Below are 114,881 nucleotides of genomic sequence, written 5' to 3' on the forward strand. Positions count from 1 at the left end.
TTCCAGACAGATGGTCGTGGTTTCTCGGAAGGTGACGTCGATACCGAACTCCTCCGCGAGCGTCGCCTCGATGACTTCCTTCTGCACTTCGCCGTAGAGCGATACGGACACTTCCTTGCGGATGTCGTCCTGGCGCAGATTGATCAGCGGATCCTGCTCGGCGAGTTGCGCGAGGGCGAAATGCAGTTCGCCCCTGGGGACGTGCGGGGCGGGGACCACCACGGATTCCAGTGTCGGCGGGGCGAAATGGTGCTCCGCCGCTTTCCGTGCGACACCGACCGCATCACCGATCCGAATGCCCGTGAGCCCCCGGAGCTTCGCGATCCGCCCCGGCCCGACCGATGCGCCGCGGATGTCCGAACCGTGCGCGAAGACGTCGATCCCGGTCACCTTGCCCTCGCCCGCGGCCGCCGGCCTCTTCCCGAACGGCAGCCGGTCGCGGGTCCGTACGGTCCCCGAGAACATCCGGACGTACGCGAGGGATTCGCCCGCCGGGCCGCGTTCGGCCTTGAAGACCGTGCCCGACACCGGCCCGTCCGCATCGCCCTGCGCCGCGGGCAGCAGCTCCTTGATGCCGCTGGTCAGCGCGGCGATTCCGGCGCCCGTCACGGCCGAGCCGAAGTACACCGGATGGACGAGCGCCCGCCCGGTCTGCACCGCCAGCTCCTCGTGCAGCCGGGTGTGCGCGATCGGCTCCCCGCCCTCGACGTACGCGGCCAGCAGGGCGTCGTCGTGCACGGTGAGCAGGTCCGTCAGCCGGTCGGTGAGCCGGTGGTCGTCGGCCGCGTAGGACGGGCAGTGCGCGTCGCGGGTGCCGAGACCGGTGACGGCCGGTCCCATCGCGACGGCGTTCGGCGTGAGCTTCGCCGCGATGTTGCGCAGCACCTGCTCGTACCGGGCGCCGGCGCGGTCGGTCTTGTTCACGAAGACGAGCGTCGGAATGCGCAGCCGCTGGAGCGTCCGCATCAGGACCCGGGTCTGCGCCTGTACGCCCTCCACGGCGGAGATGACCAGCACGGCGCCGTCGAGCACGCTCAGCACCCGCTCCACCTCGGCGATGAAGTCCGGGTGACCGGGGGTGTCGATCAGATTGACGGTGACGTCGTCGATGTCGAACGAGACGACCGCCGACTTGATCGTGATGCCGCGTCGCCGTTCGAGGGCGAGGGAATCGGTCTGCGTGTTCCCGTCATCCACACGGCCCAGCTCGTCGATGATTCCGGCGGTGTGGAGAAGCCGCTCCGTCAGGCTTGTCTTACCGGCGTCGACATGCGCCAGAATGCCAAGATTCAGCGTGTGCACAGAACTCCATGTTCTCAGGGGTGGGGTGAATTCCCGTCTGAACGAACATGTGAGATCGGCGCATCGATATCTCCTGGTCCTGTAGGTCGTTGCGGCCAGTACAGCAGCGGGCCGGCCGGCGGTGCAAGCGAGTTTCGGGGCGCCGGGACGGCCGGAACGGGAGGAGACCGCGTCGGCTGACGGGCGCTCCGGAGAACCCAAACATCGCTTCGGCGCGGCGTGCCGCCCAACGGGTGAATATCCGTTCTTCGCCACTCGATGAGCCCATGCCGTAGCTCCAATGCGGGACTCTCCGATGGCGCGCCGAGGAGTTCCGGCTGACGGTGGATCACGTAGCTACTGCGCCACCCTGAGTCGACACTCTGTCACTCTTCGCAGTTGCGACGAAAGGAAATGTGTTCAGATGCGCTCTGCCCGCACGCTGTTCGCCTCGGCCGCCGCCATGGCGGTCCTCACGATCACCGCTCCCTCCGCCTACGCCATGACCATGGCCGGCGACGGGGAGCACGACAACGGCTCCTCCTCCCGCAGCGAGGACCGCGGCAGGTCCGACGAAGGTGGCAAGCACAACGACGAGGGCCGCGGCCGGTCCGACGAAGGCGGCCGGGGCGACCGTGACCGGGGCGACCGCGACCGTGGTGACCGCGGCGACGAGGGCGGCCGGGGCGACAAGGGCGGCCGGGGCGACGAGGGCCGCGACAGGCCCCGCGGCGGCATTCACGCCGGTGGCGGCGCGCTCGCGATGACGGTCGCCAAGGTGCGGGCCGGCAATGACGACGAGGGCGGCCGGGGTGACGAGGGTGGCCGCGGCGACCGCGGCGACGAGGGCGGCCGGGGCGACCGTGGTGACGAGGGCGGTCGCGGCGACCGTGGTGACGAGGGCGGCCGTGGTGGCCGTGGTGACGAGGGCGGCCGTGGTGGCCGTGGTGACGAGGGCGGTCGCGGCGACCGTGGTGACGAGGGCGGTCGCGGCGACCGTGGCGACCGCGGCGACCGCGGCGACCGTGGTGACCGTGGTGACCGTGGTGACCGCGGCGACCGCGGCGACCGCGAGAAGCCCCGCGGCGGCGTTCACGCCGGTGGCGGCGCGCTCGCGATGATGGTCGCCAAGGAGTGGCAGCCCGGCAACGACGAGGGCGGCCGGGGCGACGAGGGTGGCCGCGGCGACCGCGGCGACGAGGGCGGCCGGGGCGACAAGGGCGGCCGGGGCGACGAGGGTGGCCGCGGCGACCGCGAGAAGCCGCGTGGCGGCATGCACACTGGTGGCGGCGCGCTGGCCACGACCGGCAACGGTCTGGCCGCCGGTTCGCTCCTGCTCCTCGGTGGTGTCGGGGTCGGCGCGTACAAGCTGCGCCGTCGTCAGGCGACGGGCGGCGCGATGGCCTGACCAGGCCGCACCACTCCACTGTCGCGGCCGCCGTCCCTCAGGACGGCGGCCGCGGCGCCTTCGTTTCCTCCGCGTCCTCCCGCGTCCCACGCCCCGCAGACGAAAGGCACGCTCCCATGACCGCCCCGCAGTCGCCCGGTTCCTCCTCCTCCCAGGCTGCCTCCGACACTGTCAAGCTCCGCCGCGCCCTGCTCTGGCCCGCCGCGACGGCCGGGCTCGGCATGCTCCTGATCTACAACTCGATCGGTTCCCCGGCCGATGACAAACCTCCGGCCCCACCAGCGGCCGCCGCACCCGCCGCACCACCGGCCGCGCCCGCCGCACCACCGGCCGCACCCGCCGCGCCGCCGGCCGCCGTCATCCCGAAGCAGGCCGCCCCGAGCGCCTCCCCCGCCCTGCCCCGCTCCGAACCGAAGCGGCTGAAGATCCCGGCCATCGCGGTGGACGCGCCCTTCACGCCACTGTCCATCGGGGCCTCGGGCCGGCTGGACGCCCCGCCGACAGGCGACCGGAACCTGGTCGGCTGGTTCAAGGACGGAGCCACGCCCGGTGAGCGCGGGGCGGCGATCGTGGCGGGCCACGTCGACACGACGACCGGGCCGGCGGTCTTCCTTCAGCTGCGGTTCCTGCAGCCCGGGGCGACGGTCGACATCACGCGTACAAACGGCTCGGTGGCCACGTTCAAGGTCGACTCCGTCGAGACGTTCAGCAAGGCGAACTTCCCCGACAAGCGGGTGTACGCCGACACCTCGGACGCCCAACTGCGCCTGATCACCTGTGGCGGCAACTACGACAAGAAGGCCAAGGACTACGAGGACAACGTGGTCGTCTTCGCGCACCTCGACTCGTCCAAGCAGGACTGAGCCGGTCGGATGCGCCGGAAAACACCGCGCGCCGGGCAGCACCCCGCTGCTAGCGTCCCCCGCATGAAGCGCGCCGCTATGACGACGACGCCGGAGAGTGTCCCGGCGCGCTGACTGCTGAACAGTCCGAAGCCCCGGGGCGAGTGCCCCGGGGCTTCTGCTTGCGGTGACTCGCCCCTCGTACGCGAGGAGACCGCCATGCACGACCACCGCAAGCTCGGCCGCGAGCTGGAGCTGTTCGACACCGATCCGCTGATCGGCGCGGGACTTCCGTACTGGCTGCCCGACGGCGCTGCGCTGCGGCACACCCTGGAGGAGTACATCCGCACCGCCGAGGGGCTGGCGGGATACCGGCACGTGTACTCGCCGGTGCTCGGCAAGCGGGAGCTGTACGAGATCTCGGGGCACTGGTCGCACTACAGCGACGACATGTTCCCGCCGATGGACCTGGGCGGCGAGCAGGTCGTGCTGCGGCCGAGCCTGTGCCCGCACCACGCGGTGATCTACCGCTCCCGCTCGCACAGTTACCGAGAACTGCCGCTGCGGATGGCCGAGCTGGGCGGCATGTACCGCTCCGAGCTCTCGGGGGTGCTGGGCGGGCTGACCCGGGTGCGGGCCATCCAGCTGAACGACGCGCACATCTTCTGCACCCTGGACCAGGTCGCCGACGAGGCGCGGGCCGCGCTCGACATGATCCGCCGGGCGTACGAAGCACTCGGCATCCGCCCGGCCCGCTTCCGGCTCTCCCTGCCGGGGCCCGGCGGGAAGTACGTCGCCGCGCCGGAGATGTGGCAGCGCTCCACCGCGCTGCTGACCGGGGTCCTGGACGCGTCCGGGCTGCCGTACGAGGCGGTCGAGGGCGAGGCCGCGTTCTACGGTCCGAAGATCGACGTCCAGGTCGCCGATCCGGCGGGCCGCGAGTCGACCCTCTCCACCATCCAGGCCGACTTCCACCAGCCCGAGCAGTTCGATCTGCACTACATCGGCGCGGACGGGGCGAAACACCGGCCGGTCATGGTGCACCGCAGCATCATCGGCAGTGTGGAGCGGGCCGTCGCCCACCTCATCGAGCAGCACGGCGGCGCCTTCCCCGGCTGGCTCTCCCCCACCCAGGTCGTGATCCTCCCGGTCTCGGACGCCGAACTTCCCGACGCCGAGGACCTCGCCCGCCGTTGCACCGCTCTCGGGCTGCGTGCCGAGGTCAGCGGCCGGGAGCGCGGCAGCCTGGGCGCCCGCATCCGGGAGGCCCGCCTCGTCCCGTACCAGGCGGTGCTCGGCGCCGCGGAGGCCGCCGGGGACCTCGTCGCACTGCGCCTGCGCGACGGCCGGCGGCTCGGCCCGCAGCCGGCCGGGGAGGCGCTCGCCCGGATCGGCGCACTGGTCGCGGCGCACAGCACCGCCCTGTGGGACGAGGCGGCCGGCGTGTAGAGGCCGCCCGCCGATCCCGCCGGACGGCCTTACGGAATGACCGGGGCCGGCTCCGTACCGGTGCGGCGGCCGGCCCCGAGTGCCCCGGCCGGCGTGGCGGCGACGATCAGCAGGGCGAGGACGACGGTCATGGTGAGCCGGAGTCCGATGTGGTCGGCGAGGAAGCCGAGTCCGGGCGGGCCGACGAGGAAGGCGACGTACCCCGCGGTGGCGACCGCGCCGACCCGCGCCGCCGCGTCGTGCGGGTGGTCGCCCGCCGCGGAGAGGGCGACCGGGAAGCCGAGCGAGGCCCCGAGCCCCCACAGCACCGAGGCGGCGCCCGCCACCAGCGGGCTGGGCGAGACGATCACCAGCACCAGCCCTGCCGCGCCGGTGACGGCGCTGCCCCGGACGACGGCGACCCGGCCGAAGCGCTTCAGGAGCGGGACTCCGGCGAACCGCCCGAGCGTCATCGACGAGGCGAAGGCCAGGAAGGTCAGCGACCCCGCGGTGGCGCTCACGTGGTAGCCGTCCACCATGAGCAGCGGCAGCCAGTCGTTGGCGGCGCCCTCCGCGAAGGCCATGGCGAGGACAATCACCGCGATGAGGACCAGTCGCCGGTCCTGCCACACCCGCAACCGGCCCCGCAGGCCGCCCTGTCCGGCCGCACCGCCGGCGGCACCTGCCGCCTCCCGCCCGGTGCCGTGCGGGATCGAGAGGACGGCCCGGACCGCGGCGGCGGCTATGAGCACCGCGACGACCGTCAGATGCCATCCGACGGAGAACGCGGCCGCGGTCAGCCCCATGCCGAGCAGCGCCCCGACCACGGTGCCGAGGCTGAAGCAGCCGTGCAGCACCGGCAGGACGGGCCGTCCGATGACGCTCTCGATGGCCGCACCCTCGATGTTGAACGCGACCTCGGCCAGCCCCATCCCGCCGCCGAACAGGGCGAGTCCGCAGAAGACCCCGCCCGCCAGCGACAGGCTCGTGCCCGCCGCGACGACCAGGAGCCCGGCGACGATCAGCGCCGCGCCGACGCTGATCGTGACCCGGCCCCCGTAACGGCGGACGAGTGGGCCGGAGGCCGTGACGCCGGCCATCGAACCGGTGGACAGCCCGAACAGCACGAGTCCCATCGAGCCGGTGGACACGTCGAGCCCGTCCCGGACGGCCGGGGTGCGGGCCACCCAGGACGCCATTCCGGTGCCGGCGGCGAGCATGAAGAGGAACAGGGCGGTGCGCCAGCGGCGCGTAGCGGCATCCATGGCAGCGGGGCCTCAGCAGACGGATCGAAGAAGGTGAGCGACAGGAGCGTACGATCGTACGCCTTGAGTGTACGATCGTACGCATGACGGACCACTTCGCGGGGGACCCCCGTACCAACCATGAGCGGATGCTCGCCGGAGACCTCTACATCTCCGACGACCCGGACATCGCCGAGGCCCAGCAGCGCGCCGTGCGCCTCGCCGCCCGGTACCTCGCGGCGTACACGCAGGACGCCGACGCCGCGCAGCCCGTCGTCGCCGAACTCCTCGGCGGCGTCGGCGCGGGTGCGCACATCCGGCCGCCGCTGTACGTCGACTACGGCACGTACATCACGGTCGGCGAGGACACGTTCATCAACTACAACCTCACCGCCCTGGACGTGGCGCCGATCACCATCGGCCGCGACTGCCAGATCGGGCCGAACGTACAGTTGCTCACCCCGACCCACCCGGTGGAGCCGGAGCCGCGCCGGGACAAGCTGGAGGCGGCCAAGCCGATCACGATCGGCGACAATGTCTGGCTCGGCGGCGGAGCGATCGTGCTCGCCGGAGTGACCATCGGGGACAACAGCGTCATCGGCGCCGGAGCCGTCGTGACGAAGGACGTCCCCGCCAACGTGGTCGCCGTGGGCAATCCGGCCCGGGTGATCCGCTCGATCTAGAAAAAGGAAGCACCGTGGCGACCGGCAGGAACGACCCCGAGCGGCGGGAGCGCATCATCACCGCCGCGCTCGACCTGATCGCGGAGGAGGGGGTCGCCGGGACGTCGCACCGCAAGGTCGCCGCCCGCGCCGGAGTGCCACTCGGATCGATGACGTATCACTTCGGCGGCATGGACGAGCTGCTGCGGGAGGCGTTCATCCGCTTCTCCAGCAGCATCGTCGCCGTCTTCGAGGAGCGTCTCTGCGCCGCGAACACGCCCGACGAGGCCCGGGAGGCGGTGGCCGGTCTCGTCCATCATCTGTCCAGCGGCAACCAGCGCGAACTGGTCCTCACCCACGAGCTGTACACCCTCGCGGCCAGGAAGCCCGCCTACCGCGAACTGACCCGGGAGTGGATGCGCAGGAGCCGCCGCGCACTCGAATGGCACTTCGACCCGGCGACGGCCCGACAGCTCGACGCGCTGATCGAGGGCCTGTCCATCCACCGCGCCCTGGAGACCGAACCGCATGACCGCGCCCTGACCGTCGAGGCGATCACCCGCATCACGAAGGGCCAGGGCGGGAGTTCCTGACCCGCGCCCCTGGACTCCTGGCCGGCACCCCACCTGACCAAGGTGCCGGCCAGGTCCACGACCTGGATCAGGATCCGGCGCAATCCGCGGGGGAAGCGCCGGCGGCGGGCCGCCGGCCGGCCAGGCACGCCCACGGCCATCTCTCCCCCTCGCCCAGCATCCGCGCGGTGGAAACGAATCCGGCCCGGACCAGCATCTCGCCGACCCGGTCGGGCGACAGCAGATGAATGTCGTAGGACACTCCGTCGTCGCGCTTGGGCCCGCTGTACGGCTGGTCCTCGCCCGCGTGGAACCCCAGCAGCAGCCGGCCGCCCGGGGCCAGCACCCGGTGGAACTCAGCGAACAGCACCGGCAGCAGACCGGGGGGCGTGTGGAGGATCGACCACCAGGCGACCACGCCCCCGAGCTCACCGTCCGGGAGGTCGAGCGCGCTCATCGAGCCCACCTCGAACCGCAGTCCGGGATGGGCGCGGCGGGCGACGTCCACCATCCGGGGCGACAGGTCCATGCCGAACGCGCGCACGCCGAGGCCGTCCAGATGCGCGGTCACATGCCCCGGTCCGCAGCCGAGATCGGCAACCGGCAGCCCGCCGTCGGCCCGTACCTCCTCCGCGAACCCGCCGAGCATCGCGCGCCCCCACACATCCCGCGCGAAGGCACCCTTCACCCGCTCGGCATACCCCTCGGCCACGGTGTCGTAGTAGGCGCGGGTCGCTGTCAGCAGAGGAGGAGTCGTCACGCGCACGACCCTAGGCCACCGGTCCCGCTCCCGGCGGCCCCTCGGCCGACCCGTACGACGCCCCGCCGTTCCGCCGTAGCGACGAACATCAACTCCTAAAGCCAACCGCACCCGGAACTGAGCACAGAACAGGCCAATTGCCTTTCTGGCGACGTTAATTGTTGCGAACAGGCGGATCGGTTGAGGCTCCTGTTGCACACCTCTTGACGTTTCCCGGGTGACGACGGAACCATCAACTCCCGTCGGAGAGCGCTCTCAGAGCGCTCTCGGAGAAGCTCGTCGTGTCACCCGTACCACGACTCAGGAGACGTACGCCCATGCATGCTCCCCCCACGGAAACCCCCACGGCACCCCCCACGACACTCCGCACCGCAGCCGGTCGCGGGCGCCGCACCCGGACGTTCGGGTTCGCCGCGTTCGCCGTTTCGCTCCTCATGGCCCTCCCCACGGCGCAGAACGCCTTCGGCGCGGACGCGCAGGCCATCGAGGGCGGCGGCGACCTCGGCCCGAACGTCATGGTGTTCGATCCGTCGATGCCCGACATCCAGGCCAAGGTCGACGAGGTCTTCAAGCAGCAGGAGTCGGCGCAGTTCGGCACCGGCCGCTACGCGCTGATGTTCAAGCCGGGCACGTACAACAACCTCAACGCGCAGATCGGGTTCTACACCTCGATCGCCGGTCTCGGTCTGAACCCGGACGACACCACGTTCAACGGTGACGTGACCGTCGACGCGGGCTGGTTCAACGGGAACGCCACGCAGAACTTCTGGCGCTCCGCGGAGAACCTGGCGCTCAACCCGGTCAGCGGCACCGACCGCTGGGCCGTCTCGCAGGCCGCCCCGTTCCGCCGGATGCACGTCAAGGGCGGGCTCAACCTCGCGCCGAACGGCTACGGCTGGGCCAGCGGAGGGTACATCGCCGACAGCAAGATCGACGGTCAGGTCGGCCCGTACTCGCAGCAGCAGTGGTACACCCGCGACAGCTCGGTCGGCAGCTGGGGCAACGGCGTCTGGAACATGACGTTCTCCGGCGTCGAGGGCGCCCCCGCCCAGAGCTTCCCGGAGCCGCCGTACACCACGCTGGAGAACACCCCGGTCTCCCGCGAGAAGCCGTTCCTCTACCTGGACGGCGACGACTACAAGGTGTTCGTCCCCGAGAAGCGCACCAACGCGCGCGGTGTCTCGTGGGCCAACGGCACGCCGAAGGGCGAGTCGATACCACTGGACCAGTTCTACGTGGTGAAGCCCGGCGCGACCGCCGGGACGATCAACGCGGCGGTGCAGCAGGGTCTGCACCTGCTGTTCACGCCCGGTGTCTACCACGTCGACCGGACGATCAACATCGACCGCGCCAACACGGTCGTACTGGGCCTGGGTCTGGCCACGATCATCCCGGACAACGGCGTCACGGCCATCAAGGTCGGTGACGTGGACGGGGTGAAGCTCGCCGGCCTGCTCGTCGATGCCGGTCCGGCCAACTCCGACTCGCTGATCGAGGTCGGTCCGCAGGGCGCGTCCGCGCGCCACGCGGACAACCCGACGTCGCTGCAGGACGTGTTCGTGCGGGTCGGCGGTGCGGGGGCCGGCAAGGCCACCACCGGCATGGTGATCAACAGCAACGACACGATCATCGACCACACCTGGCTGTGGCGCGCGGACCACGGCGAGGGCATCGGCTGGGAGACCAACCGGGCCGACTACGGCCTCCAGGTCAACGGCGACGACGTCCTGGCGACCGGCCTGTTCGTCGAGCATTTCAACAAGTACGACGTGCGCTGGTCCGGCGAGAGGGGCAAGACGATCTTCTTCCAGAACGAGAAGGCGTACGACGCCCCCAACCAGGCCGCCGTCCAGAACGGCAGCACCAAGGGGTTCGCGGCCTACAAGGTCGACGACTCCGTGACCACCCACGAGGGCTGGGGGCTGGGCAGCTACTGCTACTTCAACGTGGACCCGACGATCCGCCAGGACCACGGCTTCGAGGCACCGGTGAAGCCCGGGGTGAAGTTCCACGACCTGCTCGTCGTCTCCCTCGGCGGCCAGGGCCAGTACGAACACGTCATCAATGACACCGGATCACCCACATCCGGGACCTCCACCGTCCCGTCGAACGTGGTGTCCTTCCCGTAGGAAGGCACCTGGTGCGGCGGCCGGGTCACCACCGGGTGCTCCCGGCCCCTTCCGGTCAGCCCGGCAGCAGTGCGCCCCGTCGATGCCTGACGGGGCACACTGCTGCCGGGCCGCCCGCCCCCGGCTCCCGCACCGCCGGACCGGCCGCGAACTTGGCACGCGCTTTACGCATCGCCCGCAACCGCGCCGGGCAACTCCATGTCTCTGTAAATGTTGAATCCTTGAAGTAGTGACGCGAGTGGAGCAGGACATGCGGCGGGGCAAGGGCGTTATAGGGATCGCGTTGCTGGTCAGTGCGGTACTCGCGGGGACGAGTGCCTGCGGTGGCAATGGATCGGCATCGGCCGACTCCAAGAACGGGGGCGCCAAGGGCGGGGCGTCCGCGAGCGCTCACCCGTCGCCGTCGCACACGCACCCCTCGGGTCCGCCGATGCTGCTGGAGACCATCGCGCCGCTGGACAAGGCGACGGTCGGCGTCGCCATGCCGGTCTCCGTGGTCTTCACCAACCCGGTGGCCACCTCGGCCCGCACGAACATCGAGAAGCACCTCAAGGTCTCCGCGTCGGTCCCCACGGCCGGTGCCTGGCACTGGATGGGCGACAAGCGGGTCGACTGGCGTCCGCAGAACTACTGGAAGTCCGGCACCAAGGTGCGCATCGACGCCAATCTGAAGGACGTCTCCAACGGCAGCGGCCGCTACGGCACACACGGCTACACCCACTCCTTCACCATCGGGGACGACGTCCGGGCCGACGCCTCGGTCACCGGTCACACCATGAAGGTCACCCGCAACGGCGCCCCGGTGCGGACGCTCTCCATCAACGCGGGCAGCGCCGAGTACCCGACCTGGAACGGCACGATGGCGGTGATCGACAAGCAGGAGAAGGTCCACATGACGTCCTGCAGCGTCGGCATCAGCTGCGACAAGGGCAATGCCAACTACTACGACCTGACGCTGCCCTGGGACATCCACCTCACCGAGTCGGGCACCTACGTCCACTTCTCGACCGGCGACACCAACCCGGGCAGCGGCAGCGCCCGCGGCTCGCACGGCTGCGTCCACCTCTCGCTTTCCGACGCGAAGTGGTTCTACGGCCAGGTCAAGCAGGGCGACCCCATCACCGTCACCGGCTCCCCGCGCGCCAAGGCGGCCGCCGACAACGGCTACGCCTCCTTCAACCTGTCCTGGTCGCAGTGGCTGGCCGGGAGCGCGAGCGGCGAGCAGACCACGGCCGCCCTCTGAGGCGTGCCGCGAGACCCGCTGTGAGCGAACCGCCCGGCAGGCGGGGTCCTGGACCCTGCCTGCCGGGCGGCCGTGCGTGTAGCCGCGCGGCTCAGCCGTACAGGGCCGGCGCACCCTTCGCCGCGACGGTCGCCGCGACCGTGCCATCGTCGCCGACCCGCACCGTGTTGCCGTCGCAGGCGTCCGGGGAGGCCTGGGCCACATTGCAGTAGGTGCCTGCCGCCAGTGACGTGGTGAACGTCTGCTGAGGGCATCGTCGCCGTTGTTGATGGCCACGAAGCCCTTGTCGCCGCGGCCGAAGGCGATGGCGGAGGAGCCGTTGTCCCACCAGTCGGTCAGCTCGGCGCCCTCGGTGGCGTTGTGGAAGCCGGCCATGCCCGTGATCGCCGTCCGTGCGTGCGTGCAGGTCCAGCCGTCACTGCCGCAGGAGGCCGCGCCGCCGTTCGGCGGGCCGGCGTCCTTGTCCGACCACGCGTGGCCGGTGAAGACGTTCGGGGAGCCGTAGGGCGAGGCCGGCATGAAGACGTTGGCCAGGGTGCAGGCCGCGCCGTCCTTGTACGTCAGCGTGGAGCCGTTGCGCTCGGTGTCCCAGTTGTCCACGAACGTAGGGGCGTTCGCGCTCGCCAGCTTGCCGTCGGCGATGTTCGGCCGCGGCTGGTGTGGGCCAAGCGCCGCTGGCGCTGCGACGAGCTGGCGTGCCGGCGTCGCTCGCCGTGGACACCCCGATGCCCGCTAATTTCGTTGAGCCCGCACCCTGCAGTCGTGTTGGCTAGCGGCACCGAACTGTCAGTACCGCAGGTGTCCGCTTGGCTGTAGCAGGGAGTTAAACGTGCAGGACATTGTTGTCGACCCCGTTGCCCACAATCGGGCAGCCTGGGACAAGTATGTCCAAGAGGGCAACGAGTGGTCGAGGCCGGTGAGTGCTGAGGATGTCGAGCGCGCCCGCATGGGCGACTGGTCGATTGTTCTCATCGGGCGTGAGCCAGTCGACCGCTCCTGGCTGCCGACGGACCTGACCGGCAAGGACGTGTTGTGCCTGGCCTCCGGCGGTGGCCAGCAGGGTCCGATCCTCGCCGCCGCAGGGGCGCGGGTCACCGTATTCGACAACTCACCCCGCCAGCTCGGCCAGGACCAGATGGTGGCGGCGCGCGACGGACTCGAGCTGCGCACCGTCCTAGGCGACATGCGCGACCTCAGCGCCTTCGGCGACGCAACATTCGACGTCGTATTCCATCCGGTCTCCAACCTATTCGTACCAGACTTGGCACCGGTGTGGCGTGAGTGCTTCCGCGTCCTGCGACCGGGCGGAACTCTGCTCGTGGGCTTCCTCAACCCTGATGTGTACTTGTTCGACCACGAGGCGCTCGACGAGCGCGGCGAGCTGATCGTCGCGCACAAGCTGCCCTACAGCGATGTCACGCAGTACTCCGCCGAGGAACGCGCCACGAAGTTCGGCGCGGATGCCGCTCTTGAATACAGCCACACCCTCACCGGCCAGATCGGCGGGCAACTCGCCGCGGGGTTCGTCCTCACCGGCTTCGCGGAAGCGCCGCACCAGTCCAACGCATCCGCTCAATACATGTCGAACTATTTTGCGACGCTGGCGGTCAAGCCGGGCTGACCCAGCCGTGGGGCCGGCCGAGACGGCCGTGTCTCCGAATGGCCAAGCGGAGCGCTGTGCCGGCCCGACCCCACTGACTTCGCTGAGCCACGATCGTGGCGGGTCGCCGAGCAGCGCGGTGGCGATGCCGAGCCGCTGGCGCATCCCGAGCGAGAAGCCGCCGATGCGACGGCGGGCGGCTCCGGCGAGGCCCACGTCCCGGAGCAGTTCGTCCACCCGGGCGCGCGGGATGCCGTTGCTCCGGGCCAGCACGGCGAGGTGGGCGCGGGCGGTGCGGCCGCCGTGGACGTCGCCCGCGTCGAGGAGGGCGCCGACGTGGCGCAGTCCGCGCGGGTGGTGACGGAACGGCAGGCCCTGGAGGGTGGCCGTTCCGGCGGTGGGCTCGACCAGGCCCAGCAGCATCCGCAGGGTGGTGGTCTTGCCTGCCCCGTTGGGTCCGAGGAATCCGGTGACCTCGCCCGGCCGTACGGTGAAGGTGAGGTCCTTGACGGCGGTGGCCGCGCCGTATCGCTTGGTCAGTCCGTTGACTTCGATCACGGTGCCAACGCTGCCGCGGGCCGGCCCCGTTCGTCATCGGGCCGCTGCCGACACCTGCCGCGGCCGGGTGTCGACCACGGGTGTACAACCGTGGTCCGATGCCGGCCCCAGGGGCGGTGGCTACGATCGCCCCATGTCCGCGACGCCCTCCCTGCCCCTGCTCAAGCGTGTGCCGCCGGGTCTCTGGGTGGCGGCCGCCTGGTACGCGGGGGTGGTCTTCACCTTCCTCATGCGTGCCCGGCTGCCCGGCGAGCAGGAGCCGTCCGTCCTGCCCGGGGTCATCTTCTACCGGTGGGACGGTCTGCTGACGCAGGTGCTCGCCGCGGCGCTGCTGGCGCGCGGCTGTGTCCTGCTGGAGCGGCGTCCGCTGAAGTCCCTGGCGATGGTGCTCGGCGCCGCCGCGCTCGCCACGCTCTCGCTGAGTGTGGGCGAGATTCCGCTGGCGCAGTTCCTGGCGGCCGACGTCGCGCTGTACTTCGTCGCGGCGACCAGGCCGCGCCGGACCGGGAACATCGCCCTGGCCATGGCGCTCGGCACCCTCATCGGATTCCTGGCCGTCCGAGTGGTGGCCCGGTGGAACGTCGGTACCTCGGCCGAGCTGGCCGTCGCCCTGACCGCGGTCGTCGCCTGGCTGGTCGGCCGCTCGGTGCACGAGGCACGCAAGCACGACGAGAGCCTGGCCGCGAAGGCGGCCGCTCAGGCGATCATCGCGGAGCGGCTGCGCATCGCCCGCGAGATGCACGACATGGTCGCGCACAGCGTCGGCATCATCGCCCTCCAGGCGGGTGCGGCCGCCCGGGTCGTGCACACCCAGCCGGACGCCGCCCGGGAGGCGATGAGCGCCGTGGAGACCGCGGGCCGGGAGACGCTGTCGGGGCTGCGCCGGATGCTCGGCGCGCTGCGCCAGGACGGGCCGGGGCTCCAGGGGCCGGAGCGGGAGGCGGCGCCGCTGCACCCGGCGGAGGGGCTCGCCGGCCTCGACCGGCTGGCGCGGGCCACGACCGCGGCCGGGGTCCGGGTCGACGTGCGGTGGCGGGGTGAACGGCGGCCGCTGCCACCGGACATCGACCTGTCGGCGTTCCGCATCATCCAGGAGTCGGTGACCAACGTGGTCCGGCACGCCGCCACCGGCTCCTGCCGGGTGTCCGTCGAGTACGGCCCCGAGGAGCTCGCCATCGAGGTCGCGGACGGCGGCCGGGGCCCCGGCAAGGCCGCGGACACCGGGTTCGGGCTGGCCGGGATGCGGGAGCGGGTCGCCCTGCTGCACGGCGAGTTCACCGCCGCCCCGCACCCGGAGGGCGGCTTCCGGGTGACGGCCCGGCTGCCGGTGCCGCAGGAGGACGCGGCATGAGCGACCGGGACGGGACGGCCCCGGCCCCGATCCGGGTGCTGCTCGCCGACGACCAGCCGCTGGTGCGGGCCGCACTGCGCATGGTCATCGCCGACCTCCCCGGCATCGAGGTGGCGGGCGAGGCGGGAACGGGCGACGAGGCGGTCCGGCTGACCGCTCAACTGGCCCCCGATGTCGTCGTGATGGACATCCGGATGCCGGGGCTGAACGGCATCGAGGCCACCGAACGGATCACCGCGGGGTCCGGTACCACGCATGTGCTGGTCCTGACGACGTTCGACGACGACTACGTGTACGGCGCGCTGCGCGCCGGTGCGGCCGGGTTCCTGGTCAAGGACATGGCGCTGGAGGACATTCTGGCGGCGGTCCGGGTGGTGGCGGCCGGGGACGCCCTGATCGCGCCGAGCGTCACCCGGCGGCTGATCAAGGACTTCGCGGGCCGCCCCGCCTCCGCCTCGCCGCAGCGGCCGCTCACCGCGATCACCGAACGGGAGCGCGAGGTGCTGGTGCTGGTCGGCAGCGGGCTGTCCAACGCGGAGATCGCGGAGCGGCTGTTCATCAGCGTCGCCACCGCGAAGACCTATCTGACCCGGCTGCTCGCCAAACTCGACGCGCGGGACCGGGTGCAGCTGGTCATCATCGCGTACGAGGCGGGACTGGTGTCACCGACCGGGTGACACAACCGTCCCTGGCGGGCTCCGAGGCACCACCCCGGCCTCGCCGCCACCCCGCTAGAGCCAGCCCTTCTCCCGCGCCGTCCGAACCGCCTCGGCCCGATTGCGCGCCGCCATCTTCTGGATCGCCATCGAGAGGTAGTTGCGGACCGTGCCCTGGGAGAGGTGCAGCGCCGCGGCGATCTCCGCGTTGGTCGAACCGTCCGCCGCCGAGCGCAGCACCTCGCGCTCCCGGTCGGTCAGCGGACTGGCCCCGTCGGCGAGGGCGGCGGCCGCGAGGGTGGGATCGATGACGCGTTCGCCGGTGAGCACCCTGCGTACCGCTTCGGCGAGCTGGGAGGCCGGGGCGTCCTTCACCAGGAACGCGTCGGCGCCCGACTCCATCGCGCGGCGGAGGTAGCCGGGGCGGCCGAAGGTGGTGACGACGACGACCTTGACGTCCGGGAGTTCGCGGTGCAGCTCGGCCGCCGCCTCGATGCCCGTCATACCGGGCATCTCGATGTCCAGGAGCGCCACGTCGACATCGTGTTCCCGGGCCGCGGCCAGCACCTCGTCACCGCGGGCGACCTGCGCGACGACCTCGATGTCGGGTTCCAGGCCGAGGAGCGCGGCCAGGGCTTCGCGCACCATGGACTGGTCCTCGGCGAGGAGGAGTCTGATCATGATCATTCCCGGGATCCCAGGCCGGATTCGAGCGGCACGCTGAGGGCGAGGGTGAAGCCCTTCCCGGAACGGGAGTTGGCGGCCCGGGTGGCCAGCGTCCCGTCGACGGTGGCGAGTCGCTCGGCGATGCCGGTGAGGCCGTTGCCGAACGTCGTAGCGCTGGCGCCGCGGCCGTCGTCGGCGACGGTGAGTTCGAGGATCCGCCCGTCCAGGGTCTGGCGCGGGGCGAGACTGACCTTGCAGTTCCGGGCGCCGCTGTGGCGTACGACGTTGGTGACGGCTTCCCGGAGCGCCCAGGCGAGCACCTCCTCCGGTTTCTCGGAGAGGTCCTCGGGGGGCTCGGCCGGGACATCGGCGGTGATCCCGGCGGCGGCCAGGGCGGTGCGGGCACCGGCCAGTTCACCGGGGAGGGTCGGACGGCGGTAGCCGGTGACGGCGCCGCGTACGTCCACCAGGGCCTGGCGGCTGACCTGTTCGATGTCCGCGACCTGCGCGGCCGCCTGCTCCGGGTGGTCGGGGAGCATCCGCCCGGCCAGTTCGCTCTTGAGGGTGATCAGCGAGAGGGAGTGGCCGAGCAGATCGTGCAGATCCCGGGCCAGCCGCAGCCGTTCCTCGTTGGCGGCGAGCTGGGCGACGGTGGCGCGGGCCTCGCGGAGCTGGATCGTGGTGTGGATCATCTGCCGGATGCCGGTCATCGAGAAGCCGCCGAGCAGGGCCGGGAAGACCAGGGCCGTGATGATCTCGCGGGGATGGTCCCCGGTCAGGCCGATGCCGACGAGCGCGGCGGTGACGACGGGGATCATCCAGCGGGCCGTCCGCAGCGGCAGGGTGGCCCCGGCGGAGACCGCGACGTACACGAACAGGACGAGCCACGGGGGGCCGAGTGTCAGGGACAGCGTGACGGCGAGGCCGCTCAGGAAGGCGAGCGCGATCCGGACCTGGACCGTGTTGAGCATCTTCGGGGCCAGGCGGAAGACCAGGACCAGGTAGCAGCCGACGAAGACCACCAGCCCGAGCGTGCCGAGCGCGGTCGCCCACGAGGTGTGGGCACCGTCGGCGAGGTCCTTGACCGGCGCGCTCATGAAGGCGAGCCAGACGCCGACCCAGAGGCCCTTGACCGCCGCCTGCCTGCGGTTCTCCGGCGGGCGCCCGATGCCCACGGACATCTCGTCCTCGTTCACGCCTTGAGGGTGTCCTTCCGGTAGAGCCAGGCCGCACCGCCCGCGAAGAGCAGGAAGTAGACGCAGAGGATGGCGACGTCCTTGGCATGCGGCGCGCCGCCCGTCTCGACGGCCTGGCCGAGTGCAGCGTACGCGTGCGTGGGCAGCCATTCGGAGATGTTCTGGATCCACTGCGGGAAGGTCGAGGCGGGCATCCACAGGCCGCCGAGGATCGACAGCACAAAGTAGATGATCATGGTGATCGGGCGGACCGCGTCACCGCTGGCGATGTAGCCGATGGCGACTCCGAGGGCGGCGAAGACCAGCGACCCGGCCCAGATGAGGCCGGTCAGGGCCAGCCACTGCCAGAGGTCGAACCGTACGTGCTTGGCGGACGCGGCGACGAGGAAGACGACCACGATGCAGGGCAGGGTGACCATCGCGGCGCTGGCGATCTTGGCCAGTACGTAGCTGCGGCTGGGCAGCGCGGTCAGCCGGAGCTGGCGGACCCAGCCCTTCTCGCGCTCCTTGGCGATGCGCTCGCTGTTGCCCATCAGGACAGCGGTCAGCGCACCGAAGGAGGCCATCGAGACCATGAAGAAGGACTGCAGGGTCAGCTCGGTGTGCGGCACCTTGTCGGTGGTGTTCTGGGTGCTGGAGATCAGCACGTAGAGCACCGACGGGTAGATGACCGAGAAGAACATGAACTTCTTGTTCCGCAGGGTGCGGGTCACTTCGAGCCTGATCAGGGCCCACGAGAAGAGATTCAGCATGCGGTCCTGGCCTCCTCGGCCTCGGTGATGGCGACGAAGGCCTGCTCCAGTCCGAGTCCCGCGACTTCGAGCTCGCGCGGGTAGAGGCCGAGGCCGTAGACGGCGTGCACGGTCGCGTCGGCGTTGTGCGACTGGATACGGACCCGGTGGCCGCTGATGTCGAGCGTGGAGAGGAACGGCAGGGCGCGCAGGGCCTCTTCGTCGACCGGGCCCTCCAGCTCGAAGGAGATCCGGCGGGCCCCGGCCCTGGCCTTGATCTCGGCCGCGGTGCCGTCGGCGAGGATCCGGCCCTTGTGCAGGACCAGGACGCGGTCGGCGATGGCGTCGGCCTCTTCGAGGTAGTGGGTGGCGAACAGGACGGTGCGGCCCTGGTCGGCCTGATCGCGCATGGTGGCCCAGAAGGCCTTCCGGGCGGTGACGTCCATCCCGGTGGTCGGCTCGTCGAGCACGATCAGGTCGTTGGCCCCGGCGGTGGCGAGTGCGAACCGTACGCGCTGCTCCTGGCCGCCGGACAGCTTGTTGACCATGCGGCCGGCGATCGAGGCGATACCGGCCCGCGCCAGCACCTCGGTCACCGGGTAGGGCTTGGGGTGCAGAGCGCAGACGAGCCGGACCAGCTCCTCGACCGTGACCTCCTCCATCAGACCGCCGGTCTGCAGCATCGCGCCGACGCGTCCGGCCGCGATGGCCGCCTGCGGGGTCCTGCCGAAGAGCCGGACCGTCCCGGAGTCGGCGGTGCGCAGGCCGAGGAGGAGGTCGAGGGCGGAGGACTTGCCCGCGCCGTTGGGCCCGAGCAGCGCCACGGTCTCGCCGGGGTGCAGGTCGAGAGTGAGCCCGTCCACGGCGCGTACGTCGCCGTATGCCTTGCTGACCTGGTCGAAGCTGACCACGGCGGTCTTCGCCTCGGTGGCCTCGGGGGCTGTCGTTGTCATGGGTCCAGCCTGGCGGAGCGGGGGGCGCGCCCGGCAGGGTCACGGGTCGTGAATCCGGGATGACAGATGTCATGCCGTAGGCGTGACGGCCGCGGCGGCGCCGGGTGCCGGAGACCTCGGGGACAGCCTCGGACGGCGCCGCCCCCGGCCGGGGATCCGGTCGGGGGCGGCGCCGTGCGGTGCGGTCCGGTGTCAGCCGTTGCCGCCGAGATCGATCGTGACGATCCGGTCGGCGGGGGTCTTGCCCAGCAGCGCGCCCCGCATGGCGAAGGCCACGTCGTCGGCGCTGAGCTGGTGCTTCGTACCGTCGCCCTTGGTGATCATGATGCCGTCGAAGACGCCTTCGCAGAGGGTGTCGATGGCCTTCTTGTCGTAGTGGTCGACGAGCTTGGTGCCACCGTCGACCGGCACCATCGAGAGGATCTTCGGCAGCGACTTGGCCGGGCCGAACTGGATCTGCTTGGGTCCGGCCTTGATCGTGATCAGACCGGACATCGCGGGCTCCGCGAACGCCTTCATGGCCCGGTCCAGTTCGGCCTGGCTGATGGTGGGCTCGCGAGCGGTGACGGGCAGCTCGACGGTGGCCGCTTTGCCCGTCTCCACCTGGGCGCGGTAGGCGTCGCGCACCGAGCCCATCGACTGGTTGGCGTCGAGCGCCTTGCCCGCCTTGCCCGGTACGGCGACGGCCTTGCCCGGCTCGAACTTGATGGTGCCGTTGCTGGCCGTGCCGGAGGCGCCGGCCAGGTCGGTCAGTGCGCCCACGAGCTTCTCCTCGTCGACCGGGATCACCGGCTCGATGTCGCGCTTGCCGCCGAAGAGCGAGCCGATGACGGAGACCGGGTTGTAGTCGCTTCCCGCCGCGGAGCGCACGGTCGCCTGGCTGTCCAGGGCGAGTCCGGCCTTGTCCGGTGCGAGCTGCGTCTCCTTGCCGTCCACGCTCAGCTTGAGCGGGGTCTTGGCCCGTGCGCCCAGAGCGGCGTCCAGCTTCTCGACACCGTCCTCCTTCGTGCCGCCGCCGATGTCGACGCCGAGGACGGTGGTGCCCTTGGGGACGTCGGAGTGGTTCATCAGCAGCCCGGCGCCGTACGCGACCCCTAGCAGGCAGACGGCGGCCACGCAGAGCAGGACCAGCTTCGAACGGCCCTTCTTCGCCGGGGCCTTCGCCGCGGCGGGCTCAGCGGCGGTGCGAGCCGCGGGCTCGGGCGCCTGGGCGGCGAACCCTCCCGGGCCGGCCGGTCCGGTGCCCATCGGGTTGTCCGGGACCCGCGGGGTGAGATCGGGACCCTGGAACGGCGACTGGGGCCCCGAGGGGCGGCGCTCCGAAGGCACCACGGGGATGCCGCTGGTCAGCGTGTCACCCGAGACGTTGTCACCGGAGCCGGAGCCGGGTCCGGCGGGCGGGAACTGCGGTGTGAGGACGGCGGTGTCGTCGGACATCCGCGGCGGTACGCCACCGGGGCCGCCGGGCGCCTGCGCTCCGCCCGGTCCCGAGCCGAAGGGGCCCGGTCCGTCGAGGTCCGGGGTGAGCGGGGAGGCGCCGCCGGCCGGTCCCGTGGTGGGTCCGGACGGGCCCGGCGTACGGATACCGAGGTTCGGCGTGGAGCGCGGCCCGCCGGGGCCGGCCGCACCGAACGCGTCGGAGCCGGGTGCGAGCGGCTCGCCCGCGCGCTGCGGGCCGTCCGAGAAGTACGGCAGATCGGCGCGCGGACCGGCGGGCGGGGTGGCCCGCTCGGCTCCCGCACCGTTCGTACCGCCGCCGGGACCGGTGGCGGAGAAGCCCGCACCGTTCGTACCGCCGCCGGACGACGGCTTGCCCGTCGCGCCGTTCGCGGACGCGTCGGCCGAGCCGCCCGCCGGGGCCTTGCGCGGCGCGAACCAGTCGCTGCCGCTCTTCTCCCTGGCCGGCTTGTCGGCAGCGGGTTCCGCCGCGGAGGCGGACCCGTCCCTGGCCTCGGGCCCCGGTGCGGCGGATGCCCCCTGCGCGCCGTTGGACGCGGAGGGGCCCGGACGCGGGATGTTGCCGGTGCGCTCGTTGCCCGGGCCGCCGTCCGCGTCGCTCATGGGCGTACGCATGACAACCGGCGGGATCGGACGCGAGCCGGGGATGTTGATCCGGATACGCGTCGTCAGCGTCGTCTCCGTCCTCGGCTCTTCGGGCTGGGGCGGATCCGCACGCTCCGGGGTCTCCTCCGGGGCATCCTGCGAAGGGTGCAGCGACGGATACTGGCGGGATCCGTACGGCGGCGTACCCGAGGGGTACGCGGCTCCCCCGCGGCCCTGGGGCCCGGAGGACGAACTGTCAGTTTCACGACTCAAAGCAGGTTCTCCCGATTGGCTCCGCCGCCCGTACTTCCCCCGTGCCGCAGGGCAGGGGACGGCTCGGCGCGCGAACCACCTTACTGGCCGCGGCCGACAGACACCCCGCGACCGGGGGAAACGACTGCGCACCCCCCGGACGGACAGGGGGCATTACGGGATCGGACGTGGCACATTACTTGCCAGGCCGGCCGCTGTCGGCACCCGGTTGGGGTGACCGCGACATGGTGGCACAGATCACAGCGACGACCATCCCGCCCAGCATGAAGAGGGCAAGGCCCAGTTCATCACCGAAGACATAGTCGCCTTCCGGGCGTCCGCCCAGCAGAACAATGACCGAAATCAGCCACCCCGCGGCGGGTGCCAGGGCGCCCGGCTGCGTACCCATGAGGACGCGGCCACCGTGGAAGAGCCCGGCGGACGCCAGCAGCGAGAGCAGCAACCCGCCCGGGAACCAGGCGGATTGGACCAGCGTTCCAGCGATCCCGACGACCGCGCCGAGGACCGCGAGGCCCAGCAGGGCGGCGATCCGGCGGGGGTTGAGGGGAGCGGCCAGACCGGTGGCCGGAATGTCCCTCGGAGGTGCGTTGGTCCGCGCGGCCCGTTGCCTGCCGCCGCTCACTGGTCCGCTCCCGTCACACCGGCGAAGAGATCGTCTTCCCGCGCCCCCGGAGCGGCGCCCGGGACGCCGCTCACCAACTCGTAGTACTCGGTGGTGAGGACGGGCTGGCCCAGGTCGTTCGACAGGGCGAAGAAGGGGCCGGTCAGCGCGATCTGGGTGGCGTGCGCCCGCATCGCCGCGGCCTTGGCCTCCGCGTAGTCGGTGCCGTCGATCTCGGTGGTGATCAGGGTGTCGTTCGCCACACCCGGTACGTCGCCGATCGCGGCGATGCCCGGGAAGGTGTCGGGGGCGGTGGCCCGCAGGTGCGCGAAGGCTTCCTCGGCGACCGTGCGCGGCACCCGGTTCCAGTAGATCTTGGCGATGGTGTGCGGGGCGCCGGAGCCCGCGCGGTACGCGGGGTCGGCGGCCAGTTCGGCCGCGCGCGTCGCGACCCGGTGCGCCTGGATGTGGTCGGGGTGCCCGTAGCCCCCGTCGGGGTCGTACGTGACCAGGACCTGGGGGCGGACCGAGCGGATCACCTCCACGAGGTACCCGGCGGCCTCGTCCACGTCGGCGGACCAGAAGGCGCCGGGGCGGTGGTTCTGCTCGACGCCCATCATTCCGGAGTCGCGGAACCGGCCGGGGCCGCCGAGGAGGCGGTGGTCGGTGACCCCCAGCTCCTTCATCGCCGCCGCGAGCTCGCCCTGCCGCCAGGGCCCCAGGGAGTCGTCCCGGTCGGCGGCGAGGTGCGCGAGCGCGGGCGGGATGATCTCACCCTCCTCGCCGAGCGTGCAGGTCACCAGGGTTACCAGGGCGCCGTCGGCCGCGTACCTGGCCATGGTGGCGCCGTTGTTGATCGACTCGTCGTCGGGGTGCGCGTGCACCAGGAGCAGACGCCGGGCAGGAAGGTCCGTCATGGGACCACCCTACGAGCCGACGGCCCCGATGGCCGACGGCGCCCACAGGCCGGGCGCCGACGAACCGCGGACGGTTGCCGCTCTCAGAATTTGAGTCCTCCGATCATGCCCGCCACGTTCGTCGTCACCTCGGAGATGGTGGGCGCGATGGACGAGCTGGCGAGATAGAAACCGAGCAGCATGCAGACCACCGCATGTCCGCCCTTCAGTCCGGACTTCCGGACCAGCAGGAAGACGACGATCGCCAGCAGCACCACCGCCGAAATCGAGAGTGCCACGGCGGTTCACCTCCATCAGTACGGTCGGGACGGGCAGCACGCATGGAGCCAGCAGGTTCATACCCACCGAGCGCTACGGATCATAACTATCCGTGGCAGGGCATTGATCGGGGCACAGCAGCACGAGGGGCGCACGGACAGGGGGCGGCCGATAGGTTCGGCACATGACTTCGTCAGAGATCACCTTTCCCCTCCAGTTGGCCCGGACGATGCGCTTCACCCTGGGCGCACCACGCGCGTTCACCGTGTCACCCGATGGTGAGCGGGTGATCTTCCTTCGCTCGGGGTCGGGCACCGACCGGACGGGCCGGCTCTGGGTGCTGGACCTGGGCGGCGACGGCACCCCGCAGGAGCGGGTGGTGGCCGATCCCGCGGTGCTGCTGGGCGGTTCGGCGGAGCGGCTGTCGGTGCAGGAGCGGGCCCGGCGCGAGCGGAGCCGCGAGGGGTCGTCGGGGATCGTGGGCTACGCGGTGGACGCCGCGGCCGAGTTGGCGGCGTTCGCGCTCTCCGGGAAGGTGTACGTCGCCGACCTGCGGGCGGGCACGGCGCGCGCGCTGCCCGTGCCCGGCCCGGTGATCGATCCCCGCCCCTCCCCGGACGGGCGACACATCGCATACGTGTCCAAGGGGGCGCTGCGCGTCGTGGGGGCCGGGGGCGAGGAGGACAGGGCGCTCGCGGAGCCGGAGGACGCACAGGTCGGTTACGGCCTCGCGGAGTTCATCGCGGCCGAGGAGATGCAGCGCTCGCGGGGCTTCTGGTGGTCGCCGGAGTCGGACCGGCTGCTCGTCGCCCGGGTCGACGACAGCCCGGTGCAGCGGTGGTGGATCGCCGATCCCGCGCACCCGGAGCGCAAGCCCGCCGAGGTCGCGTACCCGGCGGCCGGGACGCCCAACGCCGTGGTGCGGCTCTTCGTCGTGAACCTGGCCGGGGAGCGCACCGAAGTGGTGTGGGACCGGAACCGGTTCCCGTATCTGGCGCGGGTGCACTGGTCGTCGGACGGGGCGCCGCTGCTACTCGTGCAGGCCCGTGACCAGCAGAGCCAGCTCCATCTCGCGGTGGACCCGGAGACCGGCACGACCCGGACGGTGCACGTCGACGAGGACCCGGTCTGGCTGGACCTGTTCCCGGGGGTGCCGGCCTGGGCGCCGGACGGGCGGCTCGTGCGGATCGCGGACGAGGGCGGGGCGCGGGTCCTCGCGGTCGGCGACCGGCTGCTGACCGGGGCGCAGTTGCAGGTCCAGGCGGTCCTGGACATCGGCGATTCGGACATCCTGGTGACGGCGTCGGCGGGTGAGCGGGCGGCCGTGCCGGACATCGGCGAGAGCCATGTCTACCGGGTCAACGAGCTGGGCGTGGAGCGGGTCTCGGAGGGCGCGGGCGTGCATTCCGCGGTCCGGGCCGGCGGGGTGTCGGTGCTGGTCTCCACCTCTCCGGACCGGCCCGGAACGACCGCCCAGGTGCTCCGGAACGGGAAGCGGATCGCCACCGTCGCGAACCACGCGGAGCAGCCGGTTCTGTCCGTCCGGGCGCAGCTCACCGAAGGGGGCGCACGGCGAATTCCGTGCGCCGTGCTGCTCCCCACCGGCTACAAGGAATCGGATGGTCCGCTTCCGGTTCTGATGGATCCGTACGGCGGGCCGCACGGCCGCCGGGTGGTCGCCACCCACAACACGCATCTCACCTCGCAATGGTTCGCGGACCAGGGATTCGCCGTGGTCGTCGCGGACGGCCGGGGCACCCCGGGCCGTTCACCCGGCTGGGAGAAGGCGGTCAAGAACAACCTGACCCTCACCCTCGACGACCAGGTCGAGGCGCTGCACGCGCTCGCCGAGCGGTTCCCGCTGGACCTGGACCGGGTGGCCATCCGCGGCTGGTCGTACGGCGGGTACCTGGCGGGCATGGCCGTGCTGCGGCGGCCCGATGTGTTCCACGCGGCCGTCGTGGGCGCCCCGGTGACCGATCAGCGGCTCTACGACACCCACTACACGGAGCGCTACCTGGGCGACCCGGCGACCCAGCCCGAGGTGTACGCGTACAACTCGCTGGTCACCGACGAGGGCCTGTCGCACGCCGCCGAACAGGTGCGGCCGATGCTGATCGTCCACGGTCTCGCGGACGACAACGTGGTGGTCGCGCACACGCTGCGGCTGTCGTCGGCGCTGCTCGCCGCGGGGCGGCCGCACGAGGTGCTGCCGCTGAGCGGGGTGACCCACATGACCCCGCAGGAGAAGGTGGCGGAGAACCTGCTGCTGCTCCAGGTGGACTTCCTGAAGCGGTCGCTGGCGAGCCCGGCAGCCTGAGGGTCCCCTACCAGCCGGGCGGCGGCTGGGAGGGCGGCGGGGGCGGTCCGAAGCCGCCGCCCTGCGGGTATCCGTATCCCGGGGCGGGCGGCTGCTGCCCCGGGTACGGGCCGGCGTCCTGTCCGGGGTGCGCTTCGGGGCCGTACCCGGGTGTTCCGTATCCCGGCTGCCCGTAGCCGGACCCGTACCCCGGTCCGTACGGGCCCGGGACGTCGGCGAAGCCCCTGGGGGCCAGCGCGATCAGCACCACCACGGCGACGAACGCCTCGAAGAGCCAGCTGACCAGCATGAGCTGCGACTCGGTCGGCAGCGAACCGAGGTGGTCGAGCAGGTCGTAGTGCACGGCCCGGACCACGCCCAGCACCCCGCCGGGCAGCAGCAGCGCGGCGGCCAGCAGACCGAACGGCCTTGAGTGCACGGCGTGGAAGAGGGCGCTCACCCCCGCGAACACGCAGAGCAGGGCCGTCAGCACGGAAGCCCAGCCCGGCGGCGGATCGATCACCCCGTAGCCGAGATGGTCACCGCCCAGGTACCAGTCGGGGAAGAACTCCGACTGGTACCTGGTGATCTGGCGGACCTCCCAGGCGATCAGTACCGCTCCGGCCGCGCACAGCAGCAGGAACGCGGTGACCGAGGCGCCCGGTCCTGGCCGGGTGGGCAGCTGCTCGTAGGAACCGGCCGGCGGACGGCGCCCCGCCCCGGCGGTGATGAGGAGCGCGATACCCGCCGCGAGGCCCGCGAAGGCACAGATCAGCGCCCGGGTGCGCAGGTCGTCCGAGAACGACGACTCCATCACCCGGCTGCCGATGTTCCAGAGTCCGGGCAGCCTGACGGCAAGGGTGACCACTCCGGTGGTGACGAGCACCGCGGCGGCGACCGAGGAGCGCAGCGCGGCGACGGCGGCGACCACGTACACCACGAACAGGGCGACATCCATGGCCGTGGTCGCGGGCATCGCGTGCGGGCGGGTGCCGTAGAACCCGGCCCAGTACCGCCACAGCTCGTCGGACTCCACCGCCCTGATGTCCCGTACGAGCCAGCTCGCGACGATCACCGCGAGCACGCCGCAGAGGACGGCGCCGGTGACTCTTGCTCCCCGCGTGAGTATCACCCGAGCGATACTCCACCGCACCCGCCCTCCCGACAAGAGGGCCGCGACCGCGCGGTCCCGCCGGGCGACCGGCCGGGGGACTTGACGGCCCCCGGCCGGTCCACGGCACCCGCACGGCCGTACGTCGTCCATGCTGACGGGTCCGTATATCGGACGTGAGACGGACGAGTTGCCCGTGCGTTAACGGCTCGCCGGGTCAGCTGACCCGGCTGCTGCCGGCGGGCGGCGGCCCGTCGTCACCGCGCTCCGACGACGGCCCGTCGTCCTGGCTCGGGGCGCTCGGGGGCTCCGACGACGGCGGCCTGCGGGCCTCCTTGTCCACCTTCTCCACGTCCGGACCGGGCCCGCCCTCCTCCTGCACCGGCCCCAGCGTGCCCTCCGGAGGCACCACGCGCTTCTCCTCCGCGAAGTGGCAGGCCGAATCGTGCCGGGCCGGGGTGTCCGTCTCCCGGAAGACCGCCGGGACGGCCAGCAGCGGAACCTCCAGCTCGCACCGCTCCTGCGCCTTCCAGCAGCGGGTGCGGAAGCGGCAGCCGGAGGGCGGGTTGGCGGGCGACGGCACGTCACCGTGCAGGATGATCCGCTCGCGGTACTCGCGCGCCATCGGGTCCGGCACCGGCACGGCGGAGAGCAGCGCCTGGGTGTACGGGTGCGTGGGGTGCTCGTAGATCTCCTCGTCCGTGCCGATCTCGGCGAACCGGCCCAGGTACATCACCCCGACCCGGTCGGAGATGTGCCGCACGATCGACAGGTCGTGCGCGATGAAGACGTAGCTGAGGCTGAACTCCGACTGGAGCCGGTCCAGCAGGTTGACGACCTGCGCCTGGACGGAGACGTCGAGCGCCGATACCGGTTCGTCGGCGACGATGATCTCGGGGTTGAGCGCGAGGCCGCGGGCGATGCCGATGCGCTGGCGCTGTCCGCCGGAGAACTGGTGCGGATAGCGGTTGATGTACTCCGGGTTGAGACCGACGACGTCGAGCAGGTCCTGCACCTTGCGCCGGCGGTCACCCTTGGGGGCCACCTCGGGGTGGATCTCGTACGGCTCCCCGATGATGTCACCCACCGTCATACGCGGGTTCAGCGAGGTGTACGGGTCCTGGAACACCATCTGGATATTGCGGCGCACGGCCTTCAGGGCGCGGCCGGAGAGCTTGGTGATGTCCTCGCCCTTGTACCGGATCATTCCGGCCGTCGGATCCTCCAGGTGCACGAGCAGCCGGGCGACGGTCGACTTCCCGCAGCCGGACTCCCCCACGATGCCGAGGGTCTCGCCCGCCGCCAGGTCGAAGGAGACCCCGTCGACCGCCCGCACGGCCCCGATCTGCTTCTTGATCACGATGCCCCGGGTCAGCGGGTAGTGCTTGACGAGGTCGCGCACCTCCAGGATCGGTTCCTTGCCCGCCTGGGCGCTCGTCTCCCGTGACTTGGCCAGCAGGGCGCGTGCCACCTCGCCCTCCTGGCGCGCTCCCCTGCGCCCCGAGTGGTCAGTGTGCATCGAGCGTCTCCTTCCAGAAGTAGCAGGCGCTCTGACGGTTCTCGGCCACGTCGAACAGCGGCGGTACGTCCTTGCGGCAGACGGCCTGGGCCATCGGGCAGCGCGGGTTGAAGGCGCAGCCGCGCGGGATGTGCAGCAGGTTGGGCGGCAGCCCCTTGATCGCGTACAGCTCCTGGCCCTTCTGGTCCAGGCGCGGGATCGAGCGGAGCAGGCCCTTGGTGTACGGATGCGCGGGCGCCTTGTAGATCTCGTGGACCGGTGACGTCTCGACGATCCGGCCCGCGTACATCACGGCGATCTTGTCCGCGACGTCGGCGACGACACCCAGGTCGTGGGTGATCAGGATCAGCCCCATGTTCAGTTCGCGCTGGAGCTCCGCGAGCAGGTCCATCACCTGGGCCTGGACGGTGACGTCGAGGGCGGTGGTGGGCTCGTCCGCGATGATCAGCGAGGGCTCCAGGGCCAGCGCCATGGCGATCATGATGCGCTGGCGCATACCGCCGGAGAACTGGTGCGGGTAGTTGCCGACCCGTTCCTTGGCGGCCGGGATCCGCACCCGGTCCATCAGCTCCACGGCCTTGGCCTTCGCGTCCTTGCGGGACAGGCCCCGGTGGACCACGAACATCTCGCCGAGCTGCTCGCCCACCGTCAGCACGGGGTTGAGGGAGGAGAGCGCGTCCTGGAAGATCATGGCCATCTCCTGGCCGCGGATCTTCCGGCGCTCCTCCTTCTTGAGCTTCAGCAGATCGCGGCCCTTGAAGAGGATCTCGCCGCCGCTGATCTTTCCCGGCGGCATGTCGAGAATCCCCATGATCGCCTGTGCGGTGACCGACTTGCCGGAGCCGGACTCGCCGAGCACGGCGAGCGTCTCCCCCTCGGACACCGAGTAGTTGACCCCGTTGACGGCCTTGGCGACGCCTTCCCGGGTGTGGAACTCCACGTGCAGATCGCGCACTTCGAGCAACATGGCAGCGGACTCCTCAGCGCAGCTTGGGGTCGAGGGCGTCGCGCACCGCGTCGCCGAGCATGATGAACGCGAGCACGGTGACCGCCAGCGCACCGGCCGGCCAGAGGAGCATGTGCGGGGCGTTGCGGATGTACTGGGACGCGGCGGAGATGTCGATGCCCCAGGAGACGGCGGGTGGCTTCAGGCCGACGCCGAGGAACGACAGGGTCGCCTCCAGGGAGATGTACGTGCCGAGCGCGATGGTGGCGACGACGATCACCGGGGCGATGGCGTTGGGTGCGATGTGGCGGAGCATCATGCGCCCGTTGGAGGCGCCGAGCGCGCGGGCCGCCTGCACGTAGTCGTTGTGCTTGGCGGTGATGACGGAGCCGCGGGCGATGCGGGCGATCTGCGGCCAGCCCAGCAGCACGATGAAGCCGATCACCGGCCAGACGGTGGTGCTGGTCACCACGGAGAGGAAGACCAGGCCGCCGAGGACGACCGGGATGCCGAAGAAGACGTCGGTGAGGCGGGAGAGGACCGCGTCCCACCAGCCACCGAAGAAACCGGCGAAGCCGCCCAGGATGCTGCCGATCAGCGAGACGCCGATGGTGGAGCAGATGCCCACGGTCACCGAGTTGCGGGCGCCGTACACGACGCGGGTGTAGACGTCGCAGCCCTGGCCGTCGAACCCGAAGGGGTGGCCCGGCTGGGAGCCCTGCTGCGCCTTGTCCAGGTTGCAGTCGAGCGGGTCACCGGAGGCGATGAGCTGCGGCCAGATCGAGATGACCACCAGGAAGAGGATGATCAGCGCGGAGATGATGAAGACCGGGTTGCGGCGCAGGTCGTGCCAGGCGTCGGACCACAGGCTCTGCGGTTTGGTCCCCGGGCCCGTTCCGCCGGGGCCGCCGGGGGTCTTCTCGAGGGTGGTGCCCTCTTCGAGTGCGAGGTCCATCGTTCCGCCCGCTCCGGCCGACGAGATCGCCTCGTCCGGTGTCTGCTCAGGCATAGCGGATCCTCGGGTCGAGTACGGCGTACAGCAGGTCGACGATCAGGTTCGCCGCCAGGAAGACCAGGACCAGGACGGTGACGAACCCGACGACGGTCTGCGAGTTCTGGCGCAGGATGCCCTGGTAGAGCTGGTAGCCGACGCCATGGATGTTGAAGATCCGCTCCGTGACGATCGCCCCGCCCATCAGGGCGCCCACGTCCGTACCGATGAAGGTGACGACGGGGATCAGCGAGTTGCGCAGCAGGTGCCGCACGATCACCCGGCGCCTGGGCAGGCCCTTGGCGACCGCCGTACGGACGTAGTCGGCGCGGGCGTTCTCCGCGATCGAGGTCCGGGTGAGCCGGGTGACGTAGGCCAGTGACACGGAGGCGACCACGAGCCCCGGGATGATCAGCTCGTTGAACGGGGCCTCCGAGGAGACCGACGGTTTGATGACGCCCCATTCCACGCCGAGCAGCAGCTGGAGCAGCAGACCGGTGACGAAGGTCGGAATGGAGATGACGACCAGGGTCAGGATCAGCACGGAGGTGTCGACGGGGCGGCCGCGGCGCAGGCCGGTCACGACACCGAGGCTGATTCCGATGACGATCTCGAAGACGAGCGCCACGATGGTGAGGCGGATGGTGATGGGGAAGGCCGTGGCCATCAGCTCGGTGACCTTCTGCCCGTTGAACGCGGTGCCGAAGTCGCCGGTGAAGACGTTGCCCATGTAGGTGAGGTATTGCTGCCAGACCGGCTTGTCGAGACCGAATTCCGAACGCAGTTGGGCGGCGGTCGCCGGATCGCACTGGCGGTCGCCGCAGAGACCCGCGATGGGGTCACCCATCACGTTCACCATGAGGAAGATCAACAGCGTGGTGCCGAAGAAGACCGGGATCATCTGCAGCAGCCGCCGGATCACATAACGTCCCATGAAGGGCTCCGGGGGTCTCGGGGTGGCTGAGGAGTCATCGGGTGCCGGGGACGGGCGAGGCCGGGTGGCCGGTGCGCTCCCCGCACCGGCCACCCGGCCTCAGCCGGTCACTTGACCTTGATCTGCTCGTACACCGGGACGCTGAACTGGTTCAGCGCCACGTTGCTGACCCTGTCCGAGTAGCCGGCACTGCCGTTCTGGTACCAGAGCGGGATGACGGGCATCTGCGCGACCATGACCTTCTCCGCGTCCTGGAACGTGGAGACCGCCTTGGCCTTGTCGGCCTCCGCGTTGGCCTTGTTGACCAGGTCGTCGAACTGCTTGTTGTTCCACTTGCCGTCATTGGAGGAGGCGTTGGTGTAGTAGACGGGCTGCAGGAAGTTCTGGATCAGCGGGTAGTCCATCTGCCAGCCCGCGCGCCAGGCGCCGTGCAGCTTCTGCTGCGAGACCTGGCTGCGGAAGTCGGCGAAGGTGCCGATCGGGGCGCCCACACAGGCCTTGTTGTTGCCCAGCACCTTGTTGATGCTGTTGCAGACGGCGTCGACCCACTCCTTGTGCGAGCCGGTGTCCGCGTTGTACGAGATCTTGAGCTGGCCGCCGGGGATGCCGCCGCCGTCCTGGACCATCTTCTTGGCCTCGGCCGCGTCGTACGTGCACTCCTTGCCGCACAGGCCCTTCTTGAAGCCGCCTTCGGCGCCGAGGACGGGGGAGGTCCAGTCGGAGGCCGGGGTGCGGGTCTTCTGGAAGATCTGGTCGGTGATCTGCTCGCGGTTGATCGCCATCGACAGGCCCTGACGGACCTTGATCCCGCCGGGGGTGTCCCACGCCTTGTCGTAGAAGGGGAAGGCGAGGGTCTGGATGATGCCGGCCGGGGTGTTGATGTAGCGGTCGCCGAGGTCGGCCTTGACGTTCTTGAGCTGCGAGGCGGGCACGTCGTCGACGAGGTCGAGGTTTCCGGCCGTCAGGTCGGTGTAGGCGGTGTTGTTGTCGGTGTAGACCTTGAGGTCGATGCCGCCGTTCTGCGCCTTGTCGCCACCGGGGTACTTGTCCCACGTGCGCAGGCTCATGGAGGAGCCCTTGGTGTACTTGTCGATGGTGTACGGGCCGTTGCCGACCGGCTTGGACACCCAGGCGGCGTGGTCGCTGAAAAAGGTCGTGGGCAACGGGGCGAAGGCGGGATAGCCGAGGGTGTCGGGCCAGAGGGAGAACTTCTGCGACAGCTTGACCGTGAAGGTCCTGTCGTTCACCAGCTTGAGGCCGGAGAGCGTGGCCGCGGAGGCCGTGCCGGTCGCGGGGTGGACCTTGTCGTATCCGTCGATGTAACCGAAGAAGTAGGCGTTCTTCTGGTTGTTCTTCAGCAGGGCACCGTAGTTCCAGGCATCCACGAACGACTTCGCGGTGATCTTCTCGCCGTTGCTGAAGGTCCAGCCGTCCTTCACGGTGACCGTGAAGTTCTGGTTGTCCTTGGAGTCGATCTTCTCGGCGAGCATGTTGGTGGCCTCGCCGGTCTTCGGGTCGTACTTCTTGAGCCCCCGGAAGATCATGTCGAGGACCTTGCCGCCCTGCACCTCGTTGGTGTTGGCCGGCTCCAGCGGGTTCTGCGGGTCACCCCACGAAGAACTCACAATCCCATTGGCGCCGCCGCCACCGCCACCGCCGCCCCCTCCACCGCAGGCTGTCGCCGCCAGAGCGACGGCGACCGCGCATGCGGCCCACTTGACCTGTGTGGCTCCGCGCATGGACTGCCTCCTCGTAGTGCTCCCTCTTACTTGAGGTCAAATATCACCTCATACCTGACCTTGCGCATATTTACTCCCGCCATCCGGGCACGGCGGACGTCACCCGGATGCGACAGCGGCGCGCGGAACGGACGCTCTTGGCAGGCGCATGCCATACCCGCAGAGGGGGTCGAGGCGGCCTGACGGGCGGCGGAGCGATAACGGCAGCGCAACGAACGGGCATCAACCCGGCACCCCTCCGACCGGATGCACGAATTCCGAGACACGGCCGCCCGGATATCGGACTCATTGACGGAATTTCGACGATTCACCAGGGAATCGCCCCTGGAACAGGTAAATAAACAGTAAAGACACGCCCTAAAATTGGTCATGCTCGAGTCAAGCTTCCAAAGAGCGGCTCAAGCCGGTCCGACATTCATTGACCCTGCATGAATTGCGTTGAAAAAGTCCGGGTAGCCCGTAGGTGTGCCCTGCGGAGTCCTTCGACCCTCCGGGCCAGGAGCACCATGACGATTCCAACTTCGAACGCAGCAGCCCCTCTTGAGGCGGCCAACGCGAATCCGCAGAAGACGCCGGACCCTTCGGCACTGAAGGGTGGCGCCGGGCGCTCCCCGGGCAAACTGGCCTGGCGGCGCTTCAAACGCGACCGGTCCGGCGTTATTTCGGCCTATGTGGTCATCTTCTTCTTCCTGGTGGCCATCTGCGCGCCGCTGATCTCCAAGGTCTACGGCAAGGACCCGTACACCACTTACGGGCAGAACCAGGACGGCCTGCTCAACGACTTCGGCTTTCCCATCAAGCCCAACGGCGGTATCAGCGGCGACTTCTGGTTCGGCATCGAGCCGCAACTGGGCCGTGACCTCTTCACGTTCCTCACCTACGGCATCCGCAACTCGCTGTTCATCGCGGGCGTGACAACGCTCCTGGTGACCCTCCTCGGCATCGTGATCGGCGTGACCGCCGGCTACCTGGGCGGGAAGACCGACTACTTCATCGGCCGGGTCATCGACATCCTGCTGGCCTTTCCCTCGACGCTGTTCTTCATCGCGTTCTGGCCGGTGCTCATCTCGATCCTGGTCTCCCCCGAGGAGGCCACTCCCGTCTGGCTCACCGTCACGAGCCTCATCCTGGTGATGACGGCCTTCGGCTGGGCGTCCATCGCCCGCCTGCTGCGCGGCGAGGTTCTCGCCCTGCGTGAAAGGGAGTTCGTCGAGGCGGCCAAGGTGACCGGGGCCTCGCCGGCACGGATCATCTTCAAGGAACTGCTGCCCAACCTGTGGACACCGATCCTGATCCAGGCGACCCTCGCTCTCCCCATGTTCGTGAGCGCCGAAGCCGGACTCGCGTTCCTCGGGGTCGGACTGACCGCGAAGACACCCGACTGGGGCGTGATGCTCCAACGCGGCGCCGACGTCTATCAGGACGACATCACCTTCATGCTCTTCCCGGGAGTCTCGATGGTGGTCTTCGTCCTCGCCTTCAACCTCCTCGGCGACTCGGTCCGAGACGCTCTCGACCCGAAGACCAAGCGCTGACAGTTCCGCCCCCGGACCGGAGCGACGGGGCTCCGCCGGATCATTCGACTCCTCACCGACCAGGGCAGGTTGCCATGTCTCTCTCCCGCAGAAACTTCGTCATCGCCACCTCCGTCGCGGCAGGCGGCTCGCTCGTCCTCTCCGCGTGCAGCAGCGGCGACTCGGGCGGCGGCGGTGGCAAGGGATCACCGGACGCCGGCGCCACCGAGTACACCGCTGCCACCGTCAAGATCGGCACCAAGGAGGACTCGCAGGGCCCCGCCCCGGAGATCCCCGGCGCCAAGAAGGGCGGGACGATCTACGGCGTCTCCGAGGACGACTTCTCCCACCTCGACCCGCAGCGGATCTACTTCGCGTTCAACTCCAGCGGCGCCCTGATGTTCGCCCGCAGCCTCACCGGCTACAAGATCGACGACAAGGGCGCGATGACCCTCGTCGGCGACCTGGCCACCGACGTCGGCACGCCGTCCGCCGACAACAAGACCTGGACCTTCACGCTGAAGGACGGTCTCAAGTGGCAGGACGGCAGCGAGCTGACCGTCGAGGACGTCCGCCACGGCATCGAGCGGGCCTGGGCGCCGTTCATCACCGAGGGCGCCGCCTACGTGCAGCAGGCGCTCACCGGCAAGGGCGACTGGCGCAAGGGCTACGAGGGTCCGTACAAGGGCAAGCACCTCGACTCGCTGGTCATCGACAAGGCCAAGAAGACGATCACCTTCAAGCTGGCCGAGCCCCGCCCGGACTTCAACTTCACCCTGGCCATGAGTTCCTACGCGGCCACGCCGGTGAAGCTGGACACCAAGGAGAAATACGACAAGCAGCCCGTCTCCTGCGGTCCGTACATCGTCAAGCACCGCACCATCGACAAGTCGATGACGCTGACGCGCAACAAGCACTGGGACCCGGCGACGGACCCGATCCGCAACGCCTACCCGGACACCTTCGAGTTCGAGTTCGGGCCCACCTCGCTGGAGTCCGCGGACCGCTTCATCGCGGACCAGGGCAAGGACCAGCAGATGGTCTCCATCTACAAGGCCGTGCCGGCCGAGCGCATGCAGAAGGTGCTCACCGATCCCGAGCTGAAGAAGCGCACCTTCAACGGCCTGCTCACCGGCACGTACTACTACGCGATCAACTGCAAGCGCATCACGGACGTCGAGGTGCGCAAGGCGCTCAACACCGCCTGGCCGCTGGAGCAGATCCGCAAGATCTACGGCGGACCGTCCGCGGGCGACTACGCGACCACCATCCTCAGCCCCGACATCCTGGGCCGCAAGGAGTTCGACTTCTACGGCAAGCTGAAGACGCCCAAGGGTGACGCCGAGGCGGCCAAGGCGATCCTCAAGAAGGCCGGCAAGCTCGGCCAGAAGATCGTCTACACCTACCCGCAGAGCCCCACCTACGACAAGACGGCCGTCGTCGTCGAGAACGCGCTCAAGGCCGCGGGCTTCAAGCCGGTCATCAAGCCCGTCGACTCGACCTCGTACTACGACCAGATCCAGCAGGTCGACAACAGCTTCGACGTCATGTGGTTCGGCTGGTCCCCGGACTGGCCGACGGCCTACACGATGATCCAGCCGCTCTTCGACAGCGCCAACGTCGGCAACGGCCAGAACAACGTCTCCCAGGTCAAGGTCGACTGGATCGACGCGGCCATCAAGAAGAACGTCGTCATCGCCGACCAGAAGAAGGCCGGCGACGCCTGGACCGCGCTGGACAAGAAGATCATGGACGAGGTCGTCCCGGTCATCCCGGAGACCTTCCAGCGCCGCTTCTACCTGTTCGGCTCCAAGGTCGGCGGCGCCATGATGGACCCGCAGTTCTCCGCGACGCTGCTCTACAAGACGTACGTCAAGGCCTGACGAACGGCCCCCCGGGGCGCGGGCGGCTCTCGGTCCGAGAGCCGCCCGCGCCCCTCCTCCCCCTCGGCATCCGTCAGGAAAACCCACTGCCATGCTGCGCTTTCTTCTCCGCCGTACTCTCGGCGCCGCGGTCATCCTGCTGATCATCAGCGCCCTGGTCTTCTACCTCTTCTACGCCGCCCCGCGCGACCCCGCCCGGGTGGCCTGCGGCAAGGTCTGCACACCTGAGACACTCGCGCTGGTGCGGCACAACCTGGGGATCGCCGACCCGATACCGGTGCAGTACTGGCACTGGCTGCAAGGGATCTTCGTCGGGCGTGACTACGCGTCCTACGGGCACTGTCCGGCCCCCTGCCTGGGGTACTCGTTCATCAACCGCGAGCCCGTCTTCGGCACGATCATCGACCGCTTCCCGACCACCCTCTCGCTCTCCGTCGGCAGCGCCTTCGTGTTCGTCATCTTCGGTGTCGGCGCCGGCATGCTCGCGGCCGTCAAGCAGGGCAAGCCGCTCGACAAGGTCGCGTCCTCCGCCTCGCTGGTCGCCTCCTCGATGCAGATCTACATCGTCGGTGTGCTGGCCATGTACTTCCTCACCGACCAGTGGCACCTGCTGGACCGGCCCAGCTACACGCCGCTGACCGACAACCCCGGTGCCTGGTTCTCGGGGCTCCTGCTGCCCTGGCTGGTCCTCTCCGTCATCTTCACGGCCAACTACACCCGTATGTCCCGCTCCCAGCTGGTGGAGTCGCTGAGCGAGGACTACGTCCGGACGGCACGCGCCAAGGGCCTCTCCCGGCGGACGGTGTTCTTCAGATTCGCCTGGCGCGGGGCCATGGGGCCCATCGTCACCATCTTCGGCCTGGACCTCGGTGTGCTCCTCGGCGGCGCGATCATCACGGAGAAGGTCTTCAGCCTCCAGGGCATCGGCACCCTCTCGGTCAAGGCCGTGTCGACCAACGACCTCCCCACGCTCCTCGGCGTGATGATGGTGGCCGCGGTCGCGATCGTGCTCCTCAACATCGTCGTGGACGCCGTCTACGCCCTCATCGACCCACGCGTCCGCCTCGCCTAGGGAGAGATCCAGTGAGCACCCCCTTCCTCTCCGTACGCGATCTGCGCGTGCACTTCTCCACCGAAGACGGCATGGTCAAGGCCGTCGACGGGCTGTCCTTCGACGTCGAGCACGGCAAGACCCTCGGCATCGTCGGTGAGTCCGGCTCCGGCAAGTCCGTCACCAACCTCTCGATCCTCGGTCTGCACCACCCGGACCACACCGAGATCGAGGGCGAGATCCTGCTCGACGGGCAGGACCTGCTGGCCGCCTCCGAGCGGGAGCTGGAGCGTCTGCGCGGCAACAAGATGGCCATGATCTTCCAGGACGCGCTGGCCTCCCTCTCGCCGTACCACACCATCGGCAAGCAGATCGGTGAGACGTACCGCAAGCACACCGGGGCGTCCAAGCGCGAGGCGCGGGCGCGGGCCGTGGAGATGCTCACCAAGGTCGGCATCCCGCAGCCGAACCTGCGCGTCGACGACTACCCGCACCAGTTCTCCGGCGGTATGCGCCAGCGCGCGATGATCGCCATGGCGCTGGTGTGCAACCCCGCGCTGCTGGTGGCGGACGAGCCGACGACGGCCCTGGACGTCACCGTGCAGGCCCAGATCATGGACCTGCTCAAGGACCTCCAGCAGGAGACCGGCACCTCCATCATCTTCATCACCCACGACCTCGGCGTCATCGCCGACATCGCGGACGACGTGCTGGTGATGTACGGCGGCCGGTGCGTGGAGCGCGGCACGAAGAAGGAGGTGCTGCGGGCGCCCCAGCACCCGTACACCTGGGGCCTGCTGGGGTCGATGCCGACCCTGGAGGGGCCGGTGGACGTACCGCTGTCGCCGATCCCCGGATCGCCGCCCAGCCTCCTCAACCCGCCGACCGGCTGCCGCTTCCACCCGCGGTGCTCGTTCACCGAGCGGGTCGGCGGCAACCGCTGCTCGACCGAGCAGCCTCCGCTGGAGCTGACCGCCGGTCGCGGGGCCGCCTGCCACCTGACGCCCGAACAGCGCGTGGAGTTCTTCGCGGACTTCGCCGGCGCCCGGACCAACTGACGTACAAGAGACGGGACTTCCCTCCTATGAGCAGCACCGATCCCCTCCTTGACGTCTCCGGACTCACCAAGCACTTCCCGATCAAGGGCGGCTTTCCGATCCGTCGGACGATCGGCGCGGTCCAGGCCGTGGACGGACTGGACTTCTCGGTCGCCCCTGGCGAGAGCCTCGGCCTGGTCGGTGAGTCCGGCTGCGGCAAGTCGACGACGGGCCGGCTGATCACCCGGCTGCTGGAGCCGACCGGCGGCCGGATCACCTACCGCGGGCAGGACATCAGCCACGCCTCGCGCAAGCAGCTGGCCCCGATCCGGTCCGAGATCCAGATGATCTTCCAGGACCCGTACGCGTCGCTGAACCCGCGCCAGACCGTCGGCAAGATCATCACGGCCCCGATGGAGATCAACGACGTCAACCCGGCCGGCGGCCGGGAGGCCCGGGTCCGCGAGCTCCTGGAGATCGTCGGGCTCAACCCGGAGCACTACAACCGCTTCCCGCACGAGTTCTCCGGCGGCCAGCGCCAGCGCATCGGGGTGGCCCGCGCGCTGGCCCTGGAGCCGAAGCTGATCGTGGCCGACGAGCCGGTCTCGGCGCTGGACGTGTCGATCCAGGCCCAGGTGGTGAACCTGCTGCAGAAGCTGCAGAAGGAACTGGGCATCGCGTTCCTCTTCATCGCCCACGACCTGGCGATCGTGCGCCACTTCTCGCAGCGCGTCGCCGTCATGTACCTGGGCCGGATCGTGGAGATCGCCGACCGCGACGACCTGTACGGCAACCCGCGCCACCCGTACACCAGGGCGCTGCTCTCCGCCGTCCCCGAGGCCACCGCCGACGACGTGCCGGCCCGCGACCGCATCCGGCTGACGGGCGACGTGCCGTCCCCGGTCAACCCGCCGTCGGGCTGCCGCTTCCGCACCCGCTGCTGGAAGGCGACGGACATGTGCGCGAGCGAGGCGCCGCCGCTGGTGCAGATCAGCGGCAGCAGGGACGGGCATCTGACGGCCTGCCACTACCCCGAGGAGCCGGGTACGGTCTCGGCCGTCCCGAAGGCGCGTACGGAGTCCGAGGCGTCGAGCCTCGACAAGAAGCCGAACCTCGACAAGAAGACCGGCGAAGACCCCAAGGCCCACGGCTGACGCCCCTCGCCGTGGCCCCGGAGGAGCCCCGTGGACGACGGACCCGACCGGTCCGTCCGTCCACGGGGCTCCTGCGGCCCAGGGAACCGAGCACGTCGGCCCATTGACCCGAGCCACCTGCGCGCCCGGTTTCCGGGATACGGGAAAGGCGCCCGGAACCGATCGGTTCCGGGCGCCTTCTGCTGCCCTGGCGGGCGGTGGGACGACGGTTACGAGGCCGCCGCGCCGACCACGTCCTTCTCCTCCGCGAAGTGGCACGCCGACTCGTGGGCGGCCGGCGTCGTCGAGGTCTTGAAGCGCTCGGGGATGGCCAGCAGCGGCATCTCCTCGGCGCACTTGGCCTCGGCCTTCCAGCAGCGGGTGCGGAAGCGGCAGCCCGACGGCGGGTTGGCCGGGGACGGGACGTCTCCGGAGAGGATGATCCGCTCGCGGCCCTCACGGGCCTCCGGGTCCGGAACCGGGACCGCCGACAGCAGCGCCTGGGTGTAGGGGTGCGTCGGGTGGTCGTAGATCTGCGTGTCCGTACCGATCTCGGCCATCTTGCCGAGGTACATGACGCCGACCCGGTCGGAGATGTGCCGGACGATCGACAGGTCGTGCGCGATGAAGAGGTAGGAGAGGTTGAACTCGTCCTGGAGCTTCTCCATCAGGTTGATGACCTGTGCCTGCACCGACACGTCGAGCGCGGAGACCGGCTCGTCGCAGATGATGATCTCGGGGTTGAGCGCGAGGCCGCGGGCGATGCCGATGCGCTGGCGCTGTCCGCCGGAGAACTGGTGCGGATAGCGGTTGATGTACTCCGGGTTGAGACCGACGACGTCCAGGAGCTCCTGGACCTTGCGCCGGCGGTCACCCTTGGGGGCCACCTCGGGGTGGATCTCGTACGGCTCCCCGATGATGTCACCCACCGTCATACGCGGGTTCAGCGAGGTGTACGGGTCCTGGAACACCATCTGGATGTTCCGGCGCACGGCCTTCAGGGCACGGCCGGACAGCTTGGTGATGTCCTGGCCCTTGTAGAAGACCTCGCCCGCGGTGGCCTGCTCCAGCGTCATCAGGAGCTTGGCGACGGTGGACTTGCCACAGCCGGACTCGCCCACGATGCCGAGCGTCTCGCCCGCGTAGAGATCGAACGAGATCCCGTCCACGGCCTTGACCGCGCCGACCTGCTTCTTGAACAGGATGCCCTGGGTCAGCGGGAAGTGCTTGACCAGGTTGCGGACCTGGAGGATCGGCTCGCCCTGCGACACGGGTGCCTCGATGGCGGCTACGGCCTCCGCCTCGGTGCTCGCGTCGACCGTCTCCACCTCGGAGACGTTCGGGGTGGCGTCCACGGGCTCCTTGTTGATGTCAGCCATGGATCGTCTCCTTCCAGAAGTGGCAGGCGCTGCCGCGTCCGACCAGTTCGGCGCCGTCCTGCTCGGTCACCGGGCGCAGGGCCGGGATGTCCGTACGGCAGATGTCCTGCGCCATCGTGCAGCGCGGGTTGAAGGCGCAGCCCGAGGGCACGTGGAGCAGGTTGGGCGGCAGGCCCTTGATCGCGAAGAGCTCCTGGCCCTTCTGGTCCAGGCGCGGGATCGATTCCAGCAGCCCCTTGGTGTAGGGGTGCGCCGGCCGCTTGTAGATCTCGTGGACCGGGGCGGTCTCGACGATCCGGCCCGCGTACATCACGGCGATCTTGTCCGCGACGTCGGCGACGACGCCGAGGTCGTGGGTGATCAGGATCAGGCCCATGTTGTACTCGCGCTGGAGCTCCGCGAGGAGGTCCATGACCTGGGCCTGGACCGTCACGTCGAGCGCGGTGGTCGGCTCGTCCGCGATGATCAGGTCCGGTTCCAGGGCCAGCGCCATGGCGATCATGATGCGCTGACGCATACCGCCGGAGAACTGGTGCGGGTAGTCGCTCACCCGGGCCGCGGCGGCCGGGATCTTGACCTGGTCCATCAGCTCGATGGCCTTGGCCTTGGCTTCCTTCTTGGACAGGCCCTGGTGGACCCGGAACATCTCGCCGAGCTGGTAGCCGACGGTGAGGACCGGGTTCAGCGAGGAGAGCGCGTCCTGGAAGATCATCGCGATCTTCCTGCCGCGGATCTGCCGGCGCTCCTCGTTGGACATCTTCAACATGTCCTGGCCGCGGAAGAGGATCTCACCCTGCGGGATCCTGCCGGGCGGCATGTCCAGGATGCCCATGATGGCCTGGGCCGTCACGGACTTGCCGGAGCCCGACTCGCCGAGCACGGCGAGGGTCTCCCCGGCGTTCACGTTGTAGTTGACACCGTTGACGGCCTTGGCCACACCGTCACGGGTGTGGAACTCCACGTGCAGGTCACGGACTTCGAGCAACGGGCCGACATGGTCGTCACCCGAGCGCGGGGACGGGACTTCGGCGGTCTTGTCGATGGTGGTCACGTTCACCCTCCTTATCGCGACTTGGGATCGAGGGCGTTACGGACGGCTTCGCCGAGCATGATGAACGCCAGAACGGTGATGCTGAGCATGATCGACGGGAACAGCAGGATGTGCTGCGCGACGCGGATCTGGCTGGCGCCACCGGAGATGTCCATACCCCAGGAGATCGTCGGGTCGGCGAGACCCAGACCGAGGTAGGACAGGGTTGCCTCGGCCGAGATGTAGACACCGAGCGAGATGGTGGCGACCACGATCACCGGGGCCATGGCGTTGGGCAGGATGTGCCGGAAGAGAATCCGGTTGGTTCCCGCGCCGAGCGCCCTGGCGGCCTGGACGTAGTCCGACTGCTTGATGACGATCACCGCACCACGCATGACACGCGCGATCTGGGTCCAGCCGAGGAACGCCAGGGCGAAGATCACGACCCAGACACTGCGCTCGGGGAACGCCTGGAGCACGACCATGGCGCCGAGCAGGAACGGAATCCCGAGGAAGACGTTGGTGAAGAAGCCGGAGAGCAGCGCGTCGACCCAGCCGCCGAAGTAGCCGGCGAGCATGCCGACCAGGCCGCCGAACAGCGTCACCAGGACGGTGACACAGACGCCGACGGTGACGGAGGCGCGGGTGCCGTAGATGACACGCGCGTAGACGCTGTGGCCCTGGACGTCGTAGCCGAGCCAGCCCTCGGAGCCGATCTTGCCCAGCTCCGGCTTGCCCAGGTAGTGGTGCACCAGGTCACTGCTGGTCGGTGAGGCACTCGTGAACAGGCCGGGGAATACGGCCATCACCAGCAGGATGACGATGAGCACCGACGAGATGATGAAGTACCAGTTGGTACGCAGGTCCCGCCAGGCGTCGCCCCACAGACTGCGGGCCTTCTCGGCCTTGACAACCGCCGAGGGGTCCGCGAGGGGCGCCTTGGCTTCCTCGGGCGCGGGAGCGGTCTTGGTCACGTCAGGCATAACGGATCCTCGGGTCCAGGACCGCGTACAGCAGGTCGACGATGAGGCTCATGAGGAGATAGACGAGCACCAGGACGGTGACGAGGCCGACGAGCGTCGTGCCTTCGCGCTTCTGGATCGACTCGTAGATCGTGCCGCCGATGCCCTTGACGTTGAACAGGCCCTCGGTGACGACCGCGCCGCCCATCAGGGCACCGAGGTCGGTGCCGAGGAAGGTGATGACGGGGATCAGGGAGTTGCGCATCAGGTGCACGCCGACGATGCGCCGCTTGGGAAGTCCCTTGGCGATGGCGGTACGCATGTAGTCCGAGCGAAGGTTCTCGGCCATCGTCGTACGCGTGAGGCGCGCGACATAGGCGAGTGAGAGCGAGCCCAGCACGATGGCCGGCGCCAGTAGCTCGCTCCATCTGGCCTCGCTGGACACGTTCGGTGAGATCCAGTCGAGCTGGAAGGCGAACACGGCCTTGATGATGAAGCCGAGGACGAACACCGGGATCGAGATGATCAGCAGGGTGAAGACGAGGACCACGTTGTCGGTGAGCCGGCCGGCCCGCAGACCGGCGATGGTGCCGAGGCTGATGCCGATGACGATCTCGATGACGAACGCCATACCGGCCAGCCGGAGGGTGACGGGGAACGCGTCGCCGAGGACGTCCGTGACGGGACGTCCGCTGGCTATCTGATCACCGAAATCGAAATGCAGGACGATGCCTGTCATGTAATTCCAGTACTGCTGCAGGATCGGTAGATCCAGCCCTTTTTCATGGCGAAGTCTCGCCAGGGTGGCCGGGTCGACACCCTTGTCCCCGAAGAGCCCGCGCACGGGGTCGCCGGGCAGCGTGTAGACCATCAGGAAGATCAGCAGCGTTGTCCCGAGGAAGACCGGGATCATCTGGAGCAGTCGTCGTGCGACATAGCGCCCCATCATGCCTCCATGTAATAGGCAAGCAGCAGCCGACGGGCCCTCCCCCGCACCGGACTCCCCCCTGAGGGTTCGTCGGATGTGTGGAAGGGCCCCCCGGCCACGGCGTGCGGACAGACGCGGACCGTCTTTCAGTACCGGTCCCGCGCCCGCGCGCGGACTACGTCGGAATGGTTACTTCTTGACTTCGATCTTGGTCAGGATCGGGTCGCCGTCCTGCGCGTAATCGACGTTCTGGACCTTCTCCGAGTAACCGGCGTTGACCTTGTAGTACCAGAGCGGGATGGAGGGCATGTAGTTCACCAGCTCCTTCTCGATCTTCTGGTAGGCCGCGACGGAGTCGTCGAGGGAGGCGGCGGAGTCGGCCTTCTTGATCTCCGCGTCGAGACCCTTGTTCGAGAAGTCACCCTGGTTACCGGCTGCGCCGGTACGGAACAGGTCCGAGATGAAGTTCGCGTTCACCGGGTAGTCGAGCACCCAGCCGGAGCGGTACAGGGACTTGACCTGCTTGCCGTCACGCGCGTTCGTGTCGGCCTGGAAGTCGGCCTTCGAGTCGGTGACGCAAGCGACACCGGTCGACTGCTTGATGCTGTTGCAGACCGCCTCGACCCATTCCTTGTGGCCGCCGTCGGCGTTGAACTGGATCGAGATCTTGTTGCCCGGGACGCCGCCGCCGTCCTTGATGAGCTTCTTGGCCTTCGCCGGGTCGAACTTGGTGACGTCGCCCGCGGCGTCCTTCTGGAAGCCGAGGACACCCTTGGCGACCCAGCCCGTGGCCGGCTCACGCGTGCCCTGGAGCACGGTCTTGGTGATGGTGTCGCGGTCGATGCCCATCGAGAGGCCCTGGAGGACCTTCGGGTCGATCTTCTTCCACTGGTCGGTGTAGAAGGCGACGGCGATCGTCTGGATGGCGGAGTACGCCTTGTCCACGGCGCGGTCACCGAGGTCCGCCCGGTAGACCGGGAGGTCCTTCGGGCCGATCTGGCGCAGGACGTCGACGTTGCCCGACTTCAGGTCCTCGTAGGCGGTCTCGAGGGTGGTGTAGTTCTTGAAGACCACACCGCCGTTCATCGCCTTGTCGGCACCCTTGTAGTCGTCGTTGCGGACGACCTTGATCTGCTTCTTGTGGTCCCAGCTGACGAACTTGTACGCGCCGTTGCCGACCGGCTTCTCGCCGGCGGCCTTCGGGTCCGCGTAGAAGGACTCGGGCAGCGGGGAGAAGACGGTGTAGCCGAGCTTGTACGAGAAGTACGGCAGCGGCGAGTTCAGCTCGATGGTGAACGTGTAGTCGTCCACCTTCTTCAGACCGGACATGGCGTCCGACTTCGGCTTGGCCTTGGCGTCGTCGGGGTGGACGTCGGAGAAGCCCTTGATGTCGCCGAACCAGGACGCGTTGGTCTGGTTGTTCTTGACGTTCGCGGCCCAGTTCCAGGCCTTGATGTAGGACTCGGCCGTGACCGGGGTCCCGTCGTGGAACTTCCAGTCCTTCTTGAGCTTGACCGTCCAGAGCTTGCTGTCCTTGGTGTCGACAGACTCTGCGTTGATCATCTCAAGCTTGCCGGCCGGGTCGTAGTCGACCAGCTGCGAGAAGATCGAGTCGGTGACGATGCTGCCGTTCGACTCCATCGTGTTGGCCGGCTGCAGCGGGTTCTGCGGCTCACCGACCTCGACGGAGAAGATGCCATCGGCGTTGACGGCGCCCTTGTCGCCGCCCTTGCCCTTCTCGGCGTCGTCGTTACCGCCGCCACAAGCGGTCGCAGCCAGGGCGATGATGGCCGCTCCCGCGACCCACTTGGCGCTCTTGGCACCACGCATGGGTTCCTCCTCATGAGTCCACTTTTGACTACAAGAAGGGCACTGGATTGATACACCGACACCCCTGACGGTGATCGTTTCAGTGCCCTGAGTGTGCTCGTGAGTCGGCACTCCCCACAGTGCGTGACCCATTGACCCGAGCTCAATGGAGCCAACTATTAAGTACGACTGGGCTGTAAACCACACTTAAAGGGTCTCGGTTTGACAACATCGCCCAGCCACGTGGATCAAAATACGGACAAAATGACCCCAGACAGACACGCCCGAAACGGACTGTTAACACATGTTCCGGAGAGCGACGCCCGATATCCGGACGCTTGGTCCTCAAAATCGGGTTGACCTGTCGGACCCCGTAAGTACGCCCGGCACCCGGCGAATCACGGCGCGGCGGCGCGGCCCGCCCGCCGTCGGGAGCGGCTACGGCCCACCGGTTACGGACCGTTCGACCCTAAACCAACGCGCGGGCGTGCATGGCTTGTTCAGGCCCATCGGGGCAGGGCCTCAGCCCGGACAGGGACGTCCACCCGGACGAGGGCACGGCGAAGGGGCCCGGCACCGCGTGGTGAGCGGTGCCGGGCCCCTTCGCCGGCAGGAACCTGCCCGCAGGAACTACCGGGCAGCTCTGCCGGACAGGCGGAGGATCAGCGCTTGGCGCGCGACGCGGAGCGGCCGCGCTCCTTCTGGTCCAGGACGACCTTGCGGATACGCACGGTCTCCGGGGTCACCTCGATGCACTCGTCGTCGCGGCAGAACTCCAGCGACTGCTCGAGCGACAGCTTGCGGGCGGGCACCACGTTCTCCGTGGTGTCCGCGGAAGCCGCACGCATGTTGGTGAGCTTCTTCTCCTTGGTGATGTTCACGTCCATGTCGTCGGAGCGCGAGTTCTCACCGATGATCATGCCCTCGTAGACCTCCGTGGTGGCCTCCGTGAAGATGACACCGCGCTCCTGGAGGTTGACCATCGCGAACGGCGTCACGACGCCCGCGCGGTCCGCCACCAGCGAGCCGTTGTGACGGGTGCGCAGCTCGCCGAACCACGGCTCGTGGCCCTCGAAGAGGGAGTGCGCGATGCCCGTGCCACGGGTCTGGGTGAGGAACTCCGTACGGAAGCCGATGAGGCCGCGGGACGGGACGATCCACTCCATGCGGACCCAGCCCGAACCGTGGTTCGTCATCGTCTCCATGCGGCCCTTGCGGCTCGCCATGAGCTGCGTGATGGCACCGAGGTGCTCCTCGGGCGAGTCGATGGTCATGCGCTCGATGGGCTCGTACGTCTTGCCCTCGACCTGCTTGGTGACCACCTGCGGCTTGCCGACCGTCAGCTCGAAGCCCTCGCGGCGCATGGTCTCGATGAGGATGGCCAGGGCGAGCTCACCGCGGCCCTGGACCTCCCAGGCGTCGGGGCGCTCGGTGTCCAGGACACGGAGCGAGACGTTACCGACCAGCTCGCGGTCCAGCCGGTCCTTGATCTGGCGGGCGGTGACCTTGTGGCCCTTGCCGCCCTTGCCGACCAGCGGCGAGGTGTTCGCGCCGATGGTCATCGAGATGGCGGGCTCGTCGACCGTGATCAGCGGCAGCGCGATCGGGTTCTCCGGGTCGGCCAGGGTCTCGCCGATCATGATGTCCGGGATACCGGCGATCGCGCAGATGTCGCCCGGACCGGCCTTCTCGGCGGGCTTGCGGGTGAGCGCCTCCGTCATCAGCAGTTCGGTGATGCGGACGTTGGACATCGAGCCGTCACGCTTGATCCACGCGACGGTCTGGCCCTTGCGCAGCTCGCCCTGCTCGACACGGCAGAGCGCGATACGGCCGAGGAAGTTGTCGGCGTCCAGGTTGGTGACGTGGGCCTGGAGGGGGGCCTCGTCGTCGTACTCCGGGGCCGGGACCGCGGAGAGGATCGTGCTGAAGAACGGCTCCAGGCTGTCGCTGTCCGGCGGGACCTGGCCGTCCTCCGGCTTGGTCAGGGAGGCGACGCCGTCACGGGCGCAGGCGTAGACGATCGGGAACTCGATCTGGTCCTCGTCGGCGTCCAGGTCCAGGAAGAGGTCGTACGTCTCGTCGATGACCTCGGCGATCCGGGAGTCCGGGCGGTCCGTCTTGTTGATGCAGAGGATGACCGGCAGCTTGGCCGTCAGCGCCTTGCGGAGCACGAAGCGGGTCTGCGGCAGCGGGCCCTCGGAGGCGTCGACCAGCAGGACGACCGCGTCCACCATCGACAGGCCGCGCTCGACCTCGCCACCGAAGTCGGCGTGGCCGGGGGTGTCGATGATGTTGATGGTGATGACGTCGCCGCCATCCTTGGGGTGGTACTTGACGGCCGTGTTCTTGGCCAGGATCGTGATGCCCTTCTCACGCTCCAGGTCGTTCGAGTCCATCATGCGTTCGTCGAGGTTCTCGGCGGCGTGCGCGGCGAAGGCGCCGGCCTGCCTGAGCATGGCGTCGACCAGCGTGGTCTTGCCGTGGTCGACGTGGGCGACGATGGCTACGTTACGGATATCGTGGCGCGTGGGCATGGGTGGCTTGCGCTTCTCTCGGATCGGGGAGTCAGGCGTCTTAGTCGGTCTTGAGTCCTCGTACGCCCGCCGGGCGGACGCGCCACGGCTAGTCCCATGGTACGGGCCGGTCGCCCCTGCGGCTTCCCGGGCAAGTCTTACCGGCCACAGGAAAGGCGCACGGCCTCGCGCGCGGCCGCCGAAGCCCCCTTGGTGAGCGGCTCCTCGCAGTCGAGGATTCCGGCTCCCCCGGCAGTCCAGCTCACCACGTGGCCGACGGTCGGTTCCTCGGTCGTTCCGCGCCCGCAGCTGTGGCGGAAATCGGTTTCGACCAGCGAGATCCAGCTGTACTCCACGAAGCGGCCGTCCCCGGTCATCTCGGAGCCTCCCGTGTCGAGCTCCGCGTAGTCGCCCGGCTGACCCATCCCCGACCACCCCTCCGGGTCATCGTTCTCGTCGGCGACACCGAGGTGCCGGGCGAGCGCGAAGAGCACGGTGTTCGAGTCCAGCCCGGGGCCCTCGGACTCCACGGACGCCCGGTCCGTACGCAGCCGCCGCATCGGCCCGCTCAGTTCGGTGGGCCCGGATGTGACACGCTGGGCCGGTGTAACGCCGTTCAGCACGGAGTCGTGCCGGGTGTTGAACCAGGTGTACGTGCCGCCCCTGCACACCAGCGCCTCCGGGTCGGAGACCGGAACCACACGGGTCGACGCGGCCGTGGCGGAACCCGCGGCCTTCGGTTTCCCGCTCGCGCCCGGGTCGTCCGGCGCCGATGTACAGCCGCTCGTGCCCGCGAGGAGTCCCGCGACGAGCACGGCGACCGTATGGGTGAGAGCCCGCGTCCGCGTCATGATTCCGCCCCCGTGATCAGTTCTTCCGGCGGATTTCACCGGTGGTCGTGAACACGGTCCCCCGGACGGAACGGACGGACGCGGGACTTGAGCAACCTCAGAGGTGGGGCTCCGAGGCTGCGGCTCCGAGGTGGGAGCTCGGAGTGATGCCTGTGCGCCACGATCTCCGGGGTTGGGGCCCCGAGGACCGGAGGGCGGAGCGGCTACCCGGGTCAGCGGGTGCGCACAGCCTTGCCCGCCGGCAGACCGGCGGGCAAGGGAATTGAGCCAGTTCTGAGCTTTCGGTCCCGCGCTGACCTGCTACTTCCTGGGATGGGCGGGGGCCCCGGCCGCTTGCGGCTTCTTGAAGCCGATGTCCTGGTAATGGGGCACCCCGAAGCCGAAGGCACCGACGTTGACCAGCTTCTTGTCGGTCGCGACGAGCTGCGGCCGCTGATAGAGAGGAATCGATCCTGCGGCCGCCCAGATCCGGGCGTCGGCCTGCTTCATCAGGTCCCTGGCCGAGCCCTCGTCGAGTTCCCCGGCCGCCTGGTCGAAGAGCTGGTCGATGTGGTCGGTGCCGACGCGGGTGTAGTTCTGCTCGACGAGCAGCGAGCCGTCGGTCGCGGGCACCGGCTTGGCGAAGATCGGGCGGTCGTCGGTGGCCGGATAGGCGGTCGCGGGCCAGGAGTAGAGCGCCAGGTCGTAGTCACCGGACGCGACGTGGTCCTGGAAGTAGCTCGCGTCGGAGACCTTGGTGATCTCGGTACGGATCCCGATCGTGTCGAGCATCGCCGCGATCTTGTCCCCGACGCTGCGCAGCGACTCGGAGCCCGGCCCCGAGGGCAGGACGAACCGGAGGGACAACGGCTTGCCGTCCTTGCCGAGGGGTCCGCGGGCGGAGTCGGGGGCCTGGGCGGGCGCCGCGGTGCCGACCGGTGCGTAGGCGCCGGCGGCGCCACCGGGCTGCCGGTCCTGGGCGGCGATCCTGGCCGGGGCGTCCTCGGAGGTGCCCGTCTCCCCCAGGCGTCCGGCCTGGCGCAGCAGGGCGACGCTCTGTACGGAGGCGGCGGTAGCCGGGGCGATGACGTGGGTGACGGCGTCCCCGGCCTCACCGGGCTTGCTGTCGTCGCCGACGATGTAGAGGCCGTCGTCCTTGGCGGGCTCGCGACGGGCGGCGTTTTCGGCCTTGCCGTCGGCCTTGGCGGCGTCGGCCTTCTTGTCCTCGGCCTTCTTGTCGCCCTGTTCCTTCTTGCTGTCCCCCTCCTTCTTGCTGTTCCCCTCCTTCTTGTCCGTCTGCTTCTCGCCCTCGCTGCCCGCCTTGGTGCCGTCCGTCTTCTTGAGGGCCCCCTCCCGCGTCCAGCCCGCGTCGGCCAGCAGCGCCTGGGCCTCCTTGGTGTCCTGGCCGCCGAGTGCGCCGCTGCCGTCCTTGTACCCAGGCTGTCCGGCCAGGGCCAGGTGACTGCCGAGCGGGTCCGCGGGCAGGCCGAGCGGTTTGAGTACGGTGTCGACGAGCTGCTGGCGGTCCAGGGCGCGGGCCACGGCCCGGCGCACCCGGTCGTCGGCGAGCGGGCCGGTCTCACCGTTCAGGGCGAGCTGGGTGTACGCGGGCTCCAGGGACTTGCGGACCACGTAGCCGCGCAGATCGTTCTGCTGGGCGGCGTACGCCTTGGCGGCCCGGGCCTTCTCGTCCCGGGCGGACTGCGCCTCGGCGGCCACGTCCTCGTCGGAGCCGTGCGCCAGCGCCCAGGACCGCAGGGCCGCGGCCGGGGTGATCTCGGAGCCGGGGCCGTGGGCGGGCGGCGCCCCGCTGTTTCCGGCGTCCCGGGTGGCCTGGACGATGCGGTGGGCCGCCGCCGCGTCGACATCGGCGACATCGACCTTTCCCCCGGTGAGCGCCCGGGTGCGGTCCTGCGGCTTGACCGCCTTGAAGACCAGCGAGTCGAGCTTGGCCCGGCTGCCCCACCAGCGCGGGTTCCGGGCCAGCGTGACCGTGCCCGCCCCCTTGTCCACGGCCCGCAGGCGAAACGGTCCCGCCGTCGCCTTGAGCGTGGACCGCGCACCGTCGTTGAAGGCGCCTGGGGAGCCCGTCACCTGCTTCGGGTACAGCGGGGAGAAGAGGGAGCGCCAGTCCGCGTACGGCTTGGCGAAGGTGACCTTGACCTCAAGGTCGTCGGCGCCGCGCTCGATCTTCTCGATGCGCTCGTACCCGGCGTTGCGGGCGGTCCAGAACGCGGAGTCCTTGCCGCTCAGGGCTCGCCACTGGGCGGCGAAGTCCGGTGCCCCGATCTCCCGGCCGTCGCTCCACACCGCCTGCTGGTTGAGCCGGTAGAGCACGACCTGCCTGGGTTCGTGTTCGACCACCTTCGCGGACTCCAGGTAGTCCGGGTTCAGCTGCGGGCGGCCCTTGGCGTCCATCGGGAAGAGGGACGGCAGGAGAGCGCCGGTGATCCGGGTGGTGGCGCTGTCGGCGTCCGCCTGGAAGGCGTTGAGCGTGGCGGGCATCGCGTCGATCGCCCAGTTGACCGTGCCGCCCTCCGCGACCTGCTCGCGGGCCGCGGGCGCGACGTCCTGCGGGACGACGGCGGTGGCGGCCTCCTCGTTGCCCGAACTGCAGCCGGCCAGTACGGGGAGCGTGAGCACACCCGTGGTGAAGAGCGCGAGCGAGCGGCGCTTTCGGGCTGCCCCGCGCGGGACGCCGACGTGGGACATGGCTGATACCTCCGGAGACGGCCCGGACCACCCGTACCCGAATGGACCGGATGATGCGTTTTTGGTGGCATTTGCAGTTGATCACACTGGTTCCGCCCGTCCACTGAAAGCGGCCACGCGCGAGGGGGGCCGCAGACACGGCGCGACACTCCCGAACCTCACCCGTGCGGCGGAGCCCCGGCACCCGCACGAGCCGCCACCCATGGCCAGAACCACACCTTCGACAATGGCCGGAAGCCGACGCCCCGCGCCCCGGCCCGGAGGGCCGGCCGGGGGCCTTCCCGCCGGGCCGGCAAGTCGGGACGGCCCGCTCCCTTCCCAAACAGGATGTGACGCGCGACACTCGCATGCGCATGAACATGGCCACCCGCGACTGCGGAAGTGAGATCAAGTCATGTCACTGCAGGACGAATTGACGGCAGTTCAGCACTGTCTCGACGACCTGGTCCGCACCGTCGGGCGACTGGAGCGGAGCCTCGCGCAGCTGCGCGAGGCGGACTCCGCTCCGGACCCGCTCGCCCCGGACGGCCACGCCGACCCTGTCGACGGCGTCATCACGATCACCGAGGCGCCGTACGACACCACTCTGTGGACGGACTCGGACGACGAGGGTCTGGGCGTCCGCGGCAGGCACGCCCCCTAGGAGAGTTCCTTGGCCACCGGTACGGAAACAGGCACGGATTCAGGCAGTGATCCGGGGAGCGCTCCGGGGAGCGCTCCGGGCACGAAGCCACCCCCGCCGGGTGGAGCGGCGACCCGGACGGCAGGTGTGCACCACGCCTCGCGGGCCGCCATCGCCGCCCGCCATCTGCGGACCGACCGCTGGTGGCTGGCGCCCGCCGTCACGGCGGGCGGGCTCCTCGCCTTCATCGTCTACTCGACCTGGCGGGCGTTCTCGAACGCCGACTACTACGCCGCCCCCTATGTCTCGCCGTTCTACTCGCCCTGCCTGGCGGACAGCTGCGCCCCCATGCGGCACGGCCCGAACTGGGACCTGTTCGGCAGCTGGTGGGGCCTGTCCCCCGCCCTGCTGATCCTGATCTTCCCGCTCGGCTTCCGGCTGACCTGCTACTACTACCGCAAGGCCTACTACCGGGGCTTCTGGGCCTCGCCCCCGGCCTGCGCGGTCGCCGAGCCGCACACGGCGTACAGCGGCGAGACCCGCTTCCCGCTGATCATGCAGAACATCCACCGGTACTTCTTCTACGCCGCGGTGCCGGTCGCGGGGATCCTCACGTACGACACCGTGCTCTCCTTCCGCGACGAGCACTACGCCTGGGGCCACATGGGTCTCGGCTCGCTGATCTTCGTTGTCAACATCGCCCTGATCTGGGCGTACACCCTGTCCTGCCACTCCTGCCGGCACATCATCGGCGGCCGGCTGCGGCACTTCTCGAAGCACCCCGTGCGCTACCGGCTGTGGGGCTGGGTGGGGCGGCTCAACGCCCGTCACATGCTGCTCGCCTGGGCCTCGCTGATCAGCGTGGCGCTCGCCGACTTCTACGTGTATCTCGTCGCCTCCGGCGCCTTCGACGATCCGAGGTTTTTCTGAATGACTGAGCTCGAACGGCAGCAGTGGGACGTCGTCGTGGTCGGTGCCGGAGGTGCCGGGCTGCGCGCCGCGATCGAGGCGCGGGAGCGCGGGGCCCGTACCGCCGTCATCTGCAAATCGCTCTTCGGCAAGGCGCACACGGTCATGGCGGAGGGCGGAATCGCCGCCTCCATGGGCAATGTGAACTCCGGGGACAACTGGCAGGTGCACTTCCGCGACACCATGCGCGGCGGGAAGTTCCTCAACCAGTGGCGGATGGCGGAGCTGCACGCCAAGGAGGCGCCCGACCGGGTCTGGGAGCTGGAGACCTGGGGCGCGCTCTTCGACCGCACCCCCGAGGGGAAGATCTCCCAGCGCAACTTCGGCGGCCACGAGTACCCGCGTCTGGCGCACGTCGGGGACCGTACCGGCCTCGAACTGATCCGCACCCTCCAGCAGAAGATCGTCTCGCTCCAGCAGGAGGACGAGCGCGAGTTCGGTGACTACGAGGCACGGTTGAAGGTCTTCCAGGAGTGCACGGTGACGCGCGTCCTCAAGGACGGCGAACGCGTCTCGGGGACCTTCTGCTACGAGCGCGAGACAGGCCGGTTCTTCGTGCTGGAGGCGCCCGCGGTCGTCCTCGCCACCGGCGGCATCGGCAAGTCCTTCAAGGTGACGTCGAACTCCTGGGAGTACACCGGCGACGGCCACGCGCTGGCCCTGCTGGCGGGCGCACCCCTGCTGAACATGGAGTTCGTGCAGTTCCACCCGACCGGGATGGTCTGGCCGCCCTCGGTCAAGGGCATCCTCGTCACCGAGTCGGTGCGCGGCGACGGCGGGGTGCTGCGGAACTCCGAGGGCAAGCGCTTCATGTTCGAGTACGTCCCCGACGTGTTCAAGGAGAAGTACGCGCAGTCGGAGGAGGAGGGCGACCGCTGGTACGAGGACCCGGACAACAACCGCCGCCCGCCCGAGCTGCTGCCTCGTGACGAGGTCGCGCGGGCCATCAACTCCGAGGTGAAGGCCGGCCGCGGATCGCCGCACGGCGGGGTGTTCCTGGACGTGTCGACCCGCATGTCGGCGGAGCGCATCCGGCGCCGGCTGCCGTCGATGTACCACCAGTTCAAGGAGCTGGCGGATGTCGACATCACGGCCGAGGCGATGGAGGTCGGCCCGACCTGCCACTACGTGATGGGCGGTATAGCCGTCGACTCCGACACCGCCGCCGCCCTCGATGTGCCGGGTCTGTACGCGGCGGGCGAGGTCGCGGGCGGCATGCACGGTTCCAACCGGCTGGGCGGGAACTCCCTCTCCGACCTGCTGGTCTTCGGCCGGCGGGCCGGACTGCACGCCGCCGGGTACGCGGAGTCCACCGACGCCCTGCCGGTGGTGGACGAGGCGCAGATCGACGCCGCGGCCGCGGAGGCGCTGCGTCCGTTCAGCGCGGAGGACCTCGCCGGGGGCGCGCCGGCGGAGAATCCGTACACCCTGCACCAGGAACTCCAGCAGACGATGAACGACCTGGTCGGCATCATCCGCCGCGCCCCGGAGATGGAGCGGGCCCTGGAGTCACTGGCCGGGCTGCGGGAGCGGGCCCGGCGGGCCGGGGTCGAGGGGCACCGGCAGTTCAACCCCGGCTGGCACCTCTCCCTGGACCTGCGGAACATGCTGCTGGTCAGCGAGTGCATCGCACGGGCCGCGCTGGAGCGCACCGAGAGCCGCGGCGGCCACACCCGCGAGGACTGCCCGGCGATGGAGCGCGCCTGGCGCCCGGTCAATCTGCTGTGCCGGCCGGCCGACGTCTTGGCCGCGCCGCTGGAGGGCCGGATCGATCTCGTACGCAAGGTCACCGAACCCATCCGTCCGGATCTGCTCTCCCTCTTCGAGAAGGAGGAGCTGGTCAAGTACCTCGCCGAAGAGGAGCTGTACGAGTGAGCAGCTACAACGCACGGTTCAGGGTGTGGCGCGGGGACACCGACGGCGGCGGTCTGGAGGACTTCGCGGTCGAGGTCAACGACGGCGAGGTCGTCCTCGACATCATCCACCGCATCCAGGCCACACAGGCGGGTGATCTGGCGGTGCGGTGGAACTGCAAGGCCGGAAAGTGCGGTTCGTGCAGCGCGGAGATCAACGGACGGCCGCGGCTGCTGTGCATGACGCGCATGTCGGTGTTCACCCGCGAGGAGACGATCACCGTCACCCCCCTGCGGGCCTTCCCGGTGGTACGGGATCTGGTGACCGATGTGTCGTTCAACTACGCCAAGGCACGGGAAGTGCCCGCCTTCGTGCCCCCGGCCGGGGTGAAGGCGGGCGAGTACCGGATGCAGCAGGTCGATGTGGACCGCTCGCAGGAGTTCCGCAAGTGCATCGAGTGCTTCCTGTGCCAGGACACCTGCCATGTGGTGCGTGACCACGAGGAGAACAAGGCGGCCTTCGCCGGACCGCGCTTCCTGATGCGGGTCGCGGAGCTGGACATGCACCCGCTGGACGCCGCCGCCGAGTCCGGGCTCGACCGGAAGGCGACGGCCCAGGAGGAACACGGGCTCGGCTACTGCAACATCACCAAGTGCTGTACGGAGGTGTGCCCCGAGCACATCAAGATCACCGACAATGCGCTGATCCCGCTGAAGGAGCGGGCCGTGGACCGCAAGTACGACCCGCTGGTGTGGCTGGGGAACAAGATCCGGCGGCGCGAGTCGTCCTGAGTGCGCCGTCAACCGGTCCGGATCAGTCCGGCCGGACCGGTTGAGCCGGATCAGCCCAGCAGTTTGATGATCGCGGCGGTGGTGTCGGTCTCGCCGAGGCGCGGGAAGATCCGCTCGACGCTGTTGTCGTGGACCTCGGCGCTCATGTCGGTCACCGCGTCCGTGGCGATCGTGACGTGGTAGCCGTACTCGTATGCCGAGCGGGCGGTGGACTCGACGCCGATGCTGGTCGCGATCCCGGCCACCACGACCTGGGTCACGCCGCGGCGGCGCAGCTGGAGGTCGAGGTCGGTGCCGTAGAAGGCGCCCCACTGCTGCTTGGTGACGACGATGTCGCCCTCGTGCGGGCCGAGCTCGGGGACGATGTCGGCCCAGTCGGCGGCCGGCTGCCCGGAGCGGGCGGGGCTCTCGGTGCGGCCGGGGGCGCCGCCGGTGACGCGGACCAGGACGACCGGGAGGCCCTTGGCCCTGAAGGCGTCGGCGAGGGTCGCGGCGTGCGCGATGACATCGGCGCTGGGGTGGGCGGTGGGCAGACCGGTGATGCCCTTCTGCAGGTCGACGACGACCAGTGCGGTCTTCGGGTCGAGAGTGGTGGCGCTCATGGTGGTGCTCCTTGCCGAGTGGTGCGGGACGGTTTTCAGGTACGGCCGCGCAGGGCGCGGTCGGTGACGGTGAGGACGATGAGGAGCACGCCCAGTACGGCGGCGACCCCGGCCATCAGGTGCAGGCCGTGGTCGCCGGCCGACTGCCCGTACGCGAGCGCGATCAGGCTGGAGGCGGTGATGGCCCCTATGTACTGGGCGGTGCGCTGGAGGCCCGCGGCGGAGCCGATGGCCTCGGCCGGGGCGTAGGCCTGGACGGCCGCCTGGTTGCTCGTACCGATCAGCCCCTGCGGGATGCCGAAGCAGGCCCCGGCGAGCAGCAGGACGGCAAGCGGGGTGTCCCCGGAGAGGAACATCAGCACGCCCGCCCCGACGGTGAGCAGTACGCAGGCCAGGGTGAGCGGCCCGCGGATGCCCTTCGTGCGGGCGCCGAGCAGCGAGCAGACGAGGGCGGCGACGGACATCGGCAGCATCAGCAGACCGGTGTGCCCGGACGAATAGCCACGGGCTTCCTCCAGCCACTGCGTATACCCGTACATCACGCAGTAGATCAGCAGATAGCTGACTCCGTGCCGCAGATACGTCCGTGAGAGCGCGGCGTTTCCCGCCAGCATCCGCAGGTCGATGAAGGGGTCCGGGCGGTGCAGCTGCCACCGCACCAGCGCGGCGGCGAGCACCGCGAAGGGCGCGAGGAGCCACCACATCGGATGGGCGAGATCGAGCAGGAAGAAGACGAGCACGGTCAGGGCGGCGGTGAAGAGACCGATGCCGAGCGGGTCCAGGCCGAGCCGCCGCGTAACGCCGTCGGCGGCGCGTCTACGCGGCGGGTCGGCCGGGATCCAGAGCAGGGCGGCACCGAACGCGACGAAAGCGACGGGCACGTTGACGGCGAAGATGCCGCGCCAGCCGACGACCATGACCAGCAGTCCGCCGAGCGTGGGCCCGACGGCCGCGCTGCCGAGCGCGGCGAAGGAGAGCCGGGCCAGGACGGAACGCGGGGTGGCCCGGCCGATCCGGGCGGACTCGTCGCGCAGCACCGCCATGGCGGCCGGATAGGCGGCCGACGTGCCGATGCCGAGCAGCAGCCGGGACACGATCAGCCAGCCGAAGCTCGGCGCCACGGTCCCGACCAGGCCGGACGCGATGACGACGACCAGCCCGACGAGGAAGACGCGGCGCGGGCCGAGCACATCGGCGAGCTTGCCCAGGACGGGCTGAGCGACGGCGCTCGCGAGATACAGGACCGAGATCAGCCACGCGGTGTCGGCGGCGCCGATGCCGAAGTGGTGCCCGATCGCCACCAGAGCGGTGGAGATCATCGTGGTGTTGAGCGGGTTGAGCAACGAGCCGATCAGCAGCGGGGCGGTGAGCCGGCCGCTGAACCCGGGCGCCGCCTCCTGGGCCGGCGCCGCCGCGGGGGCCGGTGACTCCTGGGGTATCGCTTCGGGGACCGCGTGGCGGCCGGTCATGAACCGACCAGGCGGTCCAGGAGGGCGGTCGCCTCGGCGACGGTGCGGCGCTCGGCCCCGTCGAGTTCGGCGGCGATGGCCTCGGCGAGCCAGTTCCGCTTGGCGGCCCGGACCTCCGCGAGCGTCGAGTGTCCGCTCCCAGTGATCGACATGACCGACTTGCGCCCGTCGTCCGGGTCGGGAGCCCGCTCGACGAGCCCCTGGTCCTCCAGCGCGCCCAGGGTCAGCCGCATGGACTGCGGGCGTACGAACTCGGCGCGGGCCAGCGCGGCCGTGGTGGCCGGGCCCCCGTCCGCCAGCCGGGCCAGTACCGAGCGCTGGGTCGGCGTGAGCAGAGACTCCGAGGACGAGGAACGCAGCCGCCGCAGCAGCCTGCCGACGACGGCCGCGAGGTCGTTCGCGACCTGCTCGGCCGTGGGGTCGGCGGGGGTGGCACCGGGCGGTCGCGTCATGCGCCTACCGTAAAGATGCACAGGCCATCTTGCAAGGTAACCTGTTGATTTTGCCATGACCTTGCTCGCAACCGGCCTGCGATCTAGGGTGAATGCGCTTTCATAAGGTGTCTGTCGGCACATGTCGGCACGGGAGAAGAAGCGGACGGTCGGTCGAGTGAGCGCCCCAACGGTGTACGACGTCGCCGAGCGATCGGGCGTCTCCATTGCCACGGTTTCGCGGGTCTACCGCACCCCGGATTCGGTGCGCGCCCAGACCCGCGAGCGAGTCCTGGAGGCGGCGCGCGAACTCGGTTACGTGCCGAGCGGAAACGCCCGGGGACTGGCCAGCCGCACCACCGGAGTGCTCGGACTGTGCTTTCCCGACTACGCCGACCCGGACGCCGAGGCCGACGCCGAGGCGGACAGCGACGCCGACGACGCGGTGATGCTCTACTCCGACCAGATCATCCGCGGCATGGAGCGGGCCGCACGGCGGCACGGCTACGCCCTGTTGATCGCGGCGTCGCTGGAGGGCGGGCCGGAGAGCCTGGTCGCCAAGGTCGCGGGCCGGGTGGACGGTTTCGCCGTACTGGCGCAGACGGTGCCGACCGAGGACCTTGAGGTGATATCGCGCCGGCTGCCGGTCGTGATGCTCGCCGGACCTCGCGAGATCGACCACCTCGACCACATCGTGGTCGCCAACGTCGACGGCGAGCGCGAACTGACCCGCCATCTGATCGAGGACCACGGCCTGCGCCGGCTCGCCTTCATCGGCGGCGACACCGACTCACCGGACGCCGAGGCGCGATTCCGCGGCTTCCAGGAGGCATGCCGGAACGCCGGCATCCCGGTGCCGGACGCGCCGACCGTACGGACGACGATGATGACGCAGGCCGAGGGCGCGGGCGCCGCCGAACGACTGCTGGACGGGGGCGGACAGCGGCCGGAGGCGGTGCTCTTCGCCAACGACCAGATGGCGGTGGGCGCCCTGCGCGCACTGGCGAGGCGCGGCGTGCGGGTGCCCGAGGACATGGCGGTGACCGGCTTCGACGGCATCCCGCTCAGCCGGATCGTCCAGCCGCCGCTGACGACGGTGCGCCAGCCGATACGCCAACTCGGCGAGCAGGCAGTCGAATTGCTGGTGCAGCGGCTGAACAACGCGGGCCGCGAACCGGTTTCGCTCACCCTCCCGGTCTCCCCGATCCGCCGCAGGAGCTGCGGCTGCGGCTGACGGGTCAGGGACCGGGCGGGGCGGGGTCGGACGGCCCCTGACCCGTCAGCCGCCCCGTCACCGCCCCAGCCACCGCGCGAAGAACCGCCGCCGCCCCGCGACCAGCCCGGCCTTCTCGGCGACCGTCCCCGCATGCTCGAAGTGGCCCGCGCTCAGCACCAGCAGTTCCCGCTCCCCCGCCAGCGCGTTGTACACCGCGAACTGCCCCGGCGGCGGCACGGACGGGTCGAACAGCGCCGCGGCCACCAGCGTCGGCAGCTCCAGGAACCCCGCGGCGGTCGCGGCGTCGAAGTACCTCAGCACCTCGGTGACCCCGGGATGCTCCCGGCGATACCTCCGCACCGACTCCCCGCTCCCCGCGCACGGCAGCGTGAGCCGCAGCGGGTGGTTCCCGAACGTGGGGACCGTCAGCTGCGCGGCCCCGAAGCGGTCGTCCCACGGCAGGGCCAGCGCACCGAGACCCCCGCCGAAGCTCTCCCCCAGGTAGCCGAGCGGACCCGCCGCCGCCAGCCCGGGGACCAGCTCGTGCAGCGCCGACGCCGCACACCACAGGTCCGCCACACAGTCACCGATCACATACGTCTCGCGTGACTCGATGCCGTGCAGCACATGCGCGTCGGCGACGTCCGGGACCCCCGCCACCGGACTGCGCGCCCCCATTCCCCGCACACAGGGCAGGATCGCGGCCGCCCCGGGCAGCGGCAGCGGCACATCGGGCCCCGGCCCCTGCCGGCCGCCGTAGCCGTGGCCGATGACGAACCCGTGGCGCACCGGCCCGTCCGCCGGCAGTGCGAGCCAGCCGCCCAGACGCTCCCCGCCCACCGAGGTGAACGTCACTCCGTGGATCCGGACGCCGTCGCGCTCCTCCTCCAGCGGGCCGATCTCCGGCTCCGTGGCCACCGTGCGAGCGGCCTCGTGCCGGGCTCGCCAGAAGTCGGCGAAGCCGTCCGGTGCCGGGGGCGCGGGGATGACCGACAGGTCGTCGAGAGTACGCCCGTAAGACGGGTCAAAAGGGAAACCGTGCACGAATGAAGGCATGATCACGACAATATCCCCTCCCCGCCCCGCGATTCGGGCCGCCGGCGGCCATGGGCGCCAACCATGCGTAATCGGTCACATCGTTCTCTTTTCCGCAAACAGCACACTTACCGTTTCAAGTTGAACATTCAGATGTCCAATACGTTGCACGAGTGTGACCTAGACCCCTCTTGCGGATTCGCGAATCCCTGCCGCAGAGTGATGTATGCGCTTACAGGCAGCGCATACATTCGGATTGCTCAAGGAGGAGCCCTCCATGCCCCGCACCGCCAGAACCGCCTCCGTCGGTATCGCAGTCGCGCTCGCTCTCGGTCTCACCGCGTGCGGCAGCTCCGGTGGCGACGACGTCGCCGCGGACAAGAAGCAGACGCTCACCGTCTGGGCCATGGGGGCCGAGGGCGAGAAGCTCGCGGATGTGGCCAAGGTCTACGAGAAGGCCAATCCGAACATCACCGTCAAGGTGACCCCGGTCGGCTGGGACGTCGCCCACCAGAAGCTGGTCTCCGCGGCCGCCGCCGGCACCATGCCGGACGTGGCGCAGATGGGCGGCAGCTACATGGGCGAGTTCTCCGAGCTCGGTGTCCTGGAGCCGGTCGACACCAAGACCTTCCAGGAGAAGGACTTCTTCCCGTCCGGCTGGCAGCAGGGCGAGGTGGACGGCCAGGCGTACGGCGTGCCGTGGTACGTCGACACCCGCGTCCTCTACTACCGCACGGACCTGGCCAAGCAGGCCGGCATCACCAAGGCTCCGACCGACTGGAAGGAGATGCAGGACCTCGCCACCGCCTACCAGAAGAAGGCGGGCACCAAGTGGGGCCTGTCCATCCAGCCCAGTGGCCTGGACACGGTGCAGAACTTCTACTCCTTCCTGTACTCGGCCGGCGGCGAGATCGTCAACGACAAGGGCGAGGCCGTCATCGACAGCCCTGAAGCCGTCAAGGCGCTCAAGGAGTACGGCTCGTACTTCTCCAAGGGACTCTCCAACAAGTCCGTGCCGCCCGGCTACGACGTGGTGAAGGACTTCGGCAACGGCCGCGTCCCGATGTTCTTCGGCGGCCCCTGGCACGTCACCCTGCTGAACGAGGGCCAGCCGCAGCTGAAGGGCAAGTGGGCGGTGGCCAACGTCCCCACCGACAAGTCCTCCGTCTCCATGGCCGGCGGCTCCTCCCTGGTGATCTCCAAGGACAGCGAGCACAAGGCGGCCGCCACCCAGTTCATCAAGTACCTGACGGACGCCAAGGGCCAGGCCGACTGGTACAAGCGCACCAAGGACCTGCCGGCCAACACCACGGCCTGGACCTCCGGTGACCTCGCCAACGACACCGATCTGCAGATCTTCAAGAAGCAGATGGACACCGCCAAGGCCTCCCCGTCGCTTCCCAACTGGACCGAGGTCACCGACAAGGTCGACCAGGCCATCGCGAAGGTGACCCAGGGCAAGGCTTCCGCCGAGGACGCGCTGAAGACGGCGCAGTCCCAGATCGAAGGCCTCGTGAAGTAGGAGCCATGAGCACCACGACCGGAAAGGCCGCAGAGTCGGCCAAGGTGCAGGCCGGACCGGGGACTGCGAAGTCCCCGGCCGCCGGGCCCAAGGGCTCGCGCAGGCGCAGGAAGCCCTCGCTGGGTATGCAGAACATGGCCGGCTGGCTGTTCTCCACTCCCTTCCTCGTTCTCTTCCTCGTCTTCATGGCCGTCCCGATCATCGCCACGCTGGTGATGAGCTTCACGGACTTCGGGCTGCGCAACGTGACGCACCCGCTGGACGCGAACTTCATCGGGTTCGAGAACTACACCAAGCTGTTCAGCGACGAGAAGTTCCTCAAGTCGCTGTTCAACACGGCGTACTTCGTGGTCGTCGGCGTCCCGCTGACGATCTTCCTCGGACTGGCCGTCGCCGTACTGCTGAACAACGGCATCGACCGGGCCCGGACCTTCTTCCGCGTCGGCTTCTACGCCCCGGTCGTCACCACCATCGTCGCGGTCGCCGTCGTCTGGCGATTCGTACTGGACCCGAGCGACGGTCTCGTCGCGGGTCTCTTCTCCGAAGTGGGCCTCACCGCTCCGGACTTCCTGGGCTCCGAGACGCTCGCCATGCCCTCGATGATCGCGATGGCGGTCTGGCGCAACGTCGGCACGGTCATGGTGCTCTTCATCGCCGGTCTGCAGGCCATTCCCACCGAGGTGCGGGAAGCGGCGCGGCTGGACGGCGCCGGCGTCTGGCAGGAGTTCAAGGGCATCACCGTCCCGCTGCTGCGGCCCACGATGCTCTACGCCACCGTGATCACCACGATCGGCTACCTCAATGTCTTCGAGGAGCCCTTCGTGATGACGCAGGGCGGGCCCTCGGACTCGACGCTCACCGTCTCGCTGAACATGTACCGCGAGGGCTTCAACTTCTTCCACATGGGCTATGCGAGCGCCATGGCGTATGTCCTCTTCGTAGTGATCATGGGCATCACGGTGCTGCAGCTCCGACTGCTGAAGGACAACACGAAATGAGCGCCACCAATGCACCGGGCGCCGTCTCGACGGCGCCGTCGAAGAAGCCCGGGGACGCCGAGCCGACGGACCGGATCAGGAAGCCGCGGTCCCTGAAGCGGATCTTCGTCTACGTCCTGCTCTCGCTCGGTCTGCTGATCATGTCGGCGCCGTTCCTGTGGATGGCCCTCTCCGCGTTCAAGACAACGAGCGAACTGACCGCGAGCCCGCCGGTCTGGATCCCGACCGAGTGGACCCTGGACAACTTCCGGGACCTGCTCGACAGGCTCGATCTGCCGCTGTACTTCATGAACTCGGTGATCGTCGCGGTGCTGGTCACCGTGTCGAACCTGGTGTTCTGCTCGATGCTCGGGTACGCCCTGGCCAAGCTGAGGTTCGCCGGCCGCAACAAGATCTTCGGCCTGGTTCTCGGCGCCCTCATGGTGCCCGGCAACCTGATGCTGCTGCCGCTCTTCGTCCTGATGAGCAAGCTGCAGCTGATCGACTCGTACGCCGGGCTGGTCCTGCCGTTCGCAGCCGGGGCGTTCGGCGTCTTCCTGATGCGGCAGTTCATGCAGTCGATCCCGGACGAGCTGCTGGAAGCGGCCCGGATGGACGGCGCCGGCGAGTGGTACATCTTCTGGCGCATCGTGATGCCGTTGGTGAAGCCCGCCCTGGCGACGCTGTCGATCTTCACGTTCCTCGGTTCCTGGAACAACTTCGTCTGGCCGCTCATCGCGACCAACGACCCCGACAAGTACACCCTTCCGGTCGCCCTGGCCACCTTCGCCACCGACCCGAACAAGGCGGGTGGATCCAACGGCATGCTGATGGCCGGCTCCTTCCTGATCGTGCTGCCGGTCCTGGTCGTGTTCATCGCGCTCCAGCGGCACTTCACGCAGGGCATCGCCACCGCGGGCATGAAGTAGTCCGCCCCCGGGGCGGCCGTGCCCCGCCCCACCGACACGTAAGTGGCCCGCACCCGCACCCTCGCAGGCCACCCCCCTCACACCCCAGAAGGACAGTTCGCGATGACTCACACCCAGGTCCCGTTCCCCGAAGGCTTCCTGTGGGGTGCCTCCACGGCCGCCCACCAGATCGAGGGCAACAACACCAACAGCGACTGGTGGGTCAAGGAGCACACCGCGGGCACCCACATCCAGGAGCCCAGCCTGGACGCCTGCGACAGCTACCACCGCTGGCACGAGGACATGGACGTGCTGGCCGGACTGGGCTTCACCGACTACCGGTTCTCCATCGAGTGGGCCCGTATCGAGCCCGCCGAGGGGCAGTTCTCCCGGGCGGAGCTCGCCCACTACCGCCGTATGGTCGAGGGCGCCATCGAGCGCGGACTGCGCCCCATGATCACCCTGCACCACTTCACCGTGCCGCAGTGGTTCGAGGCGCGCGGCGGCTTCACCGCCGAGGGCGCGACCGAGCTGTTCGCCCGCTACGTCGCGGCCTGCGCACCGGTGATCAGCGAGGGTGTCAGCCACGTCTGCACCATCAACGAGCCGAACATGATCGCCGTGATGGCGGGCCAGGCCAAGCGCGGCGACATCGGCTTCCCGCCCGCCGGCCTGCCGACCCCCGACGACGAGACCACCCAGGCCGTCATCGCCGCCCACCACGCGGCCGTCAAGGAGGTCAAGGCGATCAACGCCGACATCCAGGTCGGCTGGACCATCGCCAACCAGGTCTACCAGGCCCTTCCCGGCGCCGAAGAGGTCACCGCGGCCTACCGCCACCCCCGTGAGGACATCTTCATCGAGGCCTCCCGCGGCGACGACTGGATCGGGGTGCAGTCCTACACCCGGACCAAGATCGGCCCGGACGGACCGATCCCCACCGCCGACGACGTGGAGCGCACCCTCACGCAGTGGGAGTACTACCCGTCCGCCGTCGGCCACGCGCTGCGCCACACCGCCGAGGTCGTCGGCCGCGACATTCCGCTGATCGTGACCGAGAACGGCATCGCGACCGACCAGGACAGCCGCCGGATCGACTACTACACCGGTGCCCTGAACGAGGTCGCCTCGGCCATCCAGGACGGCCTGCGCGTCGAGGGCTACCTCGCGTGGAGCGCCCTGGACAACTACGAGTGGGGCTCCTACACGCCGACCTTCGGCCTCATCGGCTGGAACCCGGAGACCTTCGAGCGGCTGCCGAAGCCGTCCGCCGCCTGGCTGGGCGAGATGGGCCGTACCCGCACGCTGCCGCGTATCGCCGACTGACGCCGGCCCCCTGACCGGGAACCCCTGACGGTTCCCGACCGTGCGGGGTCCGGCGGTACCTGACGGCCGCCGGACCCCGCGCCGATCCACCCGGAGTGGCCCGAGCCCCACAGCTCGGGCCACTCCGGCAGTCACACCCGCACACCGCGCCACAGGCGCAGCACCACCCCCGGGCGGCTCTCATCCGCCGCATCGAGCACGCCACGAAATGCCCCCATCCCCCTTCTGCCAACGGGAGCTGGACCTTCATGGACCGTCGCACGTTTCTCACCGCCACCGGGACCGGGGCTGCCGCTCTGTCCCTCGGAGCCGTGTCCGCGCCCTCGGCGAACGCCGTTCCCGCCACGCGGTCCGCGCCTTCCGCGGACGCCGCCCATTCGGCTCATGGCCTTGACGCACCGCTGCTGCTGCGCTGGTTCCGCGACACGTACCGCTCGATCGAGGCGATGACCACCGATCTGGGACTCGCCGTCGACAAGATCGACGTGAGCGGTCCGGGCGGTCCCGTTCAGTCGCGCCAGACCTCGCCCACCAATATCGGCTGCGGCCTGTGGTCGACCGTCGCCGCCGGCGGGCTCGGGGTGATCAGCGAGGCCACGATGCGGCGCCGGCTGGAACGCACGGTCCGGTCCGTGGAGAAGCTGGAGCGCCCGCACGGCTTCTGGCTCAACTGGTACGACGCGCACGACGGTTCGGTGCTGACCGAGTGGCCCGGCACCGGCGACCCGGTCCGTCCCTTCCTCTCCAGCGTCGACAACGCCTGGCTGATCACCGGTCTGCGCATCGCCGCGGACGCGGCTCCCGCGCTGCGGCCCCGCATCGGCCGCATCCTGGCGGGCGCCGACTGGTCCTACTACTACACACCCTTCGACCCGGCCGACCCCGTCGCCGGACCCGGCCAGCTGCGCGGCGGCTTCTGGACCGACACCGAGGAACCCACGGGCCATCACTACGGCGCGCTCAACACCGAGCCCCGGATGGCGAGCTATCTGGGTATCGCGGACGGGTCCCTGCCCGCCGACCACTACTGGCACCTGCTGCGCACCATGCTTCCCGGCAATGAGCAGGAGCAGCAGCCGCAGGGCAGTTACGTGGCGATGGACGGTATCCACGTCTGGCAGGGCCACTACACGCACGGCGGCCGCAAGCTCGTCCCCACCTGGGGCGGGTCGATGTTCGAGGCGCTGATGGTTCCGCTGTTCGTACCGGAGCCGGAATGGTCGCCGAAGTCGTGGGGCCGCACTCATCAGCGTTACGTGCGGAGCCAGATCGAGCACGGCATGGCGGAGGCGGAGTACGGGTACTGGGGCTTCTCCCCCGCCAACATTCCCGAGGGCGGGTATCAGGAGTACGGGGTCGACGCGCTCGGCATGCAGCTCGACGGCTACGCCTCCAACACGGACCGCACGTACACCGCGGACGGGGCTCCGCTGCCGCCCGCGTCGGCGTTCACCAACGGTGTGGTCACCCCGCACGCCTCGTTCCTCGCCCTGCCCTACGCGCCGGCCGAGGCGGTGGCGAACCTGCGGGCGCTGGACCGGGATTTCGGTGCCTATCACGACGGCTACGGGTTCCGGGACTCCGTCAACGTCTCCACCGGACGGGTCAGCGACTACCAGCTCGCCCTCGACCAGGGAATGATCGCCGCGGCACTGGCCCAGGCGATCCGGCCCGGACTGCTGCAGCGGCCGTTCCGGACCGGTGGGTTCCGTTCCCGGGTGCGGCCGCTGCTCGCCAAGGAGCGCTTCAGCATCTGAGCCCCGCGACGGCGGACCGGCCCCCCTCACGGCGGGGAGGCCGGTCCGCCGCGGCGGCCGTCGGCGTCCCGCAGCTGTCCGCTCGCCGGGTCGCGGGTCACCGAACGTGGACATAGCCTCGCAAACGTGATGCCGCCTGCGAGCCGAACCCGGATCCGCATACCGGGCCGGGCCCTGCTCGCCGTCCTGATGGCGGTGTGCTGGCTGGCCCTCCCCGCCGCCCCGACCGCACACGCCGACGCCCCGGTCACGCTGTCCCGGGACGGACAGATCACCGACAGGGCCGGCGCGCTGGGGAACCGGAAGGGCCAGGTCGTCTCCGCACTCGACCAGCTGTACGACAAACGCCGTGTCCAGCTCTTCGTGGCGTACGTCCGTGACTTCTCCGGGCGGTCCGCGCAGAACTGGGCCGACGACACGGCCCGCCGCAACGGGCTCGGCCTCGACGACATGCTGCTCGCCGTCGCCACCCACGACCGGCAGTACGCGTACTCGGTCGACCAGGGCTCCCGCTTCACCGACGCCGAGCTCCAGGATGTGGCGAGCACCGCCATCGAGCCGGCGCTCAAGGAGAACGACTGGGCGGGCGCCGCGATCGGGGCCGCCAACGGGTACTCCGCCGTCCTGGCCGGCGCGGCCCTACCCACCCCGGCCATCACCCCGGGCGCCCCCGACCCGGGCTCGGGGAATTCCGGGGGAACGACCGCCGGGGACCTGGTCCTGCCGATCGTGGTCGTCGTCGTAGCCGCGGCGGCCGGGGGCTATGCCTACACCCGGCGCAAGCGCCGTACCGCCACCCGTACGACACCCGGTGCGACCGGCTGGGGACCGGCAGACCGGAACACGCCGCCAGAACCGCCCGCTCCGCTGCCGGAACTCGACGCCCGGGCCAAGGAGACACTGGTCGACACGGACGATGCGGTCCGCACCAGCGACGAAGAACTCGGATTCGCCACGGCCCAGTTCGGAGAAGAGGCCGCAGCCCCGTTCACCGAGGCCGTCGCCTACGCCAGGGGCGAGCTGACGGCCGCGTTCCGGTTGCGCCAGCAGCTCGACGACGCCTGTCCCGAGGACGACGCCACCCGCCGGCAGATGCTGGACGAGATCATCAGCCGCTGCGAGGACGCCAACACCCGCCTGGACGCGGTCTCCGAGGACTTCGACCGGCTCCGTGCGCTCGAACGCGACGCCCCGCAGGCACTCGCGGCGGCCGAGACCGCATTCCGTTCGCTCACCGGGCGGGTCTCCACGGCCGGGGCGACCCTCACCTCCATGCGCAGCCGCTACGCGGAGTCGGCCTCGGCCCCCGTCGCCGGCGATATCGAGCAGGCCAAGGACCGGCTCGTCTTCGCGACGTCCTCGCTCAATCAGGCCCGGCAGGCGGTGGACGGCTGCGACAGAGCGGCCGCCGCCGTGTACGTACGGGCCGCCGAGGGCGCGGTCGGCCAGGCGACCACCCTCGTGGCCGCGGTCGACCGGCGCGCACGGGAAGTCGAGGAGGCGGCGGGCAGGCTGCCGGCCGCGCTCACCGAGACGGAGACGGACCTGGCCGACGCGGGCGGGCTGCTGGAAGGCACCGCCGAGGGGGTGTCCACCGCGGATCTCCGGGGCCGGATCGCCCGCGCGCAGTCGGTGATCCGCGACGTACGGGGGGAGCTGCGGGCCGGTCCGTACGACCCGATCGACGCGCTGCGCCGGGTGGAGGAAGCCGACGCGGCTCTGGACGAGGCGCTGGCCGGTGCGCGCGAGCAGGAGCAGGGCAACCGGCGGGCCCGTTCGCTCCTCGACCAGGCGATGCTCACCGCGCGCTCGGCGATCGGCGCGGCCGCCGACTACATCACCACCCATCGGGGAGCGGTCGGCAGCCAGGCCCGCACCCGGCTGGCGGAGGCGCAGCGAAGGCTGGAGCGGGCCCGCGAGCTGGCCGGGACGGATGACGCACCGGGGGCGCTGGCCGAGGCGCACCAGGCGGACTCACTGGCCGGGCAGGCGCAGGGCATGGCGGAACAGGACGTGCGGGCGTACGGGAACCGGAACGGTCCGGGTGGTGCGCAAGGAGGGGGCGGCGGGGGCACGGGCGGTGCGGTCCTGGGCGGAATCCTCCTCGGCGGGCTCCTGCGCGGGGGCGGCCGCGGCAGCGGATTCGAGGGCGGCGGCCTCGGAGCGGGAGGCGGGGGCGGCGGGCCGGGCAGCTTCGGTGGCGGGGGCACCCGCGGCCGGCGGGGCGGTGGCGGCCGGTTCTGACCACCCCACACCCACAGCGGCAGCGGCAGCGGCGTACGGATCACGCGTATCACCAGGGCGAACGAGCAGCACCGGACACACAGGAGAGGTGCCATGACCAAGCAGACCATCCTCGGACGCGTCACCCAGCTGGCGAAGGCCAACATCAACGCGCTGCTCGACCAGGCCGAGGATCCTCAGAAGGTGCTGGACCAGCTGATCCGCGACTACACGTCCAACATCTCGGAGGCCGAACAGGCCGTGGCCGCCACGATCGGCAATCTGCGGCTGATGGAGCAGGACCACCGGGAGGATGTCGGGGCCGCCGGGGAGTGGGGCGAGAAGGCGCTCGCGGCCAGCCGCAAGGCGGATGAACTGCGGGCGGGCGGATCGGCGGCCGATGCCGACAAGTTCGACAACCTGGCCAAGGTCGCGCTCGGCCGGCAGCTCCAGTCGGAGAAGGAGGCGAAGACCGCGGAGCCCACCATCGCCTCGCAGTCGGAGGTGGTGGACAAGCTCAAGTCCGGCCTGGACCAGATGAAGGCCAAGCTGGCGGAGCTGAGGTCCAAGCGGGACGAGCTGGTCGCACGGGCCGAGTCCGCCCGGGCGCAGAACCAGATGATGGACTCCGTCAAGAACATCGACGTCCTCGACCCGACCAGTGAGATCAGCCGGTTCGAGGACAAGGTGCGGCGCGAGGAGGCGAAGGCGGTGGGCAAGCAGGAGCTTGCCGCGTCGTCCCTGGACGCCCAGTTCGAGCAGTTGGACACGCTGGGGGCCAGCGCCGAGGTCGAGGCGCGTCTCGCGGCCCTGAAGACGGCCTCATGAGTCCGGTCCGGGCCTCGTTCAGAACATGCTCAGAAGCTCCTCGACCGTGCGCTCGGCGGCCGGCCGGCCGTCGGGCAGCGCCAGTTCGAACCAGACCGTCTTGCCGCGCGGCGTCCGCCTCGATCCCCAGGCCGCGCTCAGCAGCCCGACCAGTTGCAGACCGCGGCCGCCCTCGTCCGTGTCGCGTGCCCGCCGTCGCCGGGGCTGGACGAGACCCGCGTCCCACACCTCGCACACGAGGGTACGGTCACGCAGCAGTCTGAGCCGGATCTCGCCCTCGCCGTACCGCAGGGCGTTGGTGACCAGCTCGCTGACGAGCAGTTCGGTGGTGTCCACCAGATCGTCGAGGTCCCAGGCGAGCAGCTGGCCGCGGGCGAGCTCGCGGGCGCGGCCGACCGAGCGGAGTTCGCGGGGCAGCCGCCAGTCGCCGACGGCTTCGGCCGGCAGCCCCTGGATGCGGGCCATCAGCAGCGCGATGTCGTCCTCGCCGTGGCGGGTGTCGAGGGTGCTCAGTACCCGGTCGCAGACGTCCTCAAGAGGCTGCGCGGGTGCGACGAGGGCGCCGCGCAGGGCTTCCAGCCCCTCGTCCAGCGGATGGTCACGGGACTCCACGAGGCCGTCGGTGTAGAGGGCGAGGAGGGCGCCCTCCCTGAGTTCGACCTCGACTTCCTCGAAGGGTTCGCCGCCGACACCGAGCGGCATCCCGGGCGGGACGTCGAGCAGCAGCGCCGGTTCACCCGGCTCGACCACGACGGGGGGAAGATGGCCGGCGTTGGCGAAGGTGCACCGCCGGGTGACCGGGTCGTAGACGGCGTAGATGCAGGTCGCCAGATATACCTCGGAGAGGTCCGCCTCGCGGGACTTGTGGGCGGCCCGCGAGGGCCACTGGGCGCCGCCGATCCCGTCGGAGGAGGTGCTGCCACCGGGGGTACCGAGGCCGCGGGCGACTTCATCGAGGGCGGAGAGGACCTCGGCGGGTTCCAGATCGAGGAGGGCCAGGGTCCTTACGGCGGTGCGCAGTTCCCCCATGGCCACCGCGGCGCGCAGTCCGCGTCCCATCACATCGCCGACGACGAGGGCGGTGCGGTGCCCGGGGAGCTCGATGACGTCGAACCAGTCGCCGCCCACCTCGGTCGCGGTGTTGCCGGGCAGATAGCGGCAGGCGATGTCCAGGCCGGCGGCCTCGGGGTCGCCGGGGGGCAGCAGGCTGCGCTGGAGTATCAGGGCACGCTCGTGCTCGCGCCGGTAGAGGCGGGCGTTGTCGATACAGACGGCGGCGCGGGCGGCGAGTTCGGTGGCCAGCGCCCGGTCCCGTTCGCCGAAGGGCTCGCTGCCCTTCGTACGGGAGAACTGCACCAGGCCGACCACGGTGTCGTGGGCGACCATCGGCACGGCGAAGGTGGACTGGACGAATCCGCGGTCGTCGCCCGGCACGTCCTCGACATGGCCGGTGCGCAGGGCCTTGGCGCAGGACGAGTTGAACGGGTAGCGGTGCACCGCGCCGAGTGCGGGCGGTCCGGGAGGCGTCCAGGTCTGCGAGGCGTCACCGACGGGGCCGGGTGCGGTGTCGGGCATGGCGTCCGACACGGCGCTGGCGAAGGCGACGCGGCGCAGTTCGGCGGAACCGCCGACCGCTTCCTGACGGAGCGGACTCCAACTGCCGGGCGGCGCCTCCTCACCGGTGAGCAGTGCCTGGTAGAGGTCGACGGACGCGAGGTCGCAGAAGCCCGGTACGGCCACGTCGAGGAGTTCGCGTGCGGTGGTCTCCAGGTCGAGGGAGTTGCCGATGCGCGCGCTGGCCTCGTTGAGCAGAGCGAGGTTGCGCCTGGCGCTGGCGGCCTCGCGGGCGGCGATATGGCGCCGGGTGACGTCGGTGGCCAGTCCGGCGATACCGATGGGGCGGCCCGTTCCGCTGTGCACCCGGTAGAGGTTCATCGACCAGTTGCGGCTCTCCGGTTCGCCCGGGGCGGTGCCGATGAGCTGGAGGTCGGTGACGGATTCGCCGGTCGCCAGGACGCGGCTGAGGGTGGCGGCCAGCCGGTCGGCCTCCGGGCCCGCGAGGTAGTCGTGGACGGTGCGGCCGCGGTGGTCGTCGGCCCGGCCGCCGAAGACGGTGGCGAAGCGCTGGTTGGCCCGCAGCACCGTGAAGTCGGTACCGAACAGCACAAAACCGAAGGGAGATTGGCCGAAAATTGCCTGCGAGGCCGCGAGGTCCGTCTCGATGCCGCGCAGCGCCCGGACATCCACGACGATGCAGACCGCGGCCCGTTCACCCGTCGCCGTCTCACTCGGCATCACATAGATCTCGGCGAGCCCGTGAATCGCGTCCTCGCCCGGCATACGGAAGGGGACGAGGCCCGTCCACTCCTTGCCGTCGAGCACCTCACCGATCCGGCGATGGCCGTCCCGGCGCAGTTCGCCGGGCATGAAGGCCTCGACCGGGTCCTTACCGACCGCCTCGCGAGCGGCAACGCCAAAGAGGCCGGCGGCCCGGCGGCTCCACTGCTCGATCAGACCATCGGGGCCGATCGAGAAGGAGGCGACCCTGATGTAGTCGTAGATCGAGCCAGGCGGACTGCTCTGCCACACGACGTCGCCCGCTGTCCCAGGTATTTCGCTCACACGACCGTCCCCTCCAGCTCACACACCGGACCGGTCCTGCCCGCAGTATTCAGCACTACGGCCCTTCCCGACACGGCGTTCACGATCACAGCACGGTCTCAGTCCCTTTCAGCCAGGTTCTGTACGACCTCTGGTGATCGCTGTCCGTCCCACCCCACTCCTAACCAGGCAGGGCCAGCTCGAACCACACCGTCTTGCCACTCTTTCCGCGCCTGATCCCCCAGCGCCGGGCGGAACGGGCCACGAGCTGCAGTCCCCTGCCGCCTTCGTCGTCGGGTCCCGCCGTACGTTCGGTGGGCGGATCCGGAAGCGGATCGGAGACTTCCACCAACAGACCGGGGTGGGCGGGGGAGCCGTCGCCGTCGGGATGAGGGCGCACCAGCCGCACATCGATGGGCCCCGAGGCATAGCGCATGGAGTTGGTCACCAGTTCGCTGACCAGGAGTACAGCCACATCCCCGACCGCCGTGTCGAGCTCCCAGCCGCGCAGCGCCTCGTGGACGGCGTGCCGGGCCGTGCGCACGGCGCCGGGAACAGCCGGAAAGCTCCACTCGGCGCAGTCGCCTTCGGTATCGATCACGCCGATCACTTCCCAAGACCAGCAACGGAGAACGTCCTGTTTGCGGGGGCCAAACAGGACATACCCGATAATCAGCACGGAATACCGCTCGGCGTCGACACGTGGGGCGTACGGGTGTAAGGGCATGCGCACGAACGGGTGTACGTGCAGAGAAAGGGCGCACGGGTCCATCGGTGCACGCCGCAGCGCAAGCACCCTGCTCAGCGGTGTGCGCCGCCGGGCAGTCGCCGCACGGCTTCTGCGACCGCGGGCCGGTCCTGCTCCAGCCAGTCGACGGTGTCGCTCTCACCGGGGCCGAGCCAGCGCAGCTCGTCGTGGTCCTGAAGCGGCGCGGGCACGCCGGACAGCAGACGGGCCGTCCACACCCGGAGTACATAGCCGGGCTTCAGCGGCCACTCACCGGGGATGCGCTCCAGTGGTTCCGTCTCGATGCCGAGCTCCTCGCGGAGTTCGCGCACGAGCGCCTGCTCGCCGCTCTCCCCCGGCTCCACCTTGCCACCGGGCAGTTCCCACCGGCCGGCCAGCTCGGGCGGGGCGCTACGGCGCGCGGCGAGCAGCCGCCCCCCGTCGTAGACAGCTCCGGCCACCACCACGCGATCACTCATACCCCGGAGCGTAATACCCGTCCCCAGCAGGAGCGGAGGGCGCGAACCCGGCGCCGGAGATCCGGCGGACAGCCGGACCGGCGCACTACGGCCGCGCGCTCTGCCCGACGCGCTCGACCCAGTAGAGCTGCTTGTGGCCGCGCTCATCGAGCTTGTCGGCGGTCCGCTGCGCCTCGTCCTGCGTGGCGTACCTGCCCACGCGGTAGCGGTTGCCGTTGTCGTCCTGCCGTATCACCGACCAAGGAAGCATGGCACCGCTGTCGCTCATCGTGCCTCTCCCGAGCATTGCGCCCCTCCCCTGAACGGCGTGCATGTTTCTAAGGATCCCCAGGAAACCGCAGTACGCATATGCCCGAGCGTACGCCTGACCTTCACGGAACGAATACGTAATTGCACAAAGAGATACGGATCCGGCCAGGAGTGGACCAACTCCAGGGGGCGCATCCAACTGGATGCGCCCCCTGGGCAGTTCGGTCCGAACCTGAGCAAACCTGAGTGAATCGGATGAGACGGGCTGAACCAGTGCAGACTGGACCGGAGGCCCTCTCCTTATCCCTCTCTCGCACCCTCGCGCAGCATCGGCATCGGCATGGGAAGCGGGCCGTCGGCCGGTTCCTTGCGGCAGATGTCCCCGCACTCCGCGTCCAACGAGCAGCAGAGCGAGCAGATCGGCCCGGACCGCACGGGGCAGTCGGCGATGTCCGGGAGCTCGTAGGCCGTGTCGCAGACCGAGCAGGTGTGGGTGGCGGTGATGTCCGCGACCTCGGCTCCTGGACCGTTCACCGGATTGGGCCGGGCCAGGTAGTACCTGCCCTTGGTCGCCCAGGCGATCAGCGGACAGAGGGTCAGCGAGAGGCCGGCCGCGATGAAGGTGGAGAAGGCCTCCGCATACCTGCCGAACAGCCCGAAGAAGGCGAGGATCGAGACGGTTGAGGCAATCACCATCGAGCCGAATCCCGCCGGATTCACCGCGTACAGGTAGGCCCGTTTGAACTCGATGTACGGAGGGCTCAGCCCGACCCGCTTGTTGATGACCAGGTCGGCCGCGACCGCGGCGATCCAGGCGATGCCGACGTTCGAGTAGAAGCCCAGCAGCTTGTTGAGGGCCGCGAACATGTTCATCTCCATCAGCGTCAGCGCGATGACGAGATTGAGGAAGATGTACCAGACCCGGCCGGGATGACGGTGCGTGATCCGGGAGAAGAAGTTCGACCAGGACAGCGAGCCGCTGTAGGCGTTGGTCACATTGATCTTGATCTGCGACACGATCACGAAGAGCGCGGCGGCGGGCAGCGCGAACGAGCCGAGCCAGGGCTTCAGCGCCTCGATCTGCGGCGCGATCGGCTCCAGCGCGTGCGTCTTGCCGACCGCTTCGAGGGCGGCGAAGGCGAGCAGCGCACCGCCGAGCTGCTTGGCCGCGCCGATGATCACCCAGCCGGGACCGGCGGCGAGGACCGCGATGTTCCAGCGGCGCTTGTTGGCCTGCGTCTTCGCCGGCATGAAGCGCAGGTAGTCGGCCTGCTCACCGATCTGGGCGATGAGCGAGAGCGCCACGCCCGTGCCGAGACCGAACCCGATCCAGGAGAAGCCCGGTCCCGCCCCCTCCGTACCGCCGAAGGAGGCGAACGCGCCCCAGGCGTCGGGCGCTTCGAAGGCGAGGACCACGAACGGCAGCACCATGCCGATGATCCAGACCGGCTGAGTCCACGCCTGGACCTTGGCGAGGGCGCCCATCCCCCGGAAGACGATCGGGATGACGATCAGGGTGGTGATCAGATAGCCCGCCTCGACCGGCAGGCCGACGGCCTGATGCATGGCCTGCGCCATGATCGAGCCTTCGAGGGCGAAGAAGATGAAGGTGAACGACGCGTAGATCAGCGAGGTCAGCGTCGAACCGAAGTAGCCGAATCCGGCGCCTCGGGTGACCAGGTCCATGTCCAGGCCGTACTTCGCGCAGGCCCGGGCGATGGGGACGCCGGTGAGGAAGATGATCGTCGCCGCCGCCAGGATCGAGGCGAACCCGCTGGTGAAACCGTAGGTAAAGACGATCGAGGCGCCGATCGCGAAGTCGGCCAGATAGGCGATCCCGCCGAGCGCGGTGCCCGCGACCACGGCGGGCGACCAGCGCCGATACGAGTGCGGTGCATAGCGGAGGGAGTAGTCCTCACGACTCTCGTCGGCGGCGAGCTTCGCATAACTGCGCCTGGGCGGCTGGGCGCCGGCCGCGGCCTCCGGGCCTCCTGGGGCAGCAGCCGCCGCAGGAGGCCCGACCGTCTCGGGTATGGCTGTGTCCGTCATCGGTGACTTCCCGTTCGTCAGTCCGGTGTGCGGGTCCGAACGGGAAGTTAGGAGCAGGACATGACAAGCCATCACAAGCGACGATTGCCCAGCCGTTACGGGACCCGGGCGGGCGTTAACTTGTCGTCACGTCCGCCGCACGGGCGCCACCGGGTATCGGTCACCCGACGGGAATCCCGGCGCCGGGCTTGAGCGACCCCACAGGAATCACACCTCCGGGCCGCGGCCGCCCCACCGGGACCACACCCCCGCACACGGGCCACCCGCCGCGCACGACACCTCCGCGCGGGTGCCACCCGCCGTGCACGACACCTCAGGTGGCCGGTCATCTGACGGGCAGGTGGTAGGCGATCCGGTAGCGATCAGCCGGCACCACCACGTCGGCGGTCTCCACCGGCCGCCCCGACGCGTAGTACGTACGCTCGATCACCATCACGACATGACCCGGCACTCCGCCGAGCGCCAGGAGCTCCTCCGCCAGCCCCGGGCGCGCACCGACCTGCTCGGCCACGTTGTCCACGACCACATCGATCGCGGCCATCCGCTCGACCACCCCACAGCCGCCCAGCGGGCCCTCCTCCGGCAGCATCACCGGCGTACGCCCCGTGACCGCGAGGGGTTCCCAGGAGGTCGAGAGCATCATCGGCTCACCCGCCTCCCGGAACACGTAGCGCGTGCGCATCACGCGGTCGCCCGGCTCGATCCCGAGCCGTTCGGCGATCTCCGGACTCGCCCCCTCCTGTTCGCTCCGGGACTCCCAGGTCCCCCGCGCCCCCTCCGCCGTCTGCTCCTGCCGGAACGGGCTGGCACCGGTCTCCGACCGGAAGCCGGAGCGGGCGATCCGGCGCGGGACCGGGCGCTCGCGCACATACGTACCGGAGCCGGACCGGCCTTCCACCAGCCCCTCGGCCATCAGCACCTTGCGCGCTTCCAGCGCGACGGTGTCAGAGACCCCGTACTCCTCCCGGATGCGCGCCTGCGACGGCAGGCGCGTATGCGGCGGCAGCGAACCGTTGACGATCTTCTCTCTCAGATCGCCCGCAACGCGCAGATAGGCGGGCTGCTCACCGAAAGTCACAGGCCACTCCCCAAGAGGTTGACAGACTGCAACAGCGTCGCAACCGTCGGTTCCGGACCGCAAGCGCAGGCCAGGGTTTCACTCGAAGTGATGATTCACCGCCGACGTGCGCATACCCGGCACGAGCCGCCATGCCGTTTCCGGGCACCCCCTGCCGCACCACGGGGGCGCGGCTCGCAACCGGATCCGCCTCACCCCCTTGACCTGATTTGGTCCAGACCAATAACTTCCTCTCCACACAGCACGGCTCACGCACCTCTCGGCACACGCACAGGAATGGGCCTCATGCGTCGAAGAACCCTGTCCGGTCTGGCACTTGCCGCCTGCGCCTTCTCGCTGGCAGCCGCCGTCACCCCCACCGCCAACGCCTCCGCCGGGCACGGCACGGACCAGAGCACACGTCACACCAAGGACGGCGGGAGCAGCGGTCACCACGCCTCCGCTCCCGCCTACAAGCGCGTCGGCTACTTCACCCAATGGGGCGTCTACGGACGCGACTTCCAGGTCAAGGACCTGGAGACGAGCGGCACGGCGGCCAAGCTCACCCACCTCAACTACTCCTTCGGCAACGTCAGCGCCGACGGCAAGTGCTTCACCGGCAATGTGCCCGGCGAGGCCGACGCCTGGGCGGACTACGTCCGTCCGCTGGACGCCGCAGGCTCGGTGGACGGCGTCGCCGACACCGACGACCAGGCCCTCGCGGGCAACTTCAACCAGCTGCGCGAGCTCAAGGCCAAGCATCCCGGTCTCAAGGTGATGATCTCGCTGGGCGGCTGGAGCTGGTCCACGCACTTCTCGGACGCGGCCCGAACCGCCGCCTCCCGCAAGGCGTTGGTCTCCTCCTGCATCGACCTGTACATCAAGGGCAACCTTCCGGTGGACGGGACCAGGGGCGGCCGAGGTGCCGCGGCCGGCCTCTTCGACGGAGTCGACATCGACTGGGAATGGCCGGGATCCGCCGGTGACACCGACACGGTGTACCGACCCGAGGACAAGCGGAACCTCACCGCCCTGGTGCACGAGTTCCGCACCCAGCTCGACGCCTGCGCGAAGAGCGCCGCCGCACCGCGGAAGGGACGGAACGGGCAGGAGGGCCCAGGCGTCCACAGAGGCGGGAGCCACGGCTCGAAGCCCAGGCACTACGACCTCTCGGCGTTCGTCCCCGCGTCCCCCGAGAAGATCGACGCGGGCTTCGACGTCCCCCGCGTCATGCGGGACTTCGACTTCGTGAACCTCCAGGGTTACGACTTCCACGTCTCGGGCGAGAAGACCACCGCCCAGCAGTCCGCGCTCTACGCGAAGGGCGACTTCAGCGTCGACCGGACCGTGCGCGACTGGCTGAAACGCGGCGCCCCGGCCCGCAAGCTGGTGATGGGCATGCCGTTCTACGGTCAGGGCTGGACCGGTGTGACGGGCGGCGGCGACGGCCTGGGCCGGCCCGCCGCAGCGCCCGCCCCCGCCACCTGGGCCGCCGGTTACGAGGACTACAAGGTCCTCAAGAAGCTGGCCGAATCCGGTACGTACAAGGTCCACCGCAACGTCCGGGACGGCAGCGCCTGGCTGTTCGACGGCACCACCCTGTGGACGTACGACGACCCGCAGGTCCTGCGCGCCAAGACCGGATACATCCGCGACCACCGGCTGGGCGGTGCGATGTTCTGGTCGCTGGACGGGGACACGGACGACGGCGAGCTGATGACCGCCGTCGACCGCGGGCTCTCCGGGCGGTAGGAACTCCCGGGCCGGGGACCGGGGGGCCGCGACCTCCCGGGGCCGGGGCCGCTGCGAAGGTGCAGCCGCCCCGGGCCCCGGGCCCGGTCCCCTCCCTCTTCTCACCTTCCTGACATGCTGGCTGCCATGGCCACCGCATACCGCTGCCCGCAGGACGGAACCCGTGCCGACGTCTCCTCGCTGACCTGGTGCTGTCCGGTCTGCCGCGGCCCCTGGGACCTCGACTTCGAGATCGCGGGCCCCGTCCGTCCCGGCGCCCTGTCCGGCCGGGTCAACTCCCTCTGGCGCTACGAGGAGGTGCTGCCGCTCGGGTCTCCCACGACCACCCTGGGCGAGGGCCGCACCCCGCTCGTACCGCTCACCGGTACGGTCTCGGCCAAACTCGACTTCCTCATGCCGACGCTCTCCTTCAAGGACCGCGGCGCGGTGATGCTCGCCGAACTGGCCCGCCGCCTCTCCCCCGAGCGCGTCGTGGCGGACAGCAGCGGCAACGCGGGCACCGCCGTCGCGGCCTACTGCGCCCGCGCCGGGCTGCCCTGCACGGTGTACGTCCCCGAGGGCACGTCCCCGAAGAAGACCGAGCAGATCCGGGCCCATGGAGCCCGGCTGGAAATCGTCCCCGGAGACCGCGAGTCGACCGCCCGGGCCGCCCGGGCCGCCGCCGACGCACCCGGCACCTTCTACGCCTCGCACGTCTTCAACCCGTACTTCCTGCACGGTACGAAGACCTACGTGTACGAGCTGTGGGAGGACCTCGGCGGCAGGCTCCCCGACGCGATCGCCGTACCGGTCGGCAACGGCACCCTGCTCCTCGGCGCGGCGCTGGCCATCGCGGAGCTTCGCGCCCAGGGCCTGATCGACATCGGTCCGGCCCTGATCGCCGTGCAGGCCGAGGCCGTCTCCCCGCTGGCCGCCGCCTTCCACGCCGGGGCGGACTCTCTCCCCGACACCTTGCCGGGCGCCGTCTCCCCCACCCTCGCCGAGGGCATCGCCATCCCGCGTCCGCCGCGGGCCCGGGCGATCCTGGCGGCGGTGCGTGAATCGGGCGGCACCTTCCTGACCGTGACCGAGGATCAGATTCGCCGCGCGCAGCTGGATCTGGCCGCCCGCGGCTTCTACGTGGAGACGACAGGGGTCGCCTGCTGGGCCGCGGTCGGTGGCTGGACGGACCGCAGTGTCGTCGTACCGCTGTGCGGGGCGGGCCTCAAGACGGGTCTCGCGGCCTGAGGCAGTGCGCCCGCATGACGTGAGGCAGGGGGGCTCGTGTCTCCTGAGGTGCGGGTGACGGTCCGCTCGGCGGATGTGGACGAGCTCACGGGCGTACGGGAGTTGAGGGTCACCCAGCCGTAGACGATCCGGGCGCCCCACCGGGGCCGGAGTGGCACCCGGCCCCGGTGGGGCACTCCCCGGCCACCGGCGTACGGTCCACGGCCGGGCGCCGGTCTGCCGGCCGGCCCCGATCCGTACGCCCGGCCGACCGGCGGGCCGCCGGCCGGCCGAGGAGGATTCCGCCCAGCACCAGGACGAGCCCGCACATCTGCCTGAGGGTGAACGGCTCCCCGGCGATCAGGGTGCCGAGCAGCACTCCGGTCACCGGGTTGAGCAGTCCGACCAGACCGACGGTCGCGGCGGGCAGATGGCGCAGCCCCGTGAACCAGGCGGCGAACGCGACCGCGGTAGCCACCACGGTGACGTAGCCGAACCCCAGGACGGCAGGCCCGTCGAGTGCGGGCGGCGCGCCCTCCACCACGACGGCAAGGGGCAGCAGCAGAAGGCCACCGGCGATCAACTGCCAGGAGGTCGAGGCGAGGACGTCGGCACCGGCACCCCAGCGCTTGGTGAGGACGTAGCCGAGGGACGACATCAGCATGGCGGCGACGGAGGCCAGCACCCCGCGGGCGTCGACGGAGACCGAACCGGTCAGCAGCATGAGGCACACCCCGGCGATGCCCGCGGCGGCACCCAGCAGGGGCAGCAGGCCCGGCCGTTCCGCGACCAGTGCCCAGGCGATCAGCATCATGGCCACCGGCGAGGCCGCCATGACCGTCGAGGCGGTGCTGGTCGGGAGCAGTTGCGCGGCGACGTACACGAGGGCGAAGAACCCGCCCATGTTGAGGACACCGAGAACCGCGGCCTTCCACCACCAGGAGCCGCGGGGCCGTTCCCGCCGGACGGCCAGGAGCAGCAGTCCGGCGGGCAGGGCCCTGATCGCGGCCCCGTACAGCGGGGTCTCGGCGGGCAGACAGGCGTGGGTGACGTAGTAGTTCGTACCCCAGGCCACCGGTGCGATCGCCGTGATCAGCACCCACCGCAATGTAGCTTCCATGGAAACTATTATGCCTTCCACGGAAGCTATAGTGAAGCCATGCCGGATTCCGCCACCCCTGCCACCTCTCCCGCCTCTGCCCCTTCTCCCGCCGATCCCGTTCCTGCCCCTTCTCGGCCCCTGGACCACGTCGCGCGCATCCAGGCCGAGTGGTCCCGCGAACGCCCGGACCTCGACGTGAGCCCCCAGGGCGTGATCGGACGGCTGCACCGGCTCGGCGGACTGCTCACGGAGGAGCTCTGCGTGGTGTACCGGCGATTCGGCCTGAGCGAGGGCGAGTTCGACGTACTGGCTGCCCTGCGGCGGGCCGGGGAGCCGTTCGAGCGGGCCCCCGGGGAGCTGGCGGTGCACACCATGGTCACCACGGGCGCGATGACCAAGCGCATCGACCGCCTGGAACGCGACGGCCTGGTCACCCGCCGCCGCGCGGCCGGGGACGGCCGGGGCCGGGTGGTCGCCCTCACCCAGGCCGGGCGGGAGCTGATCGATCAGGCGTTCACGGAGCACATGCGCAACGAACGCCGCCTCCTGGACGCCCTGACCCGGGACGAGGCGGCGGCCCTGGAGCCGCTCCTGACCGCCTGGCTGGCCCGGGTGGAACCGCCGCAGGAGGGCTGAACCCACCCCCCATCGGCCGCAGCGCTCGCGACGCCGGGCGGAGGCCGTACCCGGCCGGCCCGCGCGGTCACGCCGGAGGCCGTGTCTCCAGGATCGTCGCGGTCCCGCCCGCCTCAGCACACTCGTACAGCGTGATCCGGTCCCCGGGGACCAAGCGGCACCACCTGCCCGGGTCCAGGGGCAGCAGCCGTACGGGGGCCCGGCCCCCGGGCGGGAGCCCGGGGGCGAACTCGACCCACACCCGGGCGATGTCCAGTTCGGGTTCCCCGTCGTGTCTCCGGTTGCCGATGTCCCACATCGGTCGCAGTACCCCGGCGCCCGGAACCGGCGTACGCCGGAACGTCTGGCCCGCCGGGCGGAGGACGAGATCGGCCCGGATCATGCCCTCGCGCGTCTCGGCATCCCGCCACCAGCACCACTCGCGGCTCCGTTCGAACCCCAGCATCTGCGCCGACCGCCCCAGTCGCTCCCAGAAGCCCGTCGGTGCGGTCCACCCGTCGCCCAGCTCCTGCAACAGGTCGAGCGCCACTTCCCACTCGTCGTGCACGAGGTGGTCCCAGACGTCGGAGACCGTGAGGTCGTTGCCGGTGGCCACGTCCTCGGGCACGAGCAACGCGGCGGCCTCAAGGATCTCGACGACGTCCATGCGGCGAGTATGGGTCAGCGGGTGGTCGCGGCACCCGGGCGGGACGGGACGTCGGTGTCGGCGAACTGCCCGGCCGACGCCGGGCAATCGAACCAGAGGGCACATTGCGTGAGTTGGTCTGTCTGTCGGCCGGCAAGCTGCGCCAGTTCCGGCCGACCCGCCGTGCGCCCCGGACCGGAACCCTGCGGCCGAGTACGCCGGTCGGCGAGATCGACATCGACTCGCAGGCACCCGATGCGGAACAGAGCCGGTCGCGCCATGTGGACCGGGTGGACAGACATCTGAACCAGTCGGCCCGGTGGTACTCGGAGCCCGGTCTACGGCCGGGGCAATGGGTCCAGTTCGAAGCACCGCTGCGCTGCATCACCCTGAACGGGTCGTACCGGAACCTCGTGCTGTTCAGCGATCCCGCTCCTGGCGAGGACCCTGGCCACGAGCGCGAGGCCGACTGCCGACTGCTCATGCACGGGTCGGCCCACCACCTGCTCGGGCTGTCCCCCGTGCCGGTCGACGGACCGCCCCTGGAGAGCCACGACGGCGGATCGAGCGCCGGAGCGACGGTCCTCACCCGTGCCGGCCTCGCGGTGGAGGCCCTGGACGCTGCGCCTCTCCCGCCATCCGATCCCTCAGCGCCGGTGGAACCCACCGGGGCCGACGCCCCGCAGTCCGGCCTGCAGTCCCTGCTCGCGGCCATTGACCGCACTCCCGCGCTCAGGGGAACGGCCGTGTGGATGCGCGGTCTGGCCCGCGTCACGGTCACCGTCGACACCGCATCCGGCCGACGCTGTCTCGTGGCCAGCCCGCTGACCGTGGAAGTCGCGCACGACCTGCCGTCGACGACCTGACTTGCCGGGAGCGCCCCAGCGCCCCGGCGGCACCCTGCGCCGTACCTGCGTACACATGGGTGATTCCCGGCCCTGCCGGGAATAGCGGGCGCGGGTCGCTGTTGCTCACAGCATGACTTCTGAGACGCGTGAGGCATTCGGACGGGTCGGGATCTGGAGCAGCGCCCTGCACGGGTCGCGGGCGGACGACGCGGGAAGGAGAGCGATCGCGGAAGCCGTCGCCGAGCTCGAGGACCTCGGGTACGGCACGCTGTGGATCGGCGGCAGTCCCTCGCCCGACGACGCCGCGGCGGTCGTCGCCGCCACCCGCAGGGTCACCGTGGCCACCGGCATCCTGAGTATCTGGGACCACACGGCAAAGGAGACGGCGGATCGGATCGCGGCGATCGACGCGGATGCGCGCGGGCGGTTCGTCCTCGGCCTGGGCGTCAGCCACGGCCCGATGGTGCCGCAGTACGCGAAGCCGTACAGCGCGATGGTCGCCTACCTCGACGCGCTGGACACCGCCACCCCGCCCGTGGACTCCGGACATCGGGTGCTGGCGGCGCTCGGCCCGAAGATGCTGAAGCTGGCGGCCGACAGGGCGTTGGGCGCGCACCCCTATCTCGTCTCCGCCGAGCACACGGCGGAAGCACGCGAGGCGCTCGGCCCCGACGCGCTGCTCGCCCCGGAGCTGTCCGTCGTGCTCGACACCGACCTCGACCGGGCCCGCACCACTGCGCGGAACATGCTGGGAATGTACCTCCAGCTGCCCAACTACACGGACAACCTGCTGCGCCTGGGATTCACGGAGAGCGACTTCGAGGGCGGCGGCAGCGTCCGCCTCCTCGACTCCCTCTTCGCCCTGGGCGACGCCGGGCAGGTGAAGGCCCGGACCCAGCAGTACCTCGACGCCGGCGCGGACCACGTCGCCCTCCAGGTGCTCACCGCCGACGAGGGCGGCGCCGGCCTGCCGCGGGCCCAGTGGCGCGAGCTGGCCGAGGCTTTCGGCGACGCGTTGTAGCCGGGCCGGTCCGGCTGGAAGGGCCGGCAGTTGTCGCTCCCGGCCGAGCAGGCCGCCACCCTGCGGGGTGCGGCGGCGGTTGACGTATTCACCTTGACGCGTTCACCGTGCGGGGAGCGTGGTGCCCGTCACCGAGCGGGGCGCTGGATCGCGAGCGGAAAGTATCGGGAGTCCGCAGGACGGGCCGAGACCGGCTCCGCCGGACGGCCCGCCCTGCCGCGGCGGCGGAGCCGGCTCCACAGCCGGTCGCCGGCGCCGTCACCGTGACGCCGGCGACAAGCGCCCCAGCGGCGGCGAACAGCCCGCGCCGGTTCACTCGCGGACCGTCCGGCCTGTCCGCTGAATCAGCCCGCGACGACGTGCGGATTCCCGTGAACCTCGCCGTGTTCTCAGCTCCCGGCCGGGGGGCCTTGTTGCGCGCCGAGGGCCGGTTCGAACGCGGCGACGCAGCGGTCGAAGTGCCCCTTCCAGGCGTCGGCGGCGACGTTTTCACCTGCGAGGTGGGTGAGGCAGATCTGCCAGCCCGCCGCGTTGCGGGCAGCGATACCCGGGGGCGTTTCGTCGGTGAACACCAGGCGGGTGCGACCGTCCGGTTCCGGGGTCAGGACGAAGCGGAGGGTTTCCTCTCCCCAGGTGTAGGCGAGAACGCGGGGCTCCTCCGCTTCCAGGACGCTGCCGGTGAGGGTCATGTCGGTCCCGGGGAACGGGAAGCTGATCCTGGCACCGGGCTCCCAGGCGTCAGCGATGACCTCGGACGGAAACCACGCCTTGAGTTCCTCGCGGTCGGTGATCGCGCGCCAGACAGCCTCGGGAGGCTGGGCCAGAACCCGTTCGAAGCGCAGAACCGGCCGGGCACCGCCCGTGTTCAGCGTGACCTCGGTGACCTGGGCCGGGCTTGCAGGGCCGATCGGATCCAAGGGGCCTGTGAGGTCTGCGGAGTCTGTGGGGTCTGCGGAGTCTGTGGGGTCTGCGGGGTCTGCGGGGTCTGCGGGGTTGTTCATGATGCTCCTTCCTCCAGATGCCGGTCCAGGCGGTCCAGGCTCGCGCTCCACAGCGTGCGGTAGGAGGCGAGCCACGCGTCGAGCTCGGCCAGCGGCTCCGGGCGTATCCGGTACAGCCGCCGCTGGGCGTCGACCCTGGCCTCGACCAGCCCGGCGTCGCGCAGCGTGCGCAGGTGCTTGGAGACGGCCGGCTGCGTCAGCCCGAGCTCGTCGACCAGCTCGCCAACCGGCCGCTCGCCATCCTTGAGGAGATCGAGTATGCGCCGCCGATGGGGTTCGGCGAGTACTGCGATGACGTCACTTGCCGGGGTACTCACCCCTCAAATATACGACAGCAGTTATATGCCTGCACGCGCAAGCAAGGCGCTTCGCGAGGAGGCTTCACGCCACTCCTCCCTCCGGAAGCGGAACAGCGAGACTTACCATGACGACGATGACGACGGGGTGGACCTCGGTCCACCGCAGGAAGGGGCGCGAGCCGATGAGCCTTCGTCAGTTCGAGTACGCCCTGGCCGTTGCCGAGGAGGGCTCGGTGACGGCGGCGGCGGAGCGGCTGCACGTCGCCCAACCGTCGGTGTCCCAGCAGATCCGCGGTCTGGAGCGGGAACTCGGCGTACAGCTGTTCGCCCGTACGCCGGCCGGGCTGGTGCCCACCGTGGTCGGCCGCGCGTTCCTGCGGGAGGCGGAGGTCGCGGTGAGCGCGTCGCGGCGGGCGAGGGCGACGGCGCGGGCCGGTGCCGATGAGCTGGTCGGCGAGCTGACGGTCGCGGTGCAGATGGGCTTCGGCACGCGGCAGTTGCCGGGTGCGCTGGGCGCGCTGCGTCGCCGCTTCCCGCGGCTGGAGGTCACGGTCTTCGAGGAGCCGAGCTCCGCCGAGCTGGAGCGGCTGTGCCGCCGGGGCGTGCTGGACCTCGCCCTGATGGCGGCGTGCGAGCGGAGCCCCTCCGACGCCCACCACCTCGGCGACGAGGAGTTCGTCGTGGTGCTGGGCGCCGGGCACCGGCAGCTCGCCGCGGACCGGGTCGAGCTGCGCGAGCTGGAGGGTGAGCCGTGGGTGAGGTTCGACCGCGACAGCGCCCTCGACGGCGTGCTACTGAACGTGTTGCGCGACAACGATCTGGCCCCGACCACGGCCGCCCGCGTGTCCCAGACGGCGACGGCCGTGCGCTGGGCCGCCCACGGGCTGGGGGCGACGCTCGTCCCGGCCTCGGCGGTGCCCCACGGTCACGAGCACCTCGTCCGCCCGGTGTTCCCGGTCGTGTCCCAGCCCGTCATCGCCGTGCTCCGGCAGGGCGCGGGCCCGGCGGAGACGGCCCTGCTCGAACTCCTGCGTCAGGAGACGTGGTCCGAATCCGCTCCCTTCTCACCGGTGTCCTGACGGCCGGGAAGGCGGCGGACGCCGCTGAATTCCTTCTGCCGAAACCGGCGTTCCGCAATGCCGTCGGCGTCAGCCCCTGGGGAATTCGCCGCCGTCCACGACGAGATTGCTCGCCGTCAGCCAGCCCGCCCGGTCGGACAGGAGGAAAAGCACCGCGTGGGCGATGTCCTCGGGCCGGCCGTCGCGCCCGAGCGGCGTGGTGTCAGCGGCGTTGGTCGGGCCGGGCGCCGCGTCCATGCGCGCGGACACCTCGGCCCACTGCTCCCGCGTCGCCTCGCCGCCGGGGGTGGCGGTTCTGCCGGGAGACACGACGTTGACCCGGATTCCGAACGGGGCCAGCTCCAGGGCCAGCCCCTGGCTGTAGGTCTCCAGCGCCGCCTTCGCCGCCACGTAGTGCAGGAAAGGTCCGACCGGGGTGAGGACCGCGGCCGAGGAGATGTGCACGATCCTCCCCGAACGCCGCTCCCGCATCCCCGGTACCAGCAGCGAGTCCAGCCGCACCGACGCCAGGTAGTTCAGGTCCAGCGCGTCCTGCCACTCCTCGTCGGGGATGGCCAGGGCGCCTTCGTGAGGTCGCGCGCCACCCGCGTTGTGAACCACGATGTCCACCCCGCCGAGCGCCTCTTGCGCGGTCGCGGCCAGTGCCTCTGCCCCGGCCCGTGTCCGCACATCGGCCGCCACGAAATTGGCCCCCTCCGGCACCGTGCCCGTCGCGGACCTGGCGGTCGTGAGCACCTCGGCGCCCGCGTCCAGGAGCTGGCGCACGACGGCCGCTCCGATTCCGCGAGAACCGCCCGTGACCAGGGCCCGCTTTCCCGCGAGTTCTCGCGTTCCCGGTCCGTTCTCGATTGTGGTCATGCCACTGGTCCTCTCGATCGCTTGTCAGTCCGCCCGACGGGAAACAATCGACGTGCACAGAGCGCGAATTCCGGAGAAATCGCGGTGCGCACCTCGTCGAGCTGTTTCACGGTACGGCCGGAAAAGAACGAGAGGCAAAGACGAAATGACAGCAGGCGCTATAGGTAATCCCTATGGCATTCCCCCCGTTGTCTTTTTCGCGGTGCTGCAAGAGGGCCGCCGGCCTCCGGGATCCGGGATCCGGCCCGACAGAACCTGATCGACCACGTCCGGCAGGTCATGGCGCACGGTGGCGGGACCTCCGCGCAAGCCGGTGCGGGAGAAAGCCGGTTCCTGGCCGTCGATACGCTCCCCGCGGGGACGCGCGACGGAGCCGACGGGCTCGGGCTCACGTCGGCACGAACACCGCCGGGACCCCGCTCAGTTACCCGAACCAAGGCCGGACATGAAGAAGGCCGGACAGCGATCGCCACGTGCCGCGCCGGGCGGCACCGCCCTCTCGCACCTGGTCACCCGCTAGGAATCCGGCCGGGCGGCGTCATCCAACGACGGCGGTGAGCTGCTGGTGTGGGCCGTGCATGTCGGGCATCGCGCCACCGTTCACAGCACCCGCCCCTCCCTCACCAGGAGCCCGTGCGATCGGTCGGAATCCGCTGGAGGTGGCGCACCACTGCCCAGGCCGGCCGTACCGAGTTGTCGGTGGTGGCTGCTTTCATGGCGCCATGAGCACCGTGCACGAGACCGCCGCCCTCCTCCCCGACCCCACCCAACTCCGCGTCCATCTGCGCGCGTTGGCCGTACTGGACGCAACGATCAGCGAGGATGCGCAGTCCTGCTGCTACACCTTCGACGCCGACTGGGCCCCCGGAGAGGAGGCAGCCCTGATGGCGAACGGCTCGGGAGACGACTTCTCCGTCGTCTTCACCGCAGCCGGCGTACTCATACGCGGCTTCGACCACGAGTCGAAGATGAGCCCGTACGGAACGGAGGACGAGCAGGTCTGGCCCGGCGTCATCGACGAAGTGCCCCTCGCGCTGCGCCCGATCCTGGACGAACCCGCCTTCCACGAGGAGGGAATCGACGCCCCACGTGTCACCACCTGCCTGTGGCAGGCGACCGGCGACACGGCCTGGCGCACCGGCTCGGCCATCGCCTTCCCGCCCGGCAGCAAGCACCCGGACGGCTCCGGCTCGCTCTTCCGCCTCCTCGCCGACCGCTCGCCCGAGGCTGTCCAGGCCCATTTCGAGGACTACTACGAGCGCCCCGTCCCCCTCGACGCCGTCCGCCATGTCCTCGCCGGACATCCCCTCACCGCCGCGATCGCCGCAGCCCTCAGCCCGACCACCGTCTCGGACAACGCCATGCTCCACAGGGTCGCGGCACATTCCGAGGCTGCTTCCTACCTGTCCTGCGATGGAGAGTTCGACCTCGCGCGCACCGACCCGATCGAGCGGATCGCCCTGCCCAACGGCCTTCCCGTGGAGCCGGTGGCCGGCTGCAACGCGGGCGGCACCCACTACCTCTGCGGCCCGGCCGCCCCCGGCAGCCCTCGCCCCGTCCTCTACACCGACTCCGAGGGCCGGGCCTCCCTGATCGCCGAGTCACTCGCCGAGGCCCTGACCCTCACCATCGTCCTGCCGTCGTGGCACGACGCCCTGGCCGGCTTCCGCCCCCCGGCCCTCAACTCCGACTACCTCGACGACAACCCGGACCACCCCGCGGTCCGCGACCGCCTCCTCACCGCCCTCGGACTCCCCCCGGCCACCGAACGGGAAGTCCTCGGCCGCCTCCTCGCCACCGCCGCTCGCACAGTCCCCGACGGCTTTCTCCCGCTCGTTCCCGATGAGGAGGACTCCGCCTTCGAGCCGATGCTCGAACTGCCTGCCGACTAGGGTCTTTCGTTTGGATCAGGAGGGATCAGGGAGCGGGGCCCGGTGCCGCGCGTGGCAGGCGGAGGAGGGAGTCAGATGAGGTCTCCCTGCTCGAGCGAAGCCGAGAGCTTGGGGAAGGATTCATGGCGGCCGACGACAACGCCGCGAGGTGCGGTGCCGGACCCCCCGAGCCCAGCCTGATCCAAACGAGAGGCCCTGGGTGTTCTGTCCACGGAGGTTGGTGACAGCTAGTGCCCGGAGATGTTGACGGTGTTGTTGATGTCACCCACGGAGAAGGCGATCAGGCCACCACAGGCGAGGAGGCAGAAGCCGGGGGTCGGATCGGGCGGCGTCGGAGCCGAGGTGGCCTGGACGGTCGTGGTGCCGTTGGAGGCGTCGCACTCCGCGTTGCCGTTGTAAGCGGCGGTGATGGTGTGCGAGCCAGCGGTGGTGAACGTAGCGGTGTAGCCGGCCTGGCCGTTGGCGTTCACGAGCACGGTGCCGAGCAGGTCGCCGCCGTCGAAGAACGTCACGCCGAGCCCACCGGTGGCGTCGGCGGGGCAGTCGACCGTGGCCGCCAGTTGCACCGGAGTACTCACCTCGGCAGACTGCGGAGTGGCCGTCACCGTGGTGCTCGACGATACGGCCCAGGCGGGCGAGGCCAGCCCCAGTACGGCGGCCAGGGCTGTGGCGACGACCAGTCTCCCCCTGCGCGGTGTGATTCTCACGGGTTCGGCTCCTTGTTCTGTCGTCGGGCCTGCGGATCGCGGGCGCCGTGGAGCTTCACGCTATGGCGGTCCTTTTGCCCCGCGGGGAGGCCGCGCCCACAAGTAGCCTGGTTGGGTCAGCGGCACAGAACCGGTCGTCGGGCAGCCGAACGGGCGCGCGGCACAAGGACTGGTACGAGGTGTTTTTACGTCGGCTCCTCGCCCCGTCGTCCCGGTGTCAGATGCCGGGCGCGGCGACCCGGGTGTAGGTCGGCCCAGGGCTGCTGCCGCCCGCCGTCGTGACGCTTACAGCGACCGGACCGGCGGGACCCGCGGGTGCGATCGCGGTGATCTGTGTGGCCGACGCGACGGTGAATGGCACGGCCGTCCCCCCGAAGGTGACGGCCGAGGCGGTGGCCAGGTTCGTGCCGGTGAGGGTGACCACGGCGCCTGCGGATGTCGGACCGTTCGTGGGTGCCAGTGCTGTCAGGGTGGGCGTGCCGACGTATGTGAAGGCGACGGGGTTGCTCGTGCCGCCCGGGGTGGTCACCGTGATCGGTGAACTCCCTGTCCCCGGCGGGGCGGTGGCCGTGATCTGTGTCGCCGACACCACGGTGAAGGAGGCGGCGTTGGTGCTGCCGAACCATACGGCACTGGCGTTGAGCAGATTGCTCCCGGTCAGTGTGACCACCACGCCACCGGCTGTCGGGCCCTGGGCGGGGCCGCCACTGTCGAGGGCGGGAGGCGCGGCGTAGAAGAAGAAGGCGTCCGGGGCGCTGGTGCCACCCGGTGTCGTGACGGTCACCGCTGCGGCCCCGGCACTCCCGGCGGGTGTCACAGCAGTGATCTGGGTGGCCGTGTTCACCATGAACGAAGTCGCCGGGATCCCGGCGAAGGTGACCGTCGTGGCCCCGGTGAACCCGGTTCCCGTGAGGGTGACACTGGAGCCGCCGGACGTCGGACCGCTGCTGGGCGCCACACTCGTGACCACCGGCACCTGCGCCAAGACATAGGTGAACGTCACCGAGTTGCTGTTACCGGTCGGATGGACGACGGTCACCGTCGCCGCACCCGCAGCGCGGGGCGGGCTCACAGCGGTGATCTGGGTGGCCGAGTTGACGGTGAAGGAAGTCGCGTTGGTACTGCCGAACCGTACGGCGGTGGACCCGGTCATCCCGGTGCCGGTAAGGGTGGCGGTGGTGCCCCCGGTGGTGGGCCCTTGCGTGGGATTGATGGTGCTGATCGTGGGCGGCATGAAGGTGCTCCTATGGCAGCCTGGACAGAGCCCGGGACAGTGCGAATGTCCGGTCCGGGCCGGGATAAACCGTCGTGTTCATGGCGTCGGTGGCGTCGGCGAATGAGGGCCGTCCGCCCACCATGGATCAGGTGGCCGGACGGGGAGAGGGCGGTGACCACCGCTCGGGGAGCGGTGGTCAAGGCAGGCTGCCGCCCGGTGAGGACCGGGCGGCAGCGGGGACGACGGTCAGATACCGGGAGCCGCGACGTAGGTGAACGCGTCGGCGGCCGTGTCGGAACCGGCCGGGTTGGTCACCACCACATCGACCGCGCCGGCGGTGCCGGGCGGGGTCACCGCCGAGACCGTGGTGGAGTTCACCAAGGTGAACGGTGCCGTGGTGCCGTCGAAGGTGACCGACTCGGTGGTGCCGAGGTTGGTGCCGGTGATGGTGACCCCGGTACCGCCGGACGTCGGTCCGGAGGTGGGCGTCACAGCGGTCACTGTGGGGACGTCCACGTAGGTGTAGGACAGACCGTTGTTCGTTCCACCCGCGGTGGTCACGCTCACTCCCACGGGGCCCGCTGCCACGCCCGCCGGCACGGCGACGGTGAGCTGGGTGTCGGAGACGACCGTCGGCGTTGCGGCGTTGGCGCCGAACGACACACTGGTGGCCGTCGCCAGCCCAACACCGTTGATCGTGGCCGTGTTGCCGCCCGCCAGGGGTCCTGATGTCGGCCCGAGCGAGGACTTGAACGGGGCTCCGACGTAGAAGAACGGAATCGGGTTGCTCGTGCCACCCCCGGTGGTCACGGTCACTCCGATGCTGCCGGCGCCCGAGGGCGACACAGCCGTGACCTGGGTCGGCGAAACGTTGGTGACGGCGGTGGCCGGCTTGGTGCCGAAGGTGACGGCGGTGGTGCCGGACAGGTTCGTACCGGTGATGGTCACCAGCGTGCCACCGCCGGTGGATCCCTGGTTCGGAGAGATAGGCATGGAGGGACTCCTCGCTGACAGGACAGGGACAGAGGACACAGCCGAACCTGGGGACCTCCGGGCCACCCTTCGCGGAAGGCCCTTACTGGAGGACGGACAGCTGAATCGTGTCGCCGGTCAACGGAGTTCCTTCGTGGACGCACAAAGAAAAAGCCGGCAGACGCCGCCCTGTACCATGATCCCCGGTTATGGGATGGGCGGCCCACCGGTTCGCTGCTTCAAGTACCCCACAGGGAGCCATCTCTGGCAAGGTGTCAATCACGGCACTCGGATGGCTGAGGGCCTTCGGCGGGCGCTCGGTACCACCGGCGCACGCCATCGGCCTCCGCCCCCGGTCAGCGCAAAACAGACCAGTCGGCACCGCGTAAGCGGCACCGACTGGCGATCCAACCCCGTCCGGGTGCCCATCGTGATCCCGGCGGACCTGCACCCTCCCCACGTGTGGAGGGAACAGCCCACCCCGGCACCACGCTTCCCGAGCGGTACGGGCTGCCCAATGGTTGGAATGCGTCCAGTAACACAGGGTCCCGGCATATGCCACAAGCCCCAGGTCACTGCGTCACCCGATCGGAGTATCGTGCGCGAGGGGTGTGCTCGAAGCACGGGCTTCGTTTTGCGCGGCGGTGTCACCACCTTGTTCGCTGCGCTGAACACCACCGCCGGCGAGGTCATCGGCTCGCTCCACCGCCGCCACCGCGACGTGGAGTTCGGGAATTTCCTCGTCGAGCTCGACAAGGAAGTCCCCGCCGACCTCGACGTCCACCTGATCTGCGACAAGTACGCCACACACAAGATCCCCGCCAGCCAGAAGTGGCGCTGGCACACCAGGGAGCACCTGGTCGAAGAGTCCCGCACCTGGCCCCTGCTGGAAGCCTCCGAAGCTCCCGCCGACGACAACATCTTCGTCGCCCCCACCTGGATCGACGGGCGCTGCGACTTCGTGAACGACTGGACCCTGCCCGTGATCCTGTCCTTCTCGATCGCTACTCTCCCGGTGCCGGAGCAGCCGCGCCGTACGTGATCTGCAGCCCGCGCTGGCACGCGTACTCGCCCCCGCGCACGGCTGACACAGACTCGAGCCGCCCGGCTCGCCGGACTACCCGGCCCCTCCGGCCCTCCGGATCCCACGATCCCTGGCTGAACCCTCTGATCACCGCTCGACGCGTCGCATCGCGCCCCCGGCTTCTTCGGGCTGCCCGCGACCAGTGACGCACCAGGCGGCGCCCCTCCATCCGCACGCCCTCCCGTGGATGCGCCATGCCGTCCACACGGTCGGGACCTCATGGCCCGGGCGGACCGGAGCCCCGGTCCACAGCCCCGTGCCCGTTCACCCCGTCTTCCTTTCACGAAGGGAACCTTCATGCCCGACGTCTTCGTCAACTACCGCACAGGCGACGAGGAGTCCGCAGCGACCATGATCGCTCGGGAACTCGCCCGTCGGTTCGGCGACGAACGGATCTTCTTCGCCAGCAACTCGATCGAGCCCGGACGCCGTTTCCCGGCGGAACTGGTCAGGGCGGTGGAGGAGTGCGAGGCTCTCCTCGCCGTGATCGGCCCGCGCTGGGCAGAGGTGCGGGGGGCCGACGGCCGCCCCGCCCTCGAAGCCGAGCAGGACTGGACCCGTCGCGAGATCCAGACCGCGCTCGACCGCGGGGTCCTGGTGATCCCCGTGCTCGTCGGAAAGGCCACGAGGATCGACCGCTCCGTCCTTCCGGACGATCTTCTGGAGCTGGCGGACTGCCAGTACAGGCGGTTCGACCACCGCAACGCCGAATCGGACCTGGCGGCGCTCGGCGACACCCTCGCCCGGCTCCTGCCCGAGCTGGGTGCGGTGGACCGCGACGCCCGTGCGGCGCGGGAGCGGGCGGAGGCGAAGTCCCGCAAGCTTCTGGGACACCTCGCACAGCCCGCACCGGCCCGCCGCACCTCGCGCACAGGACGAGGACGACGAGGACAGGAGCTGATCCGGTAGACGGTCGGTCCTGCGAGGCTCCCCCTTCACCGCACACCGCGGCGGGGGAGCCTTTCCTGTCCCGGGACCTGGGCACGAGGAGGCTCAGGACCGCCAACGCTGCACAACAGCGCCGGTAAGCGACCGAGGCCTCACCGACTCCCGTACCTCACCTGACATCCGCCACTCACAGCGGCCAGGCGGTCAGCAAATCGCCGGGGCCGTAGGTGGCGTCGAGCCCCGGACAGTCGACTCCACTACGCGAAACCGCCACGACTGGAACAGGTTCGTCGGTGAGGGCAGCCCGGTGCCGATGCAGAGCGGCCAAGTCATGCCGGTCGAAGATCGACTGCTCCAGCCACTTGATGGAGCCGACGAAGAACAGCTCCTTGGCGATGGGGGCGCGGTCGGCCCCGACGATATCGATCTCGATGTCGTTGGTGCGGGTCCAGTAGCCGCCCACTGCGGGGGCCGCGGGCAGCCGGTCGTCGGGCAGTATCCGCGCCAGGGCCTCACGGACAAGAGGCTCGACGGCCCGACCACGCCAGCTGGTCCAGTTCTCCCGGATGCGCGCCAAGGTCAGATCGCCCCGCCCCCGCTCGATCTCCTCCATCGACGGGCCGAGCAGGTGCAGCCAGAACCGCAGGTACGGATCTGTCACCCGGTAGCGGCGGTCCTTCGACGGGCGCAGCGATACAGGCAGCTCGCCGGCGACGATCCGTTTGTCCGTAAGCAGCTCCAGAGCTCGCTGCAGCGGTGTGGCCCCGATCCCGCCGGCTGCACGGGCGATATTGGTGAAGGTCCGCTCGCCACTCCCGATGGCCGTCAGCACCTTGCGCGCCTGTACCTGCGGGGGGAATTCGGCGGCCAGCGAACGCTCGGCCGACACCAGCAGGGCCGAGACCGGATCGCTCAGCGCCTCGCCGAGGAAGTCCCACAGCCCTGCGCCGCGCGGCCACTCTGCGCAGATCAGCGGCAGCCCGCCGGTGACCAGTGCGGCATCGAAGGCTTCCGCCGGATCCAGCCCAAGCATCTGCCCCACCTCGGCGGGGTTGAGCGGTCCCAGCACCATCTCCCGGCCGCGCTGATGGAAGGGGCGTCCGTAGCTGTTCAGTGCCTCCATCATCGACAGATCGGAGCCGATGAGGACCAGCAGCACCGGCTTGGTCTCCAGCACCCGGTCCCAGGCCCGTTGCAGCATCCCTTCAAAGGCGCCGTCGGTATCCATCAGGTACGGCACTTCGTCGATGATCAGAACGCTCGCCCGGTCGGCAGGCAGCGCCGCGGCCAGCACATCGAACGCGGCATCCCAGTTCTCCGGCCGCGCGGCGGCCACCAGCCCCGCCAACGGCAGCGTCGACACTTGGGCGTCCCTGGCCAGCCGTGCCAGATCATCCCTGGGGGATGCACCAGTCGCAGCGAAGAACAAGAAAGGGGCTCCGGAGCGCTCCGCAAACCGCTCGACCAGCCGCGACTTGCCCACCCGGCGCCGCCCACGCAACATCACGCACCGACCGGGCCGCTCCCCGCCGATCCCTGCCGCCACCTTCTGCAGCTCTCGCTCCAACGTCGCCAGCTCCTGGCGACGTCCTACAAAATCCACCACGTCTGGTCGACCTCCACCCATGAAACTAACAACAATGTTAGCAACATAGAGGTTAGCGATTGCCTTCGTGACCCTCGACAGACGTGTCGACTGAGCCTTGAGGCGTGGTGGCATTCTGCGCACAGGTGTGCACTCAGGGTTGTCGTTTCGAGCAGACCGCGCGCGTGCGCATCGTGTACGGGCAGGTGACACCGGAGGCGCTGTACCGACAGAACCGGTACCCGCGCACGGAATGATCGAGGTCGCAACCTGGACCAGGAACGTTCACTGCTTCCCAAGCCGTCCCCGCCTATCGAAATGACAGGACCCATGAAGAGTATCGATCACCCTTGCTTCGGGCACCTTGAGGTTCCGCCGATGGACGAGACGGAAGTCATCCGGGAAGGCGCAGCCGCGCTGGGAAGCAGTGAGGTCGAAGTCCGGCGGGCCGAAACCAGCTCCAGGCTGGATGCGGGAGAACTGGATGCGTTCGCGACGCACCTGGCCCACCTGCCGGCTCTGGACACCGCGACTCGCGCGGCAATCCGTGAGGACCTGCAGCAGGATCGCTATTTCATCGACCACCACGCCGCCGAATTCGACGACGTCGAGGTGATCAAACGCCTCACCCGGGAAGCGAACGGCGAAGCGATCAGCGCCGACGCGTTCACTGCAGCCATGCACCCCGTTCGGATCGGGCTGTGACACCTGATCGGCGAGGCCAAGGCCCGGATCGTCATGGACCACACGATCGACGAACTCCTCGCTGTCAAGGCGGCCCGCAACGGGTCCATGGTTTCCGTCGACCGGGAAAGCTGACGGCGTCAGCCCCGCCTCGGTGGTGGCAACCCGGCAGCACCGAACGGGGCACGGCGCATCGATCCTGGGCGCTGAAGCCCCGGACCGTGTCGGCGTGGGTAACAGAAAGAACTGCTCCCGGATCTCTGTCCCGGAATCAGCCACCCAATCGGCAGCTCATCCCAACGAGTGCATGCAACCCAGATTGTGTACACATGGCACACTCGGTACCTTTGGGGCATGACTCAGCCGCTGCCCATAGAGTCCATCCGCGACGTACGCGCTCACTTGGCCGAAGTCGTCGAACGGGCCGACCGCGACGACATGCCCACTGTCATCACCCGCCGCGGCAAGCAGGTCGCCGCCGTGGTCTCGATCGAGGTGCTGCGCAAGTACCAGGAGTGGGAAGAGCGCGAGATCAACCGCATCATCGACGAACGCATGGCGAGCCCGGCCGCCGGCGTCCCGATCGAGGACGTGATGAGGGAGACGCTGGCACGCAGTGAGTGACTACCGCACGGTGTTCCGACCCGAGGCCCAGGCCGAGCTTCGCAAGATCCCTCGCGACATGGCGCTTCGTATCCTGACCAAACTGACAGAGCTGGAGAGCGACCCTTTCGGCTTCAACACCACGGCACTTGTATCCCAGCCTGAGCGCCGCCGCCTACGAGTCGGCGACTATCGCGTCTTCTGCACCATCGACAACGGGGAACTAGTGGTGTGGGTCGTACACGTCGGACACCGCTCCACGGTCTACGACACGTAGCCGCTTCAGGTTCTGCGGACCACTGCGGACAGCACAACGGCCTGACCTGCCTTCTCGCAGGTCAGGCCGTTATTCACGTCCAATCACACGTTGAACCGGAACTCCACCACGTCCCCGTCCTGCATGACGTAGTCCTTGCCCTCCATGCGGGCCTTGCCCTTGGCACGGGCCTCCGCGACCGAGCCCGTTTCGACCAGGTCGTCGAAGGAGATGATCTCCGCCTTGATGAAGCCCTTCTGGAAGTCGGTGTGAATCACACCGGCCGCCTCGGGGGCCGTGGCGCCCTTCTTGATCGTCCAGGCGCGGGCTTCCTTCGGGCCTGCCGTGAGGTAGGTCTGCAGGCCCAGGATGTCGAAGCCGACGCGGCCGAGGGTGGCGAGGCCGGGCTCTTCCTGGCCCATGGACTGGAGGAGCTCCAGGGCCTCGTCGTCGTCGAGTTCGATCAGCTCGGACTCGATCTTGGCGTTGAGGAAGATCGCCTCGGCGGGGGCCACCAGGGCGCGCTGCTCGTTCTTGAAGTCCTCGTCGACCAGCTCGTCCTCGTCGACGTTGAAGACGTACAGGAAGGGCTTGGTGGTGAGCAGGTGCAGCTCGTGGAGGAGGCGGCCCTTCTCGGTGCCGGCCGTGATGCCCGCGTGGAAGAGGGTGTCGCCCGCTTCGAGGATCTTCTGGGCCTCCTCGACGGCGGCCAGGACCGCGACCTTCTCCTTCTGGAGACGGGCCTCCTTCGTGAGGCGCGGGACGGCCTTCTCGACGGACTGGAGGTCGGCGAGGATCAGCTCGGTGTTGATCGTCTCGATGTCGTCCTTGGGCGAGACCTTGCCGTCGACGTGGACGACGTTCTCGTCCTTGAAGGCGCGGATGACCTGGCAGATCGCGTCCGACTCACGGATGTTCGCGAGGAACTTGTTGCCGAGCCCCTCACCCTCGCTCGCGCCGCGCACGATGCCCGCGATGTCGACGAAGTCGACCGTCGCCGGGAGCAGCTTCTGGGAGCTGAAGATCTCCGCGAGCGTGTTCAGACGGGCGTCGGGGACGCCGACGACGCCGACGTTCGGCTCGATCGTGGCGAACGGGTAGTTGGCCGCCAGCACGTCGTTCTTGGTCAGGGCGTTGAACAGGGTCGACTTGCCGACATTCGGCAGGCCGACGATTCCGATCGTGAGCGACACGTTGGCGACTTCCTGAGGGGTGGGCGGGCTCGAATGAGGTCCGGCCCCGGTGGGCCGATTCTCCAGTTTACGGGCGGGGGCGAGCGCGTAACCACGGGTCCCGCCGGGTACCGATCCGGTTCCCATTGGGCCGTGTGGCATCGAACTCATCGCCAAGGTCGGCCAAAGCGCGTGTCCCGCACGTGATTCCTGCCGCTCGGCAACCTACGTTGTCCCGGTGGAGCAGCACAGGACACGTCCCCCGCAGCGCAGCCAGACCCAGCAGGCCCCGCTGTCCCCGCTGGGGACCGAGGGAGCCAAGGAAACAGTCGGCGAAGACGCCGCCGTCTATCGGGTGATGAGCACGCCCGCAGGCCGGGCCCGCCCGGTGGCGCCTGCCGTGCTCGCCCTGCGGCGACTGCCGAATCCCCGGCTGACCGGTATCGGCGCCGGGCTCTTCGCCGCCGCCGTCATGTTCGTGCTGGCCTGTGCGGACTGGCTGCTGTTCGACAGCTCAGCAGTCGTGTTCGGTGTGCTGTTCCTGCCGGTCAGCGCGCTGACCGCGTTCTGGGTGCGGCCCGCGGACCTGGTGACCGCGCCGATCAGCGTGCCGATCGCGTTCGCCGTCGGCATCATCCCGATCTCGGGCGGCACGGGCGGCTTCGGCGGGCAGACGATGGCCGTCGTCACCGCGCTCGCCGTCCACGCCGGCTGGCTGTACGGCGGCACGCTCGTCGCCGGGCTCATCGCGACCGTACGGAAGGTCCGGCTGATGCGGGCCCGGCAGCGGCGGATGCTGCTGGCCGCACAGACCGCGCGGGCGGCCGGGCATCCGCAGTCCCCGAGCCCCCGGCCTGCGGGACCGGCGCCCCGGGCCGCGGGACAAGCCCCCCGGCGTCGGCAGCGCTGACCGCGCCGGGGGTCGGCAGGGACCCGGCCCTAGCTGCCCCCTGCCGCCATGGCCGCGCCCACGATGCCGGCGTTGTTCTGGAGCTCCGCGGGCACCATCTCGGACCGTACGTGCTCGATCAGCGGCAGGAACTTGTCGGCCTTGCGGCTGACACCGCCGCCGATGATGAACAGTTCGGGCGAGAACAGCATCTCCACGTGGGCCAGGTACTTCTGCACCCGGTGCGCCCAGTGGTGCCAGCTCAGGTCCTCGTCCTCCTTGGCCTTGGTCGAGGCGTGCTTCTCCGCGTCGTGGCCGTTCAGCTCCAGATGGCCGAGCTCGGTGTTGGGCACGAGCCTGCCGTCGATGAAGAGCGCGCTGCCGATGCCCGTACCGAGTGTCAGCACGATGACCGTGCCCTTGCGGCCGCGCCCCGCGCCGAAGGTCATCTCCGCGATGCCGGCCGCGTCCGCGTCGTTCAGCACGGTGACCGGCAGGCCCAGCTTGTCGCTGAGCAGGGTGCGGGCGTCCAGGTCGATCCAGCCCTTGTCGACATTGGCCGCGGAGCGGGTGACGCCGCTGGTGACCACGCCCGGGAAGGTGATGCCCACCGGGCCCGACCAGTCGAAATGACCGACCACCTCGGCCACGCACCCGACCACGTCCTCGGGTGTGGCCGGGTGCGGTGTGAGTACTTTGTGGCGCTCCTGCGCCAGGTCTCCGCGGTCCAGGTCCACGGGAGCACCTTTGATCCCGGATCCGCCGATGTCCACGCCGAAGATCTCCATATGATCCACGGTACGGGCAGGCGGCCCGGCTCACTTCCCGGAGCGGAAACCCGAGCCCGAGCCTGAACCCGAGCCCGAGCCGGAGCCCGGCCCGGAACCCGAGCCGGATCGGAAACCCGATCGGATACCGGAACCGGGAGCCGTCATTCGGCGGACAGTGCCGCCGCCTCCGCGCGCAGGTCCCGGCGGAGCTCCTTGGGCAGCGAGAAGATGATGGACTCCTCGGCCGCCTTCACGATCTCCACGTCCTCGAAACCCCGCTCGGACAGCCAGGCCAGGACACCGTCGACCAGCACCTCGGGAACGGACGCGCCGGAGGTGACACCGACCGTGGAGACGCCGTCCAGCCAGGACTCCTCGATCTCGTCGGCGAAGTCGACCAGGTGGGCGTCGTTCGCACCCGCGCCGAGGGCGACCTCGACCAGGCGGACCGAGTTGGAGGAGTTCTTGGAGCCGACGACGATCACCAGGTCGGCGTCCGCGCCCATCTGCTTCACCGCGATCTGACGGTTCTGCGTGGCGTAGCAGATGTCGTCGCTGGGCGGCGAGATCAGGAGCGGGAACTTCTCCTTGAGCGCGCCGACGGTCTCCATCGTCTCGTCGACCGAGAGCGTGGTCTGGGAGAGCCAGACGACCCGGGACGGGTCGCGCACCTCGATGTTCGCGACGTCCTCAGGGCCGTCGACCAGCGTGATGTGCTCGGGGGCCTCGCCGGAGGTGCCGATGACCTCCTCGTGGCCCTCGTGGCCGATCAGGAGGATGTCGAAGTCGTCCTGCGCGAAGCGGACGGCTTCCTTGTGGACCTTGGTGACCAGGGGGCAGGTCGCATCGATCGTGGCGAGCTTCCGCTTGGCCGCCTCGTCGTGCACGGTCGGCGCGACGCCGTGCGCGGAGAACATGACGATCGAGCCCTCGGGGACCTCCGCGGTCTCCTCGACGAAGATCGCGCCCTTCTTCTCCAGCGTCTGTACGACGTATTTGTTGTGGACGATCTCGTGGCGCACGTAAACCGGTGAGCCGTACTGCTCCAGGGCCTTCTCCACGGCGATCACGGCACGGTCCACGCCCGCGCAGTAGCCACGGGGAGCGGCGAGCAGGACGCGTCGGGGTGTCGTAGCAGTCATGCGTCCCATCGTAAGGCCGTACCGAACAGGCGCGGGGCCGACGGGGTCGGGAGACTGATCACCACGCGAACAACGGAGGACTCATGGCCGGCAGCGACAGCGATTCCGGCAGCGGCACCGTTCCCGCCGGCGGCCCGGAGTCCGGCAGCACCACCGGCCGGGCGGGACTGCGGCGGACGCTGGGCTTCCGGGATCTGGTCGTCTACGGGCTGTTGTTCATCGCCCCGATGGCCCCGGTCGGCGTCTTCGGCACGCTCGACGCGAAATCGCACGGCGCGGTGGCGCTGGTGTACGTCGCGGCGACCGTGGTGATGGCGTTCACCGCCTTCAGTTACGCCCAGATGGTGCGGGTCGCTCCCCTGGCGGGTTCGGTCTTCGCGTACGCGCGCAAAGCGCTCGGCGAGGGGCCGGGGTTCATCGCCGGCTGGATGGCGATGCTGGACTACCTGCTGATCCCGGCGGTCGCCTATCTCTTCTCGGGGATCGCGATGAACTCGCTGGTGCCGGAGGTGTCGCGGTGGGTGTGGACCGCGCTGGCGGTGGTCCTCACGACGCTGCTGAACCTCTGGGGCGTACGGGCGGCGGCCCGGGTCGGCTTCGCGGTGCTCGCCATGGAGATCGTGGTGCTGCTGGTGTTCATGGTGTCCGCGGTGGTGGTGCTCGTGCAGGACGGGGCGCAGCGGGGCTGGCTGACACCGCTCAACGGCGATGCGGGCTTCTCCGCGACGGCGGTGCTGGGCGCGGTGTCGGTGGCCGTGCTGTCGTACCTGGGCTTCGACGCCATCGCCACGTTCGCGGAGGAGGTGACGGGCGGCTCGGCGAAGGTGGCGCGGGCGCTGCTGTTCTGCCTGGTGCTGGCGGGGTTCCTGTTCGTGGCGCAGGGGTATCTGGCGGCCCTGCTGGAGCCGATGACGTCGGCGGAGCTGGCCGCCGATCCGGCCGCTCAGGGCTCGGCCTTCTACGACACGGTGGACTCCGCGGTCGGGTCCTGGCTGCACGATCTGGTGGCGGTCAGCAAGGCGATCGGGGCGGCGTTCGCGGCGCTGGCCGGGCAGGCGGCCGCGGGCCGGCTGCTGTTCGCGATGGCCCGGGAACGACGGCTGCCCGCGCTGCTGTCCAAGGTCGATCCGCGCTCGGGGGTGCCGCGGATCGCGATCCTGATCGCGGCGGTCGTGACGCTCGTGGCTGCGGTCTGGGCGGCCCGGCGCGACGACGGCCTGGACCATCTGGTGTCGGTGGTGGACGTGGGCGCGCTGACCGCGTTCGTCCTGCTGCACGCGTCGGTGGTCGGCTGGTTCGTGGTGCGCCGGATGGAGGGGCCGCCGAGCTGGTGGCGGCACGTCCTGATCCCGGTGGTGGGTGCCGGCGTGCTGATCGCTGTGATCGTGGAGGCGACGTCGAGCGCGCAGGTGGTGGGGGCCTGCTGGCTCGTCGTGGGGCTGGTGGTGCTGGCCGTGCAGCAGAGGCGCCGGGCGGGGTGAGGTTACGGGGGCGTGAGGTTACGGGGGGGGGCAGGGTTACGGGGCCGAAGTTACGCGGGCAGGGGCGGGCCCCTCTGTCGATCCGCGGAGGACCGCGGGCCGCTCCCGTCGCGGAGCCGCCTCGTTGTCGGTCGTGGCGGATACGCTCGCTCGCATGGCTCTCCAAACATCCGCGGAAGCTCCGCTGCCCGTAGGTGACGTGTCACGGCTCATCGGCGGCTGGATCGACCGGCTCGGCGCCGTCTGGGTCGAGGGGCAGATCACCCAGCTGTCGCGGCGCCCGGGGGCCGGAGTGGTGTTCCTGACACTGCGCGACCCCTCTCACGACATCTCGGTGAGCGTGACGTGCTTCCGGCAGGTCTTCGACCGGATCGCGGACGTGGTCACGGAGGGGGCGCGGGTCGTCGTCCTCGCCAAGCCCGAGTGGTACGCACCCCGCGGGCAGCTCTCGCTGCGCGCCACGGAGATACGGCCGGTCGGCATCGGCGAGCTGCTGGTCCGGCTGGAGCTGCTGAAGAAGTCGCTGGCCGGGGAGGGCCTCTTCGCCCTCGACCGCAAGAAGCCGCTGCCCTTCCTGCCGCAGCTGATCGGGCTCGTCTGCGGCCGCGCGTCCGCGGCCGAACGCGACGTCCTGGAGAACGCGCGGCGCCGGTGGCCCGCCGTCCGCTTCGAGGTCCGCAACACCGCGGTGCAGGGGGTGCACGCGGTGAATCAGGTGGTCCGGGCCGTGCGGGAGCTGGACGAGCTCCCGGAGGTCGACGTGATCGTCGTGGCGCGCGGCGGGGGCAGTGTGGAGGACCTGCTGCCGTTCTCGGACGAGCAGCTGATCCGTACGGTCGCGGCGTGCCGCACCCCGGTGGTCTCGGCGATCGGGCACGAGCCGGACTCCCCGCTGCTCGACCTGGTCGCGGACGTACGGGCCTCCACCCCGACGGACGCGGCGAAGCGGATCGTGCCCGATGTGGGCGAGGAGCTGGACCGGGTCCAGCAGCTGCGGGACCGGGCGCTGCGGACCGTACGGGGGCTGCTCGACCGGGAGGAACGTGGCCTGGCGCACGCACTGGGGCGGCCCTCGATGGAGCATCCGCAGCGGATGGTGGACGAGCGCGAGGCGGAGGTCGACGCGCTGATCGGGCGCGGGCGGCGGGTGCTGGGGCACCTGCTGGACCGTGCGGACTCGGAGCTGGCCCACACCCGGGCCCGGGTGGTCGCGCTGTCGCCCGCGGCGACGCTGGAGCGCGGCTATGCGGTGCTCCAGCGGGCGGACGGGCATGTGGTGCGCGATCCCGCCGACGCGGGGGCGGCCGGGGATGCGCTCCGCGCCCGGGTCTCGGGGGGCGAGTTCGTGGTGCGGGTCGCCGAGTGAAGGCGGCCGGTCGCGGCGGACAGGGCCTCGGGGACGGCCGGGCCGGGGGCGGCTGAACCGGGACCGGCGGATGCACGCACGCGATATTGACGGACATGCTCACGCAATAAGGTGGATCACATGACGGACGACGGGACGACGGCTGCGGCCACGGGCACGCTCGGATACGAGCAGGCGCGCGACGAGTTGATCGAGGTGGTGCGCCGGCTGGAGGCCGGCGGGACGAGCCTGGAGGAGTCCCTCGCGCTGTGGGAGCGGGGCGAGGAGCTGGCGAAGGTGTGCCGGCACTGGCTGGAGGGCGCCCGCGCCCGGCTGGACGCCGCGCTGGCGGGACCGGCCGCCCCCGGGGACGGCGGCACCGAGGACACGGCGGCCGACGCGGGCTGAGCCCGCGGGCGGGCTGGTGGGCGTGCACGTGGCGGCGCCCGGGGCAATCCCTGTTCGTTGTGGAGTGGATCACTCCGTTCCAGTTTTAGTTGAAAGTTAACCTACCCCTGTCGTACGGTGATCGACGTTGTCCGACCCCCCGTGTACGCCCGGAAGGTAATACGCAAGATGTCCCTCGCTCTTGACCCCGCCGCCCAGGACCTCCTCTTCCGTGAGGCCCGCACCGCCAACACCTTCACCGACGAGCCGGTGACCGAGGAGCAGATCCAGGCGATCTACGACCTGGTCAAGTACGGCCCGACCGCGTTCAACCAGTCGCCGCTGCGCGTCATCCTGGTCCGCTCGGACGACGCCCGCGCGCGCCTCGTCGCGCACATGGCCGAGGGCAACCAGGCCAAGACCTCCACCGCCCCGCTGGTCGCGATCCTGGCCGCCGACAACGAGTTCCACGAGGAGCTCCCGGCGCTGCTGCCGCACTTCCCGCAGGCCAAGGACGCGTTCTTCTCCGAGCGCCCGGTCCGCGAGTCGGCCGCCGCGCTGAACGCCGCGCTGCAGGCCGCCTACTTCATCATCGGCGTCCGCGCCGCCGGCCTGGCCGCGGGCCCGATGACCGGCCTCGACGCCGCGGGCATCGAGAAGGAGTTCCTGGACGGCGACCACAGCCTGCTCATGGTCATCAACATCGGCAAGCCGGGCGAGGACGCCTGGTTCCCGCGTCTGCCGCGCCTGGCCTACGACGAGGTCATCAAGACCGTCTGAGCCGCACCGGCCGGAGGTCCGCCCGACGGTCCGTCCGGCGATCCGCCCGGCCGCTGCGCACACCGAGACACACGGGAAAGGCCCTGGAGCACCTGCTCCAGGGCCTTTCCCGTACCCGCGCACCCCGCCCCCGCCGGAAGATCCCGTCAGGAGGTCTTGAGCGCCGCCGCCATCTCCGCCAGCCGCTCCGGCGCGGCGGACCCGGTGACGACCGTGGTCGCGCCCTTGTCCTCGCGCACGAGGGCGTCGTACTTCGGGCCCTCCCAGTGCTGCCAGGTCTCACCGGCGACCTGCTGGGTGCGCCCGGTCTTCTTCGCGTCCTGGCTGACCTCGGTGACGTACTTCTCCGCCGGGGACGTGGACTGCTCCACCGCGACGTACCCGCCGTCCGGATCGAGGAAGCCCAGGTGCCAGCTGTTGCCGGCCTCACGCTCGTAGCTGACCGAGGTCGGCTTCCACTTCTGCGCCAGACCGCTGGGTGCGGCCACCGGGTACGGGGCCGCGCGCCGCGCGGTCAGGAGCTCGACCCGGTAGTCGACCGCCTTGACCGGATCGGCCTTGTCGTCGTGCGGGATGAAGATGTAGACGACGCCCGCCACCGCGGCGATCACCGCCAACGACAGGAACATGTCCCGCACCGTCTGCTTGCCTCGCTTGCTTGCCACGGGTCCATCGTCGCATCAGCCCCGGCGGGACCGAACCGGGGGCGGCCGCTCATACGTGACCCGGTCTGCTCATTTTATCGACCTGACGATAGAGTCACATCACCCTCATCCGGTCGTCGTCGTACAGAAAGGTGCGCTCCGATGTCCGAGCATCATCTGCCGTCTCAGCTGGAGGTCTCCCCGGAGGCCCCCGACCGCAACCTCGCCCTGGAGCTCGTCCGGGTCACCGAGGCGGCCGCCATGGCCGCCGGGCGCTGGGTCGGCCGCGGGGACAAGATCGGCGCCGACGGCGCCGCTGTGAAGGCCATGCGGACCCTCGTCTCCACCGTGTCGATGAACGGCATCGTCGTCATCGGTGAGGGCGAGAAGGACGAAGCCCCCATGCTGTTCAACGGCGAGCGGGTCGGTGACGGCACCGGCCCCGAGGTCGACATCGCCGTCGACCCGATCGATGGCACGACCCTGAACGCCAAGGGCATGCCGAACGCGATCGCCGTGCTGGCCGCCGCCGACCGGGGCGCGATGTTCGACCCGTCCGCGGTCTTCTACATGGACAAGCTGGTCACCGGCCCCGAGGCCGCCGACTTCGTCGACATCAACGCCCCCGTCTCGGTGAACATCCGCCGGGTCGCGAAGGCGAAGAACTCCACCCCCGAGGACGTCACCGTCGTCATCCTGGACCGCCCGCGCCACGAGGGCATCGTCAAGGAGATCCGGGAGACCGGCGCGCGGATCAAGTTCATCTCCGACGGAGACGTCGCGGGCTCGATCATGGCCGCTCGCGACGACACCGGCGTCGACCTGCTCATGGGGATCGGCGGCACCCCGGAAGGCATCATCTCGGCCTGCGCCATAAAGTGCCTCGGCGGTGTCATCCAGGGCAAGCTCTGGCCGAAGGACGCGGCCGAGCGCCAGCGCGCGCTGGACGCCGGGCACGACCTGGACCGGGTGCTGTCCACGGACGACCTGGTCAGCGGCGACAACGTGTTCTTCGTGGCGACCGGCATCACGGACGGCGAGCTGATGCGCGGTGTGCGCTACCGCGCGGAGACGGCGACCACCGAGTCCATCGTGATGCGGTCCAAGTCGGGCACCATCCGGAAGATCGACTCGACCCACCGGCTGTCGAAGCTGCGTGCCTACAGTGCGATCGACTTCGACCGCGCGAAGTGACGTAGGTACGTTCACGCGAAGGGGCGCCCCCCATGTGCGGTGGGGGCGCCCCTTCGCACAGGCGGATGCGGTGTGCCTGTCAGCCGGCCGCGGCGATGTGGCCGGCCGCGCCGGACGCCTTGAGCTCCGCCTCGCGCCGCCGGCGGCGGGCGAGTGCCACGCGGCGTTCGGCAGCCGTGAGGCCGCCCCACACCCCGTACGGCTCGGGTTGCAGCAAGGCGTGTTCCCGGCACTCGACCATGACCGGACAGCGCGCGCAGACCCGCTTCGCGGACTCCTCGCGCGAGAGCCGGGCAGCGGTCGGCTCCTTCGACGGGGCGAAGAACAGCCCGGCTTCGTCCCGGCGGCACACCGCCTCCGAATGCCAGGGGCCGGCCTGGTCCTCCCGAGCGGGGGTCCGCTGGGAAGGCACGGCGGCGACCTGCAGGGGCTGATGCGGCAGTTGCAGCACGGTCCACTCCTGACGACGGCTTCGCGGGCGAGAAGACGATGCAGCACTCCCTACCCGCTGTACGCGCGCCTATGCACTGAGTGGCACTCAGGTCCGGTCCGCGAAATTACGGTCGAGCGCGATTTCGGCCTGAATCAGTTCCTCGCGCGCCCGCCTCTCCGTCAGCCACCGAGATGTTTGCGCAGCCGGTCCTGGAGATCAGCAATGAACTTGCCGCGCTTGGGCTTTGCCTCGACGCTGCCGAACACCGAATAACCGTTGACCACCACCACTGGCGCCTCGGGATCCCCGGATTCCAGAGTGACGACTTCGAAATTACCGAAGATGCCCGTTCCGCTGCCGCGCAGCGAGATGTTCTCGGGAACCCGGATCTCGACACTTCCGAAGATGGAGGTCGCATTGATCACGGTGAGACGCTGTCCGAAAAGCGCCTCGGTCAGATCGATCTCCACACTGCCGAACAACGAGAACGCGTTCGTCCGGCCGCCGACCCGCCAACGCCCCCTGCGGGTGGAACTGCTGAAGACCGCGACCAGGTTCTCGGCCGGGCCCGCCGACGCCTCGGGGCCGTAGGCGTACGGCGCGGTGGAGGGCCTGGCGGCCCCGCCCGGCGCGGGCAGGTCCCGTACCAGCGGCTCCAGTTCACCGACGGTCTTGGCGCGGTAGACCGCATCGACCCGCTCGCCGTGCTCCTCGGCGGTCAGCCGGCCCTCGGCCATGGCTTCCCGCAGGATGTCCGCGATCCGGTCGCGGTCGGCGTCGGAGGCACGGATGACGTCGGGTTCCGCCCGTGCGGTGGGCTGCTGGGGGTGCTTTTCGAGGTCCACCGGCCCAGCGTACCCAAACGCGATAGATCGCGACTAGGGTCTGAGCCCTGACGGCGGGGCGCGAAGCGGGGCGGCCCGAGGCCCTCGCACCGGCGCGCGGAGCCGTGTCCGGGGCCCTGTTCGAGTGAGCCCTACCTCACAGGCTCGCCACCCCGGCGGGGTTCTACCCTGGTGGGTGCGCTGCCCAAGGGAGGTCAGCCGCCGTCACCGAGTGAGGAATGGCCGTAATGCCAGAGTTTGCGTACTCCGATCTGCTCCCTCTGGGAGAGGACACCACGCCGTATCGTCTGGTCACCTCCGAGGGTGTTTCCACCTTCGAGGCCGACGGCCGTACGTTCCTCAAGGTCGATCCGGCGGCTCTGCGCACCCTGGCCGCCGAGGCCATGCACGACATCTCGCACTACCTGCGCCCCGCGCACCTGGCGCAGCTGCGGCGGATCGTGGACGACCCCGAGGCGTCGTCCAACGACAAGTTCGTCGCGCTCGACCTGCTGAAGAACGCGAACATCGCCGCCGCGGGCGTCCTGCCGATGTGCCAGGACACCGGTACCGCGATCGTCATGGGCAAGCGCGGGCAGAACGTGCTCACCGAGGGCGGTGACGAGGAGGCGCTGTCGCACGGCGTCTTCGACGCGTACACCAAGCTCAATCTGCGCTACTCGCAGATGGCCCCGCTGAACATGTGGGACGAGAAGAACACCGGCTCCAACCTCCCGGCCCAGATCGAGCTGTACGCGACCGACGGCGGCGCGTACAAGTTCCTCTTCATGGCGAAGGGCGGCGGCTCGGCCAACAAGTCGTTCCTCTTCCAGGAGACCAAGGCGGTCCTCAACGAGGCCTCCATGATGAAGTTCCTGGAGGAGAAGATCCGCTCCCTGGGCACGGCCGCCTGCCCGCCGTACCACCTGGCGATCGTCGTCGGCGGCACGTCGGCCGAGTTCGCGATGAAGACCGCGAAGTACGCCTCCGCGCACTACCTGGACGAGCTGCCCGCCGAGGGCTCCCCCACCGGTCACGGTTTCCGTGACCGGGAGCTGGAGGAGAAGGTCTTCGAGCTGACGCAGAAGATCGGCATCGGGGCGCAGTTCGGCGGCAAGTACTTCTGCCACGACGTGCGTGTGGTCCGCCTGCCCCGCCACGGCGCCTCGCTGCCCGTCGCGATCGCCGTGTCCTGCTCGGCCGACCGCCAGGCCACCGCGAAGATCACCGCCGAGGGCGTCTTCCTGGAGCAGTTGGAGAAGGACCCGGCGCGCTTCCTCCCGGACACCACCGAGGAGCACCTCGACGAGGCGGGGGACGTCGTGCGGATCGACCTCAACCGCCCGATGGACGACATCCTCGCCGAGCTGACCAAGTACCCGGTCAAGACCCGGCTCTCGCTGACCGGCCCGCTGGTCGTGGCGCGCGACATCGCGCACGCCAAGATCAAGGAGCGGCTGGACGCGGGCGAGGAGATGCCGCAGTACCTCAAGGACCACCCGGTCTACTACGCGGGACCGGCGAAGACACCCGAGGGCTACGCCTCGGGTTCCTTCGGTCCGACGACCGCCGGCCGGATGGACAGCTACGTCGCACAGTTCCAGGCGGCGGGCGGCTCCAAGGTGATGCTCGCCAAGGGCAACCGGTCCAGGCAGGTCACCGACGCGTGCGACGCGCACGGCGGCTTCTACCTCGGTTCGATCGGCGGCCCGGCGGCGCGGCTGGCGCAGGACTGCATCAAGAAGGTCGAGGTCGTCGAGTACGAGGAGCTCGGCATGGAGGCGGTCTGGAGGATCGAGGTCGAGGACTTCCCGGCGTTCGTCGTCGTCGACGACAAGGGCAACGACTTCTTCACCGAGCCCGCCCCGGCGCCGACGTTCACCAGCATTCCGGTACGCGGCCCCGGCCTCGGCTGACGGACGGACGTACGCACGAGGGGCCGTCCGGCACGGGCCGGGCGGCCCCTCAGCCGTCGAGCAGGCCCGACGTCGCGACCAGGTAGCCGAGTTGGGCCCGGCTGGTGCTGCCGAGCTGTTCGGAGACCTTCCGCATGTGCTCGGCGACGCTGCGGCGGCTCATCCCGATCCGCCGGGCTATCGAGGCGTCCGTCTCGCCGTTGACCACCGCCCGCAGGATGACGCGCTGCAGATCGGACGTGATGACGGGGGTGCGCAGCGGCGCCCGCTCCGGGCGGACCGGCACCGAGCGGGCCCATGCCTCGTCGAAGCCGCGGACCAGGAACCGCACCAGTGACGGGTGCTGGACGCGCAGGGCGTGGTGCGGCTCGTCGGAGAACGGGACGAACGCCAGATCCCGGTCGAACACGATCACCCGGTCGACCACCTCGGCGAGCGTCCTGATCTCCGCTCCCGCGGCGGTCACCTGCTCGATGTACGCGAGGGTCGTACGGTCCGAGCGGACGGTGTGCTGATAGATCGTCCGCTGTCGGATTCCCCGCCGCAGGTTGCCCAGGTCCCGGGTCAGCGCCTCCTGGAGCACATGTGCCGGACGGCCGCCCCCGGGGTGCGCGGTGCGGACCTGCTCCCGGCAGCCGCCCACCGCCGCGTCCAGCGCCTTGCTGATGACGGCCTCCCCGGACAGCCGGGTGAGCGCGGGCTGTTCGGTGCGGTGCACATCCGCGTACAGGGCCTCGAAGACGGAGAGTGCGGCGCGGGTGGCGCGCAGCGTGCGGCGCCGGTCGAGGATGGCCTCCTGGAGCGGGGCGAGCGCGGCGTGGGACGCCGTCTCCGGCGGTACGGGGATCATGAATCCCGGTGAGCCGCGGTCGGCCACCATCAGATGCAGCTCCCGCAGGCAGCCGGCCACCTCGTGCCGCGGAAGGCATCCCGCCACCAGTGCGCGCCGATAGGCCGCGAGCGCGCTCTCGCAGGGCTGTTCCGGGGCGGAGTCGGCCCGTGCGGAGCTGTCTGCCGACGATTCGCGGCAATCGCATGCCGGTGGGCTGGAATGATCGTCCTTCACAAGTATGCAGATTACCTTTGTACATACGGGATGACGGCGGGGATTCCGGCGGTTCGGCGACGATGAACGGGTGACGCCCGGCCCCGATGACACCCTCAGCCGGCCGACCGCCGAATCGGCCGACTCGCGGTACGGAGTTCGGCGATATCGATTCCTCGTGGCCGGCTACGCCATCTCTTCGTACGGCACCTTCCTGAATATGGTGGCGCTCAATCTGTTCGTCTATGAGACGACGGGCCGGGCTCTCGCCATGGGGTTGTTCATGGCGGTGCGGCTGGCGTCCGGATTTGTCGCCGGGCTGACGGCGGGGGGTCTGCTCACCCGTTTCACGGCGAAGAGCGTGATGCTCTGGACGAATATCGCGCAGGCGTCGGCGATGCTGCTGCTGGTCCTCGCGCCGGACGGGCTGCGGACGGCCGCGCTGGTCGCCGTGTCCGTCGCGGTCGGCTCCTGCGGGACCCTGTTCATGGTGTCCCTGCGCAGCTCCATTCCCGAGATGGTCGGCGAGGAGCGGCGCTCCTGGGCCAACTCTCTCTCCATCACCGGTCGTTCGCTGGCCATGGTGGCTGGTTTCGCATCGGCGGGCGTCGTCGTCTCGCTCGTCGGGTACACCGCCGCCTTCGTGGTGGACACGGCCACCTTCGCCCTCTGCGCGGTGACGGTGGCGCTGCTCCCCATCCCGGGCGGCGGCAAGGGCGGGAGCCAGGAGGAGCCGGCCGCGGTGCCCGGTGCGGAAGCGGCCGCGGAAGCCACGCCGGCCCGTCGGCGCAGGTCCGCCGCTCTCGCCGCCCTGGCCGCCGCGCCCGGTCTGGGTCTGATGGTGGCGCTGCGGGGCGTGGACGCGCTGGGCTCGTCCTCGCACAACGCGGCGCTGCCGGTGTACTCCAGCGAGCTCGACGCCTCGCGCCCCGCCGTGTTCGTCAGCGCCTTCTGGTGCCTGTGGGCGCTCGGCAACATCGTGGTGCAGCAGCTGATCCAGCGGCACGCGCGCCGCACCGGCCGGTCCGTCGGGGCGCTGGGCTTCGGCTGGGGCACCTGTCTCATGTCCGGGGCGTTCATCCTGGCCTTCGCCGGGTTCCCGCTGGTGGCCACGGCCGCGATCGCACTGGTCGCGGGGGCCGCCGACGGGCTCACGGAGGTGTCGTACACCTCGCATCTGCAGACCCTGCCGGCCGGGCTGCGCGCGCACGCCTTCGGGCTCTCCGCCACGGTGGAGAATCTCGGGTTCGGCGCCGGAATGATCCTGGTCGCGGCCGTGCTCGACCACTACACCCCGCTGACGGTCGTCGGCTGGTCCCACGGTGCCGCTCTCGTGGTCGCCGCGGTGTTCCTGATCCGGGTGGCCGGCCTCCGCAAGGCTCCGCCGGGCCCGTCGTCCCCGTGACCGGACCCGGTACCGGGACGGTCCGCGTACGACTGAATCCAGCCAATCCTGTGGAGGGCGGTGCGGCGCCGCCGCGACGGCTCCCGCGCGCGCGGGTACCGGCACGGGTACGGGCGGCGAGCCGCACGCCGGTCGCCGTTCCGGTGCCGGCCGGGCCGTACGGCGCGGCCCCGGGAGGGTCCGGACCGGCCGCGGGTACCGGCGTCGCACCGCCGCATTCGCGCAGCGGGCCGCCGGCCGGGCTTGCGGGGTGCCCGGCCGATGCGGTGAGTTGTCCGCGTCGAGGGAGAACCCGCCCCGCCCGACCGCCCGGTACGGATGCCGCCGCGCGACCCCGGCCGCACCGTCTCCGCCCGCCCGTCCGCGATGCGCCCTGCGCGCATCCGCCCCACCCGGCAGTCCGCAGCATCCGAACCCGCACGGCCGAACACCTTCACCGTCCCACACCGGAAAGGCGGAGACCGCATGACGCCGGTCCACCACCGCAGCCACGTCGACGATCTGCTCTCCTTCATCAGGGCCAGCCCCTCCCCGTACCACGCCGTCGCGAGCGCCGCCCAGCGGCTGGAGAAGGCCGGCTTCCGTGAACTGCGGGGCACGGACGACTGGACGGGCACCACGGGCGGCAGCTTCGTCGTCCGCGGCGGCGCGCTGATCGCCTGGTACGCCCCCGAGGGCACGCCCGCCCACCGGCCCTTCCGGATCATCGGCACCCACACCGACTCGCCGAACCTGCGGGTCAAGCCCACCCCCGACACCGGCTCCGCGGGCTGGCGGCAGATCGCGGTGGAGATCTACGGCGGGGTCCCGCTCAACACCTGGCTCGACCGCGATCTGGGCATCTCCGGCCGCCTCGCCCTCCGGGGACCCGGCGGCACGACCGACTCCCGGCTCGTCCAGATCGACGAACCGCTGCTGCGGGTGCCCCAGCTGGCCATCCACCTGGACCGGTCCGTCAACGACGGCCTGGCCCTGGACCGGCAGCGCCACATCGCCCCGGTCTGGTCACTCGGCGCAGCCGAGGAGGGGGCGCTGCTGCGCCGGGTCGCGGCGGCCGCGGAGGCCGAACCGGACGAGGTGCTGGGCTGGGACCTGATGCTCCACGACATCCAGCCGCCCGGATACCTGGGCGCGGAACGGGAGTTCGTGGTCTCCTCCCGGCTGGACAACCTGGTGTCGGTGCACGCCGGCGTCACGGCGCTGGCCGGTGCGGCGGCGGCCGAGGAGCCCGGGTACATCCCGGTCCTGGCCGCCTTCGACCACGAGGAGGTCGGCAGCGGCTCCGACACGGGTGCGCAGAGCCCGCTGCTGGAGCGCGTCCTGAGCCGTTCGGTCACGGCGCGGGGCGGCAGCCCGGAGGACTGGTCGCGGGCGCTGGCCGGCGCCTTCTGCGTGTCGGCCGACATGGCGCACGCGGTGCACCCCAACTACGCGGAGCGGCACGACCCGGACCACCGCCCGCTGCCCAACAGCGGCCCCACGGTCAAGGTCAACGTCAATCAGCGCTACGCCACCGACTCGACCGGCATCGCGGTGTTCGCGTCGGCCTGCGAGCGCGCGGGCGCCCCGTGGCAGCCGTTCGTCTCCAACAACGCGATGCCGTGCGGTACCTCGATCGGCCCGCTCACCGCGGCCCGGCTGGGTGTCCCGACCGTGGACGTGGGAGTACCGGGGCTGTCGATGCACTCGGCGCGCGAGCTGTGCGGGGCAGACGACCCGGGGCACCTGGCGGCGATCCTGGGCGCGTTCGTCACGT

General features: G+C 70.0%; 99 protein-coding genes and 3 pseudogenes (2 of these 102 running past the window's edge). 49 read left to right on the top strand and 53 right to left on the bottom strand.

What is annotated here, in order from left to right; genetic code table 11:
• Positions 1 to 1,302, bottom strand: the 5' portion of a protein-coding gene (locus OG322_RS11555) for a translation factor GTPase family protein (protein ID WP_329306380.1). Its footprint begins 714 nt before the window's first position; only the first 1,302 of its 2,016 coding nucleotides appear in the window; it begins with the start codon at positions 1,300 to 1,302; its stop codon lies off the left edge, out of view.
• Between the two features lie 403 nt (positions 1,303 to 1,705).
• Here OG322_RS11555 and OG322_RS11560 point away from each other — a divergent pair, with 403 nt between their 5' ends.
• The 3 genes from OG322_RS11560 (at position 1,706) to thrS (ending at position 4,980) form a co-directional block, all read left to right on the top strand.
• The gene (locus OG322_RS11560) at positions 1,706 to 2,689 is read left to right on the top strand and encodes a hypothetical protein (protein WP_329306381.1); all 984 of its coding nucleotides are present in this window, start codon (positions 1,706 to 1,708) and stop codon (positions 2,687 to 2,689) included.
• 116 nt (positions 2,690 to 2,805) lie between these two features.
• Entirely contained in the window at positions 2,806 to 3,552 is a 747-nt protein-coding gene (locus tag OG322_RS11565) for a class F sortase (protein WP_124284968.1), read from the top strand.
• 114 nt (positions 3,553 to 3,666) lie between these two features.
• Complete coding sequence (gene thrS / locus OG322_RS11570) at positions 3,667 to 4,980, top strand: threonine--tRNA ligase (protein ID WP_443066592.1); 1,314 nt, start codon at positions 3,667 to 3,669, stop codon at positions 4,978 to 4,980.
• Between the two features lie 29 nt (positions 4,981 to 5,009).
• Here the strand turns inward: thrS and OG322_RS11575 are convergent, their stop codons facing one another.
• The gene (locus tag OG322_RS11575; protein WP_124284967.1) at positions 5,010 to 6,224 is read right to left on the bottom strand and encodes an MFS transporter; all 1,215 of its coding nucleotides are present in this window, start codon (positions 6,222 to 6,224) and stop codon (positions 5,010 to 5,012) included.
• 83 nt (positions 6,225 to 6,307) lie between these two features.
• Here OG322_RS11575 and OG322_RS11580 point away from each other — a divergent pair, with 83 nt between their 5' ends.
• Both OG322_RS11580 and OG322_RS11585 read left to right on the top strand, forming a co-directional pair.
• Entirely contained in the window at positions 6,308 to 6,886 is a 579-nt protein-coding gene (locus tag OG322_RS11580; RefSeq protein WP_123461459.1) for a sugar O-acetyltransferase, read from the top strand.
• Between the two features lie 14 nt (positions 6,887 to 6,900).
• Entirely contained in the window at positions 6,901 to 7,458 is a 558-nt protein-coding gene (locus tag OG322_RS11585) for a TetR/AcrR family transcriptional regulator (protein WP_329306382.1), read from the top strand.
• Positions 7,459 to 7,525: 67 nt separating this feature from the next.
• Here the strand turns inward: OG322_RS11585 and OG322_RS11590 are convergent, their stop codons facing one another.
• Positions 7,526 to 8,197 carry a class I SAM-dependent methyltransferase gene (locus OG322_RS11590; protein ID WP_185095389.1) on the bottom strand — a complete coding sequence of 224 codons (672 nt, stop codon included), beginning with the start codon at positions 8,195 to 8,197 and terminating at the stop codon, positions 7,526 to 7,528.
• Positions 8,198 to 8,514: 317 nt separating this feature from the next.
• Between OG322_RS11590 and OG322_RS11595 the strand changes: the two genes are divergently transcribed.
• Together OG322_RS11595 and OG322_RS11600 are read left to right on the top strand one after the other, a co-directional pair.
• Entirely contained in the window at positions 8,515 to 10,326 is a 1,812-nt protein-coding gene (locus OG322_RS11595) for a coagulation factor 5/8 type domain-containing protein (protein WP_329306383.1), read from the top strand.
• Positions 10,327 to 10,576: 250 nt separating this feature from the next.
• Positions 10,577 to 11,569: a L,D-transpeptidase gene (locus OG322_RS11600; RefSeq protein WP_123462445.1), complete on the top strand. Its 993-nt coding sequence runs from the start codon at positions 10,577 to 10,579 to the stop codon at positions 11,567 to 11,569.
• A gap of 91 nt (positions 11,570 to 11,660) precedes the next feature.
• Here the strand turns inward: OG322_RS11600 and OG322_RS11605 are convergent.
• Positions 11,661 to 12,214: pseudogene (locus tag OG322_RS11605) on the bottom strand (alpha amylase C-terminal domain-containing protein); the annotation flags it as partial.
• A 184-nt stretch (positions 12,215 to 12,398) separates the two neighbouring features.
• Between OG322_RS11605 and OG322_RS11610 the strand changes: the two are divergent.
• Positions 12,399 to 13,190 (top strand): class I SAM-dependent methyltransferase, encoded by a 792-nt coding sequence (locus OG322_RS11610; protein WP_123461456.1) that lies wholly within the window; start codon positions 12,399 to 12,401, stop codon positions 13,188 to 13,190.
• 60 nt (positions 13,191 to 13,250) lie between these two features.
• On the opposite strand, the pseudogene OG322_RS11615 reads toward OG322_RS11610, so the two are convergent.
• Positions 13,251 to 13,727 (bottom strand): annotated as a pseudogene (locus tag OG322_RS11615) (ABC transporter ATP-binding protein); the annotation flags it as partial.
• Between the two features lie 133 nt (positions 13,728 to 13,860).
• On the opposite strand from OG322_RS11615, the gene OG322_RS11620 reads away from it, so the two are divergent.
• Together OG322_RS11620 and OG322_RS11625 are read left to right on the top strand one after the other, a co-directional pair.
• Positions 13,861 to 15,078, top strand: coding sequence for a sensor histidine kinase (locus tag OG322_RS11620; protein WP_123461455.1), 1,218 nt, complete (start codon positions 13,861 to 13,863; stop codon positions 15,076 to 15,078).
• Positions 15,075 to 15,755: a response regulator transcription factor gene (locus tag OG322_RS11625; protein ID WP_329306384.1), complete on the top strand. Its 681-nt coding sequence runs from the start codon at positions 15,075 to 15,077 to the stop codon at positions 15,753 to 15,755. Before OG322_RS11620 ends, OG322_RS11625 begins: the two co-directional genes overlap by 4 nt.
• Positions 15,756 to 15,809: 54 nt before the next feature.
• Here the strand turns inward: OG322_RS11625 and OG322_RS11630 are convergent, their stop codons facing one another.
• The 8 genes from OG322_RS11630 to OG322_RS11665 form a co-directional block, all read right to left on the bottom strand.
• Positions 15,810 to 16,421, bottom strand: coding sequence for a response regulator transcription factor (locus OG322_RS11630; RefSeq protein WP_123461453.1), 612 nt, complete (start codon positions 16,419 to 16,421; stop codon positions 15,810 to 15,812).
• Positions 16,418 to 17,596, bottom strand: a complete 1,179-nt coding sequence (locus OG322_RS11635) for a sensor histidine kinase (protein ID WP_123461452.1) — start codon at positions 17,594 to 17,596, stop codon at positions 16,418 to 16,420. The genes OG322_RS11630 and OG322_RS11635 overlap by 4 nt, the downstream gene beginning before the upstream one ends.
• Positions 17,593 to 18,348 carry an ABC transporter permease gene (locus OG322_RS11640; RefSeq protein ID WP_123461451.1) on the bottom strand — a complete coding sequence of 252 codons (756 nt, stop codon included), beginning with the start codon at positions 18,346 to 18,348 and terminating at the stop codon, positions 17,593 to 17,595. Before OG322_RS11640 ends, OG322_RS11635 begins: the two co-directional genes overlap by 4 nt.
• The gene (locus OG322_RS11645; protein ID WP_123461450.1) at positions 18,342 to 19,280 is read right to left on the bottom strand and encodes an ABC transporter ATP-binding protein; all 939 of its coding nucleotides are present in this window, start codon (positions 19,278 to 19,280) and stop codon (positions 18,342 to 18,344) included. The genes OG322_RS11640 and OG322_RS11645 overlap by 7 nt, the downstream gene beginning before the upstream one ends.
• A gap of 192 nt (positions 19,281 to 19,472) precedes the next feature.
• Positions 19,473 to 21,596, bottom strand: coding sequence for a hypothetical protein (locus OG322_RS11650; protein ID WP_185095388.1), 2,124 nt, complete (start codon positions 21,594 to 21,596; stop codon positions 19,473 to 19,475).
• Between the two features lie 175 nt (positions 21,597 to 21,771).
• Positions 21,772 to 22,218, bottom strand: coding sequence for a DUF6113 family protein (locus OG322_RS11655; RefSeq protein WP_124284964.1), 447 nt, complete (start codon positions 22,216 to 22,218; stop codon positions 21,772 to 21,774).
• Complete coding sequence (gene mshB, locus OG322_RS11660) at positions 22,215 to 23,114, bottom strand: N-acetyl-1-D-myo-inositol-2-amino-2-deoxy-alpha-D-glucopyranoside deacetylase (protein ID WP_123461447.1); 900 nt, start codon at positions 23,112 to 23,114, stop codon at positions 22,215 to 22,217. The genes OG322_RS11655 and mshB overlap by 4 nt, the downstream gene beginning before the upstream one ends.
• A gap of 83 nt (positions 23,115 to 23,197) precedes the next feature.
• Complete coding sequence (locus OG322_RS11665; RefSeq protein ID WP_073736631.1) at positions 23,198 to 23,392, bottom strand: hypothetical protein; 195 nt, start codon at positions 23,390 to 23,392, stop codon at positions 23,198 to 23,200.
• A gap of 209 nt (positions 23,393 to 23,601) precedes the next feature.
• On the opposite strand from OG322_RS11665, the gene OG322_RS11670 reads away from it, so the two are divergent.
• Positions 23,602 to 25,692, top strand: a complete 2,091-nt coding sequence (locus tag OG322_RS11670; protein WP_443066593.1) for a prolyl oligopeptidase family serine peptidase — start codon at positions 23,602 to 23,604, stop codon at positions 25,690 to 25,692.
• Between the two features lie 7 nt (positions 25,693 to 25,699).
• Here the strand turns inward: OG322_RS11670 and OG322_RS11675 are convergent, their stop codons facing one another.
• The 6 genes from OG322_RS11675 to OG322_RS11700 form a co-directional block, all read right to left on the bottom strand.
• Positions 25,700 to 26,803: a hypothetical protein gene (locus tag OG322_RS11675; protein WP_185095387.1), complete on the bottom strand. Its 1,104-nt coding sequence runs from the start codon at positions 26,801 to 26,803 to the stop codon at positions 25,700 to 25,702.
• Positions 26,804 to 26,999: 196 nt separating this feature from the next.
• On the bottom strand, positions 27,000 to 28,301 hold the full coding sequence (locus OG322_RS11680) for an ABC transporter ATP-binding protein (protein ID WP_123461444.1): 1,302 nt from the start codon (positions 28,299 to 28,301) through the stop codon (positions 27,000 to 27,002).
• Entirely contained in the window at positions 28,291 to 29,268 is a 978-nt protein-coding gene (locus tag OG322_RS11685; RefSeq protein ID WP_123461443.1) for an ABC transporter ATP-binding protein, read from the bottom strand. The genes OG322_RS11680 and OG322_RS11685 overlap by 11 nt, the downstream gene beginning before the upstream one ends.
• A 13-nt stretch (positions 29,269 to 29,281) precedes the next feature.
• Positions 29,282 to 30,256 carry an ABC transporter permease gene (locus OG322_RS11690; RefSeq protein WP_123461442.1) on the bottom strand — a complete coding sequence of 325 codons (975 nt, stop codon included), beginning with the start codon at positions 30,254 to 30,256 and terminating at the stop codon, positions 29,282 to 29,284.
• Positions 30,249 to 31,172 carry an ABC transporter permease gene (locus OG322_RS11695; protein WP_123461441.1) on the bottom strand — a complete coding sequence of 308 codons (924 nt, stop codon included), beginning with the start codon at positions 31,170 to 31,172 and terminating at the stop codon, positions 30,249 to 30,251. Before OG322_RS11695 ends, OG322_RS11690 begins: the two co-directional genes overlap by 8 nt.
• Positions 31,173 to 31,279: 107 nt before the next feature.
• Positions 31,280 to 32,911, bottom strand: a complete 1,632-nt coding sequence (locus OG322_RS11700) for a peptide ABC transporter substrate-binding protein (RefSeq protein WP_123461440.1) — start codon at positions 32,909 to 32,911, stop codon at positions 31,280 to 31,282.
• A gap of 506 nt (positions 32,912 to 33,417) precedes the next feature.
• Between OG322_RS11700 and OG322_RS11705 the strand changes: the two genes are divergently transcribed.
• From OG322_RS11705 to OG322_RS11725, 5 genes are all read left to right on the top strand, one after another.
• Positions 33,418 to 34,446 (top strand): ABC transporter permease, encoded by a 1,029-nt coding sequence (locus OG322_RS11705; RefSeq protein WP_123461439.1) that lies wholly within the window; start codon positions 33,418 to 33,420, stop codon positions 34,444 to 34,446.
• Between the two features lie 74 nt (positions 34,447 to 34,520).
• Entirely contained in the window at positions 34,521 to 36,308 is a 1,788-nt protein-coding gene (locus OG322_RS11710) for an ABC transporter substrate-binding protein (protein ID WP_123461438.1), read from the top strand.
• Positions 36,309 to 36,399: 91 nt separating this feature from the next.
• Complete coding sequence (locus OG322_RS11715) at positions 36,400 to 37,380, top strand: ABC transporter permease (protein ID WP_123461437.1); 981 nt, start codon at positions 36,400 to 36,402, stop codon at positions 37,378 to 37,380.
• A gap of 71 nt (positions 37,381 to 37,451) precedes the next feature.
• Entirely contained in the window at positions 37,452 to 38,417 is a 966-nt protein-coding gene (locus OG322_RS11720; protein WP_260146845.1) for an ABC transporter ATP-binding protein, read from the top strand.
• 26 nt (positions 38,418 to 38,443) lie between these two features.
• Positions 38,444 to 39,550: an ABC transporter ATP-binding protein gene (locus OG322_RS11725; protein ID WP_266411033.1), complete on the top strand. Its 1,107-nt coding sequence runs from the start codon at positions 38,444 to 38,446 to the stop codon at positions 39,548 to 39,550.
• A gap of 209 nt (positions 39,551 to 39,759) precedes the next feature.
• On the opposite strand, the gene OG322_RS11730 is transcribed toward OG322_RS11725, so the two are convergent.
• The 8 genes from OG322_RS11730 to OG322_RS11765 form a co-directional block, all read right to left on the bottom strand.
• Positions 39,760 to 40,908 carry an ABC transporter ATP-binding protein gene (locus OG322_RS11730; RefSeq protein WP_123461434.1) on the bottom strand — a complete coding sequence of 383 codons (1,149 nt, stop codon included), beginning with the start codon at positions 40,906 to 40,908 and terminating at the stop codon, positions 39,760 to 39,762.
• Positions 40,901 to 41,959 carry an ABC transporter ATP-binding protein gene (locus OG322_RS11735; protein ID WP_123461433.1) on the bottom strand — a complete coding sequence of 353 codons (1,059 nt, stop codon included), beginning with the start codon at positions 41,957 to 41,959 and terminating at the stop codon, positions 40,901 to 40,903. Before OG322_RS11735 ends, OG322_RS11730 begins: the two co-directional genes overlap by 8 nt.
• Positions 41,960 to 41,970: 11 nt before the next feature.
• A complete protein-coding gene (locus tag OG322_RS11740; protein ID WP_123461432.1) occupies positions 41,971 to 42,921 on the bottom strand; it encodes an ABC transporter permease in 951 nt (316 codons plus the stop codon).
• Positions 42,914 to 43,846 (bottom strand): ABC transporter permease, encoded by a 933-nt coding sequence (locus OG322_RS11745; RefSeq protein WP_123461431.1) that lies wholly within the window; start codon positions 43,844 to 43,846, stop codon positions 42,914 to 42,916. The genes OG322_RS11740 and OG322_RS11745 overlap by 8 nt, the downstream gene beginning before the upstream one ends.
• A gap of 171 nt (positions 43,847 to 44,017) precedes the next feature.
• Positions 44,018 to 45,658, bottom strand: coding sequence for a peptide ABC transporter substrate-binding protein (locus OG322_RS11750; protein WP_123461430.1), 1,641 nt, complete (start codon positions 45,656 to 45,658; stop codon positions 44,018 to 44,020).
• Positions 45,659 to 46,299: 641 nt separating this feature from the next.
• Positions 46,300 to 48,171, bottom strand: a complete 1,872-nt coding sequence (gene typA / locus OG322_RS11755; protein WP_123461429.1) for a translational GTPase TypA — start codon at positions 48,169 to 48,171, stop codon at positions 46,300 to 46,302.
• Between the two features lie 137 nt (positions 48,172 to 48,308).
• Complete coding sequence (locus OG322_RS11760) at positions 48,309 to 49,001, bottom strand: hypothetical protein (RefSeq protein WP_241200125.1); 693 nt, start codon at positions 48,999 to 49,001, stop codon at positions 48,309 to 48,311.
• A 300-nt stretch (positions 49,002 to 49,301) separates the two neighbouring features.
• On the bottom strand, positions 49,302 to 51,692 hold the full coding sequence (locus OG322_RS11765; protein ID WP_329306386.1) for an ABC transporter family substrate-binding protein: 2,391 nt from the start codon (positions 51,690 to 51,692) through the stop codon (positions 49,302 to 49,304).
• A 394-nt stretch (positions 51,693 to 52,086) separates the two neighbouring features.
• Between OG322_RS11765 and OG322_RS11770 the strand changes: the two genes are divergently transcribed.
• The 4 genes from OG322_RS11770 to OG322_RS11785 all read left to right on the top strand — a co-directional run bounded on the left by OG322_RS11770 (position 52,087) and on the right by OG322_RS11785 (position 55,928).
• A complete protein-coding gene (locus tag OG322_RS11770; protein ID WP_123461427.1) occupies positions 52,087 to 52,335 on the top strand; it encodes a hypothetical protein in 249 nt (82 codons plus the stop codon).
• Positions 52,336 to 52,461: 126 nt separating this feature from the next.
• The gene (locus OG322_RS11775; protein WP_124284957.1) at positions 52,462 to 53,244 is read left to right on the top strand and encodes a hypothetical protein; all 783 of its coding nucleotides are present in this window, start codon (positions 52,462 to 52,464) and stop codon (positions 53,242 to 53,244) included.
• Positions 53,245 to 55,158: a fumarate reductase/succinate dehydrogenase flavoprotein subunit gene (locus OG322_RS11780; protein ID WP_329306387.1), complete on the top strand. Its 1,914-nt coding sequence runs from the start codon at positions 53,245 to 53,247 to the stop codon at positions 55,156 to 55,158.
• Positions 55,155 to 55,928, top strand: a complete 774-nt coding sequence (locus OG322_RS11785) for a succinate dehydrogenase/fumarate reductase iron-sulfur subunit (RefSeq protein WP_123461424.1) — start codon at positions 55,155 to 55,157, stop codon at positions 55,926 to 55,928. The genes OG322_RS11780 and OG322_RS11785 overlap by 4 nt, the downstream gene beginning before the upstream one ends.
• 50 nt (positions 55,929 to 55,978) lie before the next feature.
• Here the strand turns inward: OG322_RS11785 and OG322_RS11790 are convergent, their stop codons facing one another.
• The 3 genes from OG322_RS11790 to OG322_RS11800 are packed head-to-tail and all read right to left on the bottom strand — an operon-like array spanning position 55,979 to position 58,451.
• Positions 55,979 to 56,530, bottom strand: a complete 552-nt coding sequence (locus tag OG322_RS11790; RefSeq protein ID WP_123461423.1) for an isochorismatase family protein — start codon at positions 56,528 to 56,530, stop codon at positions 55,979 to 55,981.
• A 35-nt stretch (positions 56,531 to 56,565) separates the two neighbouring features.
• Positions 56,566 to 57,999 carry an MFS transporter gene (locus tag OG322_RS11795; RefSeq protein ID WP_124284955.1) on the bottom strand — a complete coding sequence of 478 codons (1,434 nt, stop codon included), beginning with the start codon at positions 57,997 to 57,999 and terminating at the stop codon, positions 56,566 to 56,568.
• Positions 57,996 to 58,451 carry a MarR family winged helix-turn-helix transcriptional regulator gene (locus tag OG322_RS11800; RefSeq protein ID WP_123461422.1) on the bottom strand — a complete coding sequence of 152 codons (456 nt, stop codon included), beginning with the start codon at positions 58,449 to 58,451 and terminating at the stop codon, positions 57,996 to 57,998. The genes OG322_RS11795 and OG322_RS11800 overlap by 4 nt, the downstream gene beginning before the upstream one ends.
• A gap of 121 nt (positions 58,452 to 58,572) precedes the next feature.
• Here OG322_RS11800 and OG322_RS11805 point away from each other — a divergent pair, with 121 nt between their 5' ends.
• A complete protein-coding gene (locus OG322_RS11805; protein WP_123461421.1) occupies positions 58,573 to 59,664 on the top strand; it encodes a LacI family DNA-binding transcriptional regulator in 1,092 nt (363 codons plus the stop codon).
• A gap of 57 nt (positions 59,665 to 59,721) precedes the next feature.
• Here OG322_RS11805 and OG322_RS11810 read toward each other — a convergent pair whose 3' ends face one another.
• The gene (locus OG322_RS11810; protein ID WP_124284953.1) at positions 59,722 to 60,702 is read right to left on the bottom strand and encodes an acetylxylan esterase; all 981 of its coding nucleotides are present in this window, start codon (positions 60,700 to 60,702) and stop codon (positions 59,722 to 59,724) included.
• 256 nt (positions 60,703 to 60,958) lie between these two features.
• Here OG322_RS11810 and OG322_RS11815 point away from each other — a divergent pair, with 256 nt between their 5' ends.
• From OG322_RS11815 to OG322_RS11845, 7 genes are all read left to right on the top strand, one after another.
• The gene (locus OG322_RS11815; RefSeq protein ID WP_123461420.1) at positions 60,959 to 62,203 is read left to right on the top strand and encodes a sugar ABC transporter substrate-binding protein; all 1,245 of its coding nucleotides are present in this window, start codon (positions 60,959 to 60,961) and stop codon (positions 62,201 to 62,203) included.
• Between the two features lie 5 nt (positions 62,204 to 62,208).
• Positions 62,209 to 63,201 (top strand): carbohydrate ABC transporter permease, encoded by a 993-nt coding sequence (locus OG322_RS11820; protein WP_124284952.1) that lies wholly within the window; start codon positions 62,209 to 62,211, stop codon positions 63,199 to 63,201.
• On the top strand, positions 63,198 to 64,109 hold the full coding sequence (locus OG322_RS11825) for a carbohydrate ABC transporter permease (RefSeq protein ID WP_123461418.1): 912 nt from the start codon (positions 63,198 to 63,200) through the stop codon (positions 64,107 to 64,109). The genes OG322_RS11820 and OG322_RS11825 overlap by 4 nt, the downstream gene beginning before the upstream one ends.
• Positions 64,110 to 64,211: 102 nt before the next feature.
• Positions 64,212 to 65,414: a glycoside hydrolase family 1 protein gene (locus tag OG322_RS11830; protein ID WP_123461417.1), complete on the top strand. Its 1,203-nt coding sequence runs from the start codon at positions 64,212 to 64,214 to the stop codon at positions 65,412 to 65,414.
• A 248-nt stretch (positions 65,415 to 65,662) separates the two neighbouring features.
• A complete protein-coding gene (locus OG322_RS11835; protein ID WP_123461416.1) occupies positions 65,663 to 67,171 on the top strand; it encodes a glucoamylase family protein in 1,509 nt (502 codons plus the stop codon).
• Between the two features lie 129 nt (positions 67,172 to 67,300).
• A complete protein-coding gene (locus OG322_RS11840) occupies positions 67,301 to 69,415 on the top strand; it encodes a TPM domain-containing protein (RefSeq protein WP_329307728.1) in 2,115 nt (704 codons plus the stop codon).
• A gap of 93 nt (positions 69,416 to 69,508) precedes the next feature.
• The gene (locus OG322_RS11845; RefSeq protein WP_123461414.1) at positions 69,509 to 70,222 is read left to right on the top strand and encodes a PspA/IM30 family protein; all 714 of its coding nucleotides are present in this window, start codon (positions 69,509 to 69,511) and stop codon (positions 70,220 to 70,222) included.
• A gap of 18 nt (positions 70,223 to 70,240) precedes the next feature.
• Here OG322_RS11845 and OG322_RS11850 read toward each other — a convergent pair whose 3' ends face one another.
• From OG322_RS11850 to OG322_RS11875, 6 genes are all read right to left on the bottom strand, one after another.
• Complete coding sequence (locus OG322_RS11850; RefSeq protein ID WP_266413105.1) at positions 70,241 to 72,811, bottom strand: SpoIIE family protein phosphatase; 2,571 nt, start codon at positions 72,809 to 72,811, stop codon at positions 70,241 to 70,243.
• 193 nt (positions 72,812 to 73,004) lie between these two features.
• Complete coding sequence (locus OG322_RS11855; protein WP_123461412.1) at positions 73,005 to 73,433, bottom strand: ATP-binding protein; 429 nt, start codon at positions 73,431 to 73,433, stop codon at positions 73,005 to 73,007.
• Positions 73,434 to 73,624: 191 nt separating this feature from the next.
• The gene (locus OG322_RS11860; RefSeq protein WP_123461411.1) at positions 73,625 to 74,029 is read right to left on the bottom strand and encodes a (deoxy)nucleoside triphosphate pyrophosphohydrolase; all 405 of its coding nucleotides are present in this window, start codon (positions 74,027 to 74,029) and stop codon (positions 73,625 to 73,627) included.
• A gap of 85 nt (positions 74,030 to 74,114) precedes the next feature.
• Positions 74,115 to 74,297, bottom strand: coding sequence for an SPOR domain-containing protein (locus OG322_RS11865; RefSeq protein WP_260146791.1), 183 nt, complete (start codon positions 74,295 to 74,297; stop codon positions 74,115 to 74,117).
• A 281-nt stretch (positions 74,298 to 74,578) separates the two neighbouring features.
• Positions 74,579 to 76,327 carry a purine-cytosine permease family protein gene (locus tag OG322_RS11870; protein ID WP_123461409.1) on the bottom strand — a complete coding sequence of 583 codons (1,749 nt, stop codon included), beginning with the start codon at positions 76,325 to 76,327 and terminating at the stop codon, positions 74,579 to 74,581.
• A gap of 325 nt (positions 76,328 to 76,652) precedes the next feature.
• A complete protein-coding gene (locus tag OG322_RS11875) occupies positions 76,653 to 77,405 on the bottom strand; it encodes a GntR family transcriptional regulator (protein ID WP_123461408.1) in 753 nt (250 codons plus the stop codon).
• A 285-nt stretch (positions 77,406 to 77,690) separates the two neighbouring features.
• On the opposite strand from OG322_RS11875, the gene OG322_RS11880 reads away from it, so the two are divergent.
• Both OG322_RS11880 and OG322_RS11885 read left to right on the top strand, forming a co-directional pair.
• Positions 77,691 to 79,136: a glycoside hydrolase family 18 protein gene (locus OG322_RS11880; RefSeq protein ID WP_123461407.1), complete on the top strand. Its 1,446-nt coding sequence runs from the start codon at positions 77,691 to 77,693 to the stop codon at positions 79,134 to 79,136.
• A gap of 114 nt (positions 79,137 to 79,250) precedes the next feature.
• Positions 79,251 to 80,363: a threonine synthase gene (locus OG322_RS11885; RefSeq protein WP_123461406.1), complete on the top strand. Its 1,113-nt coding sequence runs from the start codon at positions 79,251 to 79,253 to the stop codon at positions 80,361 to 80,363.
• A gap of 109 nt (positions 80,364 to 80,472) precedes the next feature.
• On the opposite strand, the gene OG322_RS11890 is transcribed toward OG322_RS11885, so the two are convergent.
• Positions 80,473 to 81,462: a DMT family transporter gene (locus tag OG322_RS11890; protein ID WP_185095386.1), complete on the bottom strand. Its 990-nt coding sequence runs from the start codon at positions 81,460 to 81,462 to the stop codon at positions 80,473 to 80,475.
• 39 nt (positions 81,463 to 81,501) lie between these two features.
• Between OG322_RS11890 and OG322_RS11895 the strand changes: the two genes are divergently transcribed.
• Positions 81,502 to 82,080, top strand: a complete 579-nt coding sequence (locus tag OG322_RS11895; protein ID WP_329306388.1) for a MarR family winged helix-turn-helix transcriptional regulator — start codon at positions 81,502 to 81,504, stop codon at positions 82,078 to 82,080.
• Positions 82,081 to 82,147: 67 nt separating this feature from the next.
• On the opposite strand, the gene OG322_RS11900 is transcribed toward OG322_RS11895, so the two are convergent.
• The gene (locus OG322_RS11900; protein ID WP_123461403.1) at positions 82,148 to 82,726 is read right to left on the bottom strand and encodes a hypothetical protein; all 579 of its coding nucleotides are present in this window, start codon (positions 82,724 to 82,726) and stop codon (positions 82,148 to 82,150) included.
• Positions 82,727 to 82,839: 113 nt separating this feature from the next.
• On the opposite strand from OG322_RS11900, the gene OG322_RS11905 reads away from it, so the two are divergent.
• Complete coding sequence (locus tag OG322_RS11905; protein WP_329306389.1) at positions 82,840 to 83,571, top strand: SAVMC3_10250 family protein; 732 nt, start codon at positions 82,840 to 82,842, stop codon at positions 83,569 to 83,571.
• Positions 83,572 to 83,683: 112 nt separating this feature from the next.
• Entirely contained in the window at positions 83,684 to 84,574 is an 891-nt protein-coding gene (locus OG322_RS11910; protein WP_123461401.1) for a TIGR03620 family F420-dependent LLM class oxidoreductase, read from the top strand.
• Positions 84,575 to 84,963: 389 nt separating this feature from the next.
• On the opposite strand, the gene OG322_RS11915 is transcribed toward OG322_RS11910, so the two are convergent.
• Together OG322_RS11915 and OG322_RS11920 are read right to left on the bottom strand one after the other, a co-directional pair.
• Complete coding sequence (locus OG322_RS11915) at positions 84,964 to 85,575, bottom strand: SRPBCC domain-containing protein (RefSeq protein ID WP_329306390.1); 612 nt, start codon at positions 85,573 to 85,575, stop codon at positions 84,964 to 84,966.
• On the bottom strand, positions 85,572 to 85,892 hold the full coding sequence (locus OG322_RS11920) for an ArsR/SmtB family transcription factor (protein WP_241200123.1): 321 nt from the start codon (positions 85,890 to 85,892) through the stop codon (positions 85,572 to 85,574). The genes OG322_RS11915 and OG322_RS11920 overlap by 4 nt, the downstream gene beginning before the upstream one ends.
• A gap of 164 nt (positions 85,893 to 86,056) precedes the next feature.
• On the opposite strand from OG322_RS11920, the gene OG322_RS11925 reads away from it, so the two are divergent.
• A complete protein-coding gene (locus OG322_RS11925) occupies positions 86,057 to 86,953 on the top strand; it encodes a LysR family transcriptional regulator (protein ID WP_329306391.1) in 897 nt (298 codons plus the stop codon).
• Between the two features lie 69 nt (positions 86,954 to 87,022).
• On the opposite strand, the gene OG322_RS11930 is transcribed toward OG322_RS11925, so the two are convergent.
• Entirely contained in the window at positions 87,023 to 87,811 is a 789-nt protein-coding gene (locus OG322_RS11930; protein WP_329306392.1) for an SDR family oxidoreductase, read from the bottom strand.
• Between the two features lie 722 nt (positions 87,812 to 88,533).
• Here OG322_RS11930 and OG322_RS11940 point away from each other — a divergent pair.
• Entirely contained in the window at positions 88,534 to 89,703 is a 1,170-nt protein-coding gene (locus tag OG322_RS11940; RefSeq protein WP_124284941.1) for a hypothetical protein, read from the top strand.
• Positions 89,704 to 89,930: 227 nt separating this feature from the next.
• On the opposite strand, the gene OG322_RS11945 is transcribed toward OG322_RS11940, so the two are convergent.
• The 3 genes from OG322_RS11945 to OG322_RS11955 form a co-directional block, all read right to left on the bottom strand.
• Positions 89,931 to 90,410 carry an Ig-like domain-containing protein gene (locus OG322_RS11945; RefSeq protein WP_123461397.1) on the bottom strand — a complete coding sequence of 160 codons (480 nt, stop codon included), beginning with the start codon at positions 90,408 to 90,410 and terminating at the stop codon, positions 89,931 to 89,933.
• A gap of 217 nt (positions 90,411 to 90,627) precedes the next feature.
• The gene (locus OG322_RS11950; protein WP_329306393.1) at positions 90,628 to 91,644 is read right to left on the bottom strand and encodes an IPT/TIG domain-containing protein; all 1,017 of its coding nucleotides are present in this window, start codon (positions 91,642 to 91,644) and stop codon (positions 90,628 to 90,630) included.
• A gap of 228 nt (positions 91,645 to 91,872) precedes the next feature.
• Complete coding sequence (locus OG322_RS11955) at positions 91,873 to 92,619, bottom strand: IPT/TIG domain-containing protein (RefSeq protein ID WP_123461395.1); 747 nt, start codon at positions 92,617 to 92,619, stop codon at positions 91,873 to 91,875.
• Positions 92,620 to 93,253: 634 nt separating this feature from the next.
• On the opposite strand from OG322_RS11955, the gene OG322_RS41540 reads away from it, so the two are divergent.
• The gene (locus tag OG322_RS41540) at positions 93,254 to 93,640 is read left to right on the top strand and encodes a hypothetical protein (protein WP_405699631.1); all 387 of its coding nucleotides are present in this window, start codon (positions 93,254 to 93,256) and stop codon (positions 93,638 to 93,640) included.
• Positions 93,641 to 93,979: 339 nt separating this feature from the next.
• Positions 93,980 to 94,504: pseudogene (locus tag OG322_RS11965) on the top strand (toll/interleukin-1 receptor domain-containing protein); the annotation flags it as partial.
• Positions 94,505 to 94,757: 253 nt separating this feature from the next.
• Here OG322_RS11965 and OG322_RS11970 read toward each other — a convergent pair.
• The gene (locus tag OG322_RS11970) at positions 94,758 to 96,176 is read right to left on the bottom strand and encodes an ATP-binding protein (protein ID WP_124284937.1); all 1,419 of its coding nucleotides are present in this window, start codon (positions 96,174 to 96,176) and stop codon (positions 94,758 to 94,760) included.
• A 357-nt stretch (positions 96,177 to 96,533) separates the two neighbouring features.
• On the opposite strand from OG322_RS11970, the gene OG322_RS11975 reads away from it, so the two are divergent.
• From OG322_RS11975 to OG322_RS11985, 3 genes are all read left to right on the top strand, one after another.
• Positions 96,534 to 96,860 (top strand): hypothetical protein, encoded by a 327-nt coding sequence (locus OG322_RS11975; RefSeq protein ID WP_329306394.1) that lies wholly within the window; start codon positions 96,534 to 96,536, stop codon positions 96,858 to 96,860.
• A gap of 333 nt (positions 96,861 to 97,193) precedes the next feature.
• Complete coding sequence (locus tag OG322_RS11980; RefSeq protein WP_072483971.1) at positions 97,194 to 97,463, top strand: type II toxin-antitoxin system Phd/YefM family antitoxin; 270 nt, start codon at positions 97,194 to 97,196, stop codon at positions 97,461 to 97,463.
• Positions 97,456 to 97,719, top strand: coding sequence for a type II toxin-antitoxin system RelE family toxin (locus OG322_RS11985; protein ID WP_266411062.1), 264 nt, complete (start codon positions 97,456 to 97,458; stop codon positions 97,717 to 97,719). The genes OG322_RS11980 and OG322_RS11985 overlap by 8 nt, the downstream gene beginning before the upstream one ends.
• Before the next feature lie 83 nt (positions 97,720 to 97,802).
• Here OG322_RS11985 and ychF read toward each other — a convergent pair whose 3' ends face one another.
• Entirely contained in the window at positions 97,803 to 98,891 is a 1,089-nt protein-coding gene (gene ychF, locus OG322_RS11990; protein ID WP_123461369.1) for a redox-regulated ATPase YchF, read from the bottom strand.
• Positions 98,892 to 99,228: 337 nt separating this feature from the next.
• Between ychF and OG322_RS11995 the strand changes: the two genes are divergently transcribed.
• The gene (locus OG322_RS11995) at positions 99,229 to 99,780 is read left to right on the top strand and encodes a DUF6542 domain-containing protein (protein ID WP_123461368.1); all 552 of its coding nucleotides are present in this window, start codon (positions 99,229 to 99,231) and stop codon (positions 99,778 to 99,780) included.
• Positions 99,781 to 99,809: 29 nt separating this feature from the next.
• Here the strand turns inward: OG322_RS11995 and ppgK are convergent, their stop codons facing one another.
• Both ppgK and OG322_RS12005 read right to left on the bottom strand, forming a co-directional pair.
• Positions 99,810 to 100,547 (bottom strand): polyphosphate--glucose phosphotransferase, encoded by a 738-nt coding sequence (gene ppgK, locus OG322_RS12000; RefSeq protein WP_123461367.1) that lies wholly within the window; start codon positions 100,545 to 100,547, stop codon positions 99,810 to 99,812.
• A 143-nt stretch (positions 100,548 to 100,690) separates the two neighbouring features.
• The gene (locus tag OG322_RS12005; RefSeq protein ID WP_185095383.1) at positions 100,691 to 101,680 is read right to left on the bottom strand and encodes a 4-hydroxy-3-methylbut-2-enyl diphosphate reductase; all 990 of its coding nucleotides are present in this window, start codon (positions 101,678 to 101,680) and stop codon (positions 100,691 to 100,693) included.
• 74 nt (positions 101,681 to 101,754) lie between these two features.
• On the opposite strand from OG322_RS12005, the gene OG322_RS12010 reads away from it, so the two are divergent.
• The 4 genes from OG322_RS12010 to OG322_RS12025 all read left to right on the top strand — a co-directional run bounded on the left by OG322_RS12010 (position 101,755) and on the right by OG322_RS12025 (position 105,664).
• A complete protein-coding gene (locus OG322_RS12010; RefSeq protein ID WP_123461365.1) occupies positions 101,755 to 103,152 on the top strand; it encodes an APC family permease in 1,398 nt (465 codons plus the stop codon).
• A 154-nt stretch (positions 103,153 to 103,306) separates the two neighbouring features.
• Complete coding sequence (xseA, locus tag OG322_RS12015) at positions 103,307 to 104,518, top strand: exodeoxyribonuclease VII large subunit (protein ID WP_123461364.1); 1,212 nt, start codon at positions 103,307 to 103,309, stop codon at positions 104,516 to 104,518.
• Between the two features lie 120 nt (positions 104,519 to 104,638).
• A complete protein-coding gene (locus tag OG322_RS12020) occupies positions 104,639 to 104,905 on the top strand; it encodes an exodeoxyribonuclease VII small subunit (RefSeq protein ID WP_123461363.1) in 267 nt (88 codons plus the stop codon).
• Between the two features lie 168 nt (positions 104,906 to 105,073).
• Positions 105,074 to 105,664 (top strand): malonic semialdehyde reductase, encoded by a 591-nt coding sequence (locus OG322_RS12025; protein ID WP_123461362.1) that lies wholly within the window; start codon positions 105,074 to 105,076, stop codon positions 105,662 to 105,664.
• Positions 105,665 to 105,810: 146 nt separating this feature from the next.
• Here the strand turns inward: OG322_RS12025 and OG322_RS12030 are convergent, their stop codons facing one another.
• Entirely contained in the window at positions 105,811 to 106,329 is a 519-nt protein-coding gene (locus OG322_RS12030; protein ID WP_123461361.1) for a DUF4245 domain-containing protein, read from the bottom strand.
• A 141-nt stretch (positions 106,330 to 106,470) separates the two neighbouring features.
• On the opposite strand from OG322_RS12030, the gene glpX reads away from it, so the two are divergent.
• Positions 106,471 to 107,502 carry a class II fructose-bisphosphatase gene (glpX, locus tag OG322_RS12035; RefSeq protein WP_123461360.1) on the top strand — a complete coding sequence of 344 codons (1,032 nt, stop codon included), beginning with the start codon at positions 106,471 to 106,473 and terminating at the stop codon, positions 107,500 to 107,502.
• A 79-nt stretch (positions 107,503 to 107,581) separates the two neighbouring features.
• On the opposite strand, the gene OG322_RS12040 is transcribed toward glpX, so the two are convergent.
• Together OG322_RS12040 and OG322_RS12045 are read right to left on the bottom strand one after the other, a co-directional pair.
• A complete protein-coding gene (locus OG322_RS12040; protein WP_123461359.1) occupies positions 107,582 to 107,953 on the bottom strand; it encodes a WhiB family transcriptional regulator in 372 nt (123 codons plus the stop codon).
• Between the two features lie 161 nt (positions 107,954 to 108,114).
• Entirely contained in the window at positions 108,115 to 108,780 is a 666-nt protein-coding gene (locus OG322_RS12045) for a DUF1707 SHOCT-like domain-containing protein (protein ID WP_123461358.1), read from the bottom strand.
• Positions 108,781 to 109,007: 227 nt separating this feature from the next.
• Between OG322_RS12045 and OG322_RS12050 the strand changes: the two genes are divergently transcribed.
• Positions 109,008 to 110,675 carry a fumarate hydratase gene (locus tag OG322_RS12050; protein ID WP_124284935.1) on the top strand — a complete coding sequence of 556 codons (1,668 nt, stop codon included), beginning with the start codon at positions 109,008 to 109,010 and terminating at the stop codon, positions 110,673 to 110,675.
• A gap of 49 nt (positions 110,676 to 110,724) precedes the next feature.
• Here the strand turns inward: OG322_RS12050 and OG322_RS12055 are convergent, their stop codons facing one another.
• Positions 110,725 to 111,741, bottom strand: coding sequence for a LuxR C-terminal-related transcriptional regulator (locus OG322_RS12055; protein WP_123461356.1), 1,017 nt, complete (start codon positions 111,739 to 111,741; stop codon positions 110,725 to 110,727).
• Between the two features lie 157 nt (positions 111,742 to 111,898).
• Between OG322_RS12055 and OG322_RS12060 the strand changes: the two genes are divergently transcribed.
• Both OG322_RS12060 and OG322_RS12065 read left to right on the top strand, forming a co-directional pair.
• Entirely contained in the window at positions 111,899 to 113,125 is a 1,227-nt protein-coding gene (locus OG322_RS12060; protein ID WP_124284933.1) for an MFS transporter, read from the top strand.
• Positions 113,126 to 113,590: 465 nt separating this feature from the next.
• Positions 113,591 to 114,881, top strand: the 5' portion of a protein-coding gene (locus OG322_RS12065; protein ID WP_123462426.1) for a M18 family aminopeptidase. Its footprint extends 8 nt past the window's final position; only the first 1,291 of its 1,299 coding nucleotides appear in the window; the start codon lies at positions 113,591 to 113,593; its stop codon lies off the right edge, out of view.

Origin of the sequence: Streptomyces sp. NBC_01260, assembly GCF_036226405.1 — a bacterium.
GTDB lineage: Bacteria > Actinomycetota > Actinomycetes > Streptomycetales > Streptomycetaceae > Streptomyces > Streptomyces laculatispora.

Coding starts and splice junctions, on each gene's coding strand:
- OG322_RS11575 (WP_124284967.1), bottom strand. CDS start 6,224: ATGGATGCCGCTACGCGCCGCTGGCGCACCGCCCTGTTCCTCTTCATG.
- OG322_RS11770 (WP_123461427.1), top strand. CDS start 52,087: ATGTCACTGCAGGACGAATTGACGGCAGTTCAGCACTGTCTCGACGAC.
- OG322_RS11690 (WP_123461442.1), bottom strand. CDS start 30,256: ATGCCTGAGCAGACACCGGACGAGGCGATCTCGTCGGCCGGAGCGGGC.
- OG322_RS11645 (WP_123461450.1), bottom strand. CDS start 19,280: ATGACAACGACAGCCCCCGAGGCCACCGAGGCGAAGACCGCCGTGGTC.
- OG322_RS11760 (WP_241200125.1), bottom strand. CDS start 49,001: ATGACGCGGACGCGGGCTCTCACCCATACGGTCGCCGTGCTCGTCGCG.
- OG322_RS11835 (WP_123461416.1), top strand. CDS start 65,663: ATGGACCGTCGCACGTTTCTCACCGCCACCGGGACCGGGGCTGCCGCT.
- OG322_RS11810 (WP_124284953.1), bottom strand. CDS start 60,702: ATGCCTTCATTCGTGCACGGTTTCCCTTTTGACCCGTCTTACGGGCGT.
- OG322_RS11560 (WP_329306381.1), top strand. CDS start 1,706: ATGCGCTCTGCCCGCACGCTGTTCGCCTCGGCCGCCGCCATGGCGGTC.
- OG322_RS11730 (WP_123461434.1), bottom strand. CDS start 40,908: ATGGCTGACATCAACAAGGAGCCCGTGGACGCCACCCCGAACGTCTCC.
- OG322_RS11710 (WP_123461438.1), top strand. CDS start 34,521: ATGTCTCTCTCCCGCAGAAACTTCGTCATCGCCACCTCCGTCGCGGCA.
- OG322_RS11745 (WP_123461431.1), bottom strand. CDS start 43,846: ATGGGGCGCTATGTCGCACGACGACTGCTCCAGATGATCCCGGTCTTC.
- OG322_RS11580 (WP_123461459.1), top strand. CDS start 6,308: ATGACGGACCACTTCGCGGGGGACCCCCGTACCAACCATGAGCGGATG.
- OG322_RS11670 (WP_443066593.1), top strand. CDS start 23,602: ATGCGCTTCACCCTGGGCGCACCACGCGCGTTCACCGTGTCACCCGAT.
- OG322_RS11870 (WP_123461409.1), bottom strand. CDS start 76,327: ATGACGGACACAGCCATACCCGAGACGGTCGGGCCTCCTGCGGCGGCT.
- OG322_RS11695 (WP_123461441.1), bottom strand. CDS start 31,172: ATGGGACGTTATGTGATCCGGCGGCTGCTGCAGATGATCCCGGTCTTC.
- OG322_RS11620 (WP_123461455.1), top strand. CDS start 13,861: ATGTCCGCGACGCCCTCCCTGCCCCTGCTCAAGCGTGTGCCGCCGGGT.
- OG322_RS11950 (WP_329306393.1), bottom strand. CDS start 91,644: ATGCCGCCCACGATCAGCACCATCAATCCCACGCAAGGGCCCACCACC.
- OG322_RS11685 (WP_123461443.1), bottom strand. CDS start 29,268: ATGTTGCTCGAAGTGCGCGATCTGCACGTGGAGTTCCACACCCGGGAA.
- OG322_RS12005 (WP_185095383.1), bottom strand. CDS start 101,680: ATGGGACGCATGACTGCTACGACACCCCGACGCGTCCTGCTCGCCGCT.
- OG322_RS11830 (WP_123461417.1), top strand. CDS start 64,212: ATGACTCACACCCAGGTCCCGTTCCCCGAAGGCTTCCTGTGGGGTGCC.
- OG322_RS11765 (WP_329306386.1), bottom strand. CDS start 51,692: ATGTCCCACGTCGGCGTCCCGCGCGGGGCAGCCCGAAAGCGCCGCTCG.
- glpX (WP_123461360.1), top strand. CDS start 106,471: ATGTCCGAGCATCATCTGCCGTCTCAGCTGGAGGTCTCCCCGGAGGCC.
- OG322_RS11725 (WP_266411033.1), top strand. CDS start 38,444: ATGAGCAGCACCGATCCCCTCCTTGACGTCTCCGGACTCACCAAGCAC.
- typA (WP_123461429.1), bottom strand. CDS start 48,171: ATGCCCACGCGCCACGATATCCGTAACGTAGCCATCGTCGCCCACGTC.
- OG322_RS11630 (WP_123461453.1), bottom strand. CDS start 16,421: ATGATCATGATCAGACTCCTCCTCGCCGAGGACCAGTCCATGGTGCGC.
- OG322_RS11940 (WP_124284941.1), top strand. CDS start 88,534: ATGAGCACCGTGCACGAGACCGCCGCCCTCCTCCCCGACCCCACCCAA.
- OG322_RS11780 (WP_329306387.1), top strand. CDS start 53,245: ATGACTGAGCTCGAACGGCAGCAGTGGGACGTCGTCGTGGTCGGTGCC.
- OG322_RS11815 (WP_123461420.1), top strand. CDS start 60,959: ATGCCCCGCACCGCCAGAACCGCCTCCGTCGGTATCGCAGTCGCGCTC.
- OG322_RS11715 (WP_123461437.1), top strand. CDS start 36,400: ATGCTGCGCTTTCTTCTCCGCCGTACTCTCGGCGCCGCGGTCATCCTG.
- OG322_RS11805 (WP_123461421.1), top strand. CDS start 58,573: ATGTCGGCACGGGAGAAGAAGCGGACGGTCGGTCGAGTGAGCGCCCCA.
- OG322_RS12020 (WP_123461363.1), top strand. CDS start 104,639: ATGACGGACGACGGGACGACGGCTGCGGCCACGGGCACGCTCGGATAC.
- OG322_RS11995 (WP_123461368.1), top strand. CDS start 99,229: ATGAGCACGCCCGCAGGCCGGGCCCGCCCGGTGGCGCCTGCCGTGCTC.
- OG322_RS11975 (WP_329306394.1), top strand. CDS start 96,534: ATGGACGAGACGGAAGTCATCCGGGAAGGCGCAGCCGCGCTGGGAAGC.
- OG322_RS11750 (WP_123461430.1), bottom strand. CDS start 45,658: ATGCGTGGTGCCAAGAGCGCCAAGTGGGTCGCGGGAGCGGCCATCATC.
- OG322_RS11890 (WP_185095386.1), bottom strand. CDS start 81,462: ATGGAAGCTACATTGCGGTGGGTGCTGATCACGGCGATCGCACCGGTG.
- OG322_RS11720 (WP_260146845.1), top strand. CDS start 37,452: ATGGTCAAGGCCGTCGACGGGCTGTCCTTCGACGTCGAGCACGGCAAG.
- OG322_RS11910 (WP_123461401.1), top strand. CDS start 83,684: ATGACTTCTGAGACGCGTGAGGCATTCGGACGGGTCGGGATCTGGAGC.
- OG322_RS11825 (WP_123461418.1), top strand. CDS start 63,198: ATGAGCGCCACCAATGCACCGGGCGCCGTCTCGACGGCGCCGTCGAAG.
- OG322_RS11885 (WP_123461406.1), top strand. CDS start 79,251: ATGCTGGCTGCCATGGCCACCGCATACCGCTGCCCGCAGGACGGAACC.
- OG322_RS11925 (WP_329306391.1), top strand. CDS start 86,057: ATGAGCCTTCGTCAGTTCGAGTACGCCCTGGCCGTTGCCGAGGAGGGC.
- OG322_RS11980 (WP_072483971.1), top strand. CDS start 97,194: ATGACTCAGCCGCTGCCCATAGAGTCCATCCGCGACGTACGCGCTCAC.
- OG322_RS11880 (WP_123461407.1), top strand. CDS start 77,691: ATGCGTCGAAGAACCCTGTCCGGTCTGGCACTTGCCGCCTGCGCCTTC.
- OG322_RS11865 (WP_260146791.1), bottom strand. CDS start 74,297: ATGAGCGACAGCGGTGCCATGCTTCCTTGGTCGGTGATACGGCAGGAC.
- OG322_RS11930 (WP_329306392.1), bottom strand. CDS start 87,811: ATGACCACAATCGAGAACGGACCGGGAACGCGAGAACTCGCGGGAAAG.
- mshB (WP_123461447.1), bottom strand. CDS start 23,114: ATGACGGACCTTCCTGCCCGGCGTCTGCTCCTGGTGCACGCGCACCCC.
- OG322_RS11915 (WP_329306390.1), bottom strand. CDS start 85,575: ATGAACAACCCCGCAGACCCCGCAGACCCCGCAGACCCCACAGACTCC.
- OG322_RS11795 (WP_124284955.1), bottom strand. CDS start 57,999: ATGACCGGCCGCCACGCGGTCCCCGAAGCGATACCCCAGGAGTCACCG.
- OG322_RS11565 (WP_124284968.1), top strand. CDS start 2,806: ATGACCGCCCCGCAGTCGCCCGGTTCCTCCTCCTCCCAGGCTGCCTCC.
- OG322_RS11820 (WP_124284952.1), top strand. CDS start 62,209: ATGAGCACCACGACCGGAAAGGCCGCAGAGTCGGCCAAGGTGCAGGCC.
- OG322_RS11740 (WP_123461432.1), bottom strand. CDS start 42,921: ATGCCTGACGTGACCAAGACCGCTCCCGCGCCCGAGGAAGCCAAGGCG.
- OG322_RS11840 (WP_329307728.1), top strand. CDS start 67,301: ATGCCGCCTGCGAGCCGAACCCGGATCCGCATACCGGGCCGGGCCCTG.
- OG322_RS12050 (WP_124284935.1), top strand. CDS start 109,008: ATGCCAGAGTTTGCGTACTCCGATCTGCTCCCTCTGGGAGAGGACACC.
- OG322_RS11955 (WP_123461395.1), bottom strand. CDS start 92,619: ATGCCTATCTCTCCGAACCAGGGATCCACCGGCGGTGGCACGCTGGTG.
- OG322_RS12025 (WP_123461362.1), top strand. CDS start 105,074: ATGTCCCTCGCTCTTGACCCCGCCGCCCAGGACCTCCTCTTCCGTGAG.
- OG322_RS11900 (WP_123461403.1), bottom strand. CDS start 82,726: ATGGACGTCGTCGAGATCCTTGAGGCCGCCGCGTTGCTCGTGCCCGAG.
- OG322_RS11860 (WP_123461411.1), bottom strand. CDS start 74,029: ATGAGTGATCGCGTGGTGGTGGCCGGAGCTGTCTACGACGGGGGGCGG.
- OG322_RS11895 (WP_329306388.1), top strand. CDS start 81,502: ATGCCGGATTCCGCCACCCCTGCCACCTCTCCCGCCTCTGCCCCTTCT.
- OG322_RS11595 (WP_329306383.1), top strand. CDS start 8,515: ATGCATGCTCCCCCCACGGAAACCCCCACGGCACCCCCCACGACACTC.
- OG322_RS11600 (WP_123462445.1), top strand. CDS start 10,577: ATGCGGCGGGGCAAGGGCGTTATAGGGATCGCGTTGCTGGTCAGTGCG.
- OG322_RS11800 (WP_123461422.1), bottom strand. CDS start 58,451: ATGACGCGACCGCCCGGTGCCACCCCCGCCGACCCCACGGCCGAGCAG.
- OG322_RS11625 (WP_329306384.1), top strand. CDS start 15,075: ATGAGCGACCGGGACGGGACGGCCCCGGCCCCGATCCGGGTGCTGCTC.
- xseA (WP_123461364.1), top strand. CDS start 103,307: ATGGCTCTCCAAACATCCGCGGAAGCTCCGCTGCCCGTAGGTGACGTG.
- OG322_RS11845 (WP_123461414.1), top strand. CDS start 69,509: ATGACCAAGCAGACCATCCTCGGACGCGTCACCCAGCTGGCGAAGGCC.
- OG322_RS11700 (WP_123461440.1), bottom strand. CDS start 32,911: ATGCGCGGAGCCACACAGGTCAAGTGGGCCGCATGCGCGGTCGCCGTC.
- OG322_RS11790 (WP_123461423.1), bottom strand. CDS start 56,530: ATGAGCGCCACCACTCTCGACCCGAAGACCGCACTGGTCGTCGTCGAC.
- ppgK (WP_123461367.1), bottom strand. CDS start 100,547: ATGGAGATCTTCGGCGTGGACATCGGCGGATCCGGGATCAAAGGTGCT.
- OG322_RS11680 (WP_123461444.1), bottom strand. CDS start 28,301: ATGCACACTGACCACTCGGGGCGCAGGGGAGCGCGCCAGGAGGGCGAG.
- OG322_RS11705 (WP_123461439.1), top strand. CDS start 33,418: ATGACGATTCCAACTTCGAACGCAGCAGCCCCTCTTGAGGCGGCCAAC.
- OG322_RS11640 (WP_123461451.1), bottom strand. CDS start 18,348: ATGCTGAATCTCTTCTCGTGGGCCCTGATCAGGCTCGAAGTGACCCGC.
- OG322_RS12010 (WP_123461365.1), top strand. CDS start 101,755: ATGGCCGGCAGCGACAGCGATTCCGGCAGCGGCACCGTTCCCGCCGGC.